This is a genomic window from Nocardia sp. NPDC055321 (assembly GCF_053645575.1).
In genome coordinates this window covers 57672-171931 of record NZ_JBSHMS010000008.1, presented here as the reverse complement: position 1 = coordinate 171931, position 114260 = coordinate 57672, and the positions used below count along the sequence as shown (strand labels likewise).

Here is a 114260-nt window from a genome sequence, read left to right as displayed (position 1 = left end):
ACACGCATCTTCTGAACGTGGTCGACGTGGAGGCCACCTGCTGGGAAGGACAGAACCCGCCCGGCATGCCGAACGAGATCATCGAGATCGGCCTCTGCGTCCTGGACACGCGCACCCGGGAGCGAGTGGCCAAGCACAGCATCCTGGTGCGGCCCGAACGCTCCACCGTCAGCGAGTTCTGCACCCGGCTGACCACCCTGACCCCGGAACAGGTCGCCACCGGCGTCACCTTCGCCGAGGCGTGCGCGCTGCTGCGCACCGAGTTTCGCGCCGATTCCCGCCCGTGGGCGAGCTGGGGCGACTACGACCGCAAACAGTTCGAGCGCCAGTGCGCGGCCACGGGGGTGCGATATCCCTTCGGCAGCAGGCACACCAACGCGAAGGCGGCGTTCTCCGCCTCCCGCCGCACCCGGCGGCGGTTCGGCATGGCCGAGGCCCTGGGCGCGGCCGGACTGCCCCTGATCGGCACCCATCACCGGGGCGATGACGACGCGTGGAACATCGCGGCCCTCATCGCCGACATGATGGAACAGAGTGGGTGGCCCGCCGACTAGCCGACAGGTCCCGGTTCCCGTGGGGATCGGCGTTCCACATTTACTCTGAGGCCCGGCTTAAGTGACATTTGGGACATACGGGAGGTGGGGAACATCAACGAGCGGGAAGCCGAACTCGATGCGTGGTTCCGAGCCGAAGTAGCGGCGGCCAGAGCCGGTGTCGCACGCCCGCAACAGGACCCGTTCGCCCCGGGCGATCCGCGCACCGGGGCGCAGTACCTGGAGCTGTTCGACGCCCAGGCCACCGCGCGCCACCTCGACCTCGCCGCCCGGCAGCTCACCCGCGACGGGCACGGGTACTACAGCATCGGATCCTCCGGGCACGAGGGCAACGTCGCGGTCGCCGCCGCGCTGCGGGCCACGGATCCGGCTCTGCTGCACTACCGTTCGGCCGCCTTCTTCGTGCACCGCGCCCGCCAGGTCCCCGGACCGGACCCGATCCGGGATGTCCTGCTGGGGGTCACCGCGGCGATCGGCGATCCGATTTCCGGTGGGCGGCACAAGGTTTTCGGCAGCAAGGCCGCCAATGTCATCCCGCAGACCTCCACGATCGCCTCGCATCTCCCGCGCGCGGCCGGGCTGGCCTTCGCCATCGAACACGCCGCGCGACTCGGGGTCCCGTGCGAGTGGCCGGAGGATTCGGTGGTGGTGTGCAGTTTCGGGGACGCCTCGGCCAATCACTCCACCGCCGCCGGGGCCATCAACACCGCCGTGCACACCGCCCACCAGGGTGTGCCCATGCCGGTGTTGTTCGTGTGCGAGGACAACGGACTGGGCATCAGCGTGCCCACCCCGCGCCAGTGGATCGAACACGCCTACGGCTCCCGGCCCGGCCTGCGGTACTTCGAGGCCGACGGCGCGGATCTGCCCGCGGCCCTGGCCGTGGCCGGCGAGGCCGCGGACTGGGTTCGGGCGCAACGCAAACCCGCGTTCCTGCGGCTGCGCACCGTGCGCCTACTCGGGCACGCGGGCTCCGATGTCGAGTCGGCCTATCGCCGCCCGGCCGATATCGCCACCGATCTGCGCGGCGATCCGGTGACCGCGACCGCGCGGCTGCTGATCGGCGCGGGAATCGCCACCGCCGGGGAAATCCTGTGCCGCTACACCGATATCGGGGACCGCGTGGGTGCCGCCGCCGAAAAGGCGCGGGGCGAAAGCAAACTCACCACCGCGGCCGCGGTCATGGCGACCCTGGCCCCGTCCCGTCCCACGGTGGTGCGCACCGATGTACTGCGGACCGGGCCCGAGCCCGAGCGCGCCGGACACCGCCCGGGCGCCGACACCGGCGAGCAGCTGACCCTGGCGCAGGCGGTCAATCACACGCTCGGGCAACTGCTGGCGCGTGATCCGGACGTGCTCGTGTTCGGTGAGGACGTCGGCCGCAAGGGCGGGGTCTACGGGGTCACCAAGGGGCTGCAGCAGAGCTTCGGGGTCCGCCGGGTATTCGATACGCTGCTGGACGAACAGAGTGTGCTCGGCACCGCGCTGGGCGCCGGTCTGGCGGGGTTCGTGCCGATTCCGGAGATCCAGTACCTGGCCTACGTACACAACGCCGAGGATCAGGTCCGGGGCGAAGCGGCGACGCTGTCCTTCTTCTCCGCGGGCAGCTATCGCAATCCACTGGTCGTCCGGATCGCGGGCTACGCCTACCAGAAGGGATTCGGCGGACACTTCCACAACGACAATTCCCTTGCCGCGCTGCGGGATATCCCGGGCGTGGTGATCGCCTCGCCCGCGCGCGGGGACGACGCCGCGGCCATGCTGCGCACGTGCGTGTCGGCGGCGCGGGTGGATGGGCGGGTGTGCGTGTTCCTCGAGCCGATCGCGCTCTATCACACCCGCGATCTGTACCGCGACGGCGACAACGGCTGGCTCGCACCGGTTTCCGGCGTCCGGCACGCCGAGATCGGGCAGGGACGGGTACACGGCAGCGGCACCCACCTCACCATCGTGAGTTTCGCCAACGGGGTGCCGATGAGCCTGCGGGTGGCCCGCAGGCTCGCCGAGCGCGGCATTCACGCGCGGGTGCTGGACCTGCGCTGGCTCGCCCCGCTGCCGATCGAGGATCTGCTGGACTGCGCCCGCGCCACCGGGCGCGTGCTCATCGCCGACGAAACCCGGCGCAGCGGCGGGGTTTCCGAGGCGGTGTGCGCGGCGCTGGTCGACGCCGGTTTCGACGGGCGCGTGGCGCGGGTCACCAGCGAGGACAGTTTCGTCCCGCTCGGGCCCGCGGCCGGGACGGTGCTGCTGGACGAGGAGCGGATCGAGGCGGCGGCGAACGCACTGCTCGCGGCGCGCTGAGCGGGCGCCGGAGGGGTGTGCGACGAGCGGGCGGAGCCTGATGGAGGGTTACACCCCGGCCGCTCGTCGGCGACGCCGGTCCGGTCGGCGCCCCTGTGCCGTTGAGGGGACGACACAAGCTATCTACGTTCTACGTACGTAGATAGTATTACCGGACAATGGGCGCGAATCGCAACTCATCGCGCGGTAAGGATCCGCTCAGGATCGCTACGTACACTCGGGCCGATTCGAGGAGGAACGCAATGGGGCGGGCTCTACGGCAGGGGAAGCATTGACGGTCGCGGCATGTCTACTGCTCTACGGATTCGCCGTCGCGGTGCTCGCGCCGCGGCTGCTGTGCCGGGCCGGACATGGGGGCGCGACCCCGCGCGTGGCGCTGGCGGCCTGGCTGGCCGCGCTGGGGTCGACCGTGCTGGCGTGGGTGGTCGCCCTGTTCATGCTGGTGCTGGATCTGGCCACGCACCGCCTCACCACGGTCCCGCAGCGGTTCCTCGACACCTGCATGGTGCATCTGCACGACGCCGCGCTCGGTGCGTACGGCGCACCGGTGCAGGCGGGCCTGCTGGGGCTGGCCGGGGTCTCGACCCTGGCGGCCGGGGTCCTGGCCGCGCGGGTGAGCAACTCGCTGCTGCGGGCGCGCAGGCTGACCTTCGAGCACGCGCGCATGGCCCGGCTGGCCGGGCGCCATCATCCCGAACTGGACGCGGTGGTGCTGCCGGTGGACGAGCCCGCCGCGTATTGCGTTGCGGGCAAACCACATACGGTGGTGGTGAGCCGGGGCGTCCTGAGTGCCCTGGACGATCGGCACCTGGACGCGGTGCTCAGCCACGAGCGCGCGCACCTGGCCGGGCGGCATCATCTGATCCTCGCGCTGACCCGCGGGCTGTCCACGGCCATGCCGCGGATCTCGCTGTTCGTCCTGGGCGAGCACGAGGTGGCGCGCCTGCTCGAGATGATCGCCGACGACGTCTCGGCGCGAATTCACGGCCGGGGCACGGTCTTACAGGCGCTGCTGACCCTGTCCGGCATCGCCACCGGCCCGGCCGGGGCGCTCGGCGCCGCCGAGGTCGGGCTGGCGAGCCGGGTGGAACGGCTGGCCGCGCCCGCCGCGGCGGCCACCCGGTTCCGGGAACGGCTCGCCCTGGCCGCGGCGGCGGGCACGGCGACGCTCGTGCCGCTGGCCGCGGTGCTGACGGCCATCGTCGGGCTCACCATCTGCGACCCCATCAACTGAGACGCGGCCGGAACCGATACCGCCGCAGCGGTATCGGATGCGCTGCCCGTTCGGTAGCTCGGGCAGCGCGGGCCGGGCACCCCGGGCCCGCTCGAGTCAGCGTCTCCGTTCGCCGGTGAACACCGGGAGCCGGAGCGTGTCGGGATCGGCGACCACCGGGAAGCGATCGGTGATCGGATCGGCCTGCTCGACCGGTACGGCGGGCGTGCGCCGGTCGAGCAGATGCAGCGCGAAAGCCGCGAGGGCCCCGATCACCGCCAGGCCGATCCATACCGCCCACGTCGCCCCCGCGTCCCGGGCCGCGCCGAATACCGCACCGGTGGCGAGGTTTCCGAACAGGATGCCCACCCCCACGACGGTGTTGTAGAAACCGTAGTGGGTGGCGACCAGGCGATTGCCGGACAGGGCCACCACGGTGTCCATCTCGAACGGGAAGACCGCCGCCGTCCCGACCGCCAGCAGCGCGGCGGTGATCAGCAGCGCGGTGATCGCGGCGGCCGCGCCGAACACCGTCGCCGTCGGCGCGATCGCCAGCGGCAGGAACGACAGCGCCAGCACCGTCATACCGGCGACCAGGGCACGGCCCGAACCCCAGCGCGAGCGCAGCAGGCCGGTGATACGGAGCTGTCCGGCCACGGCCACCACCCCGGAGATGACGAACACCGCCGAGGTGACCGTCTGCGCGTTCGCGCCCGCGATGAACTCGGCCTGCAGCGGCAATGCCAGGTACACCTGGAACGACAGCACGTACGAGCCGATCATGGCGAGGGAGAACAGTACGAACGGGCGATTGGCCACCACCGTGCGCCAGTCCGCCAGCACCGACGCACCCGGCGCTTCGGCGCCCCGGCGGGCGGGCAGCGCGAACAGCTGGGCGATCGTCAGCAGCGCGAAGACCGCGGCGGCCGACGTCGCCACCACCCGGAAGTCGACCGACAGCAGCGCGAGCCCGACGAGCGGACCGGCCAGGATCCCGGCCTGATAGAAGACGTTGAACACCGCGAACGCCTCGACCCGCCGCTCCCCCGCCTCGGCCGCGAGGTAGGCCCGCACCGCGGGGTTGAACAGCGCCCCCGCGAATCCCGTTGCCGCCGAGGCGATGAGGAGCGCGGGCAGCGAGGACGCGAAGGCCAGCAGCACGAATCCGCCGGTGCGCAACAGACATCCGGCCACGATGAGCGGCTTGTACCCGAGCCGGTCGGCGAGCGTGCCGCCGACCAGGAACATGCCCTGCTGCGAGAAGTTCCGCACCCCGAGCACCAGTCCGACCGCCCAGGCCGCCAGACCCAATGGCCCCGCGAGGTATCCGGCCAGGTACGGCATCAGCATGTAGAAGCCCAGGTTGATCCCGAACTGATTGACCATGAGCAGCTGTGCCGCGGTGTCGAACCCCCGGAATTTGGTCAGGACGCTCACCGCGGATCACCCACTCGGCGCGCGCTCGAGTCCGCACGGCGCTCGGGCTCGGACCGCGATCCGCTCGCGCCACCGAGGGTAGGTCGCGCGACGTCCGCCGCATTGCTTTGCACAACAGCGGCATTCGAATCCCCCGCGATTGCGCGGGCGTCCTCCACCGCATCTCTCGCCCTTGTCCTAGAGGTTGGGCGCTCCGGCACCGCCTCCCCGTTGACCGCCCCGGCGGCGCCGCCGGCCGCTGCGAGCGGTACGGGGGTGATCGGGGCACCGCCGCGTGAATCCCGTTCGGCCGCACCGGCGCCGGGGTCGACGACCGTCGCGCAGCGGGTCCAGGAGGTCACCTGGCGTTCGCGGGGGTGGGCGATCCGGTCCGGGGTGGTGGGCGGGGGCGCGTCGAGCAGGCCGTGCTCGTGGCAGTAGGCGTCGTTGTAGACGGTGTCGAAGTAGCGGTGCGGGCCGTCGGGGAAGACGGCGGCGACACGGGTGCCGGGGGCGTGGGTGCGGGCAGCCCAGCCCGCGACCAGGGCCACCGCGCCGACGCTCCAGCCGCCGCTGGCGTGGTGGGTGGCGGCCAGGGTCCGGCACGCCCACACCGCTTCGGACGGTGCCACCCAATGGATTTCGGCGAAGGCGGCGTAGTCGACGTTGCCGGGGTAGATGCTCGAGCCGAGACCGCGCATGAGGCGGGGGCCCGCGTCCTGGCCGAAGATCGTGGAGGCGACGGTGTCCACCCCGATCAGGCGCAGCGCCGGGTTGTGGCGGCGCAGCACACGGGCCACGCCGGCCGAATGCCCGCCGGTGCCGACCGCGCACACCAGGACGTCCACGCCGCCGAGCTGTTCGAGGAGCTCGAGCGCCAGGGACTCATAGCCGTCGACGTTGTCGGGATTGCTGTACTGGTCGGGGCACCAGGCCCCGGGTTCGGCGGCGAGCAGTTCGGCGACCCGGTCGCGGCGGGCCTGCTGCCAGCCGCCGGTGGGATGCGGGCTGCTCACGAGCTCGACCTGCGCGCCGTAGGCGGTGAGCATGCGGGCCACCATCGGTTCCAGACCGGGATCGGTCACCACGGTCACCGGGTGGTGGTAGACCAGGCCGGCCAGCGCGAGTCCCAAACCCAGTGTGCCACTGCTCGATTCGACGATGCGTGCACCCGGGGCGAGATCGCCGCGCGCCACGGCGCGGCGCACCATGTGCAGGGCCGGGCGATCCTTCATCCCGCCCGGATTGCAGCCTTCGAGTTTGGCCCAGAATCCCCGACCCGCCGAGGCGAAGGGTTGCCCGACCCACAGCAGCGGGGTGTTGCCGACCAGGGCGCGCGGCGCGCGGGCGGCGTGGGGCGCGGCGAGCACGAAATCCTCGGCCGTGCCACCGAATCGGGCCGACGGGCCGTGCAGAAGCTTGTCCATGAGAGTCGCTTTCGGTATCGGAACCGTCCCCGCGGGGACGGTCGTGACGTGCGCGGGCAGCGAACACCGGCCGGTGGGAAACACACACCGGCTTGGCGCTGACCGATCAGCGTCGGGCGATACACAGGCGCGTCAACAGCATTCGGCCGCTGACGATGGCGCACGAGGCCCGGGGCGGGCCGCGGGACCCGCCGGGGAGCGCGAGCAACAGCACCGGCAGGACGAGCACCGCCGCGGGCTGCGCGGGCGCGGTCGCCGAGGGGGCGGCGGCCACGGTGCCGGGCAGGGTGGCCTTGTCACAGTGCCACTGTGCCGGCGGGCAATGATCGGCGGCCGGCGCCACCGTTCCGGCCCCGCTCGGCGCGGCCGACACGCTGACGACCGGTTCGTGGGTGTGCCCGTGCGGGCGCAGCAGCATGCAGTCGGCGACCGCCCCGGCCGCGAACAGCATCGCGACCACGAGGGCTCCGAGAACGAACAGGTCGCGCCGGATGTGCGGCACAGCAGCCACCGGCTCTCCCTTCCCGTCACGAATACGATTGGACCAGCGGTCTTTTCGGTCGGATCAGGTGCGTGCGGGCAACCTGATTGACATCCCTCCGAAACAATCTACTATCTCCGTACGTACTTAGTTCGAACCGTGTGAGCGAGTCCACGATCACACTCGAACGCGCGACGGTACCGACGGGAGGCGCGATGACAGGCACGGCCGTCGTCGGCGCGCGGGCCGTCGAGCGGCGATGTCCGGACATGACGCCGGCCCGATCCACGGGCACGAGTTCGACCCGATGTCCGGGCGCCACACTCCTTCGACCGGCCGGTACGGCCCGACGTTCGGCGTCATTCCCGGGCGCGCGCCGGGACGCACGCGATCAGTCGCGCTTGCGGGCCAGTTTGCGCAGCGCGGTGCGCAGCCCTTCCGATTCCTCCGCGCTCATCTGCTCGACGAAGTGCGCGAGCACCAATTCCGAGCGGCCACCGCTACCGAGGGCCTCGCGCATGAGCCGCGCGCTGTATTCCTCACGGGTCAGCGTGGGCCAGTAGTGGTACGCCTTGCCGACCCGCTCGCGTTCGAGCCAGCCCTTGCGATGCAGATTGTCCATGGTGGACATGACCGTGGTGTAGGCGATGTCGCGTTCGGCGGCGAGCCCGTCGAACACCTCGCGCACGGTCGTCTTCTCGGCGCGGTCCCAGATCCGTTCGATCACGACCGCTTCCAGTTCACCGAAGCCTCGCGCTCCCACTTCTCATGTCTCCTCACCTCACGGCGCGCCGGACGCGCACCGTGTGCCAGCCAACTGGCCAGTTGCGTAGTTCCTGATCGTAGGGGTGCGCCGGCACGCACTCGAGCACTTGCCCAGGTGCGTAGGACATACCCGTTCGAGTACGTCCTACGTACGTAGACCGTAATATCGTGCACCCGACCCGCCCGCCGCGCAACTCGGCGACACACGCGCCGCGCAGGGCGTTCGCCGAGGCAGCGGGGCTCGCGCACGCGAGCGCCGGCCGGATCAGTCGGGCAGGCGATGCCCCGCCGCGCGCAGCACGTCCGCGGCCTCGGTGAGCCGCTGTTCGGGAACCAGCACCAGATCCGCGTGATAGGTCGAGGCCACGAACACCGGAATCTGCGACTCGGCCAGCGGGGTGATGAGCGAGGCAAGCATGCCCGGCGTATCGACCGCGTGCCCGCCGTCGCTGTAGAAGCCCTTCCAGCGCTCGGCGTCGATCCACGGCGGGCACTCGCGAATCACGGTGAGCCCCTCGGGCGCTCGCACCAGCGCGATCCACTCGTCGTCTTCGGGGAAGGTCGAATTCGGCAGGTGCTCCACCGCGAACTGCGACGGGACGATGCGCAAACGCTGGGTGCGGGTCATAGCGGCATCGTAATCGCCGCCGCCGCACGGAGATTTAGTAGATGCGACCAAAATTCGGGTGACGGGTGCGACCGATGTCCGTACGGTCACCGGCATGAGCAGTCCCAAATACCTTGCCGCGCAGAACGAGGAGATCGCGGATCGCGGCGGATACCGGACACCGGCGGGGATCGAGGTCGAGATCGCCGCGACGCTGGCGGCCGCCCGCGCGGGCACGGTGTCGTACACCCCGGACGACGCGGTGAACACCACCGCCCGCGGACCGTTCCGCGGGACACCCGAGGTGACCGGCGAGGGCAGCATCGAGGCGGCGCGTCGCCTGGTCGACTCCGGCGGAACCGCCGTCGCGGTACTGAATTTCGCCTCCGCCCGCAATCCCGGCGGCGGCTACCTGCGCGGCGCACGGGCGCAGGAAGAAGACGTGTGCCGCAGCGCGCTGCTGTACCGCACGCTGCTCGAGGCGCCGGATTACTATGCGGCACACCGGGCGTCCACCGACCTGCGCTACAGCCATCGCGTGATCTTCTCGCCGGAGGTCCCGGTGATCCGGGATCGGCACAACGAACTGCTGGCCGCGCCCTTCTCCGTGTCGTTCCTGACCTCACCCGCCCCGAACGCCGGCCAACTGGCCCTGCGCGCGGGAGCACCGGTGCCGGTGCGCGAGGTGCTGATCGAACGCGCCGATCGGGTGCTCGCCATCGCCGCCCGGCACGGGGTGCGCGATCTCGTCCTCGGCGCGTGGGGTTGCGGGGTGTTCGCCAACGACCCGGCCGAGGTGGCCGAGGCGTTCGATCTCGCCCTGCGCAGGCACGGCGCAGGCTTCGAACGGGTGGTCTTCGCGGTGTGGGATCGCAAGGAGAAGTCCGCGAACCGGACCGCGTTCGATGCTCGATTCGGTACGCGCGCAGGATGATCGGATACCACGGGCGGCACGCTCCGCGCAGGTGATCACGAGGATGCGTGAAACCGCCGCATCGCGTATCCGGAGCCACTAGCCTCCGAAACACTCAATTTTCACTTGTTGGGCGCCGGTCCTCCCCACCGGCGCCCGGCCGGACCGGACCCGCTCGGCGCGGCTCCGCCGAAAGGAACCGAACCCATGCGCAATGCCTTGCTGGCCAACGGAATAGCCCTGACCGCCGCGGCCCTGATGGCGGCCGCGGCGCCCGCGTCGGCCACCACCGGAATCATGGACATCGACGCGACCTTCCTGGTCGGGGTCGACATCCAGCCCGGCGTCTACACCACCACCACGGCCGCGACCGTCTGCGCCTGGGCGCGACTGAACGCCATCACCCCGGACGTGACCGCCACCCTCGAGAGCGGCGGCGCGATCAACGGCAAGGTCACCGTGGAGATCAAGTCCACCGACATCGCCTTCTACACCGCGGGCTGCGGTACCTGGACGCTGAAGACCACGACCACCACCGGATCGGGCGGGTCCGGTTCTTTCGGCAGCACCGGCTCGTCCTAGCCGAACCCCGAGCGCTCGCCCGGAACCTTCACCCCTCGGAGGTTCCGGGTGAGCGGCTCCCCCGGCGGTTCGCCGTCAGGCGCGGCCGGCGGGCAGGTGATCGTGCTGGGCGATGAAGGACAGGATGCGGGGAATCACCCGCTCCGGAATCTGGTCCAGCACAGCGTGTCCCATGCCGGGATAGATCTCGGACTCCCCGTGCGGGAGATGCTCGGCGATCCGTTCGGCCGATCGCCGAGGGTCGCATCCCAGTGATTCGCTACCGAAGATCGCCAGTGTCGGCGTGGAAATCGACCGCAGCTCGGCATCGTCGAACACCCGCGGCCAGCCGACCGTGGACCGGTAGCCGATGGCGGTTTTCAGGCAGGCCATGGTCTTGTCGTCGATGCGGCTGCCCGGGGTGAGCCACTCGCTGAGTTTCCGCAGATTCGCGTCCGTCGGGCGGGCGCTGAGCCGGATCACCTTGAACAGCACCCGCAGTTTCATCTTCGTGAAGACGCCGGGTTCGATCAGCGACAGGCTCGCCAGCCGCCGCGAACCGTGCAGGGCGATGATCGATCCGGTCCACGAGCCCTGCGAATATCCCACCACGTGCGCCCGCTCGACACCGAGACCGGCCATGACCTCGTCGAACCACACCGCGAAGTTCCGCTCACCCACCGGCGCGGTCTGTATCGTGCGGCCGGCCGCGCCGATGGTGTCGAGCGCGTAGACGGTGCGATCGCGGGCGAACGCCTCGATGAAGCGGTGCCAGTACAGGCCGTTGCCCGGGAAGGGATGCAGCAGCACTATCGGCGCTCCCGTGCCCGATCCCGAGCGGCGCACGTGGGTCGAGCCGAACCGGGTCGGAATGTCGTAGCGCTCGGCGGGCAGCGGCCAGAGCGCCTCCAGCTCGTCGTACGCGCGGTCGTGCGCCGCGCGCGCCTCGTCGTTATTGAACCGCCCGATCTTGTCCGCCATCGCTCTCCCCTTCATCAACTTTGATGGTACGAACATATCATGTAATTGGTATGGGCATACCATCAAGGTCCGGGAAGCGTCTCCGACCAGGTCAGGAGTCGGTATTTCGGGCCCGGATCAGCCAGCACGCGGCGGCGAAGCGGACCTCGTCGCCGACAACGAACGGCTCGAACGCGGCGCGGACGACGGGGACCACGCGATCCCGGGTCTGCTCGTCCGCCCCGGCCAGGGCGATCCCGACGTGACCCAGCTGCGTGACGTAGCGGGTCAGATCCGTTTCGGCGAAGGAACATTCGGTGTCGATGGGCCGCAGGTCGATGTCGGTCCAGCCGCTCTCGGCCAGGATCTTCCGCACGAAATCCTCGTCGGCGAAACCGAATTGGCCGGGGGCGTTGGGAATGCGGACCGGCAGCCCCGGCAGCAGGGGCGCGGCGGCCCGTTCGGCGGTGGTCATGAACGGGTTCTCCGTGGCGTCGCGCCAGGCGATGCAGCGCAGTTCGCCGCCGGGACGGGTCGCGGCGCGCAGATTCGCGAAGGCCGCGACCGGGTCCGGGAAGAACATGACGCCGAAGCGGGACATCACCATGTCGTAGGCCTCGGGCTCGAAGCCGAAGGTTTGCGCGTCAGCGACCACGAAGGTCGCGGGGCTGTCCGCGGCACTCGCCCGTTCGCGGGCGGCGGCGACCATCTGGTCGGAGATGTCCAGGCCCACGCAGGTGCGTACGCCCGGAATCCGGGTCGCCCCCACCGTCGTGACGCCGGTGCCGCAGCCGACATCGAGCACCCGCTCCCCCGAAACCCCTTCCAGGAGAATCTCTTCGAACGGTTTCAGCACCCGGTCGAGGAGGGCCTGCGAGGTCACCCAGGCGCTGCCCGCGCGTCCGTTCCACCGCTCGTGCTGCCCCTGCTCGTCACTCATCGGCTCGTCTCCCTTGCGTCGGCGTCGGAAATATCGGATGCTTCGAGCGTCTCAGTTCAAGTCGGCTTGAGGTCAAGGTTCCCATGGACATCGACATCGGCGAGGTGGCGCGACGCTCCGGGCTGCCGCCCTCGACCCTGCGGTACTACGAGGAGAAGGGCCTGATCGCCAGCAGTGGCCGCCGGGGTCAGCGCCGCCAGTACGACCCCGCCGTCCTGCCCCGCCTCGCGCTGATCACGCTGGCCGCGAACGGCGGCTTCTCCCTCGACGAGATCGCCCTCATGTTCGGCCCCGACGGCCGGCCCGACATCGATCGCGATCGGCTCATCGCCAAGGCCGACGAACTCGACCGCTCGATCCGCGATCTGACCGCCATGCGCGACGCGCTCCGGCACGCCGCGGCCTGCCCGCATCCCTCGCATCTGGACTGCCCGACCTTCAATCGCCTGCTCGCCACGGCGACGGCACGGTCCCGGCCCTAGTCGCCCAGCCCCAAACTCGCCTGGTACCTGCGCATTCCGCGCAGCCAGCGGTCGTAGTCCGACCCCTTCTGGCGGTACATGTCCAGCACCTGCGGATGCGGCAGGATCAGGAAGTGTTCCTCGGCGACGGCGGCGAGGGTCACCTCGGCGACCGCGTCCGGCTCGAGCACCTCGCCCGCCGCCGTGACCGCCCGCGCGACCGGATGCGCGGCCGCCGCCTCGGGATCCCCCTGGTTCAACAACTCGGTGTTGACACCCATCGGGCACAGGCAACTGACCCGAACGCCCTTGTCCCCGTAGGTGATATGCAGCCACTCCGCGAATCCGACCGCCGCGTGCTTGGTCACCGAGTAGGTCGCCGACCCGATCTGCGTGAGCAGTCCGGCCGCCGACGCGGTGCTGATGAAATACCCTTCGCCCCGCTCGACCCACCCCGGCACCAGCAACCGCGCGGCCCGCACGTGCGCCTGGACGTTGACCCCCAGCGCCCGATCCCACTCCGCGTCGTCCGCGTCCAGCCCCAGCGCCCCGATGATCCCCGCGTTGGCGAAATACATGTCCACCGGCCCGAATTCGCGCTCGGCCAGCGCGATCAACTCCGCGATGCGCGCGCTGTCGGTGACGTCGGCCCCGGCCCCGGCCACCGTCCCCGGGTACTCCGCGTTCACCCGCTCGGTGACCTCTTTCGCCGCGGACTCGTCGATGTCGGCGGCGACGACCCGCGCCCCGCCGGCGGCCAGCGCCCGCACCAGCGCCGCCCCGATCCCCCGCCCCGCACCGGTAACGATGGCCACCTTGCCGGAAACCTGCACGCGCGTATCTCCTCCGCCTTCGGGACAATCCGCCTCGACTATTCCACAGCGCGATGCCCCGGCCTTTGACGACAACGGCCAGATTTCCGGCCTTCGACGACCGGTTCGCCGATGCCACCGACATGGTTCGGCCATGCTTCGAACGCGCCCGGAGGGAAGCGGAGATCATGCTCGCCGTGGGCAGCTCCAGCGGAATCGACGGTGCAGCCACCTGAGCCGTGGCGGCTTCCCGCCGCAGGTCTACGAGTCCTGCGTAAATCTCACCCGGTCCGAGCCTTTCACGACTGATCACGTGCCGTGAGAAAGGCACAGCGCCGGACATCCGTGGATGTCCGGCGCTGCGGGTACTGCCTTGTGTGGCCGGCCCTTACGGCAGCGGACCACCGGCGGCGATCGCCGACAGGGTGGCGAACTCGTCACCCTTCAGGGACGCGCCGCCCACCAGGGCGCCGTCGATGTCGGTCTGGCCGACCAGCTCGCCAACGTTCTTGGCGTTGACCGAACCGCCGTACAGGACGCGAACGCCCGCCGCCACTTCGGGATTCGCCAGTTCGGCGAGCTCCTTGCGGATGGCGCCGCAGACTTCCTGCGCGTCGGCCGGGGTGGCGACCTTACCGGTGCCGATGGCCCAGACCGGCTCGTAGGCGATGACGACCTGGGAGATCTCCTCGGCGGTCAGGCCCTTGAGCGAGCCGCGCAGCTGCTCGAGGTTGTACTCGACGTGCGTGCGCGCCTCGCGGACGCCCAGGCCCTCACCGATGCAGACGATCGGGGTGATGCCGTACTTGAGCGCCTGCTTGGCCTTGGCCAGGACCGTGGCGTCGTCCTCCAGGTGGTACTGGCGACGCTCGGAGTGGCCGACCACGACGAAGGAGCAGCCCAGCTTGGCCAGCATGGAACCGCTGATCTCGCCGGTGTAGGCGCCCTCGTCGTGGGTGGAGACGTCCTGCGCGCCGTAGGTGAGCAGCAGGCGATCGCCCTCGACCAGGGTCTGCACGCTGCGCAGATCGACGAACGGCGGGATCACCGTGACGTCGACCTTCGCGAAGTACTTCTCCGGCAGGGCGAACGCGATCTTCTGCACCAGGGAGATGGCCTCGAGGTGATTGAGGTTCATCTTCCAGTTGCCGGCGATCAGAGGCTTACGTGCCATGAGTCAGTCCTCCAGAACGGAGATGCCGGGAAGTTCCTTGCCCTCCAGGTATTCCAGCGACGCGCCGCCGCCGGTGGAGATGTGCGAGAAACCGTCGTCCGGCAGGCCCAGGGTGCGCACGGCCGCGGCCGAATCGCCGCCGCCGACCACCGTGAACGCGCCCTTGCCGGTGGCCACCGCGATGGCCTCGGCGACGCCGCGGGTGCCCGCGGAGAACTTCTCGAACTCGAACACGCCCATCGGGCCGTTCCAGAACACCGTCTTGGCCTCGGTCAGCAGCGCGCCGAAACGCGCGGTCGACTCGGGACCGATGTCCAGGCCCATCCAGCCGTCCGGAATCTCGTTGGCCGAGACCACCTTCGACTCCGCGTCCGCCGCGAACTTGTCGGCGACAACGATGTCCCGGGGCAGGTGGATGACATCGGCGTACTTCTCGAGCAGACCCTTGCAGGTGTCGATCATCTCTTCCTGCAGCAGCGAGCCGCCGACCGGAAGTCCCTGCGCCGCAAGGAAGGTGAAGCACATGCCGCCGCCGATGACGAGCGTGTCGACCTTGGGCGCGAGCGCCTCGATGACCGCCAGCTTGTCCGAGACCTTCGAGCCGCCGAGCACGACCGCGTACGGGCGCTCCGCGTTCTCGGTCAGCTTCTTCAGCACCTCGGTCTCGGCCGCGACGAGGCCGCCCGCGTAGTGCGGGAGCACCTTGGCCACGTCGTAGACCGACGCCTGCTTGCGGTGCACGACACCGAAACCGTCGGACACGAACGCGCCGTCGTCACCGACCAGCTCGACCAGCGCGTTGGCCAGCTTGGCCCGCTGCGCGTCGTCCTTGCTGGTCTCGCGCGGATCGAAACGGATGTTCTCGAGCAGCAGCACGTCGCCGTCGGTGAGGCCCTCGGACCGCGCGAGCGCGTCCTGGCCCACCACGTCGCCGGCGAGCTGGACGTTGCGGCCCAGCTCCTCGGCCAGGCGCGCCGCCACCGGGGCGAGCGAGAGCTTCGGGTCCGGCTCGCCCTTCGGGCGACCCAGATGCGCCGTCACGACGACCTTGGCGCCGGCTTCCGCGAGCGCCTTGATGGTCGGCGCGGACGCGATGATGCGGCCCGGGTCGGTGATGACACCGTTGTCGAGGGGAACGTTGAGGTCCGAGCGCACGAGCACGCCCCGGCCCTCGACGCCCTCGGTCAGCAGATCCTGGAGAGTCTTGATCGTCATCGGGCTCAGAGCGACTTGCCGACGAGGCCGATGAGGTCGGCGAGGCGGTTGGAGTAGCCCCACTCGTTGTCGTACCAGGAGGCGATCTTGACCTGGTTGTCGATGACCTGGGTCAGCGGCGCGTCGTAGATCGACGAGTGCGGGTCCGTCACGATGTCGGTGGAGACGATCGGATCGGTGTTGTACTTCAGGATGCCCTTGAGCGGGCCGTCGGCGGCGGCCTTCATGGCGGCGTTGATCTCGTCGACGGTCGCGGCCTTCTTCAGCACCACGGTCAGGTCGGTGAGCGAACCGGTCGGAACCGGCACGCGCAGCGCGTAGCCGTTGAGCTTGCCCTGCAGCTCGGGCAGCACCAGGCCGATGGCCTTGGCGGCGCCGGTGCCGGTGGGCACGATGTTCAGCGCGGCGGCGCGGGCGCGACGCAGATCCTTGTGCGGGGCGTCCTGCAGGTTCTGGTCCTGGGTGTACGCGTGCACGGTGGTCATGAGGCCGTGCTCGATACCGAAGGAGTCGTTGAGCACCTTGGCGATCGGGCCCAGGCAGTTGGTGGTGCACGAGGCGTTGGAGATGATGTTCTGCGAGCCGTCGTACTTGTCGTCGTTCACGCCCATCACGATGGTGATGTCCTCGCCGGAGGCCGGGGCGGAGATGATGACCTTCTTCGCGCCGGCGGCCAGGTGGCCCTTCGCCTTGGCGGAATCGGTGAAGATGCCGGTGGACTCGACGACCACGTCGACATTCAGGTCGGCCCACGGCAGGGCGGACGGGCCCTCCTTGATGGCGAGCGCCTTGATGCGCTGCTCCCCGACCACGATGTAGTCACCGTCGACCGAGACGTCCTGCGGCAGCCGACCCAGGATGGAGTCGTACTTCAGCAGTGTCGCCAGGGTCTGGATGTCGGTCAGGTCGTTGACCGCGACAATCTCGATGTCGGTGGTGCCGAGGGCCTTCAGCGCCTCGACGGCCCGGAAGAAGTTACGTCCGATGCGGCCGAAGCCGTTGATCCCTACCCGGACAGTCACGTTATCGCTCCTCAGTTGTGTCGCGGAACTTATTCTGTTGCACCCCTCACCCTAGACCGTCACGCGAACGTAACGGACAGGCCCCTCTCACGGCCGCGGGGCAGCCTGTGAGCAGGTGACACCGCCCGTACTGGGCGGTATGCGGGGGTGCGTGGAAACACCGATGGCACCGCACCTTTGTCGAGGTGCGGCGCCATCAGGTCATTATGTCCGATTTCAGGACACGATCATGCCTCTTCCAACAACTCTGCGGTGACGGCGGATTCGGTATCCGGCACCCCGAGTTCCTTGGCGCGGCGATCGGCCATGGACAGCAGGCGTCGAATACGGCCCGCCACAGCGTCTTTGGTCATCGGCGGATCGGCCAGCTGACCGAGCTCCTCCAGTGACGCCTGACGATGCAGGACCCGCAGTTTGCCGGCGGCGGCCAAATGATCGGGCACGTCGTCGGCCAATATCTCCAGTGCGCGCTCCACGCGGGCGGCGGCGGCTACCGCGGCCCGGGCCGAGCGACGCAGGTTTGCGTCATCGAAATTCGCCAGGCGGTTCGCGGTCGCGCGGACTTCGCGGCGCATGCGCCGTTCCTCCCACGTGAGCCGCGTGTCCTGGGCGCCCATGCGGGTGAGCAGCGCCCCGATGGCCTCGCCATCGCGCACCACCACCCGATCGGTGCCGCGGACCTCGCGCGCTTTGGCCGAGATGCCCATGCGCCGCGCCGCGCCGACCAGAGCGAGAGCGGCCTCCGGTCCGGGGCAGCTCACCTCCAGCGCCGACGATCGGCCCGGCTCGGTGAGCGAGCCGTGCGCGAGAAACGCTCCGCGCCAAGCGGCTTCGGCGTCACCGATGCTGCCGCCGACGACCTGCGCGGGCAGACCCCGCACGGGACGTCCGCGCACATCGAGCAACCCGGTCTGGCGCGCGAGCGCCTCGCCTTCCTTAGATACCCGAACTACGTACCGGGAGGTCTTCCGGAGCCCGCCCGCGCCCAGGACATGCACGTCGGAGCCGTAGCCATACAGCTCGAAGATCTCGCGTCGCAGCCGGCGCGCGATGGAACCCATGTCCACCTCGGCCTCTACGATCACGCGACCACCGACGATGTGCAATCCACCGGCGAACCGCAGTAGCGCGGACAATTCGGCCTTGCGCGAACTCACCTGTGAAATGGTGAGTCGGCTCAGCTCGTCCTTCACTTCCGCTGTCATCGCCACGAGACGCGCTCCTTTCCACCCAACCCGGACCGCACACGTTGGCCCATATGCCGTCCTTCGACTCGAAGCCCTGCTGATTCCGGCCGAGGTTGCCGGATCACCTGATCCAGTGCGGCGGCAAGCTTTCCGGGGTGGTGCCGGTCTGTCCCGGCCTCGGCAACATCAGCGAAGGTTACTCGTGCTCGCAGCTGTTCGGCAGCTCTTGCTACATGTTCGCGTTCCCTACCCTCGGGTACGGAGCCGGAATCGACCAGAACATGGTCGACCGTGAAATCCGGTGCGTGCTGGGACAATACATGCAGGTGCCGCTCAGCGCTGAATCCGGCCGTTTCGCCCGGTTCGGCGGCGAGGTTGAGCACCAGCACCTTCCGAGCCCGCGTGTGCAACAGAGCTTCGTGCAAATCGGGCACGAGCACATGGGGTATCACGCTTGTGAACCAACTTCCCGGCCCCAGCACCACCACGTCGGCATGCTCGATCGCCGAGGTTGATTCGGGGCAGGCGGGTGGGTCGGATGGGATCAATCGGACCCGGCGTACTTTCCCGGGGGTCGTCGCCACCGCGACCTGGCCCCGAATACACCGGCTGACCCGCGGATCTCCCTCCAGCCCGGCCACATCCGCCTCGATGGTCAACGCGATCGGCGACATGGGCAGCACCCGGCCGGTCACCCGCAGGACCCGGCCCACCTCGTCGAGCGCGGCGACCGGATCGCCGAGTTCCTCGGTCAGGCCCGCCAGGATCAGATTGCCCACCGAATGCCCGGCGAGCGCACCGGTTCCGCCGAAGCGGTGCTGCACCGCCCGAGCCCAGATTCCGTCCGATTCTTCTGCCAAGGCGGCTAACGCCATCCGGAGGTCACCGGGCGGCAGCATGCCGAGCTCGGCGCGCAGCCTGCCGGAGGATCCGCCGTCGTCGGCGACCGTCACCACCGCGGTGATCTTGCGGGTCAGCCGGCGCACCGCGGTGAGCGTCGCGTACAGCCCGTGCCCGCCACCCAGCGCGACGATCGCCGGATTCGTTTCTCGCGCAGTCATTCCCGCCCCAAGTCCCGATGGACCACGCGAACCACGTCTTTCGATCCCGGGTTCGCGTCGGTCCCGAGTAGCTCACCCAGGGCCTCCGCTATCGCCACACTGCGGTGTTTACCGCCCGTGCAGCCCACTGCCACGGTCATGTATCGCTTCCCCTCTTGGCGGTAGCCCTCGGTGGTGAGATCGATGAGATGGCGTCCGGTGCCCAGGTAGTCCTGGGCACCCGGCCGCGACAGCACATACTCACTGACCGGGGCATCCTGTCCGGTCTGTTCTCGGAGTTCCGGGACCCAATGCGGATTGGGCAGGAATCGCAAATCCAGAACCATATCGGCGTCCAGTGGTACTCCGTACTTGAAACCGAACGATTGGATTGTCAACTGCAGAGCCGTCGGGCCCGCACCGCCATACGCCTCCTCCAGCTTGCGGTGCAGCTGGTGAATGGACAGCGCGGTGGTATCGATGACCAGGTCCGCCGCGGTCTTCACCGAGGCGAGCCGGTGACGCTCCGCGGCGATGCCGGCGGTCAGGGTGCCATCGGCGCTCTCGCTCTGCAGTGGATGCCGCCGCCGCGCGAATCCGTATCGTCGGATCAGCACATCATCGGAGGCTTCCAGGAACAGGATGCGCGTTCGTACCCCTGCGGCACGCAGTTGTTCGGTGACTGCCGACAAATTTCCGGTGAAGAAGCGACTTCGCACATCCATCACCATGGCCAGCTTGCGAATCGGCGGGTCCGCACCCGCCCCCAGCTCGACCATGCGCCCGATGAGCTCGGGCGGAAGATTGTCGGCCACGTAGTAACCCAGATCCTCCAGCACCTTGGCGGCAGTACCGCGTCCGGCGCCGGATAAACCGGTGACGATAACGACTTCGACCGGAGCGTCGACCCCATCGGGAAGCGATGGTGCACGCCGGGCCACTGTGGACTGTGGATCATCGATGTCGGCCGTACTGCTGCTTTCGACCGCACTATTGCTGGCTTCGACGCGCGTCATGTCCTACCGGGTTCGTTTCTGGGCGTGTCCCTCGATCATCCTGCACCGGCTCCCGTTTGCGCGGCAGGCGCACGCGGGAGCCGAGATACAAGTGTGATTTCTTCTTCCGACCTGCACAGTACGCGTGTCGCGAGTTTTACCCTCGGCGTGTCGGGCAGGTCGGCGAGGGGTAGCTTACGCCTCTCGCCGACCCCGCGACGGCCACCGGAATTATTCGCTGCCGAACGATTGCCCGGCCGGTTCCGAGACCTCGGCACCGGCCGCCGGCGCCTCGCTCGGCGCGTTCTCGGTGCTCAGCGCCGCGAGCACGGCCTTCGCGGTGGCCTTCCCGATCCCCGGAACCTCGGTGATTTGCTCGACCGTCGCCTGCTTGAGTTTGGCAACGGACCCAAAATGGGTGACCAGTGCGGTCTTACGGGTCGCGCCCAGGCCCGGCACCGCGTCCAGCGCCGAGGCCGTCATCCGGCGCGAGCGTTTGCTGCGATGGAAGGTGATGGCGAAGCGGTGCGCCTCGTCGCGCACCCGCTGCAGCAGATACAGCGATTCGCTGGTGCGCGGCATGATCACCGGATCGGGTTCGTTGGGCACCCAGACCTCTTCGAGGCGTTTGGCCAGGCCGATGACGGCGACGTCGGTGATGCCGAGTTCGTCGAGGACCTCGGCGGCGGCGTTGACCTGCGGTGCGCCGCCGTCGACCACGTAGAGGTTGGGCGGATACGCGAATCGGCGTGGTTTGCCGGTCTTGGGATCGATGCCCGGTAAGCCGGGATCCATTGCGTCGGAATCCGGTTCGAGTTCGGCGGCCTCGGCGGCGTCGAGATCGCGGCGCAGTTTGGCGAAGCGGCGGCGGGTGACCTCGGCGATGCTGCCGACGTCGTCGGAGCGGCCGTCCCCGGCGGCCTCCTTGATGCTGTAGTGCCGGTACTCGGACTTGCGCGGCAGCCCGTCCTCGAACACGACCAGCGAGGCGACCACGTCGGTGCCCTGCACGTGGCTGATGTCGACGCACTCGATGCGCAGCGGCGCGCTGTCCAGATCGAGCGCGTCCTGAATGCCCTGCAGCGCGACCGACCGCGCGGTCAGGTCGCCGGCGCGCTTGAGCTTGTGCTGGGCCAGCGCCTCCTTGGCGTTGCGCTGCACGGTCTCGGCCAGCGCCTTCTTGTCCCCGCGCTGGGGCACCCGCAACTGCACGGCCGACCCGCGCAGATCCGAGAGCCACTGCTGGACCTGTTCGGCGTCACTGGGCAGGGCCGGAACCAGCACCTCGCGCGGGACGACCGCGCCGGGCTGCTCGTCGCCGGTCTGCTCGGCCTGGTTGGACTGCTCGCCGTAGAACTGGGTGAGGAACTGTTCGACCAGGGCGGGCAGCTCACCGCCGGTGTCCACGGCGTCGATGGCGTCGCCGGACTTGTCGACCACCCAGCCGCGCTGACCGCGCACCCGGCCGTCGCGGACATGGAAGATCTGCACCGCCACCTCGAGCTCGTCGATGGCGAAGTCGACCACATCGGCGTCGGTGCCGGTGCCGAGCACGACGGCCTGCTTCTCCAGGGCGCGGCGCAGCGCGGCGACATCGTCGCGCAGCCGGGCGGCGGTCTCGAAGTCCAGGTCCTCGGCGGCGGCGACCATGCGCTTCTCGAGCTCCTTGACGAGACGGTCGGTCTTGCCGGAGAGGAAGTCGCAGAAGTCGTCGACGATCTGCCGGTGTTCACCCGCGGTGACCCGGCCCACGCACGGCGCGGAGCACTTGTCGATGTAGCCGAGCAGGCAGGGCCGCCCGATCTGGTTGTGCCGCTTGAAGACTCCCGCCGAGCAGGTGCGCACCGGGAAGACGCGCAGCAGCAGGTCCAGGGTTTCGCGGATGGCCCAGGCGTGCGCGTAGGGACCGAAGTACCGGACGCCCTTCTTGCGCGCGCCGCGGTACACGAAGACGCGGGGGTACTCCTCGTTCAGGCTGACCGCCAGCACGGGGTACGACTTGTCGTCGCGGTAGCGGACGTTGAAGCGCGGATCGAATTCCTTGATCCAGTTGTATTCCAGCTGCAGCGCCTCGACCTCGGTGGACACCACGGTCCACTCGACGCTCGCGGCGGTCGTCACCATCTGCCGGGTGCGCGGGTGCAGCCCGGAGACGTCGGCGAAATACGAGTTCAGCCTGCTGCGCAGGCTTTTCGCCTTGCCGACGTAGATGACCCGCCCGTGCACGTCCCGGAACTTGTAGACGCCGGGTTCAACGGGAATGGTCCCCGGCGCGGGCCGGTACGTCGCGGGATCTGCCACGCCCCCAGGTTAACGAGGCCCTCCGACACGAGCGCCGGGGCCGCCGTCCGCCCGCGACCGGGCGGTCCGACACGAGTGCCGGGCGGGCGCGCGGCGGGCGTCGCGCGCTCACGGGTTCCGGCGACGCGACACCGGCGAAGGAAAAGCGCCACGCCGGGCGATTCATCCGAAACGTCCGCGGCACCGAACGTATCCGCAAGATCACCGAAACGATGGGAGCAGCATCATGATCCGCCTTCGCCGCAGCCGCCGGTCCCTCGCGATCAGCGCCGCCTCCAGCCTGGCCGCCGCGATTCTCGTGGCCGTGTCCGGACCCGCGTCCGCCGCCGAGACCGCGCCGGTGCTCGCCGAGTTCACCGTGCGCACCGCCCAGGCCGCCACCTGCGACGGCGCGCCGGTCACCGCGGAGTTCACCCTCGCCTGAAATGCCCCCGCGGCACCGCCGGAGCCCGCGGGCAAGCCGTCCCGCGACGCGCCACGCCGAGCGACGCATCCGACCAGCCTGCGGCATCGAAGAACCCCGCGAGGTCAGTATTGGACCGACCTGTCACAGGACGATCCGTCCGAATCCGAGGGGAGCAGCATTGATGATTCGTCTCCGCCCGCAGCACCGGTTGCACGCCGTCGCCGCCGCGTTGGGGCTCGGCGCCGCCGCGCTCGTCGGCCCGGCGCTGGCCGTGGTGACGGCGCCGGCCGCGCGGGCGAACCCCCAGCCCTGCCGCATCGACCGCGGCCTGGACACCGCCACCTTCACCTGCCCGGACGACGGCAACTGGTACGCCGCGGTCGTGCGCTGCGCGGGGAGCAGGCAGGTGGGACACGGGGCGCAGTCCCCCACCTACATCGTGGGCGACGCCGTCCGGCCGCTGGTGCCGACCACGATCGAGTGCAACGGCGCGGGCAAGACCGGCGTGGTCCTCGAGACCTGGACCGACGGCCCGTTCTGAGTCACCGCTCGTCGCGTCATCGCTGAGAACAACCGGTAGCTCCGGACTTTCGGGGCAGCCGTGCGGTGCCGGGCGCTGCTGAGCGGTCGGCACCACCACAGCGTTCGGATTCGCGCACGGCGACAACCTGATTCGGCCGTGGGCGCATCCGAGCACCCCTGCCGAGCACGCCTCGGACACGGGTCCGATCCGCCCCGCCCACCACGACCGCCCGATGTCCCGCGCACACGACGATCGCGTTCGATGGGGCTGCTAGGCGCGCACGCGGGTATCCGGTTCGGCCGCGTGCCCGGCGCGCACCTCCCGGTCCAGGGCCGGGGCCAGATCGCCGCGATCGCCCACCTCCACGGTGTCGAGCTCGAGCCAGTCGGCCATCTCGCGCAGCGCGCCGGCGAGTTCACCGGCGATCCGCACGGGGTCGTGGCCGGGTTCGGCGAACGCGCCGGGCACCCGCAGGCGGCCGGTGGCGCGGTCCGCGCGCAGATCGACGCGGCCGACGAGTTCACCGTCGAGCAGGAACGGGAACACGTAATACCCGTGCACCCGTTTGGGTTCGGGGGTGTAGATCTCGATGCGGTAGTGGAAGTCGAAGAGGCGTTCGGTGCGGTCGCGGAAGAAGATCAGTGGATCGAACGGGCACAGCAGCGCGGCGCCGGTGATCCGGCGCGGGGTGCGGGCGTCGGCGTGCAGGTAGGCCGGCTTGTCCCAGCCCCGGACCCGGACCCGGCGCAGCTCCCCCGAATCCAGCAGATCCGCGATGGCGGGTTCGGTCTGTTTGCGGTTGAGCCGGTAGTAGTCGCGCAGGTCGGTTTCGGTGCCGATGCCGTGCGCGATCGCCGCGCGGCGCACCAGCTCGCGAATGGCGTCGGGTTCTTCCACCACGCGGGTGGCGACCTCGGGCGGGAGCACGCGCTCGGTGAGGTCGTAATAGCGCTGGAAGCCCACGCGTTTGGCGACCGAGAGCTCACCGGAGGCGAACAGTTGCTCGCACACGACCTTGGTCTCGCTGTAGTTCCAGCCCCAATGGTCCTTCGAGCGCGGGCGATCGAGTTCCAGGTGCCGTTCCACCGCGCCGGCGGTACTCGGCCCGAATTCGCGCAGGACTCCGAGCACATCGTCGATGAGCGCCGAATCGCGTTCGCCCGCAGTCAATCCGGCCCACCGCCCGTTGCGGTACTTCTCCATGCGCCAGCGCATGAGCGGCCAGTCCGCGACCGGCAGCAGCGCGGCCTCGTGCGCCCAGTACTCCACGAACTGCCGCGGCTTGCGCGCGCTGTGACTCCAGGCGAGGTCGTCCAGCACCGTGCGGTCGTAGGCACCGATGCGGCTGAACACCGGCGCGTAGTGCGCGCGCACCACCGCGGCCACCGAATCGAGCTGGAGCAGTTTGGTGCTGTCGAGCGCTTTGAGCACCGTGCGCCGGGTGGGCGGGGCGCTCGGGCGGGCGGCGGCGAAACCCTGGGCGGCCAGGGCTATGCGACGCGCCGTCGCGACGGTCAGGGTCGGCTCTGGCTCGAGCGAAATCGGCACACTCGCACAATGCCATGCCCCACCGACACCCAATCTCGATACACTCGTGTATCGAACTTCGACAGAACCAGGAAACAGGGATGATCGAGAATCCGGATGTCATCGTCGTCGGCGCCGGTCTGGCCGGCCTCGTCGCCACCCACGAGCTGGTCAAGGCCGGTAAGCGGGTGCTGGTCGTGGATCAGGAGAACCGCGCCAACCTGGGCGGGCAGGCGTTCTGGTCGCTGGGCGGCCTCTTCTTCGTGGACAGTCCGGAGCAGCGCCGCCTCGGCGTGAAGGACTCCCTCGAGCTGGCCATGCAGGACTGGCTCGGCTCGGCCGGTTTCGATCGCGAGGACGAGGACCACTGGGCCCGGCAGTGGGCCCGGGCCTACGTCGAGTTCGCGGCCACCGAGAAGCGGCAGTACCTGCACGATCTCGGCCTGCGGGTCACCCCACTGGTCGGCTGGGCCGAACGCGGCGGCGACACCGCGGACGGGCACGGCAATTCGGTGCCGCGCTTCCACCTGACCTGGGGCACCGGCCCGGAGGTGGTGCGGGTGTTCCTCGAACCCGTGCTGGCCGCCGAACAGCGCGGGCAGGTCGGGTTCGCGTTCCGGCACCGGGTGGACGAGCTGGTGCTCACCGGCGAGGCCGTGACGGGCGTTCGCGGCAGCGTGCTCGAGCCGTCCGACGCCGAGCGCGGGGTGGCCTCGTCCCGGGAAGTGGTGAGCGACTTCGAGATCGGCGCGCGGGCGGTCGTCGTGACCTCCGGCGGCATCGGCCACAACCACGAACTGATCCGGCGCAACTGGCCCGTGGATCGGCTGGGCCCGTGCCCGGAGCACATGATCTCGGGCGTGCCCGCGCACGTGGACGGGCGCATGCTCGGCATCACCGAGGCCGCGGGCGGGCGGATCGTGAACCGGGATCGCATGTGGCACTACACCGAAGGCATTCACAACTGGGATCCGATCTGGCCCGATCACGCCATTCGCATCATTCCGGGACCGTCGTCGCTGTGGTTCGACGCCAACGGCAAGCGCATGGCCGCACCGTGTTTCCCCGGATTCGACACCAATTCCACGATGAAGGCGATTCTTTCGACCGGGTACGACTATTCGTGGTTCATTCTCGACCAGTCGATCATCGAGAAGGAATTCGCGCTCTCGGGCTCGGAGCAGAATCCCGATATCACCGGCAAGGATCTGAAGCTCACGCTCAAGAGCCGCGTGGCCAAGGGCGCGCCCGGACCGGTCGAGGCGTTCAAGAAGCACGGCTCGGATTTCGTTGTGGCCGATACCCTCGCGGAGTTGGTGGCGGGGATGAACAAGATCTCGCGCGGCCCGCACCTGGACCCGGCCGACATCGAGCGTCAGATCGTGGCGCGTGATCGCGACGCCGAACACAAGTTCAGCAAGGACGCCCAGCTGATGGCGATCGGCAACGCGCGCCGCTACCTCGGCGACAAGCTCGGCCGGGTCGCCACCCCGCACAAGATCCTCGATCCCGCGCACGGCCCGCTCATCGCGGTGCGACTGAACATCCTGACCCGAAAGACGTTGGGCGGCCTGCAGACCAACCTGGATTCCCAGGTCATGCGACCCGACGGCACGGCGTTCCCGGGCCTGTACGCCGCGGGTGAGGTCGCCGGATTCGGCGGCGGCGGCGTGCACGGCTACAACGCGCTGGAAGGCACCTTCCTCGGCGGCTGCATCTTCTCCGGCCGCGCGGCCGGTAAGGCGCTGGGCCGCACGCTGAAGTAACGAAAGTCGCTCCGCCGCCCGGCTGTTCGTCCGGGCGGCGGCACGCGAACGGGACGGTCAGCGACTCTCGGCCGTGCGCTGAACATCCGGGGAGACGGCACAGAACCAGCGGTAGCAGTCCTTGCGCAGCAGCAGCGCCAGCACCACGCCGGAGGCCATCACGCCCAGCAGGATCGTGAAAGGCCCCACCCCCGTGGGCATATCGGCCGAGACCAGGCGGAAGACGCCCAGAAACGCCTGCAGGCTGGCCAAACCCAGCGTGCCGACCCAGACCCACGGCGAGCGCAGGCCGAAAAGCAGTGCCGCCCCGCCGGTTACCCAGGCGGCGAAGAAGTGCCCCGCGCTGCCGAGCACGGACTCGAACCCGCTGGTCAGCGCCACCAGACCGTGTACGAGCGCCAAACCCGCTGCGGCGTAAGCCGCGTACTGGGTTTCCCGCACCTTCGCGGGCAGCGCGATCTCGGAACCATCACGACGAAGAACACGAACGATGTTGGTGAAACGCTCCGAAATCGAAGCCGGAACACCGCTTCCCGCAGCTGTCGGCGAGATGTCCATCTCATCGACCACAGCCGTATGCGTACTCACAGCACTCCTCGTCGAGTAACCCCTGTTCGTGCGCCCCCTGCGAACGCACAGGGCCTGACGCTAACCAAACGTTCGGATACTCGACAATCGAGTTCGGGAAGTTATGACCATGGCCACAGCGCATAGCGCGAGTGGTTCAAACGTGATCTCGAACACATAACGGCCGCACACGATGTGCGTGTGCGGCCGTTGTAAGCGCAGGTCTCCCGGCAATTCTCCAGTGTAGCGCCGGAAGCCGAAAACTACTTGTCGTCCATGGGAATCGGCGGAATCACCGGAAATTCCCCGGTGTATCCGGCCCGCTCGGCGGCGATGGCGAGCACCCGCTTCTCGGCGAACTTCCACCCGATCAGCAGGGCGGGCACGATGATCAGCAGGCTCGACACCGTCCAGGTGCCCACCGGGCGATCGAACGCCATGAGCACCAGCACCACGAACAGGAAAACCAGCGTGGCGATGCCGGTGTAGGGCGCGCCGATCATGCGGAACGCGGGACGCTCGGCGCGGCCGTCGCGCGACCAGTACCAGAGCTTGAGCTGGCACAGCACGATCGTGGCCCAGGAGGCCAGAATGCCCAGCGAGGCGACGTTCAGCACGATCTCGAACGCCTCGTCCGGCACCACGTAGTTCAGCCAGATGCCGGCCAGGGCGATGACGCTGGTCAGCAGGATTCCGCCATAGGGCACACCGGCTTTGGACATGCGCGAGGTGAAGTGGGGCGCGCTGCCGTTCATCGCCATCGAGCGCAGGATGCGGCCGGTGGAGTAGAGCCCGGCGTTCAGGCTGGACAGCGCGGCGGTGAGCACCACGAAGTTCATGATCGAGCCCATGTTCGCGACGCCGACCTTGCTGAAGAAGGTGACGAACGGGCTCTCGCCGGCCTTGTAGTCGGTGTAGGGCAGCAGCAGCGCCAGCAGCACGATCGAACCGCAGTAGAACACCGCGATGCGCACGATGACCGAGTTGATGGCGCGCGGCATAATCTTGGCCGGATTCTCGGTCTCGCCCGCGGCGATGCCGACCATTTCGACTGCGGCGTAGGCGAAGATGACGCCGGAGGTGACGGTGACGAGCGGGAGCACACCGGTCGGGAACCACCCGCCCGCGTCGCTCACCATGCCGAGGCCGGTGGGCTGTCCGTCGACGTCGAATCGTCCGGCCAGGAAGATCGTGCCGACCACGAGGAAGGTCACCAGGGCGGCCACCTTGATCATGGCGGCCCAGAATTCCATTTCGCCGAACCATTTCACCGAGACCAGGTTGACGCCCAGCACGATGAGCAGCGCGCCCAGCGCCAGAATCCATTGGGCCACCGGTTCGAACGGTCCCCAATAGTGCAGATAGGTGGCCACCGCCGTGGTGTCGACGATGCCGGTCATGGACCAGTTGAGGAAGTACATCCAGCCGGCGACGAATGCCGCCTTCTCCCCGAAGAATTCGCGCGCGTAGGAGACGAACGATCCCGAAGACGGGCGGTGCAATACCAATTCGCCGAGCGCGCGCAGAATGAAGAAGACGAAGATTCCGCAGATCAGGTACACCAGGAACAGCGCCGGTCCGGCGTCGCGCAGGCGCCCGCCCGCGCCGAGGAACAGGCCGGTGCCGATGGCGCCGCCGATGGCGATCATCTGCAACTGACGGGGCTTGAGGGCCTTGTGATAGCCGCTGTCCTCAGCTGTGAGGTTGGTGGCCTTCGTCCGGATCTCGGTCATTCGCCGGTTAACCCTCCGCAATCGTGTATCGAGGCGGTCCGAGAGTACCTTGCGATTTGCCGTGGATCACATCGCCGCTCCGAGCTGGGTGGACATCGGAGGTTATAACCGGACATAACCAGCGGAAATGCATATTCTTTGGGTTAGCCGAACCGATGCCGAAACACGGCTTATCACCCGGAATGGCGGTATCCGGACATCCCTGGCATCGCCTCGCCCAATCTCCGATCTCGGACGCCGGGCGGGGCTAGAGTCCGACCATGAAGCGCGTGCGACGGCCTTTCTGGAGCGGCGCGAGCGCCGCTGTCCTGCTGCTCCTCGGTATGGCGACAGCCTGTTCCACCGAATCGGAACAGGCGCGATCCTGTACCACCTCCCCCAACGGCGTGCCGATCAGCGTGCGCGCGAGTACCACCGGCGGCCCGACCACCACCAATCTGAGCCTGCGGCCCGAGATCGCCAGCGGCTACCGCACCGGCATGAAACCGGTGCGCACCAACACTTTCGCGGTCTCGACCGCCAATCCGATCGCCACCGAGGCGGCCTGCCGGGTACTGCGTGACGGTGGCACCGCGGCCGACGCGCTCATCGTGGCGCAGACGGTGCTCGGCCTGGTGGAACCCCAGGCGTCGGGTATCGGCGGCGGGGCCTTCCTGCTGTACTACGACGCGGCGGGCAAGACCCTCGAGGCCTACGACGGCCGCGAGACGGCCCCCGCAGCGGCGACCCCGGACTACCTGCGCTGGATCAGCGACACCGATCGCACAGCGCCGCAACCGAACGCGCGCGCCAGCGGACGCTCCATCGGCGTCCCCGGGGTACTGCGCCTGCTCGAGACCGCACACCGCGAGCACGGCCGCCAGGTGTGGGGCGATCTGTTCGGACCGGCCGTGGCGCTGGCGGATCAGGGCTTCGAGATCAGCCCGCGCCTCGCGGGCCAGATCGCCGAATCCGCAACGGATCTCGCCCGCGACGAGAACGCGCGCGCCTACTTCCTGCAACCGGACGGCAGCGCCAAGACCGAGGGCACGACGCTGACCAACCCGGCGTACGGCAAGACCCTGGCCGCGCTGGCCGTGGACGGCGCGAACGCCTTCTACACCGGGGCGCTGGCCGCAGACATCGTCGAGGCCGTCGCCGACACCTCCGGCGGGCGGACGCCGGGACTGCTGTCCGCGGCGGACCTTTCGTCGTACCAGGTGAAGAAGCGGACCGTGCTGTGCGCGCCGTATCGCACGCACGAGGTGTGCGGCATGCCCAACCCGTCCTCGGGCGGCATCACGGTGGCGGCCACGCTCGGCATCCTGTCGAACTTCGACCTGGGCTCGATGCGGCCGGAGAACACCGGCGGCGACAACGACGCCGCACGCAACGGCGGCAAGCCCACCGCCGAGGCCGTACACCTGATCTCCGAGGCCGAACGGCTCGCCTACGCCGACCGCGACAAGTACATCGCCGACTCGGATTTCATTCCGCTGCCCGGCAATTCGCCCCAGACCCTGCTGAATCCGGACTACCTGAAGCAGCGCGCGGCGCTGATCGACCCCACCCGCAGCATGGGCACCGCCCAGCCCGGTGACTTCGGGCCGGTGCCGCTCGGGGTGGGCCCGCAGCCGCCCGAGCACGGCACCAGCCACATCTCGATCATCGACAGCTACGGCAACGCCGCGGCCATGACGACCACGGTGGAATCGGCCTTCGGCTCCTTCCACCTGGTGGACGGTTTCGTGCTGAACAATCAGCTCACCGACTTCGCCGCCGATCCGCTCGGCAAAGACGGTGTGCCCGTGGCCAATCGGCTCGACCCGGGTAAGCGGCCGCGCAGCTCCATGAGCCCGACCCTGGTCTTCGATCGCGCCCCCGACGGCTCACGCGGCGCCCTCACCCACGTCACCGGCTCCCCCGGCGGTTCGGTGATCATCCAGTTCGTGGTGAAGACACTGGTGGGCATGCTCGATTGGGGCCTGGACCCGCAGCAGGCGGTGTCCGCGGTCTCCTTCGGAGCGGCCAACTCCCCCACGACGAACGTGGGCGGTGAGCATCCGGCGATCGATCCCGCGAACAACGGCGACAACGACCCGCTGGTGCGGCGGCTACGCGAACTGGGACACCAGGTTTCGGTGGCGCCGCAGTCGAGCGGGCTGTCCACGCTGATAGTCGATGGGGACGACCTGATCGGCGGCGCGGACCCCCGCCGCGAGGGAGCCGTACTCGGCGACACCCGCTGACCCCGCCACTGAACGCCGACGCCCGCCACCGAACGGTGGCGGGCGTCGTGGTCCGTTCGAGCGACGGGTCAGCGCGGCGGCCAGCGGCTCAGCTCTGGTTCTCGCCGGAGTACTTCGCGCCCAGTTCGCGGAAGCGGTCCATGGCCTCGGCCGCGCGCAGTTTGTCGTTGGTGCGGATGGCCAGCAGGGGCACGTACTCGTCGTGCACCAGTTCCAGTCGCGCCCAGGACTTCTTGTCGGGGAAGGACAGGCCGCGGATATCGGGCCAGGCGAACTCGTTCTCGCCGAAGATGTTGCGCACCTCCACCCCGCGCCGGCCGACCCGCACCCGGGGCCGGGTGAGCAGCAGCACCGCGCCGCCGAGGATGAAGCCGAAGACCGCGAGCCCGATCTGATCGGAGACCTGGAAGGTGACCCCGGTCGAGCCGCGGCGCAGGAAAACGCCCATCACGGTGAAGAACACCGCCAGGAACACCGCGACGATCCAGGCGGTGCGCACCGAGCGATGCGGGCGCACGACCAGATCCCACTCCGGGTCCTCGGCGTCGGTGGTTGTCGATGTCGATTCTGACGCAGGCACTTCGGCCGCACCGTCCTTCGATTGCGCGGCGGGCTCGCGGGGCGGTTCCTCCGAACCGCCGTCGCGCTTCCAGATCCGGACGACAGGCATTGCTCAGACGGTCTGACGCAGGTCGCGCAGGGTGAGCGCGGCGTCCAGTGCGGCGGCGGCGGCCTGCTCGCCCTTGTTCTCGACCGAGCCCGGCAGGCCGGCGCGATCCAGGGCCTGCTGTTCGGTGTTCACGGTGAGCACGCCGTTGGTGACCGGGGTGCCCTCGTCCAGCGAGACGCGGGTCAGACCGGCGGTGACCGAATCGCAGACGTACTCGAAATGCGGTGTGCCGCCGCGGATCACCACGCCCAGCGCGACCACCGCGTCGTGGGTGCTGGCCAGCGCCTGCGCGACCACGGGCAGCTCCATGGCTCCGGCGACCCGGACGATGGTGATGTCGGAGACGCCGGCCGCGCGGGCGGTGCCCTCGGCGTTGGCGACGAGCGCGTCGCAGATGGTGGTGTGCCAGCGCGACGCGACGATGCCAAGCTTGAGGTCCTTGGCATCCGCGAGCTCGAACGAGGGTACGCCCGTGCCGCTCATCGATTTCCGCCCTTCTCGATCTTCGTGTGTGGAGGAACTACAGCGTGCGGCTCAGTTGGCGGTCTCGCCCAGGTCGAGATCGTCCAAGCCGACCAGGTCGTGGCCCATCCGATCCCGCTTGGTGCGTAGGTAGTGCAGATTGTGCGAATTCGCACGGACCGGCATTTGCACCCGCTCGGTAATACTGAGCCCGTAGCCCTCGATTCCGGCGCGCTTGTCCGGATTGTTGGTCAGCAGGCGCATCGAGGAAATGCCGAGATCGACCAGGATCTGCGCGCCGGTGCCGTAGTCGCGGGCGTCGGCGGGCTGGCCGATGGCCAGGTTGGCGTCGTAGGTGTCCAGGTCCTGCTCGTCCTGCACCTGGTAGGCCTGCAGCTTGTGCATCAGGCCGATGCCGCGGCCCTCGTGCCCGCGCATGTAGAGCACCACGCCGCGGCCCTCGTCGGCCACCAGCTGCAGCGCTGCGTTCAGCTGGGGACCGCAATCGCAGCGCAGCGAGCCGAACACGTCACCGGTCAGGCATTCGGAGTGCACGCGGACCAGCACGTTCTCGCCCTTGCCGTCCGCACCGGCGATATCACCCATGACCAGGGCGACATGCTCGGACTCGTCGTATTCGCTCTCGTAGCCGATGGCCTTGAAGTCACCGAACGCGGTCGGGATCTTGGCCTCGGCGACCCGGCGCACATGCTTCTCGTTCTTGCGCCGCCAGGCGATCATGTCGGCGATCGAGATGAGCGCCAGGTCGTGCTCGTCGGCGAAAATGCGCAGCTCCTCGGTGCGCGCCATGTCGCCTTCGTTCTTCTGGCTCACGATCTCGCAGATGACGCCGGCGGGGCTGAGCCCGGCCATGCGCGAGAGGTCGACCGCGGCCTCGGTGTGGCCCGCGCGGCGCAGCACGCCACCGTCCTTGGCGCGCAAGGGAACCACGTGGCCCGGCCGGGTCAGGTCGTCGGACTTGGCCTGCGGATCGGCGAGCACGCGCATGGTGGCGGCGCGATCGGCGGCCGAGATGCCGGTGGTGATGCCGACCCGGGCATCCACCGAGACGGTGTACGCGGTGCCGTGCTTGTCCTGATTGACGGCGTACATGGGCGGCAGGCCCAGCCGGTCGCAGTCGTCGCCGGTGAGCGGGACGCAGATGTAACCGGAGGTGTAGCGGATCATGAAGGCCACCAGTTCGGGGGTCGCCTTCTCCGCCGCGAAGATGAGGTCGCCCTCGTTCTCCCGGCCCTCGTCGTCGACGACGACGACCGCCTTACCGGCGGCGATGTCGGCGACTGCGCGCTCGATGGTGTCGAACCTGGTCACGTCTGTTGTGCTCCATCTCGATTAGGTGCCGTACCCACAGTAGGGCAGTGCCCGATTTGCGCCGCCTCCGGCGGGGCCAATCGGAGGCTCAGCCGCGCTGAACGAGTCTTTCCACGTACTTGGCGATGATGTCGACCTCGAGGTTCACCGTGGTTCCCACCGGCGCCGAGCCCAGCGTGGTGAGGGCCAGTGTCGTGGGGATGAGCGAGACCTCGAACCAGTCCTTGCTGCCGTCGGCGGCGGCCTCCTCGGCCACGCCCAGGCCGGACACGGTGAGCGAGATGCCGTCGACGGTGATGGAGCCCTTCTCCACGACGTAGCGGGCGATGCTGTCGGGCAGCGAGATTCGCACGACCTCCCAGTTCTCCGAGGGGGTGCGCGCGAGCACGGCGCCGGTGCCGTCCACGTGGCCCTGCACGATGTGACCGCCGAGGCGGCTGTTGACGGCGGCGGCGCGCTCGAGATTGACGCGCGAACCGACGCCGAGGCCGCCGATGCTGGACCGGTTCAGGGTCTCGGCCATGACGTCGACGGTGAAGACATCGGACTCGACGGTCTCGTCCACCACGGTCAGGCAGACGCCGTTCACCGCGATCGAATCGCCGTGCCCGGCATCGACGGTGACGAGGGGGCCGCGAATGGTGAGCCGGGCCGCGTCGGCCAATTGCTCGGAGGCGACGATCTCGCCCAGCTCCTCCACGATGCCTGTGAACATGCCCTGCCTCTCCCTTACGCCTGCGGCCGCGGTACCCGGGCCCGCCGATCGGGGCAACAGCCCGATCGGCGGGCGGTATTCCCGGCGCGCGGATGCCGCCCGGTTCTCCCCCTCAGCCTAACGACGCCGGGTCGTAGGCGACATGCGGCCTAGTTCACTGGAGCGTTCGAGACTCCGGGGCGCGACGAAGCCGACGAAGCGGACCTCAGGTGGGCTAATCGGACCGATTGCCAACGAATACCGATTAAAATTCGGGCATTTCCAGATTTAGCGAATTTGCTAATTCGGGCCAATCGGGCGGGTGTACCCAATTCGCGACTCGCTTACACCAAATTCTTGCGCCAGCGCGAAAATGGACGCAAGATTGTTATGCAGCTGATTCCCACAGTTCAACTGCCCGGCAGTTCGACATCACCGCGGTCCGCTCCGCAGCGCCGACTACCCCGCAGCGCGGCTACTCAGCTGTACAACTCTCCGCAGTTCTACTTCTCCGGCGAGCCGGCAGTTCAACGAAGAACGTCTCCACACCCGTGGCCGGGTCCGGTCCGGGTGCTCCTCGCAGCAGTCAAACTCAGGAAGGTTGGGCCCTCGCGGGCCGGATCCAGGTGGAAGACAACACTTTTAGGGGTGCGGTGTGACAACGATGCTTCTCGATTCGACACTCGAGGTTCGTTGCGTGCAGTATCGGCGCGAATTTCATTTGCCGGCATCGATCGATCCGACGTCACGGCACATCCTGCTGGAGATAGGCAGCCGGTACGGCGCCATCACCATGCCCGCCGAACTCGGCGAACGCGTCCAACAGCGGCTCGCCGCAGCCGATTTGGCCGGTCCGGTGGTCCACCACCCCCGCGCCCGGCGCTGGACGTTCATCACCGGCCCGACGCGTGCCGACGGGCTCGGCACCGCCGTCTCGGCCGCGCTGTTCCGGCTCTACGCCACGGTCGCCTGCGCGGGCGCGCAGGTGGTGCTGCCGTCCGCCGACGACGAGCGGACGGGCTATCGCACCTGGGTTCGAGCTCCGGAGAGCGCCACCGCGGTGCCGCCCCTCGAGTCGGTGATCTCGGCGCTGCTCGAGCGCTGAGCCCGGGAAGCGACTAGGAGGCGGACGCGGCCTCGACCGCGATCACCTTCTGGCGCAAGGCTTCCACCGTGGCCGCCGGGTCGGCGGTGCCGTACACCGCCGAACCCGCCACGAAGCAGTCGATACCCGCCTCGGCGGCCTGCTCGATGGTGTCCATGTTGATGCCGCCGTCGATCTCGACCACCAGGCGCAGCTCGCCCGCGTCGACCAGCCTGCGAACCTTGCGCGCCTTGTCCAGCACCTCGGCGATGAACGACTGCCCGCCGAAGCCCGGCTCGACGCTCATGACCAGCAGGGTGTCGAAATCCTTCAGGATCTCCAGGTAGGGCTCGATCGGGGTGCCCGGCTTGACCGACAGACCGGCCTTGGCGCCCGCCGCACGGATGTCGCGGGCGACGGCGATCGGGTTGTCGGTGGCCTCGGCGTGGAAGGTCACGTTGTACGCGCCCGCCTCGGCGTAGCCCGGCGCCCAGCGCTCGGGATCCTCGATCATGAGGTGGCAGTCCAGCGGAATATCGGTGGCCTTCAACAGACTCTGCACCACCGGCAGACCCAGCGTGAGGTTCGGCACGAAGTGGTTGTCCATCACATCCACGTGCACCCAGTCGGCCCCCTCGATCGCCTTCACTTCGTCACCGAGACGCGCGAAGTCGGCGGACAGGATGGACGGGGCGATCATCGGCGCGGGCCGCTGAAAGGGCGAGGTAGGAGTGCACACAGGCGGCAGTCTATCGGGCAGCGCACCGCGCGAGACCCGGCACTGCCGCGAGGGCGTCCGGAAACCGCGATCGCTGCCATTGCGCTGATTGCCGGGCGCCGGAATGGGTAGCCTAGTGCAGGTGATCAACATTTCGGCGGAACAAGGGCTGCGTGCCACCCCGGTCGAGATCGGTGTCGCCGCATCCGTCTCCCAGTTGCCCATCGTGCGCGGACTCGCCGAAACACTGGTGCTGCTCAGCGATTTCACCCTCGACGAGGTCGCCGACATTCGCCTGGCCGTGGACGAGGCCGCCTCCACCGTGATCGGGCTGGCCGCGCCCGGCACCAGCCTGCAGTGCGTCTTCACCGTCGGTGAGAACGACCTGGTGGTGCGGGTCAGCGGCGTGGCGGCCGCCGAGGGGCTGCCCGACCAGCGCAGCTTCGGCTGGCATGTACTGCGCACCCTGTCCGACGAGGTCGACGCCACCCAGGGCGCCTTCGACGCGACGGTCTCCGGTTACCCGACGGCGGTGGAGTTCCGGCGGGTCCGGGGGAAGGCGTAGTGACCGACGAGAACACCGTGTTCACCCCATCCGACGCACACGACCCCGATGAACCCGAACGCAAGACCGGCGAGCACGCCGCCGCGGCGGAGAACGGCGCCGAACCGCTGACCGCCGAACCGGCCGCCTCCGAATCCGAGGAAACCGCCGAGGAGACCGTCGACGCCGACGAGGTCGAAGAGGTGGTGCGCACCGCCTCCGGCTACGACGACGTGGCGGGTCTGTTCGAACAGCTCGCCGCCGCCGATCCCGCGTCCGCGCAGCGGGCCGCCCTGCGCGCCCAGCTCATTCGGCGCTGCATACCGCTGGCCGACCACATCGCCCGCAAGTTCAGCGGGCGCGGCGAACCGTTCGACGACCTGACCCAGGTGGCGCGGGTCGGGCTGGTGCACGCGGTGGACCGGTTCGACATCTCGCGCGGCTCCAACTTCCTGTCCTTCGCGGTGCCGACGATCATGGGCGAGGTGCGGCGGTACTTCCGCGACAACACCTGGGCCATGCGAGTTCCGCGGCGGGTCAAGGAAACCCACCTGCGGATCGGCTCGGCCATCGACACGCTGTCGCAGCAGCTCGGGCGTTCGCCCACCGCCAAGGAGATCGCCGCCCAGCTCGGTATCGATCCGGACGAGGTGACCCAGGCGGTCATCGCCGGAAACGCGTACCAGCCCAGCTCGATCGACGCGGTGTCGGTGGGACGCGACACCGAGGCGTCCCTGCTCGACACGCTCGGCGAGGAGGAGTCGCAGTTCGATCGCGTCGAGGAGTACGTGGCCATCCGGCCGTTGCTCGCGGGTCTGCCCGAACGCGAACGCCGCATCCTCACGATGCGATTCTTCGAATCGATGACTCAAACCCAGATCGCGCAGCAGATGGGCATCTCGCAGATGCACGTCTCTCGCATTCTGGCGAAAACCCTTGCGCGACTTAGGGAGCAATCGGCCCGGGAGTGAACGCTCCGATGCGGGGCTGACCCGCCGTAAGGGGCTTGCCTCGCCCGGTTCGCGGTGCGACGATCGTTCTCGTCCGGCACGTACCGCATCCTCGGGCGGGACCATGAGGCAACACCGCGATCAGCGCATTGTGAACCAGATCGACCAGCTCGTTAACGAGCAGCTGGCCGGCGGGGAGCCGTGTACCGGATACGACTACGGGGATCCCGATTTTCCGCGCTGCCCGCATCCCTGGTGCGACGAGGAGTGGCACGGGCTGCCCATCACCACCCGCATGGCCGAGATGCGCTGGCGGGGCCGGGTGGATCCCGGATACCGCTATCCCGAGGACACCTCGGCGGTGCTGTGCCCGGGCTCGGACAACGCCGACGACTACTCCCCCGCCGAACAGAGCCGGGCCCTGGCCGAACTGCTGCGATCGGTGGCCGCCCAGCCGGTGCGCCGGCGCGCGCACGTGCGGCCGCAGTGGTGGTGCTGCTTCCAGGCGGGTGATCTGGACATCGTGCCGACGGGCTTCGGCGAGCCCGGAGCGCCGCGCCGATTCATTCGGGTCAACGGGGAGACAATCGAATTGGAGCCGGACGAGGACGGCGCGTGCGTGCTCGGGCGCAGCGACCCGAACGCCGACCGGGACGACTGGCAGCCGCAGTGGATGGCCATCCACTGCCGCGAAGCCCCGCGGGCGGGGGTGTGGGTCGCGTGGCGGCCCACACCCCCGGGCGCGGATTACTGCGACTGACGCGGTTTGCGCAGCGCGGCCACGAACATGGCGTCGGTGCCGTGCCGATGCGGCCACAGCTGCGCGCCCGGGCCCTCGCCCAGATCCGGAACGCCGGGAACGAGTTCGCGGGTGTCGAGCTGTTCGGCGCCGGTGCGGCGCACCATGTCCGCGACCACCGAGACGGTCTCGGGCAGATGCGGCGAGCAGGTCGAGTACACGACCACGCCACCCGGACGGACCAGATCCCATGCGGCGGTGAGCAGTTCGCGCTGCAGGGTCACCAGTTCACGCACGTCGGCGGGCTGCCGCCGCCAGCGCGCTTCGGGGCGGCGGCGCAGCGCGCCCAGACCGGTGCACGGCGCGTCGACCAGCACGCGGTCGTAGCCGGGGGTGAGTCCGCTGTCGCGGCCGTCGGTGACGTGCACCTCGACCGGCAGTCCGCGCGTGGCCTGGCGGACCAGTTCGGCGCGGTGTTCGGCCGGTTCGACGGCGTCGATGTGGAAGCCGTCGATGTCGGCGATGGCGCCCAGCAGCGCGGTCTTGCCGCCGGGGCCCGCGCACAGGTCGAGCCAGCGGCCGCCGTCCTCGCCGTCGAGGGGCGCTTTGGTCACCGCGAGCGCCACCAGCTGACTGCCCTCGTCCTGCACCGCGGCCAGGCCCTCGCGGACCGGCTCGAGCTTGCCGGGATCACCGCCGTCGAGGTACACCGCGTACGGCGACCAGCGGCCCTCCTCGCCGCCGGTCACCAGCGCCAGCTCTTCGGCGCTCATCTCGCCGGGGCGGGCGACCAGGTGCACCAGCGGGCGCGCGTCGTCGGCTTCGAGCACATCGCGCAGTTCCCCGGCGTGCGCGCCGAGGGCGTCGGCGAAGGCCTGCGCGATCCACACCGGATGCGCGAACTCGAAGGCCATGTGCCCCAGCGGATCCGACGGCGCGAGCTGGTCGACCCATTCCTGCGCGGACTTCTCCGCGACCCGGCGCAGCACCGCGTTCACGAACCCGGCCCGCCCGATCCCGAACTCGGCCCGCACCAGCGCGACCGAGGTGTCCACCGCGGCGTGCGCCCCGATCCGCGTCCGCAACAGCTGATAGGCGCCCAGGCGCAGCGCGTCCAGCAGCGGCCCGTCGATCTCGTCGATCGCACGCCCCGCCCCGGCCTCGATCACCGCGTCCAGCAGCCCAAGCGACCGCGCCGCGCCGTAGGTGAGCTCGGTGGCCAGCGCGGCGTCGCGCCCGCTGATCCCGCGTTCGCGCAACAGCCCCGGCAGCACCAGGTTCGCGTAGGCGTCCCGCTCGCGCACCGCGCGCAACACGTCCCGCGCGACCACCCGCACCGGGTCCAGCCCGGTCGTGTCCGCGGACCCGCGCTCTCCCACGGGCTTCCGCTTGCCGGCCGCCCCGTCGGCGCTCACGCCGTCGGCACGCTTGCCGCGCGCCTGCCCGCCGCTCTTACCCGCGCCGACGGACTTCTTGTCCCCGCTCGCACGCTTCGGCCCACCGCCGTCGCGCGCCGAGGCCGCGGTGGATCGCGCCTTGCCGCCCTCCACACGATCAGGAGCGCCATCCCGCCGCGACGCACCGGCGTTCGCGCCCGTGGATCGCTTCGGTGCCGACGTCGTGCCGTCCGGCCCGCGCTCGCCACCCGTTACCCGGCGCGAATCGCCGCGCTCCGCCGCCTGCCCGCTCGAACGCGTTGCGCCCGTGCCGAATCCGGAGTCGTCGCGACGCCCTTGTCCACCGGCACGCGAACCCGCACCCGCCGAACGTGCGGCACCGGCCGAGCGGGATCCGCCGTCGTCGTAGCGAGCGCCGCCATCGGCCGAGCGCGGACGGCTGTCGCCACCGCGACTTCCCGTCGGCGCACCGCCGCGGGGACGCCCCTCGGCGGGGGTGTAGTCCCACTTGCCACGCGCGTCCGCGCCACGACCGCCGCGCAGCGGCGCGCCCGACGATCCGCCGGTGCGGCGCTGATCGCCCTGCGCCGCAGCACGATTGCCGCCGCTTCCACTCGAACCGGCTCGGTCGCGACCCTCGGCGGGGGTGTAGTCCCACTTGCCACGCGCGTCCGCGCCGCGACCGCCGCGCAGCGGCGCGCCGGAAGAGCCGGGCGCGCGGCGCGCATCGCCCTGGGCCGCGGGGCGACCGCCGTCACCGGCGTTGTCGCTCGTGCGGTACGGGTTGTTCTGGGCGCGGGGGCGCCAGTCGCGCTTGGGGGGTTTGGCGGAGCGCCGGGGCTCGCCGGGGGTGTCTCCGCGATCGGAGGGGGTCATTCGACCACCGCGCCGGGCTGGAGGCGGGCGCCGCGCGCCCAGTCGAGGGCAGGCATCATGCGCTTTCCTTGGGGTTGGACCTCGGTGAGGCGGACGGCGGTGGTCGCGGTGCCGATGAAGACGCCCGTCTTGCGGACCTCGATAGCGCGTTCGGGGAGGGTTTCCTCCACCAGTTCGACGGGACCGAGTTTGACGCGCTTGCCGTCGACCTCGGTCCAGGCGCCGGGGCTCGGGGTGACCGCGCGGATGCGGCGGGAGATCGCCAGGGCGGGTTCGTCCCAGCGCACGTGGCCGGCCTCGGCTTCCACCTTGGGGGCGTAGGAGATACCGTCGGTGGACTGCGGAACCGCCTGCAGCGCACCGGCCTCCAGCCCGTCCAGGGTGGATTCCAATAGCTGCGCACCGCTTTCGGCGAGCCGGTCGAGCAGCACGCCCGAGGTATCGGTGACGCGGACCCGCTCGGTGACGGTCCCGAACACCGGGCCGGTGTCCAGGCCCTTCTCGATGAGGAAGGTGGACGCGCCGGTGATCTCGTCACCGGCGAGAATGGCCGATTGCACCGGCGCCGCGCCGCGCCAGGCGGGCAGCAGCGAGAAGTGCAGGTTGATCCAGCCGTGCTTGGGGATGGCCAGCACCGATTCCGGCAGCAGCGCGCCGTAGGCGACCACCGGGCAGCAGTCCGGCGCGAGCGCGGCGAGCTGTTCGACGAAGTCCGGTTCGGACGGCTTGCGCGGGGTGAACACCGGAATCCCGTGTTCGTCGGCGAGCTGCCCGATCGGCGAGCGGGTGACCTTGCGCCCGCGCCCGGCGACCGCGTCCGGCCTGGTGACCACCGCCACCACCTCGTGGTTCGCGGACTCGATCAGCCGGCGCAGCGAGGGAACCGCCGGGGCGGGGGTTCCGGCAAAGACCAAACGCATCAGCGACTCCGTTCCCGGGTGCGGCCGCCACCGATCTCCGAGGCGGCCAGCACCGTGATTCCCTGTGTGAACCAAGACGATTCACGCAGCGTCCGCATCGCCTCCTTGCGGGTGGCCGGATCCAGCCGCTGCAGGAACAGCGTCCCGTCGAGGTGATCGGTCTCGTGCTGCACGCAGCGCGCCAGCAGCCCCTCGGCCCGGAATTCCACTGCGGCGCCGTCCATGTCGACACCGCGCGCGATCACCGTCTGCGCCCGGGTGACGTCCTCGCGCACGCCGGGAATCGACAGGCAACCCTCGGGTCCGGTCTGGGTCTCGTCGCCGATCACCTCGAAGACGGGGTTGATCAGATGCCCCTTGGCCTCACCGGTGTCGTAGACGAACACCCGGAGCCCGACCCCGATCTGCGGCGCCGCCATCCCGACGCCGCCGCTCTCGTACATGGTGTCGAGCAGGTCGGCGACCAGCTGGCGCACCTGCACATCGAACGTGGAGACCTCCGCCGCGCGGGCGCGCAGAATCGGATCGCCGAACAGGCGGACAGGCTGGATGGTCACGAGCAACTCCCGGTCGTGAGCGAATGCGGTCGCCCCATTTTACGGATACGACCGAACCGCCACGCCGCACACCGTGCCGCGGCGATCAGGAATGCGCTGCCAGGACCACTTCCTTGATGCCGGTACCCAGCGCCACGGGCGCGCAGACCGGCGCCGCGGCGTGCGCCGGATCGAGCAGCCCGAGCACCAACTGCTGCACATACGGGTCGTACACCATGTGGAAATGCCCGGTCAGATCATCGGCGCACAAATTCTGCAGCACGATGTTGGTCGCACCGGCGCCGTGCAGCGCGATATTGGCGTTCGGCTGGATCATTTCATCCACCGTGCTGCCGATCGTGGTGTAGCGCACACCCGGCACGGTGTCCCCGCCCGCGTTGAGCGCGGTGATGAAGGGCGATCCCGCGGCCTGCTGAACGGCGGCCTCCGAACTCGCCAGCTCGGCCAGATCGAACAGCACCGGCGCGTTCTCCGCGACCGGAACCAGGCCGTACATGATGCCGCCGTAGCTGGGTGAGGCCAGACCGATCCAGTGCCCGACCTTCGGGGCGCCGCCGAGCTTGTTGATGTAGTACCGGGTGACGCTCGCACCCTGGGAGAAGCCCACGATGTCCACCTGGGCCGCCCCGGTGGCGGCGAGCACCTGATCGACGAATCCGCCTATCTGAGCGGAACTTTCGAAGACGTCCTCGGTGCCGAAGCTCTCCGCGTCGACCTTGCCGCCGTAATTGAGCGCGAAGACGCACAGGCCCGCGCCGGCGAGTTGCGGCGCGATGGCGGACCAGTCGGAGTAGGCCGAGGAATCGGTGCCGTGTGCCAGCACCACCGGCCGCGGATGGTCGGCGGTCGGCTTGCAGTCGAAGTTGTTGGCCCCCGCGGGCGCGGCGTTCGGATTGTCCTTCAAATACCGTGCCGCGCCGAGATGATCACTTTGAATCGGCCCGGATCCCACCGGTACCAGTGCCGGACGAGTGGCAGGCGCGGCGAACGCCGTACCCGATTGCATCGGCGCCCCCGCGCCCGCCAGCACACCCAGCAGCACTACCCCGACCGGCGCGACGCCACGCAGCGTTCTCCGCGTCCGGCTCCTCCACATTCCCATCGTCAAATGATGACTTGTGAAGTGTCACAACGCGGTGTCGAACGGGGTGTTTCTTTCCCACTACTTTTCGGGTGTGTCGTCTTCGGCGAGGATTCGGTACAGGGACCGCCGCGCCTCGGTGAGAACCTCTGCGGCCTTTGCCGCTTGGGCCGGGGAACCGACCGCCGCGACCTGGGCCACCGCACCCATCAGCTGGCCGACGAGCCCGCGCAGATCCAGGGCCTGATCACCGACGTTGTCCTTGACCTCCTGCCAGGGATCGCCCAGCTCGGCGCGATTGGCCTCGAGGTACGCGGTACCGGATTCGGTGAGCTTGGCCGTCTTTCGGCCCGCCACCTTCTCGATCAGGACCAGACCCTCGTCCTCGAGCTGCGCCAGCGCGGGGTAGATCGAGCCCGGGCTCGGGCGCCAGACATCCTCGCTGCGTTCGCGAATCTGCTGGATCAGCTCGTAGCCGTGCATGGGCCGCTCGGCCAGCAGCAGGAGAATCGCGGCGCGCACATCTCCGCGCCGGCCGCGGCCACCACGACCGCGACCGCGACCGAAGTGCGGGCCGCCGGGACCGAAACCGCCGGGACCGAAGTCCGGGCCGAAACCGTGGCCGCGGCCACCGTGCCGATGCGGGCCGTGCTCGCGCGGACCGTGTCCACGCGGGCCGCCACGACGCATCCGCGGATGTTCGGGGCCCTGCTGCTCTTCCGCGCGCAGACGCCGCCAGGGGCCGCGGCCACGCTCAGTGTTGTCCATGTGTTCCATGGTGTGCCTCCTCAGGCTTCAACGTTGTTCTTGACGCTATCGACGATATATCGACAATCTATCCAAGGCAAGTGTGTCGCGAGACACGAACCTGCCGGTTCGGATTTTTCAGGCGGGGCGGTCGACCAGGTCGTGCTTGATCAGGACGTCCCGTAGCGCACTCGGGCGATCCGTCGTCGGCAACGGCTCTACCAGCTCGAATTCGCAGCCGAGTGCGGTCGCGCCGCCGTCGGCCTCGAGGCTGTCGCCGACCATGAGCGCGTTCTCCGGGGCGACGCCGAGCCGATCGAGCGCGGCGTCGAAGATGCGACGGTCGGGTTTGATCGCGCCGAGTTCGAAGGACAGTGCGAAATAGCCGATATATCGATCCCATCCCCGGCTCGCCAGCGCGGGGCGCAGATCGAAGGCGATGTTGCTGACCACCGCGACCTTGATGCCGCGTTCGTGCAGCGCCCGGAGCACCTCACCGGTGTCCGGATACGGCGTCCAGGCGAGCGGGTCGAGGATGAGTTCGTAGAGCTGGCGGGCCGGGAACGCGGGCACACCCGAGCGCTCGAGCACCTGCAGGTAGGCGGCGCGGTGCAGGGCCGGATCCAAATCCCGGTTCTCCCAGGCGTATTGACCTTCCGCGTCGAGCTCGACGAACTGCTCGACGGGCGCGGTCATGGCCCGGACGATGTCGGCGACCTCGTGGGCGCTCAGATCACGCCCGTCGGCATGGGTCAGCTCCGCTTCGCGAAAACGCTCGTCCTCCAATCGGAAGATCGTGCCGGAGAAGTCGAATAACACCGCGTCGATCGCCATGTCGCCACGATACACAGCACACTTGCAGCTATCTTCTCGGCAAACAGGCAGTCCTCTACTTGTCTGAGGAGTTTGCTACGGTGGCGGTCATGTCCGACTCCACCGTGCTCCTGGTCGATGCCGTCGACGTCGTTCGTGAGGGAAATGCCCTACTGCAGGGGGTTTCCCTCACCGTGCGCAGCGGTGAGCACTGGGCGCTCCTGGGTCCCAACGGGGCCGGGAAGACCACCCTGCTGCGCATGCTCGGCGCGTTCGAACACCCCACCCGTGGGACGGTCGAAGTCCTCGGCAACCGACTCGGCCGCGTCGACATGCGCGCGCTGCGCACCGCCATCGGGCACGTCGACCCGCGCCACACCCCGCGCAGCCCGCTGACCGTGCACGAGGTCGTGCTCACCGGGGCGACGAATACCGCTGAGCCCGTACCGCGTTGGCGGCCCAGCCCCGAACAGCTGGCTCGCACCGGGGAACTGGTCGACCTGCTCGGTCTGTCGCACCGCCGGGACGCGGCATGGCCGATCCTGTCCCAGGGCGAGCGCGGACGCGCTCTCATCGCCCGGGCGCTCATGCCCAGCCCGCGCCTGCTCCTGCTGGACGAACCCGCGACCGGCCTCGACCTCGCCGGCCGCGAGCAGTTGCTCGAACGTATCGACGCGCTGCAGCGCGCGCATCCGGAGTTGGCGTCCGTGCTGGTCACCCATCACCTGGAGGAGTTGCCGCCGGGCACGACACACGCGGTGCTGTTGCGCGCGGGGCGGATTCGCACGGCCGGGCCGGTCGACGCCGTGATCACCACCGAGCACATCGGCGCCGCGTTCGACCATCCGGTACGGATCGTTCGGGAGGACCGGCGCTGGAGCGTGCGCGCGGCACAGCCCGCGCACACCTGAGTTCCCTCCCGCACCCCGGCTACAGGGAATCGACCCAGCGCAGCAGCCGCTCGCCTTCGGCCGCCATCATCTCCGGATCCCGGAAGGTGTTGGCGAGCAGGGAAATACCCTGATACGAGGCGAACAGCGCGACGGCCAGCTCCCCCGCGTCGGCGCGGCCCATGGCGGCGAACTGCGATTCGATCCACTTCAGCAGCTCGCGCATCACCGCGGCGAGTTCGCGTTCCAGGCCGTCGGAGCGCTTGTCCAGCTCGGTCGCGAGAGTTCCCGAGGGACAACCGAATTGGGCCGCGAGATCACGCTGATCGATCCAGCCGCGGATCAGCGCCCGCAAGCGCTCCGCCGGCGATTCCAGGCGCTCGAGCTCGGCGATCACATCCTTGAGCGTGCGCTCGTGCGCGCCGATCGCCGCCTGGATCAGCTGATCCTTGGTCTTGAAGTAGTAGTACACGTTGCCGACCGGCACGTCCGCGACCCGGGCGATGTCGGCGATCGTGGTCTTCTCCACGCCCTGCTCGTGGAACACCTTCGCCGCCGCGCCGGCGAGCCGTTCGCGCTTGCCCGGCCGGGGCGCCGGCTTCGCCGTCGCACCACCCGGCACTGAGTTAGTCATGCGACTGACTATAGACAACGGCCGGTCGAATGGCCTATCTTCGCTTGAGTCAGTCAACTAACTCAGGAGTTCGAAGCAATGATCGTGGTGACCGGAGCAACCGGAAATGTCGGCGGCATCGTGGTGAGCCTGCTCGCGCAGGCCGGGGAGAAGGTGGTGGCCGTTTCGCGCGGCGAGATGCCGGTGAACCTGCCGGAGGGCGTCGAGCACCGCCGTGAAGACATCGGCGACCCGGCGAGTCTGGCGGCGGCGGTGACGGGAGCGCACACGATGTTCCTGCTGATCGCCGGTGCGCAACTGGTGGGCGGGCCCGACGCCCGCGAGGTGATCGACACCGTTGCCGCACAGGGTGTTCGGCGCGTGGTGCTGCTGTCCTCGCAGGGTGCGGTGACCCGGCCGGACAGCCCCGGGTACGCCCGGCTCATCGCCTTCGAGCGGGCGCTAGCGGCCTCGAACCTGGAATGGACGGTGGTGCGGCCCGGCGGGTTCGCCAGCAATTCCTTCGCCTGGATAGAGCCGGTGCGCACCGGGCGGTTCGTGCCCGCGCCCTTCGGCGACGTCGGGCTGCCGGTGGTGACGCCGTTCGACATCGCGGCCGTCGCGGTCGCGGCCCTGCGCGAGGATGGGCATCACGGCCGGGCGTACACGGTGACGGGTCCAGCGGTCGTTACCCCGCGCGAGCAGGCGGCGGCGCTCGCCGCGGCACTCGGGGAACCGGTCGGGTTCACCGAGCTCACCCCCGAGCAGGCGCGGATCGAACTGCTGAAGCTCATGCCCGAGTCGGTCGCCGACCACACCCTGACGATCCTCGGCTCCCCCACCCCGGCTGAACAGCGGGTGAGCCCGGATGTCGAACGAGTCCTGGGCCGACCGGCCACCAGCTATGCCGACTGGGCGAAGTACGTGGCCGACGCCTTCCGCTGAGGCGGCCGCGCGCGACGTGGTCTCGAGTGTCGGGCGGTCGTGCAGTGCCGCCGACCGCAGCCCGACCGACACTCGGCAATTCGCGGACGGCGAGAGCCGCGGGGTGAGCGCGGCACGGGTTCACGCGGGTCAAAGAGCGGGTGCGGGCGGCGTCAGCCGATGTCGATCGGGTCGATCTGGACGCGCAACGGATCGTCGGACTTGTGGGTGCTGCGCACGGCCTGGGCCGCGACCAGGGCGCGGGACAGGGCCGTGCCGCCGGCGCGGTCCACGCGCAGAATCATGCGCTCGACCTCGGCGGGGGAATCGCCGGAGGAGAAGGGTTTCCGCGCGCCGGGCGGGAGCGGCACCGGGCCGAGCACCTCGACTTGATCGGGAAGTTTTGCCTGGGTGAGCAATTCGGCGATCGAGTCGGCGGTGCCGTCGATGGCGGCCAGCCGGACCGCCGGCGGGAACCGCACCTCGGTGCGCTCCTCGAGTTCGAAGTGGGCGTGCCCCACCGGATCCCAGCGCACCAGCGCCGAGACGGTCGGCAATCCGCTGTCCGCCATGACGAACGCCTGCCCGCCCGCCCGCACCAGCGCGGCGGCCGACATCCACCGGCGCAGGGTGTCCTCGGCCGCGCGCAGATCCGCCCGCCCCAGCAGCGCCCACCCGTCCAGCAGCATGGCCACCCCGTACCCGCCGGCGACCGTCGGCTCCGCCCCGATGGTGGACACCACGACCTGCGGCCCCTCCGGCACCGAGCTGAGCACCGAGGCCCCACCCGAGCCGCGCACCGGTACCCCGGGAAACGCCCGCCCCAGTTCCTCGGCGGTGCGCGCGGCTCCGATGACCACGGCGCGCAGAGCCCGCGAACCACAAGCGCCACAACGGAATGCGGCCTCGGTGATCCCACACCACCGGCACGCGGGGCTGTGCGCCCCGGCCACCCCGTCCCGCGAGGAGGTCAGCCCCGCCCGGCCCCGCTCCCGGCCGGGTTCTCCGCCCGGCGCCGAATCCCGGCCGTACATGCCCTCAGCGCCGCCGTACATCGGATCGGGCGCGCCGGGGCGGCGGTCGCGCTCAGGCGTACCGGAGCGCGCGCTCGCTCGGCCGTCGGACTGGGCAGCGGCGCGGCGACCGGCCCGATTCGACTGGGGCGCAGGCGAATCGTCGGGCAGGGCCAGGGGGCCGTTGCAATGGCGGCAACGGGCGGGGGTGCGGCACTTCGAGCAGGACAGGGCGGGGATGTAGCCGCGACGGGGTACCTGGACCAGGACGGGTTCGCCCGCGGCGAGGGCCTTGCGGGCGGCCAGGAAGGCCGCGCCCGGGATGCGGATCGCCTTGGCCATGGGATCGCGTTCGAGGGCGGCGTCGCTGTCGCCGGGCGCGATGATGCGCGGCATGACCTGCCGCAGCAGCGCGCGCTCGGCCAGAAGGTCATGAGCCCAACCGGATTCGACGATGGCCTGCACTTCGGCCGTGCGCGCGAACCCCCCGGCCACGAACGCGGCCCCGGTCTCGTGCGCCCGCAGCATGGCCACCTCCCGCGCGTGCGGGTACGGCGACCGCGGCTCGGCGTACGTGTCGTCCCCGTCGTCCCACAGCGCGATCAGCCCGAGATCCTTGACGGGCGCGAACACCGCGCTCCGGGTCCCCACCACGACCCGCGCCGTCCCCCGCAGCGCCGCCAGCCACCGCCGGTACCGCGCCGACGGCCCCAGCCCCGCCGCCAGCCCGACCGCCGACTCCCCTACCAGCGCAACACATTCCGCCAGCACCCGCTCCAGATCCCGCTGATCCGGCACCATGAGGATCGCACTGCGCCCGCTCCCCACCGTCACGGCCGCCAGCTCGGCGAGCCGCCCGGCCCACTCCTCCCCCGGCAGCGCCTGCCACCCCGCCCGAGGCCCCCGCCCCGCCGCGAGCGCCCCCAGGAAAGAGTGCCCGTGCACGTACCGACCCCATCCGGGATACAAGCCGGCCACGTCCACCCCCGAAACCCCTACGGCCCCAGCCGCTTCCCCGTCTCGGTCGCCGGCCTCCGCAACCGACCCACCCTCGGCCCCCGAGTCGGCGGCAGCCTCGGGGTTCTCGGCCTCGAGCCGTTCCGAGGACGCGCGTGTACCCGAGGCCCCGAGCCCCTCGTCCGCCGTGGGCGTGGCAATCGCGGAACTCACGACGCTCGGACCGATGATCGCCAGCTGTTCCACGTCATCGAGAGCCGTGTCGGGTGCTGCAGTCGCCGAGGGCTTTTCAACAGAAGCCGAGGCGTCGCGGTCGGTCTCGGGGCACCCCTGCACCGACGCGCCATCATCGGAGAGATCACACTCGGCACTCGGACCGGCAGCTGTCGCCGCCGACGCGCCCGGGTCAGGTGTCTCAGGAGCTTGTTCCGTCTGCGCGGGAGCGGCAGCGCGTGAATGCTGTTCCGCCACAGGCATGTCGACCTGCTCGGTGATGCTGTCCGCGGGGTGGGACGAGCTCACGGCGGAGGAGGGACTGCCATCGCCCGGATCGTCGTCGCAGTTCGGCGCCGGTGTCGCGGAGGGTCGACTCGGGTCAACGGGTCGAAGGGATTGTGCGACAGACTCTTCGGCGCCGGGCGTGGTGTCCGGCAGGTGAGGGGATGATGAATCTTCTGTGCCGCCGGACGATTCGGCCGCGGCGGGGGACGAATCGTCGTCGAGCTCGTCGAGGAGCACCGGCTCGTCGTCGAAGCTCGCGCGCGCGGGCTTGGGTTTCTTGGCGGCCGACTTGCGGGCCTTGGTGACCTTCGTCGAGCCGTCCGGCCCTTCGGTTTCCACCTTCGCGTGGCGGGGTGGGATGGCCAGGCGCAGGACGTCGGCGCGGGTGCCGGCGTAGCGGGCGGCGACCGCGGTCACCAGGCGCAGGATCTCGGGGGTGAGGACGCGTTCGCTGGAGACCACGCGGTCCAGGCGCACGAGGCGGCCGGTGTGGTCGGTCTTCTCGAGGCGTTCGAGGATGTAGCCGTCCACGACGCGGCCGGAGAACCGCACGCGCACGCGGACGCCCGGTTGGGCGATCTCATCCATCTCCGGGGGGACCAGATAGTCGAAGTCCCGATCGAGATGGGCCGGTTCCAGCAGCGGGAGCACCCGCGCGATGGGGCGTCCCGCCGCCGGTCCGGTGTCGGTCAATTACAGACCGGCGGCAGCGCGCAGCTTGTCCGCGCGGTCGGTGCGCTCCCAGGGCAGGTCCACGTCGGTGCGGCCGAAGTGGCCGTACGCGGCGGTGGGCGCGTAGATCGGGCGCAGCAGGTCCAGATCGCGAATGATCGCGCCCGGACGCAGGTCGAAGACCTCGGCGATAGCCGCGGAGATCTTGGACGGATCGATGCGCTCGGTGCCGAAGGTCTCCACGAACAGACCCACGGGCGCCGCCTTGCCGATGGCGTAGGCGACCTGCACCTCGACGCGCTCGGCCAGCTCGGCCGCAACGACGTTCTTGGCGACCCAGCGCATGGCGTAGGCGGCCGAGCGGTCGACCTTCGACGGATCCTTGCCGGAGAACGCGCCGCCGCCGTGGCGGGCCATGCCGCCGTAGGTGTCGACGATGATCTTGCGACCGGTCAGGCCGGCGTCACCCATCGGGCCGCCCAGCACGAACTTGCCGGTCGGGTTGACCAGCAGGCGCACGTTGGACACGTCCAGCGGGTTGGGCAGCTGCAGCTCGGACAGCACCGAGTCGACGACCTTCTCCCGGATGTCCGGGGTCAGCAGGTTGTCCAGGTCGATGTCGGCCGCGTGCTGGGTGGAGATGACCACGGTGTCCAGGCGCTTGGGGATGTCGCCCTCGTACTCGATGGTGACCTGGGTCTTGCCGTCGGGACGCAGGTACGGCAGCACGCCGGACTTGCGGACCTCGGTCAGGCGGCGCGACAGCTTGTGCGCCAGCGAGATCGGCAGCGGCATGAGCTCGGGAGTCTCGATGGTGGCGTAGCCGAACATCAGGCCCTGATCGCCCGCGCCCTGACGCGCGATGGCGTCGTCCTCGCCGCCGACGCGGGCCTCGTGCGAGGTGTCCACGCCCTGCGCGATATCGGGCGACTGCGCGCCGATCGCGACGTTCACGCCACAGGAGGCGCCGTCGAAACCCTTTGCGGAGGAGTCGTATCCGATCTCCAGGACCTTCTCGCGAACGATGGTCGGGATGTCGGCGTACGCCGAGGTGGTGACCTCACCGGCCACGTGCACCTGGCCGGTGGTCACCAGCGTCTCCACCGCGACCCGGCTGCGCGGGTCGGCCGCGAGCAAGGCGTCGAGGATGGAATCGCTGATGGCATCACAGATCTTGTCCGGATGACCCTCGGTCACGGACTCACTCGTGAATAGGCGGCTGCCAGTCGTGCGCACAGTTATTCCCTCTCCCTCAACGGGTTTCTCGTATCGGCCTGTGACGGTGGCGGCTTCGCGCCACCGCACAACCCCTTGTTTCAGACTATTACCAAACCATGGGCCACAGGGCGAGCACGCCCATATGCCCCAAGGATTGTGGCTCAGACAGTAGGCCGTCGGCGTCGACGGCCCTACCGTTCGGTGTGTCGCGGGCCGCGCCTCAGCGCAGCAGCGGGCCGAGCGCGTCGAGCACCCGGCTCGCCAGCAGCGCCTTGGAACCGTGATCGAGCGCGATCTCGGTGCCGTCGGCGCCGAGCAGCCAGCCGTCGTTGTGGTCGACCTCGAAGGCTTTGCCCTCGCCGACCGCGTTGACCACCAGCAGGTCACATCCCTTGCGCGCCAGCTTGGCTCGCGCGTGGGTCAGCACATCGGCGTGCTCGTCACCGGTCTCGGCCGCGAAGCCGACGATGGCGGTGCCCGCCAGCTGCCCCTCGCGCCGGGACTGCACCAGCCCCGCGAGGATGTCCGGGGTCTTGGCGAGCTCGATCGAGTTGGGCTCGTTGGCGCCCTTCTTGATCTTCGCCGCCGCGACGTTCACCGGCCGGAAGTCGGCGACCGCCGCGGCCATGATGACCGCGTCCGCGCCGATCGAATGCTTGTCGACCGCGACCTTCAACTGCTCGGCGGTGGTCACGTTCACCACCTCGACGGCGGCGGGCACGGCCAGCCCCGCGGTGTTGCCCGCGATGAGCGTGACCTGCGCGCCGCGCTGGGCGGCGAGCCGCGCGATGGCATACCCCTGTTTGCCGGAGCTGCGATTGCCCAGGAACCGCACGGGATCCAGCGGTTCGCGGGTACCGCCGGCCGAGACGACGACGCGCTTGCCCACGAGATCACGCGGGATGGCGTCGGCGCGCTCGAGCAGCAGGGTCGCGAATCCGAAGATCTCCTCCGGTTCGGGCAGCCGCCCGGCGCCGGTGTCGGCTCCGGTGAGCCGTCCGTGCGCGGGTTCCAGGACGATGGCCCCGTGTGCGCGCAAGGTCGCCACGTTCGCCTGCGTCGCGGGATGCTCCCACATTTCGGTGTGCATCGCGGGCGCGAACAGGATCGGACATCGGGCGGTGAGAAGTGTCGCGGTGAGCAGATCGTCCGCGCGGCCGGATGCGGCGCGCGCCATGAGATCGGCCGTCGCGGGAGCGATGACCACCAGATCGGCCTCCTGGCCGAGTCGCACGTGCGGGACCTCCGGCACATCGGCGAAAACACCGGTGTGCACGGGATGTCCGGACAGCGCCTCGAACGTGGCCTTGCCGACGAAGTTCAACGCCGACTCGGTGGGAATGACACGCACCTCGTGCCCGGTTTCGGTGAACCGGCGCACGAGGGCGCAACTCTTGTACGCGGCGATACCGCCGCCGACACCGACGATGACCCGGGTCATCGCATGCCCCGGGTGGATTGTGTCGTCACTACGCCTCCAGCGCCGTAGAGAATTGCCTTGCCTTCTGCTCTGCCGAGGGCTTATTCGCCTTCGGAGTGCTCCAGCAGGTCGGCGTGGATCTCGCGCATGGCCACCGAGAGCGGCTTCTCCTGCAGACCCGGCTCGACCAGCGGGCCGACGTATTCGAGAATGCCGTCGCCGAGCTGGTTGTAGTAATCGTTGATCTGCCGGGCCCGCTTGGCCGCGTAGATGACCAGCGCGTACTTGGACGAGGTCCGCTCCAGCAGTTCATCGATCGGCGGGTTGGTCAGGCCGATCGGAGTGTCGTAGATGGCCGCGGTCTTCAAATCCGTACTCACTAGGAAGGCTCCTGCGGGGTTGTTCGGAAGGTGGCTGGTTGTTCGAACCGAACGGCTCACTTCGAAGATGAGCCGTGGTTCTTCGAGTACTACCTCGAAATTGTGCTAACGAACAAGGATACCAACTGCTCACAGGCGGTCGTCACCTCGTCGTTCACTATGACGATGTCGAACTCGTCACAGGCCGCCAATTCGGTCTTGGCGGTTTGCAGCCTGCGCTCGATGACCTCGGGCGATTCGGTGCCTCGCGAGGTCAGCCGGGCGACCAGTTCTTCCCAGCTGGGCGGGGCCAGGAAGACCAGTTGGGCTTCCGGCATGGCCTTGCGGATCGAGCGGGCGCCTTCGAGGTCCACCTCGATCAGGACCGGGTGACCGGTCGCGAGCGCTGCGCGCACAGGTGCGGCCGGGGTTCCCGACCGCTGCAGTCCACCGTGGATGTCGGCCCATTCGAGCAGTTCGTCCGCCGCGATCATGGCGTCGAACTCCTCACGGGTGACGAATCGGTAGTCGCGACCGTCCACCTCTCCGGGCCGGGGGGCCCGGGTGGTGGCCGACACACTGAATACCAATTCGGGCAGTCGTTCGCGCACGCAGCGCACGACGGTGGACTTGCCGACGGCCGAGGGACCGACCAGGACTACCAGTCGACCCTTCCGAGTGTGTTCGACCACCCTCGGATTATTCGGCGCTGAAGTCGAACCGGGCAAGCAGCGCCTTGCGCTGCCGGTCACCGAGTCCGCGCAGGCGGCGAGTGGGAGCGATTTCCAGTTCGCTCATGATTTCGGCAGCTTTGACCTTGCCTACCTTCGGCAGAGCCTCGAGCAGAGCCGACACCTTCATCTTGCCGAGAACTTCGTCCTTCTCGGCATCAGCAAGGACCGTCTTCAGGTCGGTACCGCCACGCTTCAGGCGCTCCTTGAGCTCCGCCCGGATGCGCCGGGCGGCTGCCGCCTTCTCCAAAGCAGCAGCGCGCTGCTCGTCGGTCAGCTGGGGAAGGGCCACGGTTCCTCCGTCTCATCGTTCATTGCATGTTCTCCCGCCGGGACTAACCCGGCGGTCTCAGCGACCGTACCCACGACGCCTGGCGATTGCGAACCCACCCCCCAGGTCAGCGCGTGATTCCGGGCACGACCTCACCGAATGCACATCGCCCGGGGTCGGTTCGCACCGGGCGGCGGTTCCGGCGCGGCGGTACCACGAAAGTCCTTGTGGCCAGCGGTTTTTCGGCTCCGGAGGCCGGTTCGGGAGCCCCGGTCGGATGTCCGATTCAGACCGTGACCGACCTGTAATCATCCGACCTGGAACTTTCTCGATTTTCTCGGCGTGTCGCGCGATTAAGCACCGCGTGTCGCGCATCACCCCGGACATTCGAACACGATTCGAACACTCGATTCCGCCGCAGGTAGGACCGGGGAACGGCGATGCGGGGGCATGTTGACCGGCCTGGAGCCCCCACAGACGGGTGAAACCTCACCGAAACGACTTCCCGGGCGTTTCACCCATTCAGCGGCTCCAGACGGGCGATCAGGGCGGATATCCGGCCGGGCCGGACGGGCTCGGCTCGGCGACGCGGTCCGATGGACCGCACGCAAAAGCCCGCCCGCGCGTCGAGGTCGACGCGCGGGCGGGCCGGTGTTCACGCGGTTCAGTGCTGCAGGAAGGCGAACTCCTGCGCGAAGCGGTGCACCTGATCCTTCAGGGCCGAGACCGACGGGCCGGCCTTCAGCACCTCGCGCGAGACGTTGGGCAGCACCGCACCCAGATCCCGTTCGGGGACCAGGGCGCGGATCGACTCCGCTCCCCCGCCCTGCGCGCCGACGCCGGGCATCAGGATGGGGCCGTTGAGCTCGCTCAGGTCGGGTGCGACCGTCAGGGTCGCGCCGACAACCACACCGGCGGAACCGAATTCGGCTCCGGCGTTCTGCGTGGCGGCGTCGTCGACCATGCGCTGGGCGATCGTGCGGCCGTCGGGCCCGGTGATCGTCTGCAGTTCCGCCGCTTCCGGATTGGAGGTGGCGGCCAGCACGAACACGCCGCGGCCGTTGGCCCGCGCCAGGTCCAGAGCCGGTGCCAGGGAACCGAATCCGAGGTACGGCGAGACCGTGACCGCGTCGGCGGCGAGCGGGCCGTCGCCGAGCCAGGCGTGCGCGTAGGCGTCCATGGTGGAGCCGATGTCGCCGCGCTTGGCGTCGGCGAGCACCAGCGTGCCCGCCGCCCGCAGCACCGAGATCGTGTTCTCCAGCACCGCGATTCCGGCCGAACCGTAGGTCTCGAAGAACGCCACCTGCGGTTTGACCAGGGCCACCCGGCCGACGAACGCCTCGACGCAGATCTCGGCGAACGCCTCCAGGCCGTCGGCGTCCTCGCTCAGGCCCCAGGACCGCAGCAGCGGCGGATGCGGGTCGATACCGACACAGACGGGTCCGTGCTCGCGCATCGCATCCCGCAGCCGCACACCGAAACTCGTCACGCGATCAGCCCCGGAGGGTGGCGTGGAGTTCCTGCAGGGACCGCACGCCGATGCCGCCGTTGATGGTGGCCTCGATGCCCTGCACGGCCGCGGCCGCGCCCTGGACCGTGGTGATGCACGGGATGTTCGCGCTCACCGCGGCGGTACGGATCTCGTAGCCGTCGACGCGCGGGCCGTTGTTGCCGTACGGGGTGTTGAAGACGATGTCGACCTCCCCGTCCTTGATCATGTCCACGATGCTGGCCTGATCCTCGGACGCCGCGTCGGAGTGCTTGCGCACCACCTCGCACGGAATACCGTTGCGGCGCAGCATCTCCGCGGTGCCCTCGGTGGCCAGGATGCGGAACCCGAGGTCGTGCAGGCGCTTGACCGGGAACACCATGGCCCGCTTGTCGCGGTTGGCGATCGAGACGAAGGCCGAGCCCTCGGTCGGCAGCGAACCGTAGGAGGCGGTCTGGCTCTTGGCGAAGGCGGTGCCGAAATCGGCGTCGATGCCCATGACCTCGCCGGTGGACTTCATCTCCGGCGAGAGCAGCGAGTCGATGCCGGTGCCGTCGGGCCGCTTGAAGCGGTGGAACGGCAGCACGGCCTCCTTCACCGCGACCGGGGCGTCGATCGGCGCGTAGCCGCCGTCGCCCTCGGCCGGGAGCAGGCCCTCCTTGCGGAGCTCGGCGATGGTGGCGCCCAGCGCGATCCGCGCCGCGGCCTTCGCGAGCGGCACCGCGGTGGCCTTGGACACGAACGGCACGGTACGGCTGGCGCGCGGGTTGGCCTCGAGGACGTAGAGCACGTCGTCCTTGAGCGCGTACTGCACGTTCAGCAGCCCCTTGACCCCGATGCCCTTGGCCAGCGCCACGGTGGAGCGGCGCACGGCCTCGATGTCGCTGCGGCCCAGGGTGATCGGGGGCAGGGCGCACGCGGAGTCGCCGGAGTGGATGCCGGCCTCCTCGATGTGCTCCATGACCCCGCCCAGGTACACCTCGTCGCCGTCGCACAGGGCGTCGACGTCGATCTCGATGGCGTCCTCCAGGAACCGGTCGATCAGCACCGGGCGATCGGGGCTGATGTCGGTGGCCCGGGAGATGTAGCCCTCGAGGGTGGCCTCGTCGTACACGATCTCCATGCCGCGTCCGCCCAGCACGTAGGACGGGCGCACCAGCACCGGGTAGCCGATCGACGCGGCGATCTTCTTGGCGGCCGGGAAGGTGGTGGCGGTGCCGTACTTCGGCGCCGGAAGACCCGCCGCGACAAGGACATCGCCGAACTCGGCGCGGTCCTCGGCCAGGTCGATGGCGGCCGCGGAGGTGCCGACCACGGGCACGCCCGCGTCGGTCAGGCGCTGCGCCAGGCCCAGCGGGGTCTGTCCGCCCAGCTGGCAGATGACGCCCGCGACGGTGCCGGACTCGGTTTCGGCGTGGTAGACCTCGAGGACGTCCTCGAAGGTCAGCGGCTCGAAGTAGAGGCGGTCGGCGGTGTCGTAGTCCGTCGAGACGGTCTCGGGGTTGCAGTTGACCATGACGGTCTCGAAGCCGGCGGCCGAGAGCGTCTGTGCCGCATGCACACACGAGTAGTCGAACTCGATGCCCTGGCCGATGCGGTTCGGGCCCGAACCCAGGATCAGCACCTTCTCGCGCTCACGCTGCGGCGCGACCTCGGACTCCGCGGCGGGATCGAGCTCGTAGGCCGAGTAGTGGTACGGGGTCTTGGCCTCGAACTCGGCAGCGCAGGTGTCGACGGTCTTGAAGACCGGGCGGATGTGCAGCCGGTGCCGCAGCGCGCGCACGCCGTCCTCACCCGCGAGTTCCGGTCGGAGCGCGGCGATCTGGCGATCGGACAGGCCGTAGTGCTTGGCGGTGCGCAGCAACGGCTCGTCCAGCACGGCGGCGTCCAGGATCTCCTGGCGCAGCTCGACCAGCGCGGCGACCTCGGCCACGAACCACGGGTCGATGCCCGAGGCCTTGGCGGTGTCCTCGATGCTCGCGCCCAGGCGCAGCGCCCGCTCCACCTGGTAGATGCGGCCCTCGGTGGGGGTGCGCAGATCCTCGAGGATGGCCTCGACGTCGGTCCACTCGCCGTCGGGCTGGGTCCAGAAGCCCACGGCCTTGGTCTCGAGCGAGCGCAGCACCTTGCCCAGGGCCTCGGAGAAGTTGCGGCCCATGGACATCGCCTCGCCGACCGACTTCATGGTGGTGGTCAGCGTCGGGTCGGCGCCCGGGAACTTCTCGAACGCGAAGCGCGGGGCCTTGACCACGACGTAGTCGAGCGTGGGCTCGAAGCAGGCCGGGGTCTCCTTGGTGATGTCGTTGACGATCTCGTCCAGGGTGTAGCCGATGGCCAGCTTGGCGGCGATCTTGGCGATCGGGAATCCCGTTGCCTTGGAAGCCAATGCGGACGAGCGCGAGACGCGCGGGTTCATCTCGATGACGATCAGGCGGCCGTCGGCGGGGTCCACCGCGAACTGGATGTTGCAGCCGCCGGTGTCGACGCCGACCTCGCGCAGGATGTCGATGCCCAGGTCGCGCATCTTCTGGTACTCGCGGTCGGTGAGGGTCATGGCCGGGGCGACGGTGACCGAGTCACCGGTGTGCACGCCCATCGGGTCCACGTTCTCGATCGAGCAGACGATGACCACGTTGTCGTTGCGGTCACGCATGAGCTCGAGCTCGAATTCCTTCCAGCCCAGGATGGATTCCTCGATGAGCACGTTCGCGGTCGGCGAGGCGGCCAGGCCGCCGCCGGCGATGCGATCGAGATCCTCGTCGTTGTAGGCCATGCCCGAGCCGAGGCCACCCATGGTGAAGGAAGGGCGCACGACGACCGGGAAGCCCAGCTCGCGCACGGTCTCGCGGACCTCGTCCATGGTGTAGCAGACCTTGGAGCGGGCGCTCTCGCCGCCGACCTTGGCGACGATGTCCTTGAACTTCTGCCGGTCCTCGCCGCGCTGGATGGCCTCGAAGTCCGCGCCGATGAGCTCGACGTTGTACTTCTCCAGGATGCCGTTCTCGTGCAGGTCGACCGCGCAGTTCAGCGCGGTCTGCCCGCCCAGGGTCGCCAGGATCGCGTCGGGGCGCTCCTTGGCGATGACCTTCTCCACGTACTGCCAGGTGATCGGCTCGACATAGGTGGCGTCGGCGAACTCCGGGTCGGTCATGATCGTGGCCGGGTTGGAGTTGACCAGCGAAACCCGCAGGCCCTCCGAGCGCAGCACGCGGCACGCCTGGGTGCCGGAATAGTCGAACTCACAGGCCTGGCCGATGACGATCGGGCCCGAGCCGATCACCAGGATGTGCTCGAGGTCGGTACGGCGTGGCATCAGGCACCTTCCATCAGGGCGGAGAAACGATCGAACAGGTAGGCGGCGTCGTGCGGTCCGGCGGCGGCCTCGGGGTGGTACTGCACCGAGAAGGCGCGGCCGCTGACCAGCTGAACACCTTCCACGACACCGTCATTGGCGCATACGTGGGAGACCTCGGCCTTGCCGAACGGGGTGTCGAACACCTCGCCGCGCTCGCCCTCGAGGGCGAAGCCGTGGTTCTGGGCGGTGATCGAGATGCGCCCGGTGTGGTGCTCGATGACCGGGATGTTGATGCCGCGGTGACCGAACTTCATCTTGTAGGTCTTGCGCCCCAGGGCGCGGCCCAGGATCTGGTTGCCGAAGCAGATGCCGAACAGCGGGATGTCGGCCTGCAGCACCTGCTGGGTCAGCGCGACCGCGCCGTCGGCGGTGGCCGGGTCGCCGGGACCGTTCGACAGGAACACCCCGTTGGGGTTCAGTTCCTTGATCTGGTCGAAGGTGACGTTCGAGGGCACCACGTGCACCCGCATGCCGCGCTCGGCGAACATGCGCGGGGTGTTGGACTTGATGCCGAGGTCGACCGCGACGACGGTGAAGCGGTGTTCGCCGACCGGCTCGATGGTGTACATCTCGTCGGTGGAGACCTCACCGGCCAGGTCCGCGCCCAGCATGGAGGGCTGGTTGTTGACCCGGGCGAGCAGCTCCTCGTAGTCGGCCAGGGCGCTGCCGGAGAAGACGCCGGCCTTCATGGAACCGCGGGTGCGCAGGTGCCGCACCAGGGCCCGGGTGTCGATGCCCGCGATGCCGACGATGTTCTGGTTCTCCAGCTCTTCCTGGAGGGTGCGCTTGGAACGCCAGTTGGAGGCGCGGCGCGCGGGGTCGCGCACGGCGTACCCGGCGACCCAGATCCTGCTCGACTCGTCGTCCTCGTCGTTCCAGCCGGTGTTACCGATCTGCGGGGCGGTGGCCACCACGATCTGCTTGGCGTAGCTGGGGTCGGTGAGGGTCTCCTGGTAGCCGGTCATCGCGGTGCAGAACACCGCCTCGCCCAGGGTCTGTCCGGCCGCGCCGAAGGTCGTCCCGCGGAACACGCGACCATCCTCGAGCACCATCACCGCGGTATCGCCGCTGCTCATGCCTCGTCTCCCGTCTTCGTAGATGTCTTCGCCCCGGTCCAGGCCGGGTACACGGTCTTGTCATCGCCCCGGAAACCGGTATCCACCTCGGTTCCGGTCGGCAGCGTCCAGCGGATCACCAGCACGCCGCCTTCGGTCATCACCTTGCCCGCGTGCCCGCGCTCGGTGCGCACGGCGGTGATGGACTCCTCGGGAATCCAGATGGTCCCCGCGCCCGATCGCTCGAGCAGGATGCCGCGTTCGAACCTGGTCATCTCCGCGGTTGCCCGGAATCCCAGGTCGCCCACCGTGATTCGCTGAATCCAGCTGGGCGAGAGGGTGCTGCCCAGGTAGAGGCCGGTGGTCGGCTCCAGCAGTTGCGCGCCGCAGTCCGCGGGCACGGGCGGCAGTTCGCCGATCGAGGCCGCCTGCTTCTTGGCCCGGCCGGTCCAGGCCCAGTACATGAGCCCGATTCCGGCGACGAAGGCCACCAGCAGCAACACGACCTGCACGGTTCGATCCATTACGGTTCTCCTCGGTTCCCCACCCGCCGGTCTCCACCGGCGAAGACCACATCGGCGCCGCGCGCGGCGCTCGCGACCCCGTCGCGCGAGGTGATCCGGCCGCGCAGGAAGGTGGCGGTCACCTTCGCGGGCAGGGTCATCTCGTCGAAGGGGGTGTTGTGGGCGATGCTGGCGAGTTCCTTCGCGCGCACCGTCCACTCGGTGTTCGGGTCGATCAGCGTCAGGTTCGCCGGTTCGCCGACCGCGATCGGGCGGCCCTGATCGTCCAGGCCCACGATGCGGGCCGGGTTCTCGCTCATGACGCGGGCGACACCGCGCCAGTCGAGCAGGCCGGTCTCGACCATGGTGCGCACGATGATCGACAGCGCGGTCTCGAGGCCGAGCATGCCGGGGCGGGCGGCCGCGAACTCGCAGCACTTGTCCTGTTCGGCGTGCGGGGCGTGGTCGGTGGCGACGCAGTCGATGACGCCCTCGGCCAGCGCCTGGCGCAGGGCGGCCACGTCGGAGGTCTCGCGCAGCGGCGGGTTGACCCGGTTCACCGCGTCGTAGGTCTCCAGGCGCGAGTCGTCCAGCAGCAGGTGGTGCGGGGTGACCTCGGCGGTGATCGAAATGCCCTGGGACTTGGCCCATTTCAGCAGTTCGACGGTACCGGCGGTGGAGGCGTGGCAGATGTGCACGCGGGCGCCGGCGTCGCGGGCCAGCAGCGCGTCGCGGGCCACGATGGACTCCTCGGCGGCGCGCGGCCAGCCGGCCAGGCCCAGGCGGGCGGCGTTCGGGCCCTCGTGCGCGACCGCGCCCTTGGTCAGGCGGGGCTCCTCGGCGTGCTGGGCGATGAGCACGCCCAGGGAGTTCGAGTACTCCAGCGCGCGGCGCATGATCAGCGGGTCGTAGACGCAGTGGCCGTCGTCGGAGAACATGCGCACGTTGCCGATTCCCGCGGCCATGGTGCCCATCTCGGCGAGCTGCTTGCCCTCGAGGCCGACGGTGACCGCGCCGACCGGGTGCACGTCGACCAGGCCGACCTCCTGCCCGCGCCGCCACACGTGGTCGGTGATGACCGAGGAGTCGGCGACCGGGCTGGTGTTGGCCATGGCGAACACCGCGGTGTAGCCGCCGATCGCCGCGGCGGCGGAACCGGTTTCGATGGTCTCGGTGTCCTCGCGGCCCGGCTCGCGCAGGTGCGTGTGCAGGTCGATGAAGCCCGGGAGCAGGAATTGCCCGGCGCCGTCGATGATCTCGGCGTCGCCGGCGCTCAGGCCCGGGCCGATCTCGCGGATCTCACCGTCGGCGAGCAGCACGTCGACCGCGTCGCCTTCGCCGTAGAGAAGGACGTTCTTGATCAGGACGCTGTTGCTCATGCCACCACCTCGTCGGTTCCGACCAGCAGGCGGAACAGCACCGCCATGCGCATATGGACTCCGTTGTTGACCTGTTGCAGCACAGCCGCTTTGGAAGAATCGGCGACGGCCGACGCGATTTCCATGCCGCGCAGCATGGGGCCCGGGTGCAGCACCACGGCGTGCTCGTCGAGCAGGCCGAGGCGGCGCTCGCTGAGGCCGTAGTTGATCGAGTACTCGCGCGCCGACGGGAAGAAGCCGCCGTTCATGCGCTCGGCCTGCACGCGCAGCATCATGACCGCGTCCGCGCCGGGCAGTTCCGCGTCCAGGGAGTGCGAGACGCGCACCGGCCAGGCCTCCACGCCGACCGGCAGCAGGGTGCGCGGGGCGACCAGCACCACCTCGGCGCCGAGGGTGGCCAGCAGGAAGGCGTTCGAGCGGGCGACCCGGCTGTGCAGGATGTCCCCGACCAGCACGACCCGCTTGCCGTCCAGGTCGCCGAGGCGCTGGCGCAGGGTCAGCGCGTCGAGCAGGGCCTGGGTGGGGTGCTCGTGGGTGCCGTCGCCGGCGTTGATGATGGCGGGGCCGGGGCCGGCGAAACCGCCGCTGCCGTCCTGCATCTGGGCGAACCAGCGCGCGATCTGATGCGCGGCGCCCGAGGCCGGATGGCGCACGATGAGCGCGTCCGCGCCCGCCGCGTGCAGGGTCAGCGCGGTGTCGCGCAGGGACTCGCCCTTGGAGTTCGAGGACGAGCTGGAGCTGACGTTGATGACGTCCGCGCTCATCCACTTGCCCGCGACCTCGAAGGAAACCCTGGTGCGCGTGGAGTTCTCGAAGAACACGGTCATGACCGTGCGCCCGCGCAGGGTCGGCAGCTTCTTGACCTCGCGGCCCAGCAGCGCCTGTTCGAAGCGCTCGGCGTCATCGAGCAGCGCGGTGGCGTTCGCGCGGTCCAGATCGGTGACCGAGAGCAGATGCTTCACTTGTCCCCCTCCTGATGACGCAGGTACACACCGTCGCGGCCGTCGTGCTCGCGCAGCAGCACCGAGATGTCCTCCGAGCGGGAGGTCGGCACGTTCTTGCCGACGTAGTCGGCGCGGATGGGCAGTTCGCGGTGGCCGCGGTCGATGAGGACCGCCAGCTGTACGGCGCGGGGGCGGCCCAGATCGCGCAGGCCGTCCAGGGCCGAGCGCACGGTACGGCCGGAGAAGAGCACGTCGTCGACGAGTACGACCAGCGCGTCCTCGACCCCGCCCTCGGGCACCGAGGTGCGCTCGAGCGGGCGATGCGGGCGCGAGCGCAGGTCGTCGCGGTAGAGGGTGATGTCCAGGGAGCCGACCGCGGGGCGCACACCGGAGAACTCTTCGATGCGATTGGCCAGCCGGGTGGCGAGAGTGGTTCCGCGCGTGGGGATTCCGACCAGGACGACGCGGGCGTGCCGGGCGTCTCCGGAATCCAGGGCGGTCTTCTCGATGATCTGGTGCGCCATCCGCGCGATGGTGCGGCCGACATCGGAATCGGAAAGCAGTTCGCGACCGGCGTCGACCTGTTCGGGGTCGTGCCGCTGCGAGTGTTGCTGCTCAGCGCTCGACTTGGGCGCCCGGTCTTCGGGCACAGCCATGCCGACCTCCTTCTCCGCCTCACCGGACGGTCCGTTAAAGGATGTCTTTTCGGGTTTGGAGCCTAGCAGCGGCGGCGAACGCGGCGGGCACCGCACCCCTGTGGCAACCGGGCGTTCGCGGCGGTGACGCGGGGTGCCCGGAACGCCGGTTCCGTAGAGTGCCCGGTTCGACGGGAATGGGCAGTACAGCGGCCGGCACCTGCGGATTCTTCACCGCGGATCCTCGCAACCCAGGGGTGCGAACAGCAATCTCGCAGCAATGAATGAGACCGATGAGTTTGCATCGATCGCCGCCCGCACTTCGCAGGCTGGGAGGAACATCACAGCGAACAGAGCGCTGATCTGCGGGTCTTGCCGAGGCGGTCGAGATCACACGCGGTTTGCTCACGCCATCGCCGCGCCTAGCGCGCCGCGCCGCGCACACCCCCGGCGACACGGACATTCCCGGCTACTGACCGGTCTTCATACACCGTAAACCAGACGTGTGCGATGCTCGGGGTGTGAGCAACGAAGCTGATTTCACCGAGCCGGCCCGCGTCACCTTCCGCGGCCACGGCGGCATCGACCTCGCGGGCGACTCCTGGGGACCCCAGGACGGACCGCTCGTGGTGTTCCTGCACGGGGGCGGGCAGACCCGGCATTCCTGGAAGGACTCCGGGCTGGCGCTGGCGAAGGCCGGCATGCACGCGGTGCTGCTGGACGCGCGCGGGCACGGTGACAGCGACTGGTCGCCCGATGGTGACTACCGCCGCGACGCCATGGTCCAGGATCTGATGTCGGTGCTCGAGCAGCTGGGCAAGCCCGCGTTCGTGGTGGGCGCGAGCATGGGCGGGCTGACCGGCCTGCTGGCCACGGTCCACCCGCGCCACGAACTCATCACCGGTCTGGTGCTGGTGGATGTGGTGCCGCGCCCCGAGCGCAAGGGCGTGGAGCGGGTCCTGAACTTCCTCAGCGGCAACCCCGAGGGTTTCGCCACCCTCGACGAGGCCGCGGACGCCGTCGCCGCCTACCTCCCCCACCGCCGCCGCCCCCGCAGCCCCGAGGGCCTGCTGCGCAACCTGCGTCAGCGCGCGGACGGCCGCTGGTACTGGCACTGGGATCCGGCGATGATGTCCGGCAGCGGCGAGGACATCGACCTGCACTCCGAGGTCCTCGAGGATGCGGCCCGCCGCCTGACGATCCCGGTCCTGCTGGTCCGCGGCGCCCTCTCCGACGTGGTGAGCGAGACCGGCGTGGCCGCGTTCCGCGCCCTGGTCCCCGCCGCCGACTACGTGGAGATAGGCGCCGCCGCCCACACCGCCGCCAGCGATGCGAACGACGAGTTCACCGATGCGGTAGTCGATTTCGTGCGGGCCAAGTCCCTGCTGAACTAGGTCCCGCGCCCCGCGGCGACTACTCTGCGGGCCGTGAGCGTGCGCGCGAAGATCTGCGGAATCCGATCCGAGTCGGACCTCACCATCGCGGTCGCCGCGGGTGCCGACGCCGTGGGCTTCATCTGCGGCGTCACCCACCTCAGCGAGGACGCGCTCACCTCCGAGCAGGCACGCGCACTGGTCCGCCGGACTCCCCCGTTCGTGACGCGGACCCTGGTCACCCATCTCGAGGATCCGGCCGAGATCCTGTCGCTCGCGGACGATCTGGGTGTCGACGCCGTTCAGGTGCACGGCCTGGTCTCCGACGACACGGTCCGCCGAGTCCGCGCCGGCGCGCGGGGACGCGCCGTTCTCCGAGCCGTTCACGTCACCGGTCCCGAGGCCGTCGACACGGCGGCTCGGATCGCCGCGGACTGCGATGGCATCCTGCTCGATTCGCGCACCGGCGACCGGCTCGGCGGCACCGGCCTGGTTCACGACTGGTCCATCAGCGCGGCCATCGTCCGGGCACTCGCGGGGTCCGGTTGCCGGGTGATCCTGGCGGGAGGGCTCGATCCCGGCAATCTGACTGCGGCGATCCGGGCGGTACGCCCCTTCGCCGTCGATGTGAACACAGGCGTCGAATCACCCGGCGGCGACAAATCTTTCGACGCGTGCGCGCGATTCGTCTCGCTGGCTCACGAGACCGACCAGGACATAGCACCATGAATCTTCCCGCGGTCGCGCGCGCCTGGACTTGATCACCGGTCGAATTCCACGGAGATCCGTGTGGCGAGGGCGGCGACGTCCACGGGAACGGTCGTGTCGACCTCGATCACCGGGGTCAGGGACAGGGGTTCGGGGGCTCGAGACCAGAGGGGCCAGTCGGTGTGTAGGCGGTCGGCATCCCTGTGGATCGCGGCGCGAATTCTGGTGGTGTAGCGGGCTTTCGCTACCTCGGGTGGGACCGCGCACCAGATTTCGGCGGTGTGGGTGGCGGCTACGCGGGCGATGCCGGCCTTCGCGTGTGAGCGGTCGCGGGGAGCGAACCACCACGAGTCGAGTACGACCGTGCGCGGGGCGGACGCGGCCAGGGCCCACGCGGTGTCCATCGCGATGCCGCCGAGGCCGGAGAACGCCGACTCGTCTTCCACGCAGGTGGCCAGTGACTCCTTGATCGCGTCCTTGGACAGCAGTTCCGCGCGCAGCAGTGGTGCCAGCGCACGCGCCAGGGTCGACTTGCCGGAGCCGGGTAGGCCGTTGACCAGTATCAGGAGTTTGCTCACGGGGGAATCCTCGCCGGAGCGGGCGGGCGACGGGGCGGATCAGACCCGGGGCAGGGTCGTGTTCAGGGACTCCAGGTACAGGTGGGTGTCGGTCGCTTGGATCTTCAGTTCGTAGATCTGCTGGTTGTTCAGGTGGGTGCGGAGGTAGTCGGACAGCTCGGAATTCTCGGGGGTCCAGGGGGCGGCGGGGCGGAAGTCGAGGGCGCTTTCGAGGCCTCGGGGGGTCGCGTCCAGGCCGGGGGTGCGTGGGAGGAGGCGGAGCTCGTCGGTCGTGTACAGGCGCAGGGGGTAGGTGCGGTTCGTGGGGGAGGTCAGGGTCGCGGGGTGTTCGGTTTGGGCCCAATCGAAGTGGTCGAGGGTCAGGGTCCAGCCGGCGGGCAGGGGGCCGCGGAAGGACAGGGCGCTCTCGGGAGCCAGGGTCAGGGCGGACTGATCGGTGTGCGGGTCGGCGGGCAGGAGGGCCTGTTGCAGGGGGTGATCGGTGGGGGTGAAGGACCAGGAATCGGCGTACAGGGGCTTGGACCAGAAGCCGGTGCGGCCGCCGGACCTGCCTTCCACCACCAGGATTCGATCCTCGACGGCGGGCCCGCTGTCGTGGATGGACAGCCGCGAGGTGATCTCGCCGGGGACCTTGGGCTGATGCCGCCAGTCCGCGGCGGGCAGCGCGATGGCGGCATACCGCGGGTCGAGGCGTTCGAGGAGCTGATTCGGCGCGGAAGGCTTGTCGCCCTGCGGTTGCCAGGTGTACCGGCCCGGAATATGGTTCGCCCCGGCGAGATCCAGATCGTATTCGCGGGTGTAGATGTCCCCGTGGCGATTCATGACCACCGTGACCGACCCGGACACCGACAGGGATTCACCGATGAACCGCCCGCCCACGGGCCCGCCGATCTCGTAGCTGAGATCGGCCGGGAGCCAGGGGTCCTGGTAGGTGATGCGCGATCCGTCCCCGGTCAGGCTGACGATCTGCACCAGCCCCGCGGTCAGCGGATGGGTGTATCCCTGGGCGTCACGGAAGCTCGTGGACATGCGATGACTCAGCGCCCACCGGTTCGAGGAGATCGAATCCGATTCCGCGCCCGGAATCTTCATCCCCGGCCACAGCCAGATCGGCCCGCCGTAGGAGTGCGTCCAGTTCCACAGCAGCGGCCCGGACAGCAGATTGTCCAGGGAATAGATCCAGCCCCGCGCGTCGATGGCGACGAGCATGTTCGCGTTCAGCGAGATCGCCTCGATCCGGCCGGCGAGGCAGCCGGGGGTCGGCACCGTGCGCCACGGATCGTCCGAGCCGCGCGGTCGCACGTACAGCGCGCCCGACCGCAACACCATCTCGACGTAGTCGTTGAATCCCTGCGTGTAGTCCCGGAATTCGACCGCGGGCGGGAAGCTCACGTCCCCCGGAGCGAGCGCGAGCGTATCGAATTGCGCGAGCCCGCCGGGCGTGGGCAGCGGCAGGAACAACCCCGGCAGCGGCGGCAGGATCTGCAGCGTCCCGATCGCGGGCACACAGTCGAGCGGCGCGTCCGCGGCGGCCGGCGGCGCACCGGCGACCCCGGTCGCGGCACAGGCGGCGACGATCAGCAGCGACGTGCGTACCGAGTGACCCATCATGCGGTTCCCGACTCCGATCGACTGTTCACCCCCCGGGCGCACCGCGCGCCCGCCGGAGCCTATCCCCGCCGCCTACGCGATTGCGCTCAGCGACACAGCCGCGAACCACCCTCGAACAGTTGTTCGATGTCTGCTACGTTGATGCCATGTCGATGCCGCTGCAGGGTTCCCTGCTCGATGGATTCGGGGAGGTGGGCGTGAGCGCCCTGACGGGCGTGCGCCGCACCGAACTGACCGCCGGGGCCTGGGTGGACGTGCTGCCCGGCTGGCTCACCGGCGCCGATCAGCTGTTCGAGCACCTGGCCGCGGCGGTGCCGTGGCGCACCGACCGGCGCACCATGTACGACCGCGTGGTCGATGTCCCCCGACTGCTGTTCTCCTACCGCGAGGGCGAGCCGCTCCCGGATCCGGTGCTGGTCGAGGCCAGGCAGGCGTTGAGCGCGCACTACCGGGACGAGCTCGGTGAGCCGTTCGTCTCGGCCGGCCTGTGCTACTACCGCGACGGCAACGACAGCGTGGCCTGGCACGGCGACACCATCGGGCGCGGGGCCACCGACGACACCATGGTGGCGATCGTGTCGGTGGGCGCTGCCCGCGCCCTGGCCCTGCGCCCGCGCGGCGGCGGCGAGAGCCTGCGCTTCGCCCTGGGCCACGGCGATCTGGTGGTCATGGGCGGCAGCTGTCAGCGCACGTGGGAGCACGCGATCCCGAAGACGCGCCGCGCCGTCGGCCCCCGGATCAGCATCCAGTTCCGCGCCCGCGGCGTGTGGTGAGTGCCCCGCGCATCCCCTGCCGATCACCCGTTCGCCGAGAGGCGAACACGGGAATGAACCCCGCCGCCACGCGGTTGCCCCGCATCGCGACAGTCGATACGCGATGCGAGGAGTGATGTGCGATGGCAACTTTCGAGCTCGGTGGCGATCTACCGGTGGCCCGGATCGGCTACGGCGCCATGCGATTGGCGGCCGCTCCCGAACCCGGATTCGACGCGGGCATGGGCCATATCTGGCGCGCCCCGCGAGATCGTGACGCGGCGATAGCGGTCCTGCGCCGCGCCGCCCAACTGGGAATCACCCTGTTCGACACCGCGGATTCCTATGCCCTCGGCGAGAACGAGGAGCTGGTCGCCGAAGCCCTGCACCCCTATCGCGACGAGGTGGTGATCGCGACCAAGGTCGGGGTGGCCCGCCCGTCGCCGACCGAATGGGTACCGGTCGGGCATCCGGCGTATCTGCGCCAGCAGGCCGAATTGAGCCTGCGGCGACTGCGGGTGGACCGCATCGATCTGCTGCAGCTGCATCGCGTGGATCCCACGGTGCCGCTATCGGATCAGATCGGCGCGCTGAAGCAACTGGTCGATGACGGCAAGGTCCGGCACATCGGCCTGTCCGAGGTCTCGGTCGAGCAGCTGCGCGAAGCGGCGGACATCACCCCCATCGCCGGCGTGCAGAACCTGTACAACCTGGGTGCGCGCCAGCACGAGGACGTCGTGGATTACGCAGCGGCACAGGGCATCGCGTTCATTCCGTTCTTCCCGGTGGCCGGTGGATCACACGCCGGCGCGGACAGCCCGCTGGCGGCGGTGGCCGCCGAGGTCGGCGCGACGCCGGCGCAGACCGCACTGGCCTGGCTGCTGCACCGCTCCCCCACCATCCTGCCGATTCCGGGCACCACCTCGATCGCGCACCTCGAGGAGAACACCGCCGCCGCCGAGGTTCGGCTCTCCGCGGACCAGTTCGAGCGCCTGTCCGAGGTGGGCGCGGCGGCGGTACCCGCGTAACCATCCCGCTGCGAACGGATTTCGCGCGCACCCGCGCTCAGGGCCGGCGCGCGAACTCCGGCGCGTGCTCGGGCAGCACACCGCGCGCCACCAGGAACGGCGGCACGCTCCGCAGCACGGGAATGCGCCGGAACACCCGCAGGGCCGGATTCGCGCGCTCGGCGTTCGAGACGTTGAGCTCCCCGCGCACGGCCGGGCCGATGATCCGGGCGTGCGCGGTGCGCTGCATGGCCTGGGTCAGGACGGTCGGCAACCAGCGGCGGCGTTGCACCCGGGCCAGATCCGCGGGCCGCACCCGGCGGGCGAGCAGCTGCGGCGCGAGGATGCGCGCCGCCGCCACCGCGTCCTGGACCGCCAGGTTGATCCCGACCCCGCCGACCGGCGACATGGCGTGGGCCGCGTCGCCGATGCAGAGCAGGCCGTCGGTGTACCAGCGGTCCAGCCGATCCAGTTGCACGTCCAGCAGTTTCACCTGGTTCCAGTCGCGCACGGCGTCGACCCGGTCGAGCAGCCACGGCACGACCGCCGCCATATCGCGCAGGATCTCCCCCACCGGCCGTTCCCGCAGTCGCGCGTCGGCGCCCTTGGCCAGCAGTACCGCGCACTGCCAGTAGTCGCCGCGATCGAGCATGATGGCGACGCGGTCGGCGGTCAGCACCGGTACCGCGCCCGCCGGGTCGACCCCGGTGCGCGGTATCGAGAACCACCACACGTCGAACGGTGTGGCCCAGCGCCGCGAACCGAGTCCGGCCGCCGCGCGCAGCACCGAGGTACGGCCGTCGCAGGCCACCACCAGATCGGCTCGAATCTCGCCGGCCGCACCGTCTTTCGTGCAGTAGCGGACACCGGCGATCCGGCCGTTCTCCCGCAGCGGCGCGGTGACCTCGGTGTCCATCCGGAGCCGGAAGGTGGGTTCGCGATCCCCTGCGCGGGCGATCAGATCCAGCAGATCCCACTGCGGCACCATGGCGATGTAGTTGTACCGCCCCGGGATGCGGTCGAAGGTCGCCACGGTCTGCATCGACCCGCCGATGGGCAGCTGCACCGAATTCATGCGCCGCTGCGGCAGTTTGGCGAATTCGTCCATGAGCCCGAGCTCGTCGAGCAGCTCGAGCGTCGTGGGATGCACGGTGTCGCCGCGAAAGTCCCGCAGGAAGTCGCCGTGTTTCTCGAGCACGGTGACCTCGACCCCGGCCCGGGCGAGCAGCAGCCCGAGGATCATGCCCGCCGGACCGCCGCCGGCGACGAGACAGGTCGTTTCTTCCATCGGGCAACCTCCCGGGCGACAACCAGGTTTCGGTCAGTGTCGATGGTAGGCCGAATCCCCCGGGCGACACGGCGGTTCGACGACCTCGCGCGACGATGACCGCGATTCACCGGCCGACCGCCGGGGGAACGAGGGCGGGAACAGCTCGTCGGCGGTGCGGCGCAGGTAGTCCCGTTCGGAATACGCCGCGCGCATGCGGTCGAACAACCCTTGCGCGCGCCGCGTCATCGCGGGCAGATCGACCCCGGGAATCGCGCCGTCGCGCAGGACCGTGCGCCCGGCCACCATCGCGAACCGAGCGGACCGAGCGGTGCCGTTCATGCACAGCGTGCGTACGGGATCGTCGTGGACGCCGTCGCGCGGGTCGTCCAGGCCGAAGGCCACCAGGTCCGCGGTGGCGCCGGGCTCGATCCGGCCCAGGTCGCCGCGGCCGAGCGCGTCCGCTCCGCCGAGCGTGGCCGCGGTGAGGTAGTCGCCGTAGGTGGCCGCGTCGGTGCGGTGGGCCAGGATCTTGGCGATGGTGACCCCGATGTCGATGCCGCGCACCAGATCCGGCGGGAACGAATCGGTGCCCAGCGCCAGGGCGACACCGGCCGCCCGGTAGCGCCCGAAGCTGTGCAGCGCCGCGCCGTGCCGGGCGAGGGTGAGCGGACAGTGGACGATCGTCGCGCCGGACGCGGCGAGCGTCGCGACATCCGAGTCCGCTTCGGAGTCGACGTACGGGCTGGCGTCGATATAGATCCCGTGCGGGATGAGCAGTGTCGGCCCGAGGAGCCCGGTGCGCCGCAGCACCTCCAGCGGCGGTGCGCCGAACCTGTCGAGGATCAGCTCCCGCTCGTGGAGACCCTGGAGCGCGTGCAAGCGCACGAGCGCGCCGGTCTCGGCGGCCAGCGCGGCGGTCGCGGCCAGCACATCCTCGCTCAGGGTCTCGATGCGGCACGGCAGCAGCACCCCGTGCACGAGATCGGATCCTCGTTCGGCCGCCCAGTCGAGAAACCGTGCGGCGCCGTCGAATCCGTCGGTTCCCAGTGCCTCGTTCCAGTAGACGGTCCGCTCGCCGGTGTCGTCCACGACGTTGACCCCGGACCGGTAGCTCGGCCCCAGATACACGCGCAGCCCGAGCCGCTCGGCAGTCTCGGCCATGGCCGTCGCGTCCTCGAACGTCTCGGCCCAGTCGCTGTGTACCTCCGAGGCGATGGGCATGGCCGTGGTGACCCCGTGCAGCAGCAGCTGCACGAACCCGTATTCCCGGATGAAGGCGCGTTCCTCGGCGTCGAACACCGCGCGCCGCCGGTGTGCGGCGTAGTCGCGCGACCACTGCAGCCCGCGCCCGAGTTCGGGTGACTGCCACGAATCGAGCAGGGTGTGGTCGATGTCGGTGAGCGCGTCGAGATCGATGAGCCCGGGCAGCAGTACCGCCGTGCCGAGGTCGACGACCTCGTCCACCTCGGCGGCGCCGCGCGGGCCCACCGAGACGATGCGCGTGCCGCGAACCACCACCTCGGCGTCCTCGTACAGCACCTGCTCCCCGCCCCGGTGGCCCAGCACGTGCCGGGCCCGAATGGCCTGTCGCACCGTCATGTCCGACCCCAGCGCCCGGGAATCTCGAAGCCGTCGTGATCGGTGTCCACGGCCACGACCGCGCCCCGGTGCACCACGGTGCGCTCGCGCGGCCGGTCCATGACCGCCGCGGTGGGACCGATCGCATCGAGCAGCACGAACTCGGCGGGGTCGCCCGGCGCGAATCCGCCCCACGCCCCGGGTTCGCCGATCGGGCGCAGCGTGCGGTCCAGGATTCCCGCGCCACCCCAGGTCGCGACGGCGAGGGCGTGCTCGACCTCCGCGTCGGCGCCGAACCCGTTGGTGAAGGCCAATTGCCATGCGCGGTCGAGCATGTCGCCGTTGCCGTAGGGCGACCAGTAGTCCCGCTGGCCGTCCATGCCCACCCCGACCCGCACGCCCGCGGCGGCCAGGTCCAGCAGCGGCAGTTCCCAGCCCTTCGGGCTCGCGGCGTGGGTGATCGCGACCTGGTTCGCGGCGAGCCGCTCGATCGCCGCCGGGACCGCGGGCAGCCCGCTCGCCAGGCAGCGCGCGTGCGAAATCGTCACCCGCCCTAGCATTCCCAGTGCCTCGACCCGCTCGAGAATGAGCGAGAGGGTGAACAGGCCCAGCTCCCCCGCCTCGTGCAGGTGGATGTCGACCTCCACCAGATGCCGCTCGGCGAGGGCGAACACCGCGTCCAGGTGCCGCACCGGATCCCGGTCGATCTCGCACGGGTCGATACCGCCGATCAGGTCGGCGCCCGAGCGCAGGGACGCGTCGAGCAGATCCACCACACCCGGTTCCAGCAGAATGCCGACCTGCGGGAACGCCACGATCTGCACGTCGGCGGCGTCGGCGTAGCGCTCGCGCGCCGCGAGCACCCCTTCGAACTTCTCCAGCCCGGAGTCCGCGTCGATCTGCGCGTGCGAGCGAATGCGCGTGGCCCCGTTGGCGATCGCCACCGCCAGGGTGAAGGTGGCCCGCTCGGCGACCGACCGCTCGGCCGATCGCCAGTTCGCCCGGTCGTTCATGATTCGGCCCCAGCGGCCCGGCGCGCCGGTGGACTCGCGGACCGGCAGACCGAGACAGCTGGAGTCCAGATGCAGGTGTGTGTCGGAGAACGCGGGCAGCGCGAGCCGGCCACCGCCCTCGAGGCGGGAGTCCGCGGGACCGTCGCCGGGGGCGGCGGCGCGCACGGCCGCCACCACCCCCTTCTCGACGGTGATGTCGACGGTGGCCCCGCCCCAGGGGCGCACGTTGGCTATCACGAGGTCGTGCACGATCAGTCCTTTCCGAAGGTCGCCGTGTTCACGGTGATCATGCCGTCGGCCCGCGGGGTCCAGTTCAGCGCGGGATCGACCGCGTAGCTGGTGTCCGGGGTGTACAGGCCGATCAGCAGGGCCTGTGCGTCGTTCAGCGCGAAAACCTCGCTGTAGGCGTCGATTCGGGCCTGCCCGCCCACGGTGCGGGTCTTGGCGACCAGGGCCTTGGTGGCGGGCAGCATGGCGTAGTCGTTCTGCTGGCCGCCGAACATGGAGGACACGGGCGCGTCGCCGTCCATGGTGGAGGGCGCGTAGGTGTTCAGGTACAGCCCGGTCGCGGATTTGGTGCCGTAGATGATCTGGGAGAAGCTGCCCTGGTCGGTGCCGTGCAGGGTGACGTTGAGCCCCGCCTTGGCAAGATCGCCCTGAATCGCCTGTGCGATCTCGGAACTGAGCGGGATGCGCCCGTTGTTCGCGTACTGGAAAGGGATCGGCTCGCCCTTGTATCCGGATTCGGCGACCAGGCGCGCGGCCGCCGCCGGGTCGTACACGGCCGCCGGGTATTTGGGGTTGTAACCGCCGACGTTCTCGGCGACGAGCTGATTGTCGACCTTGGCCTTGCCCGCAAGCACGTTCTTCACGATGGCCTCCCGGTCGATCGCCAGCGCGATGGCCGCGCGCACCTTCTGGTTCGCCAGCGGCCCACCGCTCGAGTTCATACCCAGGAAGGTGACGCCGTTCGACACACCCGACTGCACCGACACATTCGACGCGTCCGAGACCGCCGCCACCTGGTTCGGCGCGATGAGCGCGACGTCCAGGCTGCCCGACTGGACGCCGTTGAGCCGGGCGTCGGCGTCGGCCACGGTCTTGAAGGTCACCTTGTCCACGGTCGCCGGGGTACCCCAGTAGTTCGGATTGCGGGTGACCACGTATTCGACCCCGCGCGTGTAGTGATCGAACACGAACGGTCCGGAGCCGACCGGCGCGGCGGCGAAGCCCGCGGAACCCAGTGCGGTGTAGACGCTTTCGGGCACGATGGACACGCCCGTGACGATCGTGGGCCACGCGGAGTAGGCCGCGTTGAGGGTGAAGATCACCGTGTTGCCCGGCCCGGTGACGGCGTTGTCGAACATCTCCATGTACGAGGCCGGATCGCCGGTCGGCGTCGCCTTGATCGTGTTGTAGGTGAAGGCGACATCGGAGGCCTTGACCGGTTCGCCGTTCTGGAACGTCGCGTCCTCGCGAATGGTGAAGGTCCACCGCGTGAAATCGGCGTTGGCCTCCCAGCGCGTGGCCAGCAGCGGGGTGATCACGCCCTGCTCGTCGAAGCGGGCGAGCTGGTCGAAGGTGGCGAAGTAGTAGTTGTATCCGGCGAGCGAGCCGTCGACGATCGGGTCGGGCACCTTCTCGGGCTCGGCGACCGCGCCGACGACGATGGCGTTGGCCGGGCCGCTATCGATTCCGGCCGGTGAGCAGCCGCTGACGGCGAGCGCCGCCGCGGTGAGCGCGCCGACGCCGGCGAGGGCGGTGAATCTGGTGAATCTCACGGTGTTCCTTCGGATGTAGTTGCCGGGGTCAGAGGGGAAAGAGGCAGGCCGCCGTGTGCTCGGCGGCTCCGATCGGGGTGAGCGCGGGTGTGCTTCGCGCGCAGGCGGGCCGGGCGCGGGGGCAGCGGGTCCGGAACGTGCAGCCGCTCGGCGGATTCGCCGCGTCGGGCATCTCGCCGCGGACGAGGGCGGCGGTCCGCGCGCGGCGGGCGTGCGGATCCGGGACGGGGACCGAGTCGATGAGCGCCCGCGTGTACGGGTGCCGGGGTGCGGTGAAGATCTCCTCGGTCGCGCCGATCTCCACGAGCTTGCCCAGGTGCATGACCGCGACCCGGTCCGCCAGGTGCCGCACGACCGACAGATCGTGCGCGATGAACAGATACGACAGCCCGAGCCGATCCTGCAGGTCCCGCAGCAGATTGATGACCTGCGCCTGCACCGAGGCGTCGAGCGCGGAGACGGGCTCGTCGAGTACCAGGACCTCCGGCTCGAGCGCGAGCGCGCGGGCGATCCCGAGCCGCTGGCGTTGCCCGCCGGAGAATTCGGCCGGTTTTCGCGCCAGCGCGTCGGTGGTGAGACCGACCTGGTCGAGCAGTTCCGCGACCCGGGCCGGGGTGTGCCGACCGGCGATGCGCAGGGGTTCGGCGACGATGTCGTGCGCGGTCATGCGCGGATCGAGCGCGGAGTACGGGTCCTGGAACACCAGTTGCACGCGGTTGCGCAGGGCACGGCGTTCTCGCCCCCGGACCTCCCGGGGGTCGTGGCCCAGAACGCGGATTCGACCGGCATCGGGGGTGTTGATGCCGAAGAGCGTGCGCACCAGCGTGGATTTGCCGCCGCCGGATTCGCCGACGAGACCGAAGGTTTCGCCGCGCCGCACCTCGAAGCTGATGTCGTCGAGTGCGCGCAGGGTGCGGCGGGCGCGCAGGCCGCGGCGGCTGGTGAAGGTCACCGTCAGGTTCCGCACCTGGATGACCTCGTCGTACACGGTGGTGGATTTCATGCCGGGATGTCCTGTCCGGTCGACCGGGCCGCGAGGGCGGGCGGGCAGGCCAGCGCCCGGCCGGGCCCGAACGGAATCAGCGGGGGCGGAGTCGATTCGCAGGCGTGTCCCTTGCCCGCGAAGTCGCAGCGGGGCGCGAACCCGCAGCCGGCCGGCCGGTCCGCGGCCGGCGGCGGGGATCCGGGGATCGCGTAGGCCCGCGCCTTGGCGCCCGCCGGGTCCCGGCCGAGCAGACTGCGCTGGAGCCCGCGCGTATAGGGATGTGCGGCGTCGTCGAAGATCTGCCACACCGTGCCGGTCTCCACGACCTGCCCGGCGTACATGATCGCGACCCGATCCGCCTGCTGGGCAACCAGACCCAGGTCGTGGGTGATCAGGACCAGGGCCGCTCCGCTGCGTTCGCGAGCGTCGGCGAGCACCTCCATCAGCTGGGCCTGGATGGTGACGTCGAGCGCGGTGGTCGGTTCGTCGGCGATCAGCAGCGCGGGATCGTTGGCCATGGCCATGGCGATCACGGCCCGCTGGCGCATCCCGCCGGACCATTCGTGCGGATACGACCGGGACCGCTCTTCCGGCTGCGGAATGCCGACCGCGGCAAGCAATTCCACGACCTTGTCCCGGCGCGTGCGGCGGTCGAGCCGCTGATGGACCGCGAGCGCCCGCTCGATCTGCACGCCGACCCGGCGGACCGGGTTGAGCGAGGTCATGGGGTCCTGGAAGACCATCGCCAGTTCCGGTCCGCGCAGGCGGCGCAGCGTCTCGTCATCGGCGCCGACCAGCTCGCGCCCGCGATAGCGCACGCTGCCGGACAGCACCGTCAGCGGCGGCGCGAGCAATCCGAGCACCGCGAGCATGGTGAGGGATTTGCCTGAGCCGGATTCGCCCACCAGGCACAGGACTTCGCCCTCGTCCACGTGCAGACTGACCGAATCGACCAGCGCCACCGGGTGCCCGTCGGGGGTGCGGTAGCCCACGGTGAGATCGGTGATCTCGAGCAGCCGGGCCGGCGCCCCGGGGGTCGTCGAGGTGTTCATGCCGCCACCGACCGCATCCGCCGGGCCGACCGCCGCTCACGGGGTGCGCGCGTGTGCCGGCGCAGCCCCTGCCGTTCGGCGGTGAATCGGCGGCTGATCAGCAGTGTTCCGGCGATGACCAGCAGCAGCGCCACCGCGGGGACGATCGTCAGGTACGGGGCCTGACGCACGTACTTCTGCCCGTCGGTGATCATCAATCCCCAACTGGGAGTGGGTGGTTGCACGCCGAGCCCGAGATAGTCGAAGGACGAGATCATGATCATGACGTTGCCCAGGTCGGCCGTGGCCAGAATGCCCGCCGGGACCAGCGCGTGCGGCAGGATGTGCTTGCGCAGCACCCACGCCGGGCGGGCCCCGAGCAGTCGCGGCGCGATGACGAAGTCGCGGGCCGACAGGCTCAGCGCCACCGATCGGCTCACCCGGGCGTAGCCCACCCAGAAGGTCACCGCCAGAATCGTGGCCATCAGCGTGACGCTGGGGCCGCGCACGGCCGAGAGCGCCATGATGATCAGGCTGATCGGCACCGCGAGCTGCACGTCGGCCAATCCCATGAGCAGGTTGTCCAGCGGCCCGCGGAAGTAGCCGGACAGCGTGCCGACGAGCACGCCGATCGCGGCGTTGACCAGGACGATGGCCAGCACGAGCCCGAGGGTGATGCGGCCCGCCAGCGCCAGCCGCGCGGCCAGGTCCCGGCCGAGCGAATCGGTTCCCAGCGGATAGCGCGAGTCGGTGAACGGACGGGTGAACGCGTCCGAAAGCTGTTGTGCGTACGGGTCGTAGCCCGGGGTCAGTGGGTACAACAGCGCGAACAACACGACCGACAGCACCATCGCGAGGCCGATGCCCGTGGCGATGTCGCGTTTCGGCCGGATGCGCACGGTGTTCGAGGTTTCAGCGGTCATCGGACTCTCGCTCTCGGATCGACGAAGCCGTACAGCAGGTCGACGCACAGGTTGACGACGACGAAAATCGTCGCGATCACGATCAGTCCGGACTGGACCACCGGGAAGTCGCGACTGAAGACCGCACCGAGCATCAACTGCCCCAGACCCGGCCAGGCGAACACGGTTTCGACGATCACCAGACCGCCGAGCAGCGTGCCGAAGTTGATGCCGGACACCGTGAGCACGGGCAGCAGCGCGTTGGGCAGCATCTCGCGCAGCAGGACCGTCGAGCGGCGCTCACCCCGCGCGAACGCGGTGCGCACGTAGTCCTGCGAACTCTCCGTGGTCAGCGAATTGTCCAGCAGCCGTGCGTACACGACGAACTGCGCGGTCGCGATGGTCACCGCCGGCATCACGATCGACAGCGGATTCGGGCCCGCCAGCGACGGCAGCCAGCCCAGCGACACCGAGAACACCAGCACCAGCAGCAGCCCGAACAGGAAATCCGGGACCGCGAGCCGGGCCGCGCCCAGTCCCAGCAGCACGCCGCGCAGGGACCAGTACCCACTCAGGTGCACCGCGAGCACCGCGAACAGGGCCAGGGCGACACCGAGCACGAATCCCGCGACGCCCAGCTGCAGGGAGGCGGGCAACCGCTGCAGCACCAGGTCCATCGACGAGGTGCCCTCCTGGCGGTAGGAATCGCCGAAGCCGCCGGTCACGACCGCGCCCAGGTAGTCCAGGTACTGGGTCAGCGGCGGCTTGTCGAAGCCGAGTTTCGCGTCCAGCGCAGCGATGTCGGCCTGGCTCGCGGTATCGGGCAGGAGCGACGCGGCCGGACTCCCGGTGAGCCGCCCGAGCACGAAGGCCAGGGTGACGACGACGTAGATGGTGATCACCGCCTGAACCAGGCGGCGCGTTAGGTAGACGGCCAAGCTCGACTCTCCTCAGATATCTGCCAATCGGTATACAGAATTGGTTCGAGCCGTATCCGGGCCGTGATCCGGGTGTTTCCGGACGGTGAACGATCACGAGGGCTTTGGGCACTCGAAAACCCGTGCTCAAAACGACTTTGGAGAGAAATCGCGCCCGCGTGCGCGCGTTAGCGAGCCGATGGGCATCCGTCAATACCGCGGAAAGGCGCGGAAGAATATATCTTCCGGGATACCGAATGCCTGGAACGGTAGGCTGAACCGGTGCCCCGTGATCTGAACCCTGTACCGCCGGTCGCGGACGACACCACCCAGACCCGGCGGATCTACGACGATCTGCGCCGCGGCATCATCACCGGCGCGTACGGCGAGGGGCAGAAGTTGCCCGAGGCGCGCCTGGCCGAAACCCTCGGTGTCTCACGGCTTCCGGTGCGTGAGGCGCTGGCGCTGCTGGAATTCGACGGGATGGTCGGCACCCGGCCGCGGCGCAGCGCCGTGGTGCACTCGTGGGACAGCACCGGGGTCGAGGAGCTCTTCGACGTCCGCATCGGCCTGGAACCGCTGGCGGCCCGGCTCGCCGCCGCCCGTATCCGGCACGGCCACGATCGGGCCCCGCTGCTGGCGGCGCTGCGCGAGTCCGAGTCGGCGGGCGTGGCCGGAGACCGGCTGCGCGTCGCGGAAACCAATGTCGACCTGCATCGCGCGATCGTGGAACTGGCGGGCAATACCCTGCTCACCCGGCTGATGCGCACCATTCTCGCGCGCATGACGTGGCTGTTCTACATCACCGCCCAGCGCACGGACGACGGCAGCCAGTTCGACGAGCACCGGCATCTCATCGACGCGATCTGTTCCGGCGAGGAGCGCATGGCCGAGTACGCGATGCTCAGCCATACCGAGGCGGGACGGGCGCCGTCGCTGGCGATCGTCACCGCGCTGCGGCATCCCGGGGCGGAATCGCCCGGGGCGTAAGGCTTTCGGCGACCGCGTCAGTCGCGGTAGAGCACGAAGAAGTACGGGTCGCGCATCCCGCGCATGTCCATCACGCCGAGCAGGGTGTCGGCGTCGATCTTGCGGAAGACGTCGATGATCGGGAGGTGGTCGTAGATCATTGCGGCGCCGGACTTTCCGCGGAACTCGAGATCGCGCAGGCGGGCGCGCGGGGTCCGGGTGGACAGCAGCGGGCGCAGGACGTTCAGCGATTTGCGCACGGGGCGCAGCGCGGCCAGCGGGACCTTGCCGGCCAGGAACAGCGGCGCCTTGCGCGGGTCGACCGGGAAGATCCTGCCGTCCGGGCCCGCGAACAGCAGCGGCTGCACACTGTCGGCGTCATCGAACTGCTTTCCGTACCAGCCGGATTCGACCAGCACGCCCGCCCACGGATGCCCGGTGTCGAGTTCGTCGCCGCGCCAGCGCCCGGTGGTCACCTCCGCCACCCGGGCCACGGGCAGGCTGTCGAACAACTGCCACGCCTGCTCGGGCGTGCACCCACCGCGCAACTCCCGCAACCGCGCGGCGCCCCTCGACGCCACTTCACCGGCGACCATAACCAGCCTCCCAGCCGAGTCGATGACACATTTTCGCACACAATATCTCAGTGCCGGGGAACGGCATACCCCCTAGGCTGGCGCGATGCTCACCGGACTCTCCGCCCACGTCCAGGGTTCCAATCGCCTCACCGCCCGCTGGTGCGCGGCCGCGGGCACGGACGATTTCACGGTCGCCGGCTGCGGAGTCTGGCCGCTGCTGGCCATTCTCGCCGCGACCGCCGCGGAACCGGCGCGATCCGAATTGGCCGGGGCCATCGGCATTCCCGCGACGGACGCGCACGCGGCGGGCCTCGACCTGCTGCGCACGCTGGCCGACTCGAAGACCGTCACGACCGCGCTCGGGGTGTGGATCCACCGCGACCTGCCACTGCACGAGGACTGGCTGGCCGCCCTGCCCGCCGGGACGGCGGACCTGATCACCGATCAGGCGGCGCTGGACGCGTGGGCGCGGCGGCACACGGCCGGGCTGATCGAGAAGTTCCCCCTCGACCTCACCCCCGGCACCCTCATGCTGCTGGCCACGGCGCTCCTCGCGGAAACCGAATGGCGGCAACGATTCTCCGAGAAGGGCATGCTCGTCACGGACGGACCGTGGCGCGGGCACGAAGGGCCCGCCCTGGTGCGCGGGGCATCCGGAGCCGAATACATCAGCGTGCTGGCCGGGCTCGACGCGGTGACGCGCGTCGTCGTCGAGGGCACGTCCGACCTCGATGTGCATCTGCTGCTGAGCGAGGGCTCGCCCGCCGACACCCTCGCCACCGGAATCGCAGCGTTGGACGGTTCGGTCGCCGTGCACACCGAGTTGCCCGAGGACAACCCCGGTCCCGGACTGTTCGTATCCCGCGTGCGTAATTGGTCGGAGAGAGAGGTGTCCGAGGTCTGGGTGCCGCCGTTCGAGACGCACTCCTCGCACGACCTGCTCGACCATGCCGAGATCTTCGGCCTGGACTCCGCGATGGACAGCACCCGAGGGCATTTTCCCGGCATATCGCCCATGCCGCTCTGCGTATCCAGGGCCGCCCAGGACATCCGGGCGCGGTTCAGCGCCACCGGATTCCAGGCCGCGGCCGTGACCGTGTTCGGGGTGGCGCCCGGATGCGCGGAGCCACAACGACCCCCGTATCTGGTCCGCAAGACGACCGCCGTCTTCGATCGCCCCTTCGGCTATCTGGCCGTTCACCGGCCCACCGGACTCGTGGTGGTGGCGGGCTGGATCGCGCAGGCGCCGACGACGCGGGAGTACCTGCTCGGCCGACTTCGCCGAGGGTTGCGCAGGCTGTACTCGACCCGGGACGGGTTCGATCAGCCCTGACCGCTCCAGTGGAGACTCCGCGAAACCGCACCGCGCCGTAGGCCCGCGGTCGCACGGCCGCGGGACCGGATGGCGGAGCCCCCGACTGCAGGCGCGGGCCGCCCGGCCAACCTGTCGGGGCACGCGGCGCGATCGTCGGTTCGCGCAAGCTCACCCGACTGCCCGCGCGAAGGTTTCATGCGGGGACAGGCCGATGCGCCCGATTCTGCACAGGGAGAGCACCTGCTTCCCGCGCGAGAGTCCGAGCCGCGCGGCGAACCAGCGTTTTAGTCTCCTGAACAATTAGTTCCCTAAATCGGTAGCGCTCCATGTTTTAGTCATCTAGCCTAAAACATATGACGACGGTTCGGGACACAGCGGAGGAGATCCGGGCGGCACGACGGCCCGAGGATCTCTTCGGCAGTGCCGCAACCGATTCCGCCGCCCGTGTGGCCGCCAAGCGCCGCTATCACCGCATGGCGGCCGCCGTGCATCCCGACCGGGTGGACCGGGCCGACGCCGAGCTCGCGGCCACCGCTTTCGCCCGGCTGGCCCGGCTGTACCGGGAGTGGCTGGCGACCGGTCCGGCGACGATCGAACTCACCGGGAAGTACGCGACGCATCCGGTCGGCGAGCTGTACGCGCGCGGATCGGTGGCCGACGTGTATCACTGCGGTTCGGACCGGGTCGTGAAGATCCCCCGCCGCGCGGTCGCCAACCGCCTGCTCGCGGGTGAGCGAAACGCGCTGCGGGACATAGCGTCCACCGCCGCGCGGCACGAATGGCTGCGGCCGTACTTTCCCGAACTGGTCGACACCGTCGACCATCACGACGCCGCGACCGGTGAGCACCGGGCCGTCAACGTGCTCACCGCGCACACCGACGGCTTCGTGACCCTCGAACAGGTCCGCGCCGCCTTCCCCGACGGCCTCGACCCTCGCGACTACGCGTGGATGCACCGGCGGCTGCTGCGCTGCCTCGCCGGTGCGGCGCTCGCGGGCTGGGTGCACACCGCGCTCACCCCCGCCAATGTGCTCATCCACCCCCGCCAGCACGGCGTGGTGCTGGCCGGCTGGTCCTTCGCGACCCGGCCGGGCGCACCGGCCGCCGCCACCCTCGGCGCGCTCGACTATCCACCGGAGATCCGCGACGCGGTCTCCCCCGCCACCGACGTGTACCTCGCGCACGGGCTCATGCTCACCATGCTCGGTGACCGCGCGCCCGCACCGATGCGCACCTTCGCCGCCGGGTGCCGCCAGTCCGATCCGCGACTGCGCCCCGACGCCGCCGACCTGCTCGGCGAATTCGACGACCTGCTCGACCGGCTGTACGGACAGCGCCGCTTCCGGCCCTTCGAGCTACCGAAAGGACAGTGATCACCATGGGTTACGGCAAATGGGACGACAGCGCGTACGACGCCGCCCGCACCTTCCGCGCCGCGCGGGGCCTGGACGACTTCGGCTACACCGCCGACATGGCCTCGGTGCCGTGGGACAAATGGAAGGCGCACCCGGACCTGGATCCGCACGGGGTGACCGTGCGCGAATGCCGGGACTCGGACGATCACGGGAACTCGCTGCCCATCGCGGTGCTGTTCGACGTCACCGGCTCCATGGGCCTGGTGCCGCGCGTCATGCAGGAGAAGCTCGGCAAGCTGCACGGGCTGTTGCAGCGCAAGGGATATGCCGATGATCCCCAGATCCTGTTCGGGGCCATCGGCGACGCCGACACCGATCGGGTTCCGTTGCAGGTCGGGCAGTTCGAATCCGACAACCGCATGGACGAGCAGCTGCGGCTGATCCTGCTCGAGGGCGGTGGCGGCGGGCAGAAGTCCGAAAGCTACGAGCTGGCCGCGTATTTCATCGCCCGGCACACCGCCACCGACGCCTGGGACAAGCGCGGGCAGAAGGGCTACCTGTTCATCGTCGGCGACGAGCTCAACAAACCGCGACTGGCGGGCAAGCACATTCGGACCGTCATCGGCGACAGCGTGAACCAGGACATCGCCGTCGAGTCCGTCTACCGCGAACTCACCGACCGCTGGCACGTGCACTACATCCTGCCCAATCAGTCCAGCTACTACAACGATCCCGAGATCGGCGAACACTGGCAGGGACTGCTGGGCGAGCGCTTCCTGCGGCTGGACGATCCGGCGGCGGTGTGCGAACTCATCGCGCTGACCATCGGCATCGGTGAGGATCGCGTCGATCTCGGTGCGGGACTGGCCGATCTGCGCGACATCGGCTCCGGGACCGCGGCGGACGCGGTCGGCAAGGCCCTGGCCCCGGTCGGCGCGGCACACCGCCCGCGCAGCACGGGCGCGCTGCCCGCCGCCGAGTCCGACGTGGACGACGATGTCGATTTCGGGAAATAGTTCCCGGTCGGGGAGGGAGACGGGCATGTTCGGGGACCGGCATCTGATCGTCGTCGATCTCGGCTTCGGCGACGCGGGCAAGGGCGCGACGGTCGACTGGCTGTGCTCGCCCGCCGCGGGCCTGGACGTGTCGGCCGTGGTGCGCTTCAACGGCGGGGCGCAGGCCGCCCACAACGTGATCGCGCACGGGCGGCATCACACCTTCCAGCAGTTCGGGTCCGGCACCTTCTCCGGGGTGCCGACCCTGCTGTCCCGGCACATGATGGTCGAGCCCATCGCACTGGCGGCCGAGGCGCGGGCACTGGCCGAACTCGGTGTGCCCGAACCGCTGTCGCTGCTGTACGTGGACGAGCGCGCGTTGCTCACCACCCCGATTCACGGGGCCGCCAACCGGTGCCGCGAGGACGCGCGGGGCGACGCGCGGCACGGTTCGTGCGGCGTCGGCATCGGGGAGACCGCGAGCTACGCGCTGACCGCCGACGCGCCCCGGGTGGGCGACTGCCTGCGGCCGGAGGTGTTGCGGCGCAAGCTGACAGCGCTCACGGAACACTATCGGCCGTTGCTCGACGCCGGTTCGCACCGCCACGCTCCCATCGACGACCTGGTCGAGGTCTACACCGAATTCGCCCGGGCCGTACGCATTCTGCCCGGGGACCAGCTGGCCGGATTCGCCGCGCACGGGCGGCTGGTCTTCGAAGGCGCGCAGGGTGTCCTGCTGGACGAATGGCGGGGGCTGCATCCGTACACCACGTGGTCGACGGTCGAACCGCGCAACGCCCGCGCCATGCTCGCCGGTATCGGAGCGCCCGGCTACGTTCTGGGCGTCACCCGCGCCTACCTCACCCGGCACGGCGCGGGACCCTTCCCCACCGAGGACACCTCGCTGTCGATTCCGGAGCGGCACAACGGAACCGGGCGATACCAGGGCGAGTTTCGCGTCGGGCACCTCGACCCGCTGCTGCTGCGCTACGCGGTGGACGCGTGCGGGGGCGTCGACGGCCTGGCCGTCAATCACCTCGACGTGGTCGGCGAGATCCGCACCGCCACCGGCTATCTCACACGCACCGGCTTCCTCGACCGGCTCGACTGCGGCCCGTGGCGCGATCTCGGCTATCAGGAGCGGCTCACCGGCCTGCTCGGCGCGGCCGTGCCCGCTCTCGCGGACCTGCCCGCCGATGTGCCCGCCTACCTCGAGACCGCCCTCGGAGTGCCCGTGGTTCTCACCGCGCACGGCCCGAAACGAACCGATCGCACGATACGTGTGCCCGCTGAGGCATGATTGTCCACTTGTGGAGCAACAGTCCGCGGTATCCATCGATGTCATCGCCCTGCGCTACGGGCCCGACGACCCCACCCTGACCCTCGGGGTCGCGCCCCGGGCGTGGGAGCCGTTCGCCGGTGAGCTGGCGCTGCCCGGCGTGCTGCTCGATCGCGGGGAGCGACTCGACGCCGCCGCGCGCCGGGCGGTGCACACCAAACTCGGGGTGCCCGCGGACGCCATCCTGGCCGTCGGTCAGGTCGCGACCTTCGACGAACCGAATCGCGATCCGCGCGGGCCGACCCTGTCCATCGCCATGTGGGCGGTCATCGGCGAGCACGACGGCGACACCGCATCCTGGTGGTCGTTCGACGACGTGCCGCCCCTGGCCTTCGACCACAACCGCATCCTGGGCACCGCCCGGATCATCTTCGCCGAAATGCTCTGGAAGAACCTGACGTTCACGCGCCCCTTGATCGGCGAACAGTTCCCCGCCACCCGCGCGGTCGAACTGACCGCGGCCCTGGCCGGCGAACGCCCCGACCCCGGGAACCTGAACCGCACCCTCGCCGCCCGCCCCGGCCTGGCCCGAACCGGCGAACGCGTGCGCGTGAAAGCGACCGGCCGCCCGGCCGCGATGTGGGCCTTCGACGCGGCCGAGTCGATCAACCGATAACGTCAACGGTGTCGACAGCTCTGATCGAAGGGGACCCGTGCACCACAACGCATTTCGCACCGCCGCCATCACCGTCTTCGCCTCCACGGGGGTGCTGGCCGCGTGCGTGCTGCCGGGCGTCGCGCACGCCGGCGCGCCCGAACCGATCGGCGGCGGAATCGATCTGGGCTCGGTCGGCGCGCCCGATCGACTGGACCCCGACAGCGCCGCACGCGGAATCACCAAGGTGCTGAACGACAGCTACGGCATCGACGATGTCGCCAATGTTCGCTGCCCCGAACGGATGCCGGTCACACCGGGCTCGGAGTACGCGTGCACACTCAAGGTCGCGGGCGCACCGAAGACCGTCATCATTCTCATCAAGGATTCGGACGGCACCTACGAGGTCGGGCGGCCCTCGTAATCCCCGGCACGCACCCTCAGAATCCCAGCAGCAGCCGTAGCGGCCCGGCCATGATTCCGGCGGTCAGGTTGTTCAGGGCCTCGGGGTCGGTGATCGTGGTCGGCACGGTCCGGACGTCACAGCCGGTCGGGTCGGTGGGATCGGCCGCCCGCGCCTCCAGCCAGGCCAGGGCCGCCGGAGCGCCGATGAACCACTCGAGGGTGTGGGCGGAGACCGGCATCGGCATCGTCTCGCGGCGGTAGGTCACCGGCGTGCCCGCCGCGCAGTAGCGCTCGACGAGGCCGTCGACACCCGCGATCAGGGCGCCCTCGTCCTCGACCGAGTTGTAGACGTACTGCGGGATCGAGGGTGCGACCGTGCCCAGTTTCATCGCCTCGAGGGCCGCGCTGATCACCGGGTCGTTCAGCAGGTCGGTCGGCGGGACGGTGAGATAGCGGGTCACGTCGAACCCGTAGTTGTCGACCATGTTCTGCGGGGTGCAATTGCCCGCCGCCGCCGCGATCCGCTGCTGCCCCTCGGGGGTGAGGTACCTGTTCACCGCGTCCGCGGCGGCGGGTGATTCGTGCACCAGGCCGCTGAACACCACCGGCACCAGCCCGCCGAGCATGGCCTTGCCGTTGATGGCCTCGAGCGTGGCGCGCGGATCGCCCACCGGGCCACCGAGTGCCGCACCGGCGATATCGAGTTCGGGCGCGTAGGTCGGCTGCTCCTGCGACGCCCAGGCACTGGCGATCGCGCCGCCGGAGTAGCCCCACAGCAGCGCGCGCGTATCACGGCCGGGCAGCCCGAAGGGCTCGAAGTCCTCGGCGGCCCGAATACCGTCCAGCACAGCGAATCCGGGATCACGCGGGGTCATGAAGTTGTTATCGATCCCCCCGAAGTCGGGCACCGACACCGCCATGCCGCGCACCAGCGCCGCGACGACCAGCGGGGTGTCGTTGGCCATGGTGCCGAGCTTGATCGGCCCTGGGCTCGACGGATCGATCCAGGGCACCTGCCCCTGGAGCAGAATCTGCGACGGCGCGCAGTGCGGCGCGACCGCGTCCGTCATGTTCTGAAAGGAGAGCAGGGTCGAAGGCTGTTCCGCGCCGGTACGTTTCAGCACGGTCGTCACCGCGGCGTACGGACTGCCGTCCGCCTTGGTGGTGCGGTACAGCAGCTGCCACGCCTGCACCGGCAGCGGTATGGCCTGGAAGTAACTCGCCTGGATGGGACGGCTGCGCAGGATCTCGCCCGGCCGGGCCGCCTCGTATTCCGCGGGCGGGGTGTAGAACGGGTCCGTGGTGTTCGGGACGGCGATCGCGGGCGCGGCCATCACCCCCGCGCCCAGGGCCAGCGCTACCAGCGGCAGCAGCACCCCCCGCGCCAAACCCTTTGTCCTGCAGAAATATTCATGTACAGCAGACATCGACATCTCCCCCTTCGCGGCGAAACTGTAACAGGTTTCACCAATTCGCCAGGGGATTCTCGGTCGAACGGCCGAATTCGGCGGTGCGCTCAGAGTGGTTGGCGCAGGACCGATTCCACCAGCTGGCGGATCGCCGTCCGCAGCCGGTCGACCTCGTCGGCTCGGACCATGGCCCGGGCCACCTCCGACCCGACGGAGCTGAACAGCAGGCGACCGGCGGCCTGGGCATCGAGGTCGGGGCGCGCCTCGCCCAGCAGAACGGTGATGTGGTTGTCCCAGGTCGTATGGAACTCGGCCGTGCGGGGATGGGGCGGCATCGCGGACCCGGTGTAGGCGGCCATCAATTCGACGTTGTCGGCCATCATGAGGGTCATCGCGTCGAAGAAGGCGAGCAGGCGATCGGGGGCGGGCGCGCCGGGGCCCAGCGGCGGCGGACCGGACGCGATCGCGGCCATGAGGGTTTCGGCGGGCTCGGCCACCAGGGCGTAGAGCAGGCCGGCGCGGCTGCCGAACCGGTGGAAGATCGTGCCCTTGCCGACCCCGGCGGCCACGGCGACCCGGTCCATGGTGAGCGCCTCCCCGCCGTGCTCGGCGAGCAGGGCGCGAGTGGCGTCGAGGATCGCGCGCCGGTTGCGCGCGGCGTCGGCGCGCTCTTTCGGCTGGTCAGCGGACATCTCTCCACCTCTGTCGGATCGGTCGGACGCGGTCCGCCACACCGCGGGCGCGGGAAACCGTCAGCCGGATTATGCCGGGACACACCGGGACCGGCCGCCATCGGGCAACCCGTGAGCGTGCCCGCGGGCGGCACAGCCGCGCACGAACGACCGTTGACAACTTGACCGCCGGTCCATATTGTCGCTGACACATATTGACCGTCAGTCCAGTTAAGGATGTCACATGCAGGCAATCGTCATGACCGCGACCGGTGGACCCGAGGTGCTGGAGGCCCGGGAGGTCCCCGCGCCCACCCCCGGACCGGGCGATATCGCGGTGCGCACCGCGGCGATCCCCGTGCTGTTCCCCGAGACCATGCTCCGTTCGGGCGCGTTCCCCCTGCCGATGCCGCTGCCGCTGATCTTCGGCACCCAGGCCGCGGGCGTGGTCACCGACCTGGGCGCGGGCGCCGACCCGGCGCTGCTCGGGCAGCGGGTCATGGTGAGCAGCAACAGCTTCGGCACCTACGCCGAACAGGTGTGCGTGCCCGCCGCGGCCGCGGTGACTATCCCGGACAACCTCTCCTTCGACGACGCCGCCGCGGTCACCATGAGCGGTTCGGTGGCCCTGCCCCTGCTCGCCGCCGCCCGCCTGAACGGCACCGAAACCGTCCTGATCCAGGCCGCCGCGACCGGCGTCGGCGGCTACCTCGCCCAGCTCGCCAAGGAATTCGGCGCGGCGCGCGTCATCGCCACCGCCGGCGGCCCCGCCAAGGCCGACCTGGCCCGCCGCAACGGCGCCGACGAGGTGATCGACCACAACGACCCGAACTGGCCCCGGCACCTGCGCGCCCTACTGGGCGCCACGACCCTCGACGTCGTCTTCGACTCGATCGGCGGCGAATCCGCCACCGCCCTACTCGATCTCATGACCCCCCTGCACGGCCGCATGCTCTCCTACGGCTTCCTCAGCGGCGCCCCCGCCCAGGTAACCGCCATGGACCTGATCATGCGCGGCCTCACCCTGACCGGCTGCTCCGGCCCGGCCTGGCTGGCCGGAGTGGACGCCGCCCGCTCCGCCGCCCTCGAACGCGCAGCGACCGGCACCCTCACCCCGCTCCTGGATCGCGTGCTCCCCCTGAACCAGGCCGCCGCGGCCCATCAACTCATCGCCGACCGGTCCGCCGAAGGCACGATCGTGCTGCGCCCGCGCAACTGACGCACCGTTGTCACCGGCGAATCGGTCCGGCCGGACGGAATGCCCGAATATCCTCGGCGCCGCGCATAGAGTGCGTACCAGCGACAGCAGTGTCGAATCACGAGTCCGGAAGCGAGGCCCCGATGGGCAGCTCGAAGATCGTTCTCATTACCGGCACCTCCTCGGGTATCGGGCTGGCCGCCGCGGTCGCGGCCGCCGACGCCGGATGGCACACGGTGGCGACCATGCGTGACACCGGGCGGGACGGCGACTTACGGGACGCGGCCGAGCGGGCCGGGGTCGCCGAGCGGTTACAGGTCGAGGAACTGGATGTGACCGAACCGGATTCGATCGCGAGTTGCCTGAAGAAGGTCGTCGCCGAGCACGGGCGGCTGGACGCGGTGATCAACAACGCGGGGGCGGGCTTCGTCGGCACCGTCGAGCAGATGAGCATGGACTTCATCCGTAAATCCATGGAGGTCAACTACTTCGGCGCCGTCGAGGTCACCCGCGCCGCCATGCCGCTGCTGCGCGAATCCGGCGGGCGGATCATCACCGTGACCAGCGTCGGGGGCGTGATCGGGCAGCCGTTCAACGAGGCGTACTGCGCGGCCAAGTTCGCGGTCGAGGGGTTCATGGAATCGCTCGCCCCGGTGGCGGCCACCGTGGGCGTCAAGGTCTCGGTGGTCGAACCCGGCGCGGTGGCAAGCGAATTCATCGCGGGACAGCAGCTGGACATCCCCGCCATGGTCGCCGCCGCCGGGCCGTACGCGCCCGCGTTGCAGCACTATGTCGAACGCACGGTCGGAGCCTTCCGCAACGCCCAGACGTCGGATGAGGCGGCGGCGACCGTCATCGCGACGCTGACCGCCGAGGAACCCGCGTTCCGGGTGCAAACCTCTTCCTGGGCACGGGGATTCACCGGTGTGAAGCTCGCGGACCTGGACGGTTCGGCGGTACAGATGCTCACCGGCGGCTGGGTCGAGGAACACCAGCACCACCACTGAATCAGCCGGTGATTTCCCACTCGTAGACGGTGAGTTCGGACGCGCCGGTGGTGTGAATCGGATCGGTGAGAACCAGATCCCGTGCGGCGTCGAGAGATTCGGCGAGAATGACGTACGCGCCACCGGAACCGTCGGTGAACTTGCCCGTCTCGACCAATTGGCCGCGGGAGCGAACGGCGTCGAGCCATTCGCGATGTGGCTGCGCCACAGCCGAATCGAAGCGCGGGGTGCGCATGGCCAGAACCAGATACTTGCGCACCCTGCGCTTCTCCTTCGCTACTGCTGCTCGTCGCCCGCGCGCGGCGCGCGCGTGGCGGCGGCCGCGGCCCGCACCTGCGGGGCCACCGTCACCACCTGGCCGAGCACCCCGTTGATGAACGAGGGGGAATCGTCGGTGGACAGCTCCTTGGCCAGCTCCACCGCCTCGTCCACGGCCACCACGGGCGGGACGTCGTTGGCGTGGAACAACTCCCACACCGCCACCCGCAGAATGGCGCGGTCCACGGCGGGGAGCCGGGGCAGCGTCCAATCCTGCAGATAGGACTCGATGGTGCCGTCCACCCGGTCCAGGTCGTCGGCGACGCCTTCGACCAGCACGCGGGTGTACGGATTCACCGGGGCCACCGAATCGTCACGCACCGAGAGCGATACGCGTTCGGCGAGCAGCTCGGCGGGATCGATATCCCGAGCTTCGGCCTCGAAGAGCAGATCCACGGCACGGCGGCGGGCCTTGTGCCGTGCGCCGAGCTTCTTGAAGCCCGGCTTCTTGTCCTGGGGCTGATTGGCCACGGTCACCATTCTCCGCGCGTCAGGAGTTGACGCGGGAGATGTAGGACGCGTCGCGCGTATCGACCTTGAGCTTGTCGCCCACGTTGATGAACAGCGGGACCTGGATCTCGGCGCCGGTCTCGATGGTGGCGGGCTTGGTGCCCGCGCTCGAGCGGTCGCCCTGCAGGCCCGGCTCGGTGTGGGTGACCACGGCCTCGATGGAGACCGGGAGCTCGACGAACAGCGCCTCGCCCTCGTGCATCGCGATCTGCACACCCATGTTCTCCAGCAGGAACCCGGCGCTCTTGCCCAGGAGCTGCTCGCCCAGATGAATCTGGTCGTAGGTGTCGCCATCCATGAAGATGTAGTCCGAGCCGTCGTGGTACAGGAAGGTCATGTCGCGACGATCGACGGTCGCGGTCTCCACCTTGACGCCGGCGTTGAAGGTCTTGTCGACAACCTTGCCGGACACGACGTTCTTCAGCTTGGTGCGCACGAAGGCGGGACCCTTACCGGGCTTCACATGCTGGAACTCGACGATCTGCTGCAGCTGATTGTCGATCTTCAGCACGAGGCCGTTCTTGAAGTCGCTGGTATCCGCCACTGTCCTCGGATCTCCTGTTCTCGTTTTCCATTCACGGCTCGCCGTGCTGGCAAACCGACGTCATTCGACGACGGTAAGGTCTTTGCTGGTGCGGGTGAGCAGCTCCGGGCCCCCTTGGCGAACCACGAGCGTATCCTCGATCCGGACTCCGCCACGGCCGGGGAAATACACACCTGGCTCGACGGTCACCGCCACGCCATCGAGAAGTGTACCCGTGCCCGTTTTGGCGAGTCCGGGCGCTTCATGGATCTGCAGTCCTACCCCGTGTCCGAGGCCGTGCACGAAGAGCGCGCCGTGGCCCGCCGCCTCGATCACCGATCGCGCGGCCCGATCCACCGCCCGGGTCGACGCGCCCGGGGCCAGCGCCTCACAACCCGCCCGCTGTGCGGCGTGCACCAGGTCGTATATCTCGCGCTGCCACTCCGAGGGCTGTCCCAGCACGACCGTGCGGGTCATGTCGGAGTGGTAGCCCGCGACCGTCGCGCCGAAATCGAGCTTGACGAAGTCGCCGGCGGCCAGCACGGCCTCGGTCGGACGGTGATGCGGCACGGCCGAATTCGCGCCCGCCGCCACGATGGTCTCGAAGGAGATGGCGTCCGCGCCGTGCTCGAACATGAGCCATTCCAGTTCCCGCGCGACCTGGCGTTCGGTGCGGCCCGGGCGGATCCCGCCACGTTCGAGCAACACCGCCAGCGCCGCGTCGGCCGCGTCGCAGGCCCGCCGCAGCAACTCCACCTCGACCGCGTCCTTGACCATGCGCAGCTGTTCGACCAGCCCCGCGATCGGCACCAGGTCCAGGCCGCAGCCCTGATTCACGAAGCCGCGATGCTGATCGACGGTGACGATGTGGCTCTCGAACCCGACCCTGCCGGTCTGCCACTCCCCCGCGATCTCGATGACCCGGCGGGCGCTGGCGCGATTGATCTCCGCGCGCAGATCCGGGGCCTGCTCGCCGACCTGGGTGATGTACCGGCCGTCGGTGCACAGCACCGTGCGATCCTCGCCGCTGTCCCAGGCGTAGACCAGCAGGGCGGCGTTGGAACCCGTGAAGCCGGTGAGGTACCGGATGTTGATCAGGTCGGTCACCAGCAACGCGTCGACGCGGTTCTCGACCAGCAGGTTCCGCAGGTTGGCCCGGCGCACCGCGTAGTCGGGGCGACCGGCCGGATCGTGGTCAGCACACATGCGTCAAAGTTACCGCCGACACGCGGCATCCCGGACATGCAACACGTCAATCGGGGTGTAGGCGAAACCTGCGGTGTTCACATGCCAAGAGGTTGTCCACATTTCGCGTACCGGGCGACCGAACGGGCCGGGATCGGCGCACGCTCGGCACATGCGAATTCCGCTGCTGCTGATCCTCACCGGCTGGTGCGCGCTGCTGAGCTGGATCGACGTCCGCGAGCGCCGGCTGCCGAACGCGCTCACCCTGCCCGGGTTCCTCGCGGTGCTCGGCTGCGGCGCGCTGCTGGGCCGGGGCGTCACGGCGGCGGCCGGGGCACTGCTGCTGGCGTGTCCCTATCTACTGGTTCATCTCTGCGCACCCGGGGCGCTCGGGGCCGGAGATGTGAAACTCGCCGCTGGTCTGGGAGCGGCGACCGCGCTCGGCGGCGCGGGTGTGTGGGTCTGGGCCGCGCTCGGGGCACCCGCGCTCACCGCCCTCGCCGGTGTCGCGCAACTGCGCGCACGGGCCGCGCGACCACGGGATTCTCCGGAATCCGCGCCGCCCGCCCGCCCGCTCCCGCACGGCCCCGCCATGTGCGCGGCGAGTTTGCTGGCGCTGTTCGCCGCAGCGTGAACGGGTCGCCGCCCGGCACCGGCCGCGGGCTCGCGCCGGACCTGCGTGTCCGGGTAACGGGATTCCCATGGAAAGATGTATTCCGTGTTGCGCTGGATAACTGCCGGGGAATCCCATGGTCCTGCTCTTGTCACGATCCTCGAGGGGATGGTGGCCGGAGTCGAGGTGAGCTCTGCCGATGTTGCCGCACAGTTGGCGCGGCGCCGACTCGGCTACGGCCGTGGCGCCCGGATGAAGTTCGAGGCCGACGCGGTCACCCTCGTCGGTGGCGTGCGCCACGGGCGCACCATGGGCGGCCCGGTCGCCGTCGAGGTCGCGAACTCCGAGTGGCCCAAGTGGACCCAGGTCATGTCCGCCGACCCGGTCGACGCCGACGAGCTCGCCGAACTCGCGCGCAACGCCCCGCTCACCCGCCCGCGCCCCGGGCACGCCGATTACTCGGGCATGCTCAAGTACGGCTTCGACGACGCCCGCAACGTCCTCGAGCGCGCGAGCGCCCGCGAGACCGCCGCCCGCGTCGCGGCGGGCACCGTCGCCAAGAACTTCCTGCGCCAGGCGCTCGGGGTCGAGGTCATCTCGCACGTGATCTCGATCGGCGCGGCCGCCGACACCACCGGTTTCGTGCCCTCGGCCGCGGATCTGGCCGCCATCGACGAGAGCCCGGTGCGCGCGTTCGACAAGGCCGCCGAAGCCGCCATGATCGCCGAGATCGAGGCCGCCAAGAAGGACGGCGACACCCTCGGCGGTGTCGTCGAGGTCGTGATCGAGGGGCTGCCCGTCGGCTTGGGCTCGTTCACCAGCGGTGAGGCGCGCCTGGACTCGCGACTCGCGGCCGCCCTCATGGGCATTCAGGCCATCAAGGGCGTCGAGGTCGGCGACGGTTTCGAGACCGCGCGCCGGCGCGGCAGCCAGGCGCACGACGAGATGAAGCCCGGCCCCGACGGGGTGCTGCGCTCGACCAACCGCGCGGGCGGTCTCGAGGGCGGTATGACCAACGGTGAGGCCCTGCGGGTGCGCGCGGCCATGAAGCCCATCTCCACCGTGCCGCGTGCGCTGGCCACGGTCGACATGTCCACCGGCGACGAGGCCGTCGCCATCCACCAGCGCTCGGACGTGTGCGCGGTGCCCGCCGCCGGCGTGGTCGCCGAGGCCATGGTCGCGCTCGTGGTCGCGCAGGCCGTGCTGGAGAAGTTCGGTGGCGACTCCCTGGCCGAGACCGTCGACAACATCACCAGCTATGTGAAGCGAATCAACGCGCGCCCGCACGTGCCCTCGGGCAACGCGCCACAGTGACAGAGGCAGCCGACCAACGACCACCGAGCGTGGTCCTGGTCGGTCCGCCCGGCGCGGGCAAGTCGACGATCGGCCGTAAGCTCGCCCGCGAACTCGGCGTGGACCTCTATGACACCGACGCCGGGATCGAGGAGGAGACCGGGCGCACCATCCCGGAGATCTTCGCGCAGGACGGCGAACCCGAATTCCGCCGCATCGAGGAAGAAGTGGTGCGCGCGGCCGTGCTGGCCGAGCACGGCATCGTCTCGCTCGGCGGCGGCTCGGTGCTCTCTGCCGCCACCCGCGAACTGTTGCGCGGGCGCACCGTCGTCTACCTGGAAATCAGTGTGGGCGAAGGACTTCGGCGCACCGGGGCCAGCACCAACCGCCCGCTGCTCAACGGCGACGACCCGGCGGCCAAATACCGCGAGCTCATGAAGATCCGCCGCCCGCTGTACCGCGAGGTGGCCTCGGTGCGCGTGCGCACCGACGGTCGCAGCCCGGGCCGCGTGGTGCGCATGATCCTGGGCAAACTCGGCCTGGAGTCCACCCTCCCGCCCGAGGAACTCGTCATCGAGATGCCCACGCCCGCCGCGGAACCCGGCTCGACCGGCCGCTCCCGCTCCCGGCGGCGGCGACGCCGCGGCCGGGGTCGCGGTGAGTCGCAACAGGCCGCCACCGCGCCGAATACGTCCGGCGGCGAGCCGGTTTCGGCTCCGGAGCAGTCCGGTTCCGACGCGGGCGGCGGCCCGGACGCCGCCGACGCCGCGACGAGCACGGCCAAACCCCGCCGCCGGCGCGGACGCGGGCGGGGCCGCAAGAACGCGCAGCCCGTGCCCGGTGCGCAATCGGCCGAAGCCGCGACCGGCACGGCGGTACCCGGAACCGAGGCGACGACCCCGGCTCCCCGACCCGCGACCGCCGCCGGAGCAGATGCCGTCCGCACCGCGGCCCTCGACGCCCCCGCCGAAACACGCACCGCGGCAACTCGGTCCGACGCCGACCGATCCGACCCGGTCGAGCCGGGCGCCACCGACGCGGCGAACACCGGCGCGTCCGGCACCCGCAGCCGTCGTGGCCGCCGCCGTGGCCGCCGCCCCGCGGGTCCCGCGGCCGGGGTCCACGGCGAAAACACCGGCGCTTCCGGCGACGCGGATGCCCACCCGGGTACCGCCGCACCGGAATCCGGGAACAGTCGCGCCGGGGCGACCGGCTCGCCGAGTGATCCCTCCTCCACCACGGGACGATCCGCGGCGTCGGACGGCGGTCCAGCCACTGGTGCGGACTCGCCGTCCGCCACAGGTTCTCGCTCCGACACCGGTCCGGGTTCCACCCCCGCCGCCGGGTCGGTCACCGGCCCGGGGTCCGACCGCAGCGCGGATTCGGCTGCTGGACAGCCGGATTCAGGCGGCGGACAGCCGAACGCGGGCGAGACGCGGCCCGGCGCCGGCGGCCCGGCCACACCCGGGGCCGGGCGATCGCGCCGAGCCAGAGCGCGGCGGGCCCGCGCCCGGGCGCGGGCCAACGGCGAGCAGACACCAGACACACCTTCACGAGAATCGGAGCAGCACCCATGAGCGAGCCGACCCGCATCGAGGTCCGCACCGCAGACCCGTATCCGGTGATCATCGGGCGCGGTCTGCTCGGCGATCTGGTCGAGGAGGTCACCGGGCGGAACGGCGTGCGCACGGTCGCGATCTTCCATCAGCCGCCGCTGGCCGAGACGGCCGAGGTGGTGCGAAAGGCGCTCGCCGACAAGGGCATCGACGCGCACCGCATCGAGATCCCCGACGCCGAGGCCGGTAAGGACCTGCAGGTCGCCGGATTCTGCTGGGAGGTGCTGGGCCGGATCGGGCTGACCCGCAAGGACGCCATCATCAGCCTGGGCGGCGGCGCGGCCACCGACCTGGCCGGTTTCGTGGCCGCCACCTGGATGCGCGGCGTGGCCATCGTGCACGTGCCGACCACCCTGCTGGCCATGGTGGACGCGGCGGTCGGCGGCAAGACCGGCATCAACACCGAGGCGGGCAAGAACCTGGTCGGGTCCTTCCACGAGCCCGCCGCGGTCCTCGTCGACCTGGCGACCCTGGAAACCGTGCCGCGCAACGAGATCGTCGCCGGTATGGCCGAGATCATCAAGGCCGGTTTCATCGCCGACCCGGTGATCCTCGAACTCATCGAGCGCGATCCCGAAGCCGCCCTCGACCCGACCGGCACGGTGCTGCCCGAACTCATCCGCCGCGCCATCCAGGTCAAGGCCGACGTGGTCGCCGCCGACCTCAAGGAATCGGATCTGCGCGAGATCCTGAACTACGGCCACACTCTCGGCCACGCCATCGAGCGCCGCGAGCGCTACCGCTGGCGCCACGGCGCCGCCGTGTCGGTGGGCCTGGTCTTCGCCGCCGAGCTCGGCCGCCTGGCCGGTCGCCTCGACGACGCCACCGCCGAGCGTCACCGCGCGGTGCTCGAGAGCGTCGGCCTGCCCACCACCTACGACGCCGACGCGCTCCCCCAGCTCATGGACAGCATGCAGGGCGACAAGAAGACCCACTCCGGTGTCCTGCGCTTCGTGGTCCTGGACGGCCTGGCCAAGCCCGGCCGCCTCGAGGGCCCCGACCCGTCACTACTTGCCGCCGCCTACTCCGCGATCGCCCGCGAGGGCACCCCGGCCGGCGGCGCGATCCTGCTGTAGCCCGGTCACGCGCGTGCGAAGCGGGCCCGCGCCCGGCGAATCGCACCGGCCCACAGCACTTTCGAGCCGTTCAGGAACTCACCGCCGAGCTCGCGGGGCGTGGCCAGATCCTTGGTCAGGCGGGCGGCGGCGGACCTGGTCCGCGCGTCGGCCTTGCTCGGATGGCCGCTGTCGTAGGGCGGCTGCGGGTCGTACTCGATCGCCAGCTGCACCGCCCGGGCGCGATCGGGTCCGGCGATCTCACCGATCAGCCACAGGCCCAGGTCGATGCCCGCGGACACCCCGGCGGCGGTCACGATCTTGCCCGATCGCACGATCCGCCTGTCGCGCTGTGGTTTCGCGCCGAGCCCGGTCAGCAGCGGCTGGGCGGCCCAGTGCGAGGTCGCGGGTTGCCCGTCGAGCAGGCCCGCGGCGGCCAGGATGATCGAACCGCTGCACACCGACAGGGTCCAGGTGGTGTGCTCGTGCACGCGGCGCAGCCACGCCAGCACCTTCTCGTCGGCGGCGGTGGCCATGGTGGCCGGAATCGATCCGCCCACCAGCACGATGTCGGGCGCGGGCGTCTCGTCGAGCGAGTGCGTCGCGGCCAGCACCAGCACCCCGCTGTCGGTGACGATCGGGCCGGGTTCGTGCCAGACGAAACGGATCTCGGCGCCCGGCAGTCCGCGCAGGACGTCGTAGGGCCCGATCGAATCCAGGGCCGTCATCCCCGGATAGGCCAGGATGGCGATCTGAACACGGTCGGGCTGCGGCGTGGCGCCGGTCATGGATGCCTCCGGGCGGTCGGTGCGAACTCGTCTCGTTCGCTCGCGATCGACGCTATGCGCCGGGCCCGGACCGCCCCAGTGGCATTGGCGACAGCATTCGATGGATTATCGCCGCCGCCCGTATGTTCGGATCGTGCACACGGTGGCTGTTCTGGCGCTCGACGGCGTGATCCCCTTCGATCTGGCGACCCCGGTCGAGGCCTTCGGCCGGGCCCGACTGCCCGGCGGCGACCCGTGCTATCGGGTGCTCGTGTGCGCCGAGACACCCGATATCGACACCGGGACCTTCACGCTGCGCGCCCATCGGGGCCTGGACGCGCTGGCCGAAGCCGACACGATCATCATTCCCGGCATCGCCCGCCCCACCGCCGCGCTCCCGGAGAACTGCCGCGCCGCGCTGGTCGCGGCCGCCGCGCGCGGCGCCCGGATCGCGTCGATCTGTTCGGGCGCTTTCCCTTTCGCGGCCACCGGCCTGCTCGACGGCCTGCGCGCGACCACGCACTGGATGGCGGCCGAGCTGCTGGCCGCCCGCCATCCCGGGATCGAGGTCGATCCCAATGTGCTGTACGTCGACAACGGCCGGTTCCTCACCTCCGCCGGGGCGGCGGCGGGAGTCGACATGTGCCTGCACCTGATTCGCCGCGATCACGGTTCCGCCGTCGCCGCCGACGCCGCGCGCCAGGCGGTGATGCCCCTCGAACGCGAAGGCGGTCAGGCACAGTTCATCCCGCACGATCACGTCCCGATCCCGGCGGGTGCCGGACTGGAGCCGACGCTGCGCTGGATTCAGGAAAACCTCGCTCGCCCACTGACACTCGCCGATATCGCCGCGCACGCCGGGGTGAGCGATCGCACCCTGCTGCGCCGTTTCGCGGAGCAGACCGGCAGCACGCCCCTGCAGTGGGTGCACCGGGCCCGCGTCCGGCGCGCCCAGCAACTGCTCGAGACCAGCTCCGATTCGGTCGAGCACATCGGCGACCGCGTCGGATTCGGTTCCGCCGCGGGATTTCGCGAGCGATTCAAACGCACGACCGGGGTGAGCCCGGGCGCGTATCGGCGGGCTTTCCGCTGAGCCGGAACGTCTTTCGGCCGCGCCGGGCCGCCCCGGCGCTGAGTCGTGGCCTCTCAGCCCGCGCGCAGCAGCGGCTGGGTCGAACAGCGGAACGCGCCGCCGAACAGCCGTGACACCGAGAAGTCGATGTACTCCACGGCGATGCCGCGGTTCTGCAGTTCCGTTCCGACCCTGGCGAATTCGGGGTCGGTGATGTAGGTGCGCTCGTCGATGGGCAGGCCGTTGGTGGCCATGGCCGCGGCTTCGTCCTCGCTGACCTCGATTACCTCCCAGTCGCGCAGCGGGGCGGGCAGGCCGTCGGGCAGCCGGTCCGGGCAGGCGATCAGCAGGCCGTCGCGCACCAGGCCCAGCGCGCAGTCCAGGTGCAGCACGTGCGCGGGCAGGCGGACCGGAATCACGGTGTGCCCGAAGGGTTCCAGGTACTTCGCGAGCCAGCGGCAGCCGAGTGCGTCGCTGGCCATGCCGGACAGCCCGACGAACACGTGCTCCCCGAGCACCAGCACGTCGCCACCCTCCAGGAAGGGCCCGGGGCCCGGGTGTCCCAGCGGCGCCTTGCCGGGCTGCAACAGCGACACGTACCGCGCCGCGGACGGCAGCACTCGATCGAGTAGCAGGTCCCGGCTCGGCAGCACTTCCATCCGCCGGTGCGGGAACTGCAGCACACCCTCGATGACGTGGTCGCCGACGGTGAACCAGGGATCACGCACGAAGAAGTTGGCGTACCCGACCGGGCCCGCGGCGGCCTTCTCGTCGTCGGTGAACAGCCGCGGCCGCAGCACCTCCACGCCGTGCCGGCGCAGCACCGCCGCGAGTTCGTCGCGCTCGGCCTCCCAGCGCCGCTGCTTGTCGGGATAGACCGCGCCGAAGTCCCTGCCCCACACCGCTTCCAGGATCTCGACGGCGCTCGCCTCGACGGGCATCGAATGCCCGAGAATCGCCGCGTCGTCCGGAGCCCGGAATTCACACCGCGAGACCACCACGGTACGCAGCGGGGCGAATTCGCTCTCGACGAGTACGTTCACGGTTTCATCGGCCATGTGATCGGACCCTAAACGCGCCGGCGCCAAGTTCACCGTTCCCTCGCCGCCGGTGTCAGAACAACCCGCGAATATGCGGCCGCCCGTCCGGCCAGAACCCGTTCTCGAAGGCCTCCGCTCGGGCCGCGGCCTTGGGATGTCCCGCCGCGACCGCCGCGCGGAACAACGGCCCCGCCGCGGCCGGATCGATCACCTCGTACGCGACGGCGAGGCTGTACGCGCTGTGCATCTCACCGGCGTCGGCCCCGCGCTGCCACCAGGTCCGGTACTCGTCGCCGTAGTCGAACTTGCCACGGTCCACGAACAGCAGACTGCCGACGTTGTACATGGCCTTCACATCGCCCGCGGCCGCTGCCACCCGGTAGAACTCGATGGCCTCGCGGGTGTCCCCGCGCCGCTCGAGCAGGTGCGCGAGGTTGAAGGCCGCGTCGGTGTCGCCCGCCGCCGCGCCCGCGCGAAACCAGCGCTCGCTGTCCGCCGGGCGGGACTGGTTGTCCGCGAGCAGCCCGAGGTTGAACATCGCCGCCGCGTGGCCGGCCGCAGCCGCCCGTTCCCACCAGCTCTCGGCGCTCGCCTCGTCACCGCTCTCGACCGCGATCAGACCCAGCCTGGACAGCGCCGGTCCGTATTCGCTCGCCGCCAGCTCTTCGAACACTCGCACGGCCTCGGCCGTGTCACCCCGGCGCTCGAGCGCGTCGGCCCGTTCGAACGCCTCCTGCATCGCCACACTCACTGTCCCCCGGCCCCTTCCGTTTCGGTCGGAGCCGAGGATACCGGCGGGCGCGACCCCCGCGAACGCCGAACGCCACGGCGGGCTTCCGCCGTGGCGTTCGCTGCGCTCGGTGCCGGGTGTCAGACCGAAGCCGACTCCTTGTTCAGGACGACGGTGTCGGCCGAGGCGTTGGCATTGCCCTTGGACTCGCGCCCGGCCAGGTAGCGGCCGATGGTCACGCCGATCACGCCGGGGATGAAGATCAGCAGAATGATGAAGGAGGCGCCGGAGCTGACCTCGAACAGCAGCCCGTTGTCGCCGAGGTCGAACTTGGGCACGAAGTCCAGGATCCACGCGACCACGCCGGCGCCGATGCCGCCGACCACGCCGGCCTTGAGCCAGCGCATGGTCAGGTCCGTGCCGCGCTCGGGATCGGGGTTGGCACGACGATCGGCGCGGCCGTCCAGCACTCCCCAGCCCACGACGGCGGCGAGCAGGACGATCAGGCACAACATCCGCATCCAGGCGCCGTTGGTCGGCCAGTTAATCATCGCCAGGCCGAGCACGGTCCGGAGCACAACGGTCAGCGCTCCCAAAGCCACGGCGCGCAACACCCACGCATTCATGATGATCACCTTAACCTGCGAACCGGTTCACGGAATTGAAACTCGTTCCAGAACTTTAGCCGGTTCGTCGGATTTCGACGCGCAGGGGCGACCGCGACCGGGCCCGATGGGACCGCACGCTGCTACAAAAGACCGGGTGAGCATCGAAGCCGTCGCCCTGCTGCAGGACCCGATCCGCCGCCGCCTGTACGACTACGTCGCGGCCGCCGATCACGATGTGAGCCGGAACGAGGCCGCCGCCGCGGTGGAGATCAAACGACCGCTGGCGGCCTTCCATCTGGACAAGCTGGCCGAGGCCGGGCTGCTGGACGCGGTGTTCCGCCGCCCCGAGGGCCGGACCGGACCGGGTTCGGGGCGTCCCGCGAAGTTCTACCGGCGCGCCGACGCCGAGTTCGCGGTCCTGCTCCCGCAGCGCGACTACCGCACCGCCGCGACGATTCTCGCCGAGGTCACCGAGCACGCCGGACTGGAGACGGCCATCGAGGCGGCCGCCGCCGCGCACGGGCCGCGCCTCGACGGGCGCGAACTGTTCGACGTGCTGCGCGAGCGCGGCTACGAGCCGTACCTGGACGGGACTCGAATCCGGCTGCGCAACTGCCCTTTCCATCGCCTCGCCGCGGACTTCCCGCCGCTGGTGTGCGGCATGAACCTGGCCCTGCTCGAACCCGTCGCCGCCGAGGCGGGCTGGACCGCGCGGATGGACGCGGCGCCCGGCCGGTGTTGCGTATCGTTCTCTAAAACAAGCGGTGATTAGTTATAGTCCGGGTATGCACCTCGCACAGCTCAACATCGGCCGCCTGGTCGCCCCGCAGGGTGACCCGCGCGTGGCCGATTTCTACGCCGGACTCGACTCGATCAACGCCCTGGCCGAACGCTCCCCCGGATTCGTCTGGCGGCTGGTGGACAAGGATTCCAACGACGCGACGACGCTGCGGCCCTACGACGATCCCGACCTGCTCGTGAACATGAGCCTGTGGGAATCGCGCGAGACCCTGTTCGACTACGTCTACCGCAGCGGCCACATGGATTTCGTGCGCCGCCGCCGCGAATGGTTCGTCTCGCTCGGCGAGGTCTTCACGGTGCTGTGGTGGGTGCCCACCGGCGAACTGCCGACCCTCGAGGACGCCATGGGCCGCCTGGCCCACCTGCGCGAGCACGGCCCGACCCCGCACGCCTTCACCTTCCGGCACGCCTTCGATCCGGAACCCCCTGCCGCCGTACAGATCTCCGCGGACACAACAGCGAGCGCGCCGGACTGAACTCGCGGAAATCCGTCCCGCACAAGGTGGCAGACGCCCGCACTCGCCCGATCGACCCGCCGGACCACCGTGGCCGACCGCGAGTGACCCGAGGGCCGACGCGACGGGATCGACGCCGGCTCACCGACCGGAACCATCACGGCCGGACGCCCGCCGGACCACGGCGAACGGCGCCGCGATCACGCGACGCCGTTCCTGTGTCCTGCTTCCGGGGACTCGCCCCGGGCCCTCATTCCGCCAGTGCCGCAGCCATTTCCGCGCGCGGCGCGGGCTCGCCGGTGAACTGCTCGACCTGCCCGTACGCCTGCTGCAGCAGCATCTCCAGCCCACTGACCACCGTGTTCCCGGCCCGCTGCACCGCTTCCGCGAGCGGCGTCGGCCACGGGTTGTAGATCGCGTCCAGCACCACGGGCGCCTGCGCCACCGCGTCCGCCACGCCCGCCGCCCCGGCGGCCGGCACCGTGCTGACCACCGCGTCCACCTCGGCGCAGACGAAACCCAGTGCGTCCGCGTCGAAGTCGATGATCTCGGCCGACATGCCCAGGCGCTCGGCGAGTTCCAGGGTGTCCGCCGCGCGGCCCTTGTCGCGGGCGACGATGGTGACCGTGTGCGCGCCCAGTTCCGCCAGCGCCAGCAGCGCCGGGCGCGCGGTACCGCCCGCGCCGAGCACGACCGCGCGGGCAATCTCCTCGACGCCCGCGCCCTGCAGCGCACCGCGCACGCCGTCGACGTCGGTGCAGTCCGCACGCCATCCGGTCGCGGTGCGCAGCAGCGTATTCGCCGAGCCCACCAGCTCCGCCCGCTCGGTGCGCTCGTCGGCGTACTCGAGCGCGGCGACCTTGCCCGGCATGGTCACCGACAGCCCGACCCACTCCGGCCCGAGCCCGTCGACGAATCCGGGCAGCTGCTCACCCGTGCACTCGACCCGCTCATAGGTCCAGTTCAGCCCGAGCGCGCGGTACGCCGCCAGATGCAGTTGCGGTGAGCGCGAGTGCGCGATCGGGCTGCCGAGCACGGCCGCCTTGCGAACCTCACCGCCCACTGTCGAGAATTCCACTCTGCTGTGCCTTTTCGATGTTGCGCAGATGCTCGCTGTAACTCTCGGTGAAGAGGGTGGTGCCCTTCTTGTCGATCGTCACGAAGTACAGCCACGTGCCCGGTTCGGGATTCTCCATGGCGCGCAGGGCATCCAGCGACGGGGACGAGATGGGCGTGGCGGGCAGTCCGGCCATGGCGTAGGTGTTCCACGGCGTCTTGCGGGCGCGATCGGCGTCGGTCGTGGCGACCTCGGTCTTGTCGAGCCTGTAGTTGACGGTGGAGTCGAACTGCAGCGGCTGATCGACCTCCAGGCGGTTCACGATCACCCGCGCCACCTTGGACATGTCCGGCGGCAGCGCCTCGCGCTCCACCAGCGACGCGCCGATGAGCATCTCGTAGGGGCTGAGCTTGCCGCCCCCGGACTGCAGCAGACCGGTCGACTCGTAGCTCTTGGCGCTCTCGGAGACCAGGAACTTCAGTACACCCTCGGGGGTGGCGCTGGGATCGAAATCCCAGGTGCCCGCCGAGATCAAGCCCTCGAGCTGACGACTGCGATCGGGTACCTGCCGCACCCGGTCCAACGCCCACGCCGGCACCCCGAGCGCCGCCGGGTCGGTGTTGGCGCCGGCCGCCTCGAGCTGCTCGTAGGTGAGGCACTTGCTCGCGGCGCCGGTGCCGACGCAGCTGGCCGCCGCGATCTTGCGGTAGATGCCCTCCTTGGACGCGCCGGTGTTCACGTCGCTCGAGTCGTGCAGCTGCCTGCCCTCGGAGATGACCACGTTGCCGACCCGGGAGGTGGTCCCCACCAGCGTGGTGACCGCTTCGGACGCCTTGCTGCGGGTGGGAATCGCGTAGTAGCCGGGCTGGATCGAGTTCATGCCGCTGTTCTGCACCGCGGCCTCGTAGAAGGCGGCGCTGCTGGCGACGACACCCTTGTCGTACATGGATTCGGCGATCTGGGTGGCGGTGTCACCGGACTTGACCTGCACCACGACCAGCGCGCCGGACTCACCCGCGGCGAAATCCTCGGCCGGGGTGAAGCGGTTCATGAATTTCCACGCCGCGAAGCCCACCGCGCCCACGAACAGCACGACGAACACCGAAGCGATGACGACCATGTTGCGACGGCGGCGCTTGCGCTCGGCGGCCTTGCGCGAGGCCGCACGCGAACGCTTGGGACGCGACCCACCCGACTTGCCACCCGCGCGCGACTTCGCGCCGGCGGCGGGCGCGCGACGGCCCCGGTCGGCGCGCTGCGGCGCGGCGCGACGGGGCGGCTCGGGCTCGAGGTACGGCTCGTCGTCGTACTCGTCGTCGTCCTCGTACCGGGGGATGACGGTGGTGTCGTCCTCGTCGTCGTCCGCGTCCGGCCAGTCCAGGTCGTCTCTGCGGTAACGACGTTCAGCGTTCTGCCGGTAGCGTTCCTCGGCCCGGGTCCAGCGGTCGGTCATGCGGTATCACCATCACCGCGCGGCTTCAATAGCGCACTCCGTTCGTCCAACCATCCTTGCAGGATCGACACGGCGGCCGCCTGATCGATGACCTGCCGCTGCCCGCGCGCGCGAACTCCACTGTCCCGCAACGCGCGTGCAGCAGACACCGTAGTCAAACGTTCGTCGGAAAGTCGCACCGGCACCGGTGCGATCAAAGTCCGCAAACGCCCCGCGAAGGTGGCCGCCAGCTTAGCCGACGAGCCACTCTCACCGCGTAAGGTGCGCGGCAGGCCGACGATTACTTCCACGGCCTCGTACTCCCGCACAATCTCGGCAATTCTCGCGAGATCGGGGGCCAGGGTCCCGGGGGCGACCTTCTTCGCCTTGGGAACGGTTTCCACCGGCGTGGCGAGCAGGCCGTCCGGGTCGCTCGAGGCGACGCCGACGCGGACGGTGCCCACGTCGATGCCGATGCGGCGACCCCGGCCGGGATCCTCGCCGGGGGTCGGGCGATCGGCGCTGTAACTCGCCGATCGCTCGACGGCCGGTGTTCGCGAATCCGAGAATTCGGACTGATTGGACATCAGCCGGCGAGCTCGGCCACCCGCGCCCGCACAGCCGTCAGACCGGCCTCGATACCGGACGGATCGGTGCCCGCGCCCTGTGCCATCTCCGGCTTGCCGCCGCCGCGGCCCGCGATGCTGGGACCGAAGCTGGCGACCAGATCCCCGGCCTTGACGCCCAGATCCTGCGCCGCCTTGGTGACCGCGACGACGAACGGAACCTTGCCTCCGTCGTTGCCGAGCAGCACCACGATGGCCGGCTCGGAGCCCAAGCGGCCCTTGATGTCCTGCACCAGGGTGCGAATATCGGCCGCGCCGACACCCTCGGGGGCCGCGGCCGCGACCAGCAGCACCTTGCCCACGCGCTGGGCCTGCTCGGCGAACGTGCCCGCCGAGGACAGCACCGCGGCCATCTTGGTGCGCTCGAGTTCTTTCTCGGCAACCTTGAGTCGCTCGACGAGCTGCTCCACGCGCCCGGGCACCTCGTCCGAGGGCACCTTGAGCGAGGAGGCCAGACCGGCCAGCAGCGCCCGCTCCTTGGCGAGGTACTTGTACGAGTCCAGGCCGACGAACGCCTCCACGCGGCGCACGCCCGAACCGACCGACGACTCACCGAGCAGGGTGATCGGGCCGATCTGCGAGGAGTGCTGCACGTGGGTGCCGCCGCACAATTCCATGGAGAACGGCCCGCCGATCTCCACCACGCGAACCTCGTCGCCGTAGTTCTCGCCGAACAGCGCCATCGCGCCCATCTTCTTGGCGCTGGGCAGATCGGTGACGAAGGTGTTCACGGTGAAGTCGTCCGCGACGGCATCGTTCGAGATGGCCTCGATGTCGGACTTCTGCTGGTCGCTGAGCGCGCCCTGCCAGTTGAAGTCGAAGCGCAGGTAGCCGGGCTTGTTGAGCGAGCCCGCCTGAACCGCGTTGGGGCCCAGGACCTGTCGCAGCGCGGCGTGCACCATGTGGGTGCCGGTGTGGCCCTGGGTGGCGCCGCGCCGCCAGGCCGGATCGACCTGCGCGAGCACGGTGTCGCCCTCGGTGAGCTGTCCCGCCTCGATGGTGGCCTTGTGTGTCCACACCTTCTTGGCGATCTTCTGCACGTCGTTGACGCGCACCTTCAGCCCGTGCGAGGAGCTCATCGAACCGCGGTCGGCGATCTGGCCGCCGGACTCGGCGTACAGCGGCGAGCGATCGAGGATGATCTCCACGTCCTGGCCCACTTCGGCCACCGGCACTCGCACGCCGTCCTTGATGATGGCGAGCACCGTTGCCTCGGTGGCCAATTCGTCGAAGCCGGTGAACTCGGTGGCGCCGCGGTCGACGAATTCCTTGTAGACGGTGAGGTCGGCGTGACCCTGCTTGCGCGAGTACGCGTCCTCCTTGGCGCGCGCCCGCTGCTCGGCCATGAGGTTGCGGAAGCCGGTCTCGTCGACCTGCAGGCCCGCCTCGGCGGCCATCTCCAGGGTCAGGTCGATCGGGAAGCCGTAGGTGTCGTGCAGCGTGAACGCCTCGGTGCCGCTGATCGTCTTGCCGCCCTGGGCCTTCACCTCGGAGACGGCGTCGTCGAACAGCTTGGAGCCGGTGCTCAGCGTGCGCAGGAACGCCGATTCCTCACCGACGGCGACGGTTTCGATGCGCTTGTAGTCGGTGGCCAGTTCCGGGTACGAGGGGGCCATGAGATCGCTGACGATCTTCATGAACTCGCCCATGACCGGCTTCTCGGCGCCGAGCAGGCGGGCCGAGCGCACGATGCGGCGCAGCAGCCGGCGCAGCACGTAGCCGCGGCCGTCGTTGCCCGGGTTCACGCCGTCGGCGATGAGCATCGCGCCGGTGCGGGCGTGGTCGGCGATGACGCGGAAGCGCACGTCGTCGGCGTGGTCGACGCCGTAGTTGCGGCCGGTCAGTTCCTCGGCCTTGTTGATGATCGGGCGCAGCAGATCGGTCTCGTAGACGTTGTCGACGCCCTGCAGCAGGAACGCGACGCGCTCGACGCCCATGCCGGTGTCGATGTTCTTCTTGGGCAGCGGTCCCAGGATCTCGAAGTCGTCCTTGCCGCGCCCGGCGCCCCGCTCGTTCTGCATGAACACGAGGTTCCAGATCTCGATGTACCGATCCTCGTCGGCCTCGGGGCCGCCCTCGATGCCGTACTCGGGACCGCGGTCGTAGTAGATCTCCGAACACGGGCCGCACGGTCCCGGGATACCCATGGACCAGTAGTTGTCGGCCATGCCGCGGCGCTGGATGCGCTCGGACGGCACGCCCATCTTCAGCCAGATCTGCTCGGCCTCGTCGTCGTCGAGGTAGACCGTGACCCACAGCCGCTCGGGGTCGAAGCCGTAGCCGCCGTCCTCGACGCTCTTGGTGAGCAGCGACCACGCGAACTCGATGGCGCCCTGCTTGAAGTAGTCGCCGAAGCTGAAGTTGCCGGCCATCTGGAAGAAGGTGTTGTGCCGGGTGGTGATGCCGACATTCTCGATGTCGCCGGTGCGCACGCACTTCTGCACGCTGGTCGCGGTGGTGAACGGCGGGGTCTGCTGACCCAGGAAATACGGCACGAACTGGACCATGCCCGCGTTGACGAACAGCAGGTTGGGGTCGGCCAGGATCAGCGAGGCGCTGGGCACCTCGGTATGTCCGGCACGGACGAAATGCTCCAGGAAGCGTCGGCGAATCTCGTGGGTCTGCACAGCTATCCAGCCTACCGGTCCCGGTCCAGCGGGTTTTCCCCGACTCCGGCCGGGTGGCTAGCATCACGGAGGTGCCAGAGATTCCCGATCCCGACGTCCGTTATCCGCTCCCGCACACCGATCGCACGATCTTCCTGAAGCCCTTCATCGAGGCGGCCAATATAGAGGTGGGCGATTACACCTACTTCGATGATCCCGATGCCGCGACCGAGTTCGAGCGCAACAACGTGCTCTACGCCTTCGGGCCCGAGAAGCTGATCATCGGCCGGTACTGCGCGCTGGCCACCGGCACCCGGTTCATCATGGCCGGGGCCAATCATCCGACGGCCGGGGTGTCGACCTTCCCGTTCACCATCTTCGGCGGCACCTGGGCCGCGGACACCATGGACATCCTCACCTCGATCCCGAGCCGCGGCGACACCGTGGTGGGCAACGACGTGTGGTTCGGGTTCAACTCGCTGATCATGCCGGGCGTGCGCATCGGCGACGGCGCGATCATCGCCACGGGTGCGGTGGTGGCGGCCGATGTGCCGCCGTACACGATCGTCGGCGGCAATCCGGCCAAGCCGGTCAAGCAGCGCTTCGACGACGAGGACGTGGCCCGTTTGCGCCGCGCGGCGTGGTGGGACTGGCCCGTGGAGCTGGTGACCGCGCACGTGCGCACGATCATGGCGGGTACGCCGAAGGAGATCGAGCAGATCGCCCGGGACAACGGGCTGTTCCGGGACGATCTGATTCTCGACTGAGCCCGCGCCTCAGTGCACCAGGTCGCGCAGCGGCTCGGTGTTGAGGGTGATCTCCACCGGATCGGGGAGTTCGAACGGCTCCCCGATCGGCAGGCGCACGCAGGAGGAGTACACGCTGCCGCGCGGGCGGCTGTAGACGATGAGCTCCTGGCTCTCCCGGTCGATGAGCAGATAGACCGGAATGCCGGTCTCGGCGTAGGCGCGGGGTTTCTCCTCCCGATCCCGCCGGTCGGAATCGGAGTCGAAGCGGGTCACCTCCACGACCATGAGCACCGCCTCGGGGGTCTTCCATCTCCCCTGCCCGGCGAACGCCCGCCGGGCCGCGACCACCGCGTCGGTGCGCGCGCGGCCGCCGCCGTACGCGTCGACGAGCAATCCGATCTCCGGGTAGAGCCGCACGCCCGGCAGCTGCGCGAGCACCTGCTCGAGCAGCCATTGGAAGATCTCGTCGTGATCCCCGTCGGGCAACGGCTTCGCCCCCAGCTTTCCGTTGATGAACTCCAGCCTGACCCCCTCGCGCGCATCGTTCGCGAGGGCCTCGAAATCTTCGATGAGCATCTGTGGCCGATCCGCTATGGCAGTCATGCGACGGACGTTATACCCGCTCGCGGCACGTTCGGCCGGGATCGCCACGCGCGCACCCCGACTCGCCGAACGACACGCCTGAAGTGCGGTTATCTGCCGCGCACGATGCGGCGGAGTTTGGTCACGCGCGGTCCGACTTCACGCTCGTAGCCGTGGTCCGTTGGATGATAATAATCCGTTCCGACCAATTCGTCCGGCGGATACTGTTGTGCCAGAACACCATCCGGATGATCGTGCGGATACCGGTAGTTCTGCGCATTGCCGAGCACGGCCGCGCCCTTGTAGTGCCCGTCGCGCAGATGTGGCGGCACCGCACCGGCTTTGCCCGCGCGCACATCCGCGAGCGCCGCACCGATCCCCTTGACGACGGCACCCGATTTGGGTGCCGTCGCGATGTGAATTGTGGCCTGCGCCAACGCCAACTGTGCTTCGGGCATGCCGACCAATTGGACGACCTGGGCGGCCGCGGTGGCGGTCTGCAGGGCCGTGGGGTCGGCCATACCGACCTCCTCGCTGGCCTGAATCATCAAGCGGCGCGCGATGAATCGCGGATCCTCGCCCGCGCTGATCATGCGCGCCAGGTAGTGCAGCGCGGCGTCGACATCGGAGCCGCGCAGCGACTTGATGAAGGCGCTGATGACGTCGTAGTGCTGATCCCCGGCGCGGTCGTAGCGCACCGCGGCCCGGTCCACGCTGGCCTCGACCAGCTCCACCCCGACCTGTCCGTCGAGCGAGGATTCGGCGGAGGCCTCCAGCGCGGTGAGCGAGCGCCGCGCGTCACCCCCGGCGATGCGCACGATGTGGTCGAGGGCCTCCTCGGTGACGGTGTACTCACCGGCCAGCCCGCGCGGATCCTCGATCGCGCGCCGCAGCACGGCGCGAATATCGCTCTCGGACAACGATTGCAGCTGCAGTACCAGCGAGCGCGACAGCAGCGGTGACACGACGGAGAACGACGGGTTCTCGGTCGTGGCCGCGACCAGCAGCACGATGCGGTTCTCGACCGCGGCCAGCAGCGCGTCCTGCTGGGTCTTGGAGAACCGGTGCACCTCGTCGATGAACAGCACGGTCTGCTCGCCCGCGGTGAGCCGGCGCCGCGCGACGTCGATGACGGCGCGGACCTCCTTGACCCCGGCGGAGAGCGCCGACAGCGCTTCGAAGCGGCGGCCGGTGGACTGGGAGATGAGCGAGGCGAGGGTCGTCTTGCCGGTGCCGGGCGGACCGTACAGCAGGACCGAGGCGGCGCCGGAGCCCTCGATGAGCCGGCGCAGCGGCGAGCCCGGGCCGAGCAGATGCTGCTGCCCCATCACCTCGTCGAGCGTGCGCGGGCGCATGCGGACGGCCAGCGGCGCGAATCCCTCACCGCCCGCGGGTGCGCGCGGAGCGAACTCCTCGGACACGGCCTCCGTTCCCGGTGCGTCGAACAGCCCATCACTCACGAGCGAACCCTACCCAGCGGGACCGACAGCATCCGCGTCAGGCACGCGCGACCGGCCCGAACCCCGCGGTCACTAACTGTTCATCTGTCCAGATTTGCTCGCCGGGCACTGGATCGTATTCGATCTGTGGCGTGCGCCTCACCGAGATCATCTCCGGCCCCTTCGATCGACGCTCCGCGCTCAAGGGCGGAACGGCCGCGATCCTCACCGGCGGCACCGCCGCGGTGGCCTCCTCGCTGTTCGGTGCGCCCGCCCTCGCGCGGGCCGAAAACGCGGTGTTCCGGCACGGCGTCGCCTCGGGCGATCCACTGCCCGGCGGGGTGATCGTCTGGACCCGCGTCACCCCCGGCGAGGACGCCCTGCCCGGGTCCGGCGCCGGTGTGCCGGTAGCGGTGCGCTGGGAAGTAGCCAGCGACGCGGACTTCGGCTCGATCGCCGCCTCGGGCAGCCACACCGCCACCGCGGACGCCGACCACACGGTGAAGATCGACGTCACCGGACTCGGCGCGGGACGCGAGTACTTCTACCGGTTCAGCGCGCTCGGCCAGACCTCGCCGACCGGCCGCACCCGCACCGCGCCCGCCGAGTCCGACACCCCGGACCGGCTGCGCCTGGGCGTGGTGTCCTGCGCCAACTGGGAGGCCGGGTACTTCGGCGCGTACCGGCACCTGGCCGCGCGCGAGGATCTCGATGTCGTCGTCCATCTGGGCGACTACCTGTACGAGTACCCGCGCGGTGAGTACGGCGGCCGCGCCGGGTCGGTGCGCTGGCACGAGCCCGCGCACCTGATCGTGTCGCTGGCGGATTACCGAATTCGGCACGCGCAGTACAAGACCGACCCGGACCTGTCGAACCTGCACGCGCGGGTGCCGTTCGTGTGCACCTGGGACGATCACGAGACCGCCGACAACGCCTGGGCGAACGGCTCCGAGGACCACGATCCCGCCACGCAGGGCTCCTGGGCCGACCGCCGCGCGGCGGCGCTGCAGGCGTATCTCGAATGGATGCCGGTGCGCACCGGCGGCGACAAGCGCCTGTACCGGCGACTGCGCTTCGGCACCCTGGCCGAGCTGTCCATGCTGGATCTGCGCACCTATCGCAGCGAGCAGTTGCACGCCGGACCCGGCTGGCGCGACGTCGACAGCCCGGACCGCACCATCACCGGCAAGGACCAAATGGATTGGGTCACGGCCGGTTTGGTGTCCGCCCCGGTGACCTGGAAGGTGATCGGCAATCCCGTCATGATCGCGCCGCTGACGGTGCCGCCGCTGGATCCGGCGGTCACCGCCGCGCTGACCGAGACGATCGGCATCCCCGATCAGGGGATCCCGGTGAACCTGGACCAGTGGGACGGCTACACCGCCGACCGCCAGAAACTGCTGCACACCATCGTCGACGATCAGGTCTCCGACGTGGTCTTCCTGACCGGCGACATCCACACCTCCTGGGCCGCCGACATCCCCTTGGTCGCCGCCACCTACCCGGCCTCGCAGACCGCAGGTGTGGAATTCGTGGTCCCGTCCATCACGTCCCAGAGCATCGGCGACATCACCAAGACCCCGCCCCGCACCACCTCGGTCGCCGCCGAGACCGCCCTGGTGAACGTGAACCGCCACCTGCGCTACACCGAACTCGACTCGCACGGCTACGGCGTCCTGCACATCGACGCGGACCAGACCCAGATGGACTGGTTCTACGTCACCGACGTCGCCGATCCGAATACCGCTGTGCGCCACGGCGCGTCGTTCGGCGCCCGCCGCGGCGGGCGCCTGGAGCCCCGCGCGACCCCGGTGGTCTGAGGCTCTCGCCGCTGCCCACCGACGCCATACACCGCGTGGGTGGGCTACACACCGTCGCATGCGAGCAACGACGACTTCCGGAGCGGGCGGCAGCGTGCTGGGCTGGTCGGCGGTGCGGTTCCTATTGGCCGGGTCCGCCATTCATGCGCCGTTCACGCGTTGCCCCTTGATTCGGTTCGCCCGCACGGGATGTCATGGTGCGTGGCCCGCTCCAAGATCGCACCCTTCGCCGCTCTCGACCGCCGCACCGCCATCAAGGGCGGCACCGTCGTCGCGGCGTCCGCGCTCCTGGCCACCTCGGGGCGCGCCGGGGCCGCGGGCCCGGTCTTCCGGCACGGTGTCGCCTCGGGTGATCCACTGCCGACCGGGGTGATCCTGTGGACGCGCGTCACCCCGGACGACGCGGCGACCCC

107 protein-coding genes and 2 pseudogenes (2 of these 109 cut by a window edge) are annotated in these 114260 nt (G+C 69.8%); 39 read left to right on the top strand and 70 right to left on the bottom strand.

The window, feature by feature from the left end; translation table 11 throughout:
* The 3 genes from ACWIGI_RS15285 to ACWIGI_RS15275 form a co-directional block, all read left to right on the top strand.
* Positions 1-554 carry the 3' portion of an exonuclease domain-containing protein gene (locus ACWIGI_RS15285; protein ID WP_454202997.1) on the top strand. 4 nt of this gene lie to the left of the window's left edge, so 554 of the gene's 558 nt are visible here — the last part of the coding sequence; the start codon falls outside the window, past its left edge; the stop codon is at positions 552-554.
* A gap of 84 nt (positions 555-638) precedes the next feature.
* Positions 639-2855 (top strand): thiamine pyrophosphate-dependent enzyme, encoded by a 2217-nt coding sequence (locus ACWIGI_RS15280; protein ID WP_454202996.1) that lies wholly within the window; start codon positions 639-641, stop codon positions 2853-2855.
* A 271-nt stretch (positions 2856-3126) separates the two neighbouring features.
* Positions 3127-4089: a M56 family metallopeptidase gene (locus ACWIGI_RS15275; RefSeq protein ID WP_454202995.1), complete on the top strand. Its 963-nt coding sequence runs from the start codon at positions 3127-3129 to the stop codon at positions 4087-4089.
* A gap of 96 nt (positions 4090-4185) precedes the next feature.
* Here the strand turns inward: ACWIGI_RS15275 and ACWIGI_RS15270 are convergent, their stop codons facing one another.
* From ACWIGI_RS15270 to ACWIGI_RS15250, 5 genes and pseudogenes are all read right to left on the bottom strand, one after another.
* Entirely contained in the window at positions 4186-5505 is a 1320-nt protein-coding gene (locus tag ACWIGI_RS15270; RefSeq protein WP_454202994.1) for an MFS transporter, read from the bottom strand.
* A gap of 302 nt (positions 5506-5807) precedes the next feature.
* Positions 5808-6911: pseudogene (locus ACWIGI_RS15265) on the bottom strand (PLP-dependent cysteine synthase family protein); the annotation flags it as partial.
* Positions 6912-7017: 106 nt separating this feature from the next.
* On the bottom strand, positions 7018-7422 hold the full coding sequence (lpqS, locus tag ACWIGI_RS15260) for a putative copper homeostasis (lipo)protein LpqS (protein ID WP_454202993.1): 405 nt from the start codon (positions 7420-7422) through the stop codon (positions 7018-7020).
* 361 nt (positions 7423-7783) lie between these two features.
* Positions 7784-8155: a BlaI/MecI/CopY family transcriptional regulator gene (locus ACWIGI_RS15255; protein ID WP_354986408.1), complete on the bottom strand. Its 372-nt coding sequence runs from the start codon at positions 8153-8155 to the stop codon at positions 7784-7786.
* A 267-nt stretch (positions 8156-8422) separates the two neighbouring features.
* Positions 8423-8785: an ACT domain-containing protein gene (locus ACWIGI_RS15250; RefSeq protein ID WP_454202992.1), complete on the bottom strand. Its 363-nt coding sequence runs from the start codon at positions 8783-8785 to the stop codon at positions 8423-8425.
* 94 nt (positions 8786-8879) lie between these two features.
* Here ACWIGI_RS15250 and ACWIGI_RS15245 point away from each other — a divergent pair, with 94 nt between their 5' ends.
* Together ACWIGI_RS15245 and ACWIGI_RS15240 are read left to right on the top strand one after the other, a co-directional pair.
* Positions 8880-9698, top strand: a complete 819-nt coding sequence (locus ACWIGI_RS15245; protein ID WP_454202991.1) for a TIGR02452 family protein — start codon at positions 8880-8882, stop codon at positions 9696-9698.
* A 186-nt stretch (positions 9699-9884) separates the two neighbouring features.
* Positions 9885-10259: a hypothetical protein gene (locus ACWIGI_RS15240; RefSeq protein ID WP_454202990.1), complete on the top strand. Its 375-nt coding sequence runs from the start codon at positions 9885-9887 to the stop codon at positions 10257-10259.
* 75 nt (positions 10260-10334) lie between these two features.
* Here the strand turns inward: ACWIGI_RS15240 and ACWIGI_RS15235 are convergent, their stop codons facing one another.
* Complete coding sequence (locus ACWIGI_RS15235; RefSeq protein WP_454202989.1) at positions 10335-11234, bottom strand: alpha/beta fold hydrolase; 900 nt, start codon at positions 11232-11234, stop codon at positions 10335-10337.
* A gap of 76 nt (positions 11235-11310) precedes the next feature.
* Positions 11311-12138: a class I SAM-dependent methyltransferase gene (locus tag ACWIGI_RS15230; protein WP_454202988.1), complete on the bottom strand. Its 828-nt coding sequence runs from the start codon at positions 12136-12138 to the stop codon at positions 11311-11313.
* 83 nt (positions 12139-12221) lie between these two features.
* Here ACWIGI_RS15230 and ACWIGI_RS15225 point away from each other — a divergent pair, with 83 nt between their 5' ends.
* Positions 12222-12620, top strand: coding sequence for a helix-turn-helix domain-containing protein (locus tag ACWIGI_RS15225; RefSeq protein WP_454202987.1), 399 nt, complete (start codon positions 12222-12224; stop codon positions 12618-12620).
* Here the strand turns inward: ACWIGI_RS15225 and ACWIGI_RS15220 are convergent.
* From ACWIGI_RS15220 to uvrC, 8 genes are all read right to left on the bottom strand, one after another.
* Entirely contained in the window at positions 12617-13432 is an 816-nt protein-coding gene (locus ACWIGI_RS15220) for an SDR family oxidoreductase (protein WP_454202986.1), read from the bottom strand. The two genes, ACWIGI_RS15225 and ACWIGI_RS15220, sit on opposite strands and share 4 nt — an antisense overlap.
* Positions 13433-13799: 367 nt before the next feature.
* The gene (gene tpiA, locus ACWIGI_RS15215) at positions 13800-14585 is read right to left on the bottom strand and encodes a triose-phosphate isomerase (RefSeq protein WP_454202985.1); all 786 of its coding nucleotides are present in this window, start codon (positions 14583-14585) and stop codon (positions 13800-13802) included.
* A gap of 3 nt (positions 14586-14588) precedes the next feature.
* Positions 14589-15800 (bottom strand): phosphoglycerate kinase, encoded by a 1212-nt coding sequence (locus tag ACWIGI_RS15210; protein WP_454202984.1) that lies wholly within the window; start codon positions 15798-15800, stop codon positions 14589-14591.
* Positions 15801-15805: 5 nt separating this feature from the next.
* Positions 15806-16822, bottom strand: a complete 1017-nt coding sequence (gene gap, locus ACWIGI_RS15205) for a type I glyceraldehyde-3-phosphate dehydrogenase (protein ID WP_454202983.1) — start codon at positions 16820-16822, stop codon at positions 15806-15808.
* Positions 16823-17049: 227 nt separating this feature from the next.
* A complete protein-coding gene (gene whiA / locus ACWIGI_RS15200; RefSeq protein ID WP_067564519.1) occupies positions 17050-18033 on the bottom strand; it encodes a DNA-binding protein WhiA in 984 nt (327 codons plus the stop codon).
* Complete coding sequence (locus ACWIGI_RS15195; protein ID WP_454202982.1) at positions 18024-19070, bottom strand: gluconeogenesis factor YvcK family protein; 1047 nt, start codon at positions 19068-19070, stop codon at positions 18024-18026. Before ACWIGI_RS15195 ends, whiA begins: the two co-directional genes overlap by 10 nt.
* Entirely contained in the window at positions 19067-20065 is a 999-nt protein-coding gene (gene rapZ / locus ACWIGI_RS15190; protein WP_454202981.1) for an RNase adapter RapZ, read from the bottom strand. The genes ACWIGI_RS15195 and rapZ overlap by 4 nt, the downstream gene beginning before the upstream one ends.
* Before the next feature lie 210 nt (positions 20066-20275).
* A complete protein-coding gene (gene uvrC / locus ACWIGI_RS15185) occupies positions 20276-22345 on the bottom strand; it encodes an excinuclease ABC subunit UvrC (RefSeq protein WP_454202980.1) in 2070 nt (689 codons plus the stop codon).
* Between the two features lie 226 nt (positions 22346-22571).
* Between uvrC and ACWIGI_RS15180 the strand changes: the two genes are divergently transcribed.
* A complete protein-coding gene (locus ACWIGI_RS15180; RefSeq protein WP_454202979.1) occupies positions 22572-22769 on the top strand; it encodes a hypothetical protein in 198 nt (65 codons plus the stop codon).
* Between the two features lie 163 nt (positions 22770-22932).
* Positions 22933-23292 (top strand): hypothetical protein, encoded by a 360-nt coding sequence (locus ACWIGI_RS15175; RefSeq protein ID WP_454202978.1) that lies wholly within the window; start codon positions 22933-22935, stop codon positions 23290-23292.
* Positions 23293-23544: 252 nt separating this feature from the next.
* Here the strand turns inward: ACWIGI_RS15175 and ACWIGI_RS15170 are convergent, their stop codons facing one another.
* Complete coding sequence (locus ACWIGI_RS15170) at positions 23545-24822, bottom strand: winged helix-turn-helix domain-containing protein (protein WP_454202977.1); 1278 nt, start codon at positions 24820-24822, stop codon at positions 23545-23547.
* A gap of 80 nt (positions 24823-24902) precedes the next feature.
* Between ACWIGI_RS15170 and ACWIGI_RS15165 the strand changes: the two genes are divergently transcribed.
* Positions 24903-26567, top strand: coding sequence for an FAD-binding dehydrogenase (locus ACWIGI_RS15165; RefSeq protein ID WP_454202976.1), 1665 nt, complete (start codon positions 24903-24905; stop codon positions 26565-26567).
* Between the two features lie 57 nt (positions 26568-26624).
* On the opposite strand, the gene ACWIGI_RS15160 is transcribed toward ACWIGI_RS15165, so the two are convergent.
* Complete coding sequence (locus ACWIGI_RS15160; RefSeq protein ID WP_454202975.1) at positions 26625-27155, bottom strand: hypothetical protein; 531 nt, start codon at positions 27153-27155, stop codon at positions 26625-26627.
* 242 nt (positions 27156-27397) lie between these two features.
* On the bottom strand, positions 27398-28867 hold the full coding sequence (locus ACWIGI_RS15155) for an amino acid permease (RefSeq protein WP_454202974.1): 1470 nt from the start codon (positions 28865-28867) through the stop codon (positions 27398-27400).
* Positions 28868-29127: 260 nt separating this feature from the next.
* On the opposite strand from ACWIGI_RS15155, the gene ACWIGI_RS15150 reads away from it, so the two are divergent.
* The gene (locus tag ACWIGI_RS15150) at positions 29128-31095 is read left to right on the top strand and encodes a gamma-glutamyltransferase family protein (RefSeq protein ID WP_454202973.1); all 1968 of its coding nucleotides are present in this window, start codon (positions 29128-29130) and stop codon (positions 31093-31095) included.
* An 88-nt stretch (positions 31096-31183) separates the two neighbouring features.
* On the opposite strand, the gene ACWIGI_RS15145 is transcribed toward ACWIGI_RS15150, so the two are convergent.
* From ACWIGI_RS15145 to ACWIGI_RS15130, 4 genes are all read right to left on the bottom strand, one after another.
* Positions 31184-31765 carry a PH domain-containing protein gene (locus ACWIGI_RS15145; RefSeq protein WP_454202972.1) on the bottom strand — a complete coding sequence of 194 codons (582 nt, stop codon included), beginning with the start codon at positions 31763-31765 and terminating at the stop codon, positions 31184-31186.
* A gap of 3 nt (positions 31766-31768) precedes the next feature.
* The gene (gene ribH, locus ACWIGI_RS15140; RefSeq protein ID WP_454202971.1) at positions 31769-32248 is read right to left on the bottom strand and encodes a 6,7-dimethyl-8-ribityllumazine synthase; all 480 of its coding nucleotides are present in this window, start codon (positions 32246-32248) and stop codon (positions 31769-31771) included.
* A gap of 51 nt (positions 32249-32299) precedes the next feature.
* Entirely contained in the window at positions 32300-33559 is a 1260-nt protein-coding gene (locus tag ACWIGI_RS15135; protein WP_454202970.1) for a bifunctional 3,4-dihydroxy-2-butanone-4-phosphate synthase/GTP cyclohydrolase II, read from the bottom strand.
* Between the two features lie 88 nt (positions 33560-33647).
* Positions 33648-34274 carry a riboflavin synthase gene (locus tag ACWIGI_RS15130; protein ID WP_454202969.1) on the bottom strand — a complete coding sequence of 209 codons (627 nt, stop codon included), beginning with the start codon at positions 34272-34274 and terminating at the stop codon, positions 33648-33650.
* A gap of 643 nt (positions 34275-34917) precedes the next feature.
* Here ACWIGI_RS15130 and ACWIGI_RS15125 point away from each other — a divergent pair.
* Entirely contained in the window at positions 34918-35358 is a 441-nt protein-coding gene (locus ACWIGI_RS15125) for a hypothetical protein (protein WP_454203142.1), read from the top strand.
* Positions 35359-35371: 13 nt separating this feature from the next.
* Here the strand turns inward: ACWIGI_RS15125 and rpe are convergent, their stop codons facing one another.
* Positions 35372-36037 (bottom strand): ribulose-phosphate 3-epimerase, encoded by a 666-nt coding sequence (rpe, locus tag ACWIGI_RS15120; protein WP_454203141.1) that lies wholly within the window; start codon positions 36035-36037, stop codon positions 35372-35374.
* 160 nt (positions 36038-36197) lie between these two features.
* Here rpe and ACWIGI_RS15115 point away from each other — a divergent pair, with 160 nt between their 5' ends.
* The 3 genes from ACWIGI_RS15115 (at position 36198) to ACWIGI_RS15105 (ending at position 38309) form a co-directional block, all read left to right on the top strand.
* Complete coding sequence (locus tag ACWIGI_RS15115; RefSeq protein WP_454202968.1) at positions 36198-36620, top strand: ATP-binding protein; 423 nt, start codon at positions 36198-36200, stop codon at positions 36618-36620.
* 182 nt (positions 36621-36802) lie between these two features.
* Positions 36803-37570: an RNA polymerase sigma factor SigF gene (locus ACWIGI_RS15110; protein WP_454203140.1), complete on the top strand. Its 768-nt coding sequence runs from the start codon at positions 36803-36805 to the stop codon at positions 37568-37570.
* A gap of 103 nt (positions 37571-37673) precedes the next feature.
* Complete coding sequence (locus ACWIGI_RS15105; RefSeq protein WP_454202967.1) at positions 37674-38309, top strand: hypothetical protein; 636 nt, start codon at positions 37674-37676, stop codon at positions 38307-38309.
* Here the strand turns inward: ACWIGI_RS15105 and ACWIGI_RS15100 are convergent.
* The 6 genes from ACWIGI_RS15100 to ACWIGI_RS15075 form a co-directional block, all read right to left on the bottom strand.
* Positions 38297-39703 (bottom strand): RsmB/NOP family class I SAM-dependent RNA methyltransferase, encoded by a 1407-nt coding sequence (locus tag ACWIGI_RS15100; protein WP_454203139.1) that lies wholly within the window; start codon positions 39701-39703, stop codon positions 38297-38299. The two genes, ACWIGI_RS15105 and ACWIGI_RS15100, sit on opposite strands and share 13 nt — an antisense overlap.
* A gap of 854 nt (positions 39704-40557) precedes the next feature.
* Positions 40558-41481 carry a methionyl-tRNA formyltransferase gene (fmt, locus tag ACWIGI_RS15095; protein WP_454202966.1) on the bottom strand — a complete coding sequence of 308 codons (924 nt, stop codon included), beginning with the start codon at positions 41479-41481 and terminating at the stop codon, positions 40558-40560.
* Positions 41481-42038 (bottom strand): peptide deformylase, encoded by a 558-nt coding sequence (gene def / locus ACWIGI_RS15090; RefSeq protein ID WP_454202965.1) that lies wholly within the window; start codon positions 42036-42038, stop codon positions 41481-41483. Before def ends, fmt begins: the two co-directional genes overlap by 1 nt.
* An 85-nt stretch (positions 42039-42123) precedes the next feature.
* A complete protein-coding gene (locus tag ACWIGI_RS15085) occupies positions 42124-43140 on the bottom strand; it encodes a lipase family alpha/beta hydrolase (RefSeq protein WP_454202964.1) in 1017 nt (338 codons plus the stop codon).
* A 60-nt stretch (positions 43141-43200) separates the two neighbouring features.
* Positions 43201-43887, bottom strand: coding sequence for a PadR family transcriptional regulator (locus ACWIGI_RS15080; protein WP_454202963.1), 687 nt, complete (start codon positions 43885-43887; stop codon positions 43201-43203).
* 117 nt (positions 43888-44004) lie between these two features.
* Positions 44005-44700: an HAD family hydrolase gene (locus ACWIGI_RS15075; RefSeq protein ID WP_454202962.1), complete on the bottom strand. Its 696-nt coding sequence runs from the start codon at positions 44698-44700 to the stop codon at positions 44005-44007.
* 89 nt (positions 44701-44789) lie between these two features.
* Between ACWIGI_RS15075 and ACWIGI_RS15070 the strand changes: the two genes are divergently transcribed.
* Positions 44790-45590 carry an ABC transporter ATP-binding protein gene (locus ACWIGI_RS15070; RefSeq protein ID WP_454202961.1) on the top strand — a complete coding sequence of 267 codons (801 nt, stop codon included), beginning with the start codon at positions 44790-44792 and terminating at the stop codon, positions 45588-45590.
* Between the two features lie 19 nt (positions 45591-45609).
* On the opposite strand, the gene ACWIGI_RS15065 is transcribed toward ACWIGI_RS15070, so the two are convergent.
* The gene (locus ACWIGI_RS15065; RefSeq protein WP_454202960.1) at positions 45610-46203 is read right to left on the bottom strand and encodes a TetR/AcrR family transcriptional regulator; all 594 of its coding nucleotides are present in this window, start codon (positions 46201-46203) and stop codon (positions 45610-45612) included.
* A 78-nt stretch (positions 46204-46281) separates the two neighbouring features.
* On the opposite strand from ACWIGI_RS15065, the gene ACWIGI_RS15060 reads away from it, so the two are divergent.
* Positions 46282-47127 carry an SDR family oxidoreductase gene (locus ACWIGI_RS15060; protein ID WP_454202959.1) on the top strand — a complete coding sequence of 282 codons (846 nt, stop codon included), beginning with the start codon at positions 46282-46284 and terminating at the stop codon, positions 47125-47127.
* Positions 47128-47279: 152 nt separating this feature from the next.
* Here the strand turns inward: ACWIGI_RS15060 and ACWIGI_RS15055 are convergent, their stop codons facing one another.
* The 13 genes from ACWIGI_RS15055 to pyrR form a co-directional block, all read right to left on the bottom strand.
* Positions 47280-50270, bottom strand: a complete 2991-nt coding sequence (locus ACWIGI_RS15055; RefSeq protein WP_454202958.1) for a primosomal protein N' family DNA-binding protein — start codon at positions 50268-50270, stop codon at positions 47280-47282.
* Entirely contained in the window at positions 50271-51485 is a 1215-nt protein-coding gene (gene metK, locus ACWIGI_RS15050; protein ID WP_454202957.1) for a methionine adenosyltransferase, read from the bottom strand. It lies immediately after the preceding gene.
* A 202-nt stretch (positions 51486-51687) separates the two neighbouring features.
* On the bottom strand, positions 51688-52908 hold the full coding sequence (gene coaBC, locus ACWIGI_RS15045; RefSeq protein WP_454202956.1) for a bifunctional phosphopantothenoylcysteine decarboxylase/phosphopantothenate--cysteine ligase CoaBC: 1221 nt from the start codon (positions 52906-52908) through the stop codon (positions 51688-51690).
* A gap of 80 nt (positions 52909-52988) precedes the next feature.
* Positions 52989-53267: a DNA-directed RNA polymerase subunit omega gene (gene rpoZ / locus ACWIGI_RS15040; RefSeq protein ID WP_354986371.1), complete on the bottom strand. Its 279-nt coding sequence runs from the start codon at positions 53265-53267 to the stop codon at positions 52989-52991.
* An 89-nt stretch (positions 53268-53356) separates the two neighbouring features.
* Positions 53357-53938 carry a guanylate kinase gene (gene gmk, locus ACWIGI_RS15035; protein WP_454202955.1) on the bottom strand — a complete coding sequence of 194 codons (582 nt, stop codon included), beginning with the start codon at positions 53936-53938 and terminating at the stop codon, positions 53357-53359.
* Positions 53939-53945: 7 nt separating this feature from the next.
* Positions 53946-54269, bottom strand: coding sequence for an integration host factor, actinobacterial type (gene mihF, locus ACWIGI_RS15030; protein WP_067521651.1), 324 nt, complete (start codon positions 54267-54269; stop codon positions 53946-53948).
* Between the two features lie 643 nt (positions 54270-54912).
* Complete coding sequence (gene pyrF / locus ACWIGI_RS15025) at positions 54913-55737, bottom strand: orotidine-5'-phosphate decarboxylase (RefSeq protein ID WP_454202954.1); 825 nt, start codon at positions 55735-55737, stop codon at positions 54913-54915.
* 4 nt (positions 55738-55741) lie between these two features.
* Positions 55742-59050 carry a carbamoyl-phosphate synthase large subunit gene (gene carB / locus ACWIGI_RS15020; RefSeq protein ID WP_454202953.1) on the bottom strand — a complete coding sequence of 1103 codons (3309 nt, stop codon included), beginning with the start codon at positions 59048-59050 and terminating at the stop codon, positions 55742-55744.
* Positions 59050-60168 (bottom strand): glutamine-hydrolyzing carbamoyl-phosphate synthase small subunit, encoded by a 1119-nt coding sequence (gene carA / locus ACWIGI_RS15015; RefSeq protein WP_454202952.1) that lies wholly within the window; start codon positions 60166-60168, stop codon positions 59050-59052. The genes carB and carA overlap by 1 nt, the downstream gene beginning before the upstream one ends.
* Entirely contained in the window at positions 60165-60671 is a 507-nt protein-coding gene (locus ACWIGI_RS15010) for a PH-like domain-containing protein (RefSeq protein WP_454202951.1), read from the bottom strand. The genes carA and ACWIGI_RS15010 overlap by 4 nt, the downstream gene beginning before the upstream one ends.
* Entirely contained in the window at positions 60671-62029 is a 1359-nt protein-coding gene (locus ACWIGI_RS15005) for a dihydroorotase (RefSeq protein ID WP_454202950.1), read from the bottom strand. The genes ACWIGI_RS15010 and ACWIGI_RS15005 overlap by 1 nt, the downstream gene beginning before the upstream one ends.
* On the bottom strand, positions 62026-62991 hold the full coding sequence (locus ACWIGI_RS15000; protein WP_454202949.1) for an aspartate carbamoyltransferase catalytic subunit: 966 nt from the start codon (positions 62989-62991) through the stop codon (positions 62026-62028). Before ACWIGI_RS15000 ends, ACWIGI_RS15005 begins: the two co-directional genes overlap by 4 nt.
* Complete coding sequence (gene pyrR, locus ACWIGI_RS14995; protein ID WP_454202948.1) at positions 62988-63629, bottom strand: bifunctional pyr operon transcriptional regulator/uracil phosphoribosyltransferase PyrR; 642 nt, start codon at positions 63627-63629, stop codon at positions 62988-62990. Before pyrR ends, ACWIGI_RS15000 begins: the two co-directional genes overlap by 4 nt.
* Before the next feature lie 500 nt (positions 63630-64129).
* On the opposite strand from pyrR, the gene ACWIGI_RS14990 reads away from it, so the two are divergent.
* Entirely contained in the window at positions 64130-65002 is an 873-nt protein-coding gene (locus ACWIGI_RS14990) for an alpha/beta fold hydrolase (RefSeq protein WP_454202947.1), read from the top strand.
* A 33-nt stretch (positions 65003-65035) separates the two neighbouring features.
* On the top strand, positions 65036-65710 hold the full coding sequence (locus ACWIGI_RS14985) for a phosphoribosylanthranilate isomerase (RefSeq protein WP_454202946.1): 675 nt from the start codon (positions 65036-65038) through the stop codon (positions 65708-65710).
* A 32-nt stretch (positions 65711-65742) separates the two neighbouring features.
* Here the strand turns inward: ACWIGI_RS14985 and ACWIGI_RS14980 are convergent, their stop codons facing one another.
* Positions 65743-66267 carry an AAA family ATPase gene (locus ACWIGI_RS14980; RefSeq protein ID WP_454202945.1) on the bottom strand — a complete coding sequence of 175 codons (525 nt, stop codon included), beginning with the start codon at positions 66265-66267 and terminating at the stop codon, positions 65743-65745.
* Positions 66268-66306: 39 nt separating this feature from the next.
* Positions 66307-67875: a hypothetical protein gene (locus ACWIGI_RS14975; RefSeq protein WP_454202944.1), complete on the bottom strand. Its 1569-nt coding sequence runs from the start codon at positions 67873-67875 to the stop codon at positions 66307-66309.
* Positions 67876-68024: 149 nt separating this feature from the next.
* On the opposite strand from ACWIGI_RS14975, the gene ACWIGI_RS14970 reads away from it, so the two are divergent.
* Both ACWIGI_RS14970 and ACWIGI_RS14965 read left to right on the top strand, forming a co-directional pair.
* On the top strand, positions 68025-68651 hold the full coding sequence (locus ACWIGI_RS14970; RefSeq protein WP_454202943.1) for an alpha-ketoglutarate-dependent dioxygenase AlkB: 627 nt from the start codon (positions 68025-68027) through the stop codon (positions 68649-68651).
* A gap of 122 nt (positions 68652-68773) precedes the next feature.
* Positions 68774-69658 carry an aldo/keto reductase gene (locus ACWIGI_RS14965; RefSeq protein WP_454202942.1) on the top strand — a complete coding sequence of 295 codons (885 nt, stop codon included), beginning with the start codon at positions 68774-68776 and terminating at the stop codon, positions 69656-69658.
* Between the two features lie 37 nt (positions 69659-69695).
* On the opposite strand, the gene ACWIGI_RS14960 is transcribed toward ACWIGI_RS14965, so the two are convergent.
* The 8 genes from ACWIGI_RS14960 to ACWIGI_RS14925 are packed head-to-tail and all read right to left on the bottom strand — an operon-like array spanning position 69696 to position 79135.
* Positions 69696-70925, bottom strand: coding sequence for an FAD-dependent oxidoreductase (locus tag ACWIGI_RS14960; RefSeq protein WP_454202941.1), 1230 nt, complete (start codon positions 70923-70925; stop codon positions 69696-69698).
* Between the two features lie 33 nt (positions 70926-70958).
* Entirely contained in the window at positions 70959-72506 is a 1548-nt protein-coding gene (locus tag ACWIGI_RS14955; RefSeq protein WP_454202940.1) for a chlorohydrolase family protein, read from the bottom strand.
* Positions 72503-73747 carry an amidohydrolase family protein gene (locus ACWIGI_RS14950; RefSeq protein ID WP_454202939.1) on the bottom strand — a complete coding sequence of 415 codons (1245 nt, stop codon included), beginning with the start codon at positions 73745-73747 and terminating at the stop codon, positions 72503-72505. Before ACWIGI_RS14950 ends, ACWIGI_RS14955 begins: the two co-directional genes overlap by 4 nt.
* A gap of 2 nt (positions 73748-73749) precedes the next feature.
* Positions 73750-75279: an ABC transporter substrate-binding protein gene (locus ACWIGI_RS14945; RefSeq protein WP_454202938.1), complete on the bottom strand. Its 1530-nt coding sequence runs from the start codon at positions 75277-75279 to the stop codon at positions 73750-73752.
* A gap of 28 nt (positions 75280-75307) precedes the next feature.
* Positions 75308-76282 (bottom strand): ABC transporter ATP-binding protein, encoded by a 975-nt coding sequence (locus tag ACWIGI_RS14940; protein ID WP_454202937.1) that lies wholly within the window; start codon positions 76280-76282, stop codon positions 75308-75310.
* Positions 76279-77316: an ABC transporter ATP-binding protein gene (locus ACWIGI_RS14935; RefSeq protein ID WP_454202936.1), complete on the bottom strand. Its 1038-nt coding sequence runs from the start codon at positions 77314-77316 to the stop codon at positions 76279-76281. Before ACWIGI_RS14935 ends, ACWIGI_RS14940 begins: the two co-directional genes overlap by 4 nt.
* Positions 77313-78218, bottom strand: a complete 906-nt coding sequence (locus ACWIGI_RS14930) for an ABC transporter permease (protein ID WP_454202935.1) — start codon at positions 78216-78218, stop codon at positions 77313-77315. Before ACWIGI_RS14930 ends, ACWIGI_RS14935 begins: the two co-directional genes overlap by 4 nt.
* A complete protein-coding gene (locus tag ACWIGI_RS14925; RefSeq protein ID WP_454202934.1) occupies positions 78215-79135 on the bottom strand; it encodes an ABC transporter permease in 921 nt (306 codons plus the stop codon). Before ACWIGI_RS14925 ends, ACWIGI_RS14930 begins: the two co-directional genes overlap by 4 nt.
* A 261-nt stretch (positions 79136-79396) precedes the next feature.
* Between ACWIGI_RS14925 and ACWIGI_RS14920 the strand changes: the two genes are divergently transcribed.
* Complete coding sequence (locus ACWIGI_RS14920; protein ID WP_454202933.1) at positions 79397-80104, top strand: GntR family transcriptional regulator; 708 nt, start codon at positions 79397-79399, stop codon at positions 80102-80104.
* Positions 80105-80121: 17 nt separating this feature from the next.
* Here ACWIGI_RS14920 and ACWIGI_RS14915 read toward each other — a convergent pair whose 3' ends face one another.
* Positions 80122-80679, bottom strand: a complete 558-nt coding sequence (locus ACWIGI_RS14915; protein WP_454202932.1) for a DUF4334 domain-containing protein — start codon at positions 80677-80679, stop codon at positions 80122-80124.
* An 85-nt stretch (positions 80680-80764) separates the two neighbouring features.
* Between ACWIGI_RS14915 and ACWIGI_RS14910 the strand changes: the two genes are divergently transcribed.
* The 6 genes from ACWIGI_RS14910 to ACWIGI_RS14885 all read left to right on the top strand — a co-directional run bounded on the left by ACWIGI_RS14910 (position 80765) and on the right by ACWIGI_RS14885 (position 86684).
* The gene (locus ACWIGI_RS14910) at positions 80765-81994 is read left to right on the top strand and encodes a serpin family protein (protein WP_454202931.1); all 1230 of its coding nucleotides are present in this window, start codon (positions 80765-80767) and stop codon (positions 81992-81994) included.
* A gap of 335 nt (positions 81995-82329) precedes the next feature.
* Positions 82330-83349 (top strand): hypothetical protein, encoded by a 1020-nt coding sequence (locus ACWIGI_RS14905; RefSeq protein WP_454202930.1) that lies wholly within the window; start codon positions 82330-82332, stop codon positions 83347-83349.
* A gap of 5 nt (positions 83350-83354) precedes the next feature.
* Positions 83355-84347, top strand: a complete 993-nt coding sequence (locus ACWIGI_RS14900; RefSeq protein ID WP_454203138.1) for a hypothetical protein — start codon at positions 83355-83357, stop codon at positions 84345-84347.
* 25 nt (positions 84348-84372) lie between these two features.
* Positions 84373-85626 (top strand): adenylosuccinate synthetase, encoded by a 1254-nt coding sequence (locus ACWIGI_RS14895; protein ID WP_454202929.1) that lies wholly within the window; start codon positions 84373-84375, stop codon positions 85624-85626.
* A 10-nt stretch (positions 85627-85636) separates the two neighbouring features.
* On the top strand, positions 85637-86281 hold the full coding sequence (locus tag ACWIGI_RS14890; RefSeq protein WP_454202928.1) for an NUDIX domain-containing protein: 645 nt from the start codon (positions 85637-85639) through the stop codon (positions 86279-86281).
* A gap of 37 nt (positions 86282-86318) precedes the next feature.
* Complete coding sequence (locus ACWIGI_RS14885; protein ID WP_454202927.1) at positions 86319-86684, top strand: DUF4333 domain-containing protein; 366 nt, start codon at positions 86319-86321, stop codon at positions 86682-86684.
* Between the two features lie 16 nt (positions 86685-86700).
* Here the strand turns inward: ACWIGI_RS14885 and ACWIGI_RS14880 are convergent, their stop codons facing one another.
* Together ACWIGI_RS14880 and ACWIGI_RS14875 are read right to left on the bottom strand one after the other, a co-directional pair.
* Positions 86701-88053 carry a lipase family protein gene (locus ACWIGI_RS14880; protein ID WP_454202926.1) on the bottom strand — a complete coding sequence of 451 codons (1353 nt, stop codon included), beginning with the start codon at positions 88051-88053 and terminating at the stop codon, positions 86701-86703.
* A gap of 128 nt (positions 88054-88181) precedes the next feature.
* Complete coding sequence (locus tag ACWIGI_RS14875) at positions 88182-88766, bottom strand: TetR/AcrR family transcriptional regulator (RefSeq protein WP_454202925.1); 585 nt, start codon at positions 88764-88766, stop codon at positions 88182-88184.
* Positions 88767-88989: 223 nt separating this feature from the next.
* On the opposite strand from ACWIGI_RS14875, the gene ACWIGI_RS14870 reads away from it, so the two are divergent.
* Complete coding sequence (locus ACWIGI_RS14870) at positions 88990-89964, top strand: quinone oxidoreductase family protein (protein WP_454202924.1); 975 nt, start codon at positions 88990-88992, stop codon at positions 89962-89964.
* Positions 89965-90086: 122 nt separating this feature from the next.
* On the top strand, positions 90087-90950 hold the full coding sequence (locus ACWIGI_RS14865) for an SDR family oxidoreductase (RefSeq protein ID WP_454202923.1): 864 nt from the start codon (positions 90087-90089) through the stop codon (positions 90948-90950).
* 1 nt (position 90951) lies between these two features.
* On the opposite strand, the gene ACWIGI_RS14860 is transcribed toward ACWIGI_RS14865, so the two are convergent.
* The 4 genes from ACWIGI_RS14860 to ACWIGI_RS14845 are packed head-to-tail and all read right to left on the bottom strand — an operon-like array spanning position 90952 to position 93507.
* On the bottom strand, positions 90952-91209 hold the full coding sequence (locus tag ACWIGI_RS14860; protein ID WP_454202922.1) for a YciI family protein: 258 nt from the start codon (positions 91207-91209) through the stop codon (positions 90952-90954).
* Between the two features lie 17 nt (positions 91210-91226).
* A complete protein-coding gene (nusB, locus tag ACWIGI_RS14855) occupies positions 91227-91739 on the bottom strand; it encodes a transcription antitermination factor NusB (RefSeq protein ID WP_354991738.1) in 513 nt (170 codons plus the stop codon).
* 19 nt (positions 91740-91758) lie between these two features.
* A complete protein-coding gene (gene efp / locus ACWIGI_RS14850; RefSeq protein WP_354991739.1) occupies positions 91759-92322 on the bottom strand; it encodes an elongation factor P in 564 nt (187 codons plus the stop codon).
* 60 nt (positions 92323-92382) lie between these two features.
* Positions 92383-93507 carry a M24 family metallopeptidase gene (locus tag ACWIGI_RS14845; RefSeq protein ID WP_454202921.1) on the bottom strand — a complete coding sequence of 375 codons (1125 nt, stop codon included), beginning with the start codon at positions 93505-93507 and terminating at the stop codon, positions 92383-92385.
* Between the two features lie 151 nt (positions 93508-93658).
* On the opposite strand from ACWIGI_RS14845, the gene ACWIGI_RS14840 reads away from it, so the two are divergent.
* The 4 genes and pseudogenes from ACWIGI_RS14840 to aroB all read left to right on the top strand — a co-directional run bounded on the left by ACWIGI_RS14840 (position 93659) and on the right by aroB (position 98084).
* Positions 93659-94120 (top strand): prepilin peptidase, encoded by a 462-nt coding sequence (locus tag ACWIGI_RS14840; protein WP_454202920.1) that lies wholly within the window; start codon positions 93659-93661, stop codon positions 94118-94120.
* A gap of 84 nt (positions 94121-94204) precedes the next feature.
* Positions 94205-95413, top strand: coding sequence for a chorismate synthase (gene aroC, locus ACWIGI_RS14835; protein ID WP_454203137.1), 1209 nt, complete (start codon positions 94205-94207; stop codon positions 95411-95413).
* A pseudogene (locus ACWIGI_RS14830) lies at positions 95410-95928 on the top strand (shikimate kinase); the annotation flags it as partial. The gene aroC and the pseudogene ACWIGI_RS14830, both read left to right, overlap by 4 nt.
* 1037 nt (positions 95929-96965) lie before the next feature.
* Positions 96966-98084 (top strand): 3-dehydroquinate synthase, encoded by a 1119-nt coding sequence (gene aroB / locus ACWIGI_RS14825; RefSeq protein WP_454202919.1) that lies wholly within the window; start codon positions 96966-96968, stop codon positions 98082-98084.
* Positions 98085-98089: 5 nt separating this feature from the next.
* On the opposite strand, the gene ACWIGI_RS14820 is transcribed toward aroB, so the two are convergent.
* Positions 98090-98851: a DJ-1/PfpI family protein gene (locus tag ACWIGI_RS14820; protein ID WP_454202918.1), complete on the bottom strand. Its 762-nt coding sequence runs from the start codon at positions 98849-98851 to the stop codon at positions 98090-98092.
* Between the two features lie 133 nt (positions 98852-98984).
* Here ACWIGI_RS14820 and ACWIGI_RS14815 point away from each other — a divergent pair, with 133 nt between their 5' ends.
* Positions 98985-99923, top strand: a complete 939-nt coding sequence (locus ACWIGI_RS14815) for a GlxA family transcriptional regulator (protein WP_454202917.1) — start codon at positions 98985-98987, stop codon at positions 99921-99923.
* 53 nt (positions 99924-99976) lie between these two features.
* Here ACWIGI_RS14815 and ACWIGI_RS14810 read toward each other — a convergent pair whose 3' ends face one another.
* From ACWIGI_RS14810 to ACWIGI_RS14800, 3 genes are all read right to left on the bottom strand, one after another.
* Complete coding sequence (locus tag ACWIGI_RS14810) at positions 99977-100960, bottom strand: dimethylarginine dimethylaminohydrolase family protein (protein WP_454202916.1); 984 nt, start codon at positions 100958-100960, stop codon at positions 99977-99979.
* Between the two features lie 55 nt (positions 100961-101015).
* Positions 101016-101693, bottom strand: a complete 678-nt coding sequence (locus ACWIGI_RS14805; RefSeq protein WP_454202915.1) for a tetratricopeptide repeat protein — start codon at positions 101691-101693, stop codon at positions 101016-101018.
* Between the two features lie 119 nt (positions 101694-101812).
* Positions 101813-102298, bottom strand: coding sequence for a B-4DMT family transporter (locus ACWIGI_RS14800; protein ID WP_454202914.1), 486 nt, complete (start codon positions 102296-102298; stop codon positions 101813-101815).
* A 136-nt stretch (positions 102299-102434) separates the two neighbouring features.
* Here ACWIGI_RS14800 and ACWIGI_RS14795 point away from each other — a divergent pair, with 136 nt between their 5' ends.
* Both ACWIGI_RS14795 and ACWIGI_RS14790 read left to right on the top strand, forming a co-directional pair.
* Positions 102435-103052 (top strand): helix-turn-helix transcriptional regulator, encoded by a 618-nt coding sequence (locus ACWIGI_RS14795; protein WP_454202913.1) that lies wholly within the window; start codon positions 102435-102437, stop codon positions 103050-103052.
* Between the two features lie 13 nt (positions 103053-103065).
* The gene (locus ACWIGI_RS14790; protein ID WP_454202912.1) at positions 103066-103557 is read left to right on the top strand and encodes a DUF3291 domain-containing protein; all 492 of its coding nucleotides are present in this window, start codon (positions 103066-103068) and stop codon (positions 103555-103557) included.
* A 229-nt stretch (positions 103558-103786) separates the two neighbouring features.
* Here ACWIGI_RS14790 and ACWIGI_RS14785 read toward each other — a convergent pair whose 3' ends face one another.
* Genes ACWIGI_RS14785 through alaS form a run of 4 tightly spaced genes read right to left on the bottom strand, consistent with a single transcriptional unit; the run spans position 103787 to position 109278 of the window.
* Positions 103787-104614 carry a shikimate dehydrogenase gene (locus tag ACWIGI_RS14785; RefSeq protein ID WP_454202911.1) on the bottom strand — a complete coding sequence of 276 codons (828 nt, stop codon included), beginning with the start codon at positions 104612-104614 and terminating at the stop codon, positions 103787-103789.
* Entirely contained in the window at positions 104589-106046 is a 1458-nt protein-coding gene (locus ACWIGI_RS14780) for an endolytic transglycosylase MltG (protein ID WP_454202910.1), read from the bottom strand. Before ACWIGI_RS14780 ends, ACWIGI_RS14785 begins: the two co-directional genes overlap by 26 nt.
* Positions 106043-106612, bottom strand: a complete 570-nt coding sequence (gene ruvX, locus ACWIGI_RS14775; protein WP_454202909.1) for a Holliday junction resolvase RuvX — start codon at positions 106610-106612, stop codon at positions 106043-106045. The genes ACWIGI_RS14780 and ruvX overlap by 4 nt, the downstream gene beginning before the upstream one ends.
* Entirely contained in the window at positions 106612-109278 is a 2667-nt protein-coding gene (gene alaS, locus ACWIGI_RS14770; protein WP_454202908.1) for an alanine--tRNA ligase, read from the bottom strand. The genes ruvX and alaS overlap by 1 nt, the downstream gene beginning before the upstream one ends.
* Positions 109279-109349: 71 nt before the next feature.
* Here alaS and ACWIGI_RS14765 point away from each other — a divergent pair, with 71 nt between their 5' ends.
* Positions 109350-110024: a CatB-related O-acetyltransferase gene (locus ACWIGI_RS14765; protein WP_454202907.1), complete on the top strand. Its 675-nt coding sequence runs from the start codon at positions 109350-109352 to the stop codon at positions 110022-110024.
* Positions 110025-110033: 9 nt separating this feature from the next.
* On the opposite strand, the gene ACWIGI_RS14760 is transcribed toward ACWIGI_RS14765, so the two are convergent.
* Together ACWIGI_RS14760 and ACWIGI_RS14755 are read right to left on the bottom strand one after the other, a co-directional pair.
* Entirely contained in the window at positions 110034-110609 is a 576-nt protein-coding gene (locus ACWIGI_RS14760; RefSeq protein WP_354986869.1) for a Uma2 family endonuclease, read from the bottom strand.
* Positions 110610-110698: 89 nt separating this feature from the next.
* Positions 110699-112048, bottom strand: a complete 1350-nt coding sequence (locus ACWIGI_RS14755; protein WP_454202906.1) for a replication-associated recombination protein A — start codon at positions 112046-112048, stop codon at positions 110699-110701.
* Between the two features lie 146 nt (positions 112049-112194).
* Between ACWIGI_RS14755 and ACWIGI_RS14750 the strand changes: the two genes are divergently transcribed.
* The gene (locus tag ACWIGI_RS14750) at positions 112195-113847 is read left to right on the top strand and encodes an alkaline phosphatase D family protein (protein ID WP_454203136.1); all 1653 of its coding nucleotides are present in this window, start codon (positions 112195-112197) and stop codon (positions 113845-113847) included.
* 201 nt (positions 113848-114048) lie between these two features.
* Positions 114049-114260 carry the 5' end (the start) of an alkaline phosphatase D family protein gene (locus ACWIGI_RS14745; protein ID WP_454202905.1) on the top strand. The gene runs 1444 nt beyond the window's last position, so the window shows 212 of its 1656 coding nt (coding positions 1-212); the start codon lies at positions 114049-114051; its stop codon lies beyond the right edge, outside the window.

What these genes read in the sequence shown, in the direction of transcription:
- ACWIGI_RS14800 (WP_454202914.1), bottom strand. Translation starts at nt 102,298, where the DNA reads ATGAATGCGTGGGTGTTGCGCGCCGTGGCTTTGGGAGCGCTGACCGTT.
- ACWIGI_RS14790 (WP_454202912.1), top strand. Translation starts at nt 103,066, where the DNA reads ATGCACCTCGCACAGCTCAACATCGGCCGCCTGGTCGCCCCGCAGGGT.
- ACWIGI_RS14940 (WP_454202937.1), bottom strand. Translation starts at nt 76,282, where the DNA reads ATGAAATCCACCACCGTGTACGACGAGGTCATCCAGGTGCGGAACCTG.
- pyrR (WP_454202948.1), bottom strand. Translation starts at nt 63,629, where the DNA reads ATGGCTGTGCCCGAAGACCGGGCGCCCAAGTCGAGCGCTGAGCAGCAA.
- carB (WP_454202953.1), bottom strand. Translation starts at nt 59,050, where the DNA reads ATGCCACGCCGTACCGACCTCGAGCACATCCTGGTGATCGGCTCGGGC.
- ACWIGI_RS14875 (WP_454202925.1), bottom strand. Translation starts at nt 88,766, where the DNA reads ATGTCCGCTGACCAGCCGAAAGAGCGCGCCGACGCCGCGCGCAACCGG.
- ribH (WP_454202971.1), bottom strand. Translation starts at nt 32,248, where the DNA reads ATGAGCGGCACGGGCGTACCCTCGTTCGAGCTCGCGGATGCCAAGGAC.
- ACWIGI_RS14895 (WP_454202929.1), top strand. Translation starts at nt 84,373, where the DNA reads ATGTTCGGGGACCGGCATCTGATCGTCGTCGATCTCGGCTTCGGCGAC.
- ACWIGI_RS14810 (WP_454202916.1), bottom strand. Translation starts at nt 100,960, where the DNA reads ATGGCCGATGAAACCGTGAACGTACTCGTCGAGAGCGAATTCGCCCCG.
- ACWIGI_RS14780 (WP_454202910.1), bottom strand. Translation starts at nt 106,046, where the DNA reads ATGACCGACCGCTGGACCCGGGCCGAGGAACGCTACCGGCAGAACGCT.
- ACWIGI_RS15250 (WP_454202992.1), bottom strand. Translation starts at nt 8,785, where the DNA reads ATGACCCGCACCCAGCGTTTGCGCATCGTCCCGTCGCAGTTCGCGGTG.
- ACWIGI_RS15235 (WP_454202989.1), bottom strand. Translation starts at nt 11,234, where the DNA reads ATGAAGGGGAGAGCGATGGCGGACAAGATCGGGCGGTTCAATAACGAC.
- ACWIGI_RS14840 (WP_454202920.1), top strand. Translation starts at nt 93,659, where the DNA reads ATGCGAATTCCGCTGCTGCTGATCCTCACCGGCTGGTGCGCGCTGCTG.
- ACWIGI_RS14845 (WP_454202921.1), bottom strand. Translation starts at nt 93,507, where the DNA reads ATGTGTGCTGACCACGATCCGGCCGGTCGCCCCGACTACGCGGTGCGC.
- ACWIGI_RS14760 (WP_354986869.1), bottom strand. Translation starts at nt 110,609, where the DNA reads ATGACTGCCATAGCGGATCGGCCACAGATGCTCATCGAAGATTTCGAG.
- ACWIGI_RS14965 (WP_454202942.1), top strand. Translation starts at nt 68,774, where the DNA reads ATGGCAACTTTCGAGCTCGGTGGCGATCTACCGGTGGCCCGGATCGGC.
- ACWIGI_RS15175 (WP_454202978.1), top strand. Translation starts at nt 22,933, where the DNA reads ATGATTCGTCTCCGCCCGCAGCACCGGTTGCACGCCGTCGCCGCCGCG.
- carA (WP_454202952.1), bottom strand. Translation starts at nt 60,168, where the DNA reads ATGAGCAGCGGCGATACCGCGGTGATGGTGCTCGAGGATGGTCGCGTG.
- ACWIGI_RS15125 (WP_454203142.1), top strand. Translation starts at nt 34,918, where the DNA reads ATGCTTCTCGATTCGACACTCGAGGTTCGTTGCGTGCAGTATCGGCGC.
- ACWIGI_RS14935 (WP_454202936.1), bottom strand. Translation starts at nt 77,316, where the DNA reads ATGAACACCTCGACGACCCCCGGGGCGCCGGCCCGGCTGCTCGAGATC.
- ACWIGI_RS15085 (WP_454202964.1), bottom strand. Translation starts at nt 43,140, where the DNA reads ATGGGAATGTGGAGGAGCCGGACGCGGAGAACGCTGCGTGGCGTCGCG.
- ACWIGI_RS14900 (WP_454203138.1), top strand. Translation starts at nt 83,355, where the DNA reads ATGGGTTACGGCAAATGGGACGACAGCGCGTACGACGCCGCCCGCACC.
- ACWIGI_RS14915 (WP_454202932.1), bottom strand. Translation starts at nt 80,679, where the DNA reads ATGGTCGCCGGTGAAGTGGCGTCGAGGGGCGCCGCGCGGTTGCGGGAG.
- ACWIGI_RS14975 (WP_454202944.1), bottom strand. Translation starts at nt 67,875, where the DNA reads ATGGGTCACTCGGTACGCACGTCGCTGCTGATCGTCGCCGCCTGTGCC.
- ACWIGI_RS14955 (WP_454202940.1), bottom strand. Translation starts at nt 72,506, where the DNA reads ATGACGGTGCGACAGGCCATTCGGGCCCGGCACGTGCTGGGCCACCGG.
- ACWIGI_RS15060 (WP_454202959.1), top strand. Translation starts at nt 46,282, where the DNA reads ATGATCGTGGTGACCGGAGCAACCGGAAATGTCGGCGGCATCGTGGTG.
- ACWIGI_RS15245 (WP_454202991.1), top strand. Translation starts at nt 8,880, where the DNA reads ATGAGCAGTCCCAAATACCTTGCCGCGCAGAACGAGGAGATCGCGGAT.
- ACWIGI_RS14930 (WP_454202935.1), bottom strand. Translation starts at nt 78,218, where the DNA reads ATGACCGCTGAAACCTCGAACACCGTGCGCATCCGGCCGAAACGCGAC.
- ACWIGI_RS15065 (WP_454202960.1), bottom strand. Translation starts at nt 46,203, where the DNA reads ATGACTAACTCAGTGCCGGGTGGTGCGACGGCGAAGCCGGCGCCCCGG.
- ACWIGI_RS15105 (WP_454202967.1), top strand. Translation starts at nt 37,674, where the DNA reads ATGAGGCAACACCGCGATCAGCGCATTGTGAACCAGATCGACCAGCTC.
- ACWIGI_RS15145 (WP_454202972.1), bottom strand. Translation starts at nt 31,765, where the DNA reads ATGCCTGTCGTCCGGATCTGGAAGCGCGACGGCGGTTCGGAGGAACCG.
- ACWIGI_RS15005 (WP_454202950.1), bottom strand. Translation starts at nt 62,029, where the DNA reads ATGAGCAACAGCGTCCTGATCAAGAACGTCCTTCTCTACGGCGAAGGC.
- fmt (WP_454202966.1), bottom strand. Translation starts at nt 41,481, where the DNA reads ATGCGTTTGGTCTTTGCCGGAACCCCCGCCCCGGCGGTTCCCTCGCTG.
- ACWIGI_RS15165 (WP_454202976.1), top strand. Translation starts at nt 24,903, where the DNA reads ATGATCGAGAATCCGGATGTCATCGTCGTCGGCGCCGGTCTGGCCGGC.
- coaBC (WP_454202956.1), bottom strand. Translation starts at nt 52,908, where the DNA reads ATGACCCGGGTCATCGTCGGTGTCGGCGGCGGTATCGCCGCGTACAAG.
- ACWIGI_RS15240 (WP_454202990.1), top strand. Translation starts at nt 9,885, where the DNA reads ATGCGCAATGCCTTGCTGGCCAACGGAATAGCCCTGACCGCCGCGGCC.
- ACWIGI_RS14960 (WP_454202941.1), bottom strand. Translation starts at nt 70,925, where the DNA reads ATGGAAGAAACGACCTGTCTCGTCGCCGGCGGCGGTCCGGCGGGCATG.
- ACWIGI_RS15210 (WP_454202984.1), bottom strand. Translation starts at nt 15,800, where the DNA reads ATGACGATCAAGACTCTCCAGGATCTGCTGACCGAGGGCGTCGAGGGC.
- ruvX (WP_454202909.1), bottom strand. Translation starts at nt 106,612, where the DNA reads ATGTCCAATCAGTCCGAATTCTCGGATTCGCGAACACCGGCCGTCGAG.
- ACWIGI_RS15225 (WP_454202987.1), top strand. Translation starts at nt 12,222, where the DNA reads ATGGACATCGACATCGGCGAGGTGGCGCGACGCTCCGGGCTGCCGCCC.
- ACWIGI_RS15075 (WP_454202962.1), bottom strand. Translation starts at nt 44,700, where the DNA reads ATGGCGATCGACGCGGTGTTATTCGACTTCTCCGGCACGATCTTCCGA.
- aroB (WP_454202919.1), top strand. Translation starts at nt 96,966, where the DNA reads ATGAGCGAGCCGACCCGCATCGAGGTCCGCACCGCAGACCCGTATCCG.
- ACWIGI_RS14870 (WP_454202924.1), top strand. Translation starts at nt 88,990, where the DNA reads ATGCAGGCAATCGTCATGACCGCGACCGGTGGACCCGAGGTGCTGGAG.
- ACWIGI_RS15230 (WP_454202988.1), bottom strand. Translation starts at nt 12,138, where the DNA reads ATGAGTGACGAGCAGGGGCAGCACGAGCGGTGGAACGGACGCGCGGGC.
- rapZ (WP_454202981.1), bottom strand. Translation starts at nt 20,065, where the DNA reads ATGACGCGCGTCGAAGCCAGCAATAGTGCGGTCGAAAGCAGCAGTACG.
- ACWIGI_RS15150 (WP_454202973.1), top strand. Translation starts at nt 29,128, where the DNA reads ATGAAGCGCGTGCGACGGCCTTTCTGGAGCGGCGCGAGCGCCGCTGTC.
- ACWIGI_RS15070 (WP_454202961.1), top strand. Translation starts at nt 44,790, where the DNA reads ATGTCCGACTCCACCGTGCTCCTGGTCGATGCCGTCGACGTCGTTCGT.
- ACWIGI_RS15155 (WP_454202974.1), bottom strand. Translation starts at nt 28,867, where the DNA reads ATGACCGAGATCCGGACGAAGGCCACCAACCTCACAGCTGAGGACAGC.
- tpiA (WP_454202985.1), bottom strand. Translation starts at nt 14,585, where the DNA reads ATGGCACGTAAGCCTCTGATCGCCGGCAACTGGAAGATGAACCTCAAT.
- ACWIGI_RS15130 (WP_454202969.1), bottom strand. Translation starts at nt 34,274, where the DNA reads ATGTTCACAGGCATCGTGGAGGAGCTGGGCGAGATCGTCGCCTCCGAG.
- ACWIGI_RS14820 (WP_454202918.1), bottom strand. Translation starts at nt 98,851, where the DNA reads ATGACCGGCGCCACGCCGCAGCCCGACCGTGTTCAGATCGCCATCCTG.
- ACWIGI_RS14910 (WP_454202931.1), top strand. Translation starts at nt 80,765, where the DNA reads ATGCTCACCGGACTCTCCGCCCACGTCCAGGGTTCCAATCGCCTCACC.
- ACWIGI_RS14865 (WP_454202923.1), top strand. Translation starts at nt 90,087, where the DNA reads ATGGGCAGCTCGAAGATCGTTCTCATTACCGGCACCTCCTCGGGTATC.
- ACWIGI_RS15180 (WP_454202979.1), top strand. Translation starts at nt 22,572, where the DNA reads ATGATCCGCCTTCGCCGCAGCCGCCGGTCCCTCGCGATCAGCGCCGCC.
- ACWIGI_RS15010 (WP_454202951.1), bottom strand. Translation starts at nt 60,671, where the DNA reads ATGGATCGAACCGTGCAGGTCGTGTTGCTGCTGGTGGCCTTCGTCGCC.
- rpe (WP_454203141.1), bottom strand. Translation starts at nt 36,037, where the DNA reads ATGATCGCCCCGTCCATCCTGTCCGCCGACTTCGCGCGTCTCGGTGAC.
- ACWIGI_RS14905 (WP_454202930.1), top strand. Translation starts at nt 82,330, where the DNA reads ATGACGACGGTTCGGGACACAGCGGAGGAGATCCGGGCGGCACGACGG.
- ACWIGI_RS15195 (WP_454202982.1), bottom strand. Translation starts at nt 19,070, where the DNA reads ATGACTGCGCGAGAAACGAATCCGGCGATCGTCGCGCTGGGTGGCGGG.
- ACWIGI_RS14970 (WP_454202943.1), top strand. Translation starts at nt 68,025, where the DNA reads ATGTCGATGCCGCTGCAGGGTTCCCTGCTCGATGGATTCGGGGAGGTG.
- ACWIGI_RS15080 (WP_454202963.1), bottom strand. Translation starts at nt 43,887, where the DNA reads ATGGACAACACTGAGCGTGGCCGCGGCCCCTGGCGGCGTCTGCGCGCG.